Consider the following 111,497-nt stretch of genomic DNA (forward strand, 5'->3'; position numbering starts at 1 on the left):
CCGCTATGGCGATGCGCTGGCCCGCCATACGCCCAACACCATCGTGTCGCTGGGCCTGCTCAAGGACGAGCTGCGCAAGATCGCCCGCGCCGGCTATGCCGTAAACCGCGGCGAGTGGCGCGACGGCGTGGGCGGGGTGGCCGTGGCCGTGTTCAACAGCCTGGACCAGCCCATCGCCGCCCTGGGCATTTCCGGTCCGCTGGAGCGCTTGAGCGTCAAGCGGATGAAGGAATTGGTGCCGCTGGTTCGCGAGGGTGCCCAGGCGGTGTCGGCCAGCCTGGGCTACCGCGCCGGCCTGTTGCCGGGCTGACCGGCGGTGGCAGCTTGGCTGCGGCAAGGGCCCGGGCGCCTCGGGTGTCCAGACCCTCAGGCCCTCAGGCCGGCGCCTGCAAGGCCGAAGGCGTTTGCCGCGCCGCCGCGTGGGGAGCCAGTTCGGCGGCCAGGCGTTCGGCCTGGCCCAGCGCCAGCCGGGCGTTCACGTCCATGGATGTAGTCCAGAAATACGTGCCCGCCGCCAGGCTGCCCAGCACCGAGACGGCGGCCTGGCGATCGCCGTCGGGCGCCAGCAGGCAGCCGGTGTCGAAGTCCAGCGCGAAGCCGCCCAGTTCATCGGCCGCCGCGTAGCGCTCGTCCAGCAGCTGGCGCACCAGCGCATCGCGCGTGGCGCGCACGTCGGTCGAGAAGCTGGTGGCGTTGACCAGCCAGGGCGCCGCGGCGGCATCGCCGCTGGCGGTCCGGAGCACGAAGCGTCCGCTGGCAGGCTCGTGCCGCACCGCGCGCAAGCCGCCTCGCACCTGCAAGCGCCCCTGGTGCAGCAGCTTTTGCAGGACCAGGGCATTTTGCATCGGGAAGGTGGCGCGGCGCGCCATCCACAGCGAGCGCCAGTCGCGATGGAAACGTTCCTTCTCATGGCGCGGCAGGGCCCGCCAGATGATTTCGATCCGGTCGTTGGTGGCGGCCGCCACGGCCTGCCACAGGCGCGGTCCGGCTTGCGAGCGGGCGATCTCGTCGTCCAGCGCTTCGCGCGCCGGGCCTGCCTTGCCCAGCACGTCGTCGGGTTCCTCGATGCCGCCGGCCTGGCGCAGCGCCTGCCGCAGGCTTTGCAGCAGGCCGTCCAGCGTCGGTTCGCCCTGCGCCTGGGCCGGCGGCCACTGCGGTAGGCAGACCGAGGGGTTGTGCGGGCTGCGTACCGACGGCAGCCGGCCGTTGCGCGAGACGCAATGGATGGAGCCGCGATGGCCGCTGGCGTGCAGGGCCACGATGGCATCGACCGCGCTCAGGCTGGTGCCCAGAATGCACACCGGATCGTCGCGCCCCACTGCTGCGGTCAGCGCCTGCACCGGATACGGGCTGTTGAAGTAGCCCGGCAGGTGCGCCAGTTCGGCAAAGGCCACCGAAGGCAGGTTGCCGTTGCACAGCACCACGCGCCGGGCATGCACCGGCTCGCCGCCAGCCGTGGCGACGGTGGCGCCCTGCGGAGCCGGACGCACCGCCACGGCAGCCTGCCCGATCACGCGCACCGCTACGCCCATTGCCTGGGCGCGTGCCAGCGCCCGCCGATGCACGTCCTGCAAGTAACAGCCGAACACCGGGCGGGGCAGGAAGGCCGAAGCGGAAATTTCCTGCACGCCCATCCGGCGCAGCCACGGGCCGTCCTGCCCGTGCAGCCATTGTACGAAATCGTCGCGCTCACGCGCCAGGGCCGACATGCGCCCGGCCGGGATGTTGAGCAGGTTGCTGCACAGGTCGTGCTGGTAGGCCGTGCCCGGACCGACGACCGGTTGCGGCTCGAACAGCGCGATCGACAGGCCCGGCGCCGGGCGGGCCAGCGCGTGAAGGAACTGGTGCAGGAAGGACACGGCGACCGAGCCGCCACCGACGATGGCCAGATCGACCGTAGCCAGCGGCGCGCCGGCCGGTCCCCGGCGCGCCGGGTGTGACGAGGGGCGCGCGCTCATTTGCCGGTGGACAGGCGCACGACCTGGCCCCACTTTTCGATTTCCGCCTGGATGGCCTTGTCGGTGTCGGCCGGCGACGTGGGTGTGGCCTGGGCGCCCAGCTTGGCCGCGCCTTCCTGGACAGCGGGCAGGCTGCCGGCGTGCCGCATGGCCGCCGACAGTTTCTCGATGGCCTGCGCGGGCGTGCCGGTGGGCGCCAGCAGCGCATAGGTAGTGGCCACCGAATAGTCCTTCACGCCCTGTTCGGCCAGCGTGGGCACGTCCGGCAGCGCCGGGGCGCGCTCGGGCGTGGTCACGCCCAGGATGCGGATCTTGCCGCTGGCCAGTTGCGGCAGCAGCGCCGGCAAGGTCTCGATCACCATGTCGATCTGCCCGCCCAGCAGGTCCGTCACGGCCGGGCCGCTGCCGCGATACGGCACGTGCATGATGTCGGTGCCGGTGGTGATCTTGAACAGCTCGCCGGCCATGTGCTGCGAACTGCCGGTGCCTGCCGAGCCGAAGGTCATCTTGCCGGGCGAGGCCTTGGCCAGCGCGATCAGCTCCTGCACGTTGGTGGCCGGGACCTTCTCGTTGACGGCCACGGCCATCGGCATGGTGGTGGCCACCGACACGCCCTTGAAATCCTTGGCGAAGCTGTAGTTCTGCTTGTCCAGCAGCGCCGCGTTGATGGACAGGCTGCCCAGCGCGCCCATCAGCACCGTATAGCCGTCCGCGGCGGCGCGCGCCACGTGCTCGGCGCCCACCTCGCCGCCGGCGCCGGCCTTGTTCTCGACCACGATGGGCTGCTTGAGGATCTCGCCCATGTGCTGGGCATACAGCCGGGCCGCGGCATCGGTGGCGCCGCCGGGCGGGAAGGGCACGACCATGCGCACGGGCCGGTCGGGCCAGTCGGCGGCGTGGGCAGCGTGGGCGGCGGCGCCCAGGGCCAGGGCGGCGCCCAGCAGCAGGGCTTGGTAGCGAGGGGCAATCATCGTCGGTCTCCGTTTTTTCGTTGCGTGTGGCGGGCGCTGGCCGGGCATGCCGTCGCAGGCGCCTTTCGCTATCTTTGTAGTCCCAAAATATAGGAGTCATATACCAATATTTGGTTTACGTAGGATTTCATACGATGCTATGCTGGTCAAGCACTGTGTCGCGCAGCGCCGGCTTGCGGGAACCCGCAGCCACCATTTGGGAACCGCGCCCGGCAGCGTAGCCCGCCTTGCCGGCGGGGCGACATACCGATTTGGCATTAACTCATTGCTTGCATCCAGGACCACCATGACTCCTAGCTCCGCCTTGTCCGGCGTGACCGTCATCGAAATCTGCAACGTGGCCGCCGGCCCTTTCTGCGGCATGCTGCTGGCAGACATGGGCGCCGAGGTCATCAAGATCGAACACCCCGAAGGCGGCGACACCCTGCGCGCCTGGCCGCCGCTGACCGACGGCTACAGCGAGAACTTCGCGTCGCTCAACCGCAACAAGCGCTCGGTCACGCTCAATCTCAAGGATCCCGACGACGCGGCGCTCGCGCGCGAGCTGGCCGCCGAGGCCGACGTGCTGATCGAAAACAACCGGCCCGGCGTGATGGCGCGCCTGGGCCTGGGCTACGAGGCGCTGGCCCAGCGCAACCCCCGGCTGATCTACTGCTCGATCTCGGCCTACGGCCAGAGCGGCCCGCGCGCGCAGGAAGGCGGCTTTGACCTGACCATCCAGGCCATGAGCGGCATCATGAGCGTGACCGGCGAGGCCGGGGGCGCGCCGGTCAAGTGCGGCGTGCCGCTGGCCGATTTCTCCGCCGGCCTGTATGCGGCCTATTCCATCGCCGCGGCCCTGCGCGTGGCCCAGGCCAGCGGCCAGGGCACGCACATCGACGTGCCCATGCTTGGCGCCACGCTGGGCATCGCCGCCTTGCAGACCTCCGAGTTCTTCGGCAGCGGCAAGGATCCGGTCAAGCTGGGCTCGGCGCACCCGCGCAACGCGCCCTACCAGGCTTTTCGCTGCCGCGACGGCTATTTCGGCATGGCGGCGGGCAACAACGCCCTGTGGAAATCCGTGTGCGAGACGGTCGGCAAGCCCGGGTTGTTCGAGGACGAACGCTTTGCCAGCACCAGCCTGCGGGCGCGCAACCAGGACGCGCTGCGCGAGCTGCTCGAAGCCGAGTTCCTGAAGGAAGACGCCGAAACCTGGCTGGCGCGCTTTCGCGCCTGCGGCGTGCCGTGCGCGCCCATCAACAGTTATTCGCAGGTGCTGCGCGATCCGCAGGTCGAGCACATGGACTGGGTGCAGCCGCTGACCCTGCCCAACGGCGCGGTCACCCGCACCTTCGGTCCGCCGGTGCGTTTCGGCGGCGCGACCTCGGCCATCCGCAGCGCACCCCCGGCGCTGGGCCAGCACAACGAGGAAGTGCTCGGTGCGCTGCGCCGCCGGCTCGGGCAGGTGTCCGCATGAGCGCGCCGGACCGCCCCGAGGGCCAATGCCGCGGTGCGCAGCGCGAAGGCAGCCCAATGGACGCGCAAGCGGCGCTGGTGCACCTGGCGCTGCGGCAGCAGGCTGCCGTGATCACGCTGAACCGGCCGGACAAGATGAACGCGCTGTCGGCCGAACTGGTCGAGCAGCTGATCCAGGCTGTGGACGAGGCGCACCGGGCCGGCTGCGAGCTCATCGTATTTCGCGGCGAGGGGCGCAACTTCAGCGCCGGCTTCGACTTTAGCGGCTACCAGGCGCAAAGCGAAGGCGACCTGCTGCTGCGGTTCGTGCGTATCGAGACGCTGTTGCAAAAGATCGCCGCCTCGCCCGCGCTGACCCTGGCGCTGGCGCACGGCAAGAACTTCGGCGCCGGCGTGGACCTGTTCGGCGCCTGCAGGCTGCGCGTGGCCGCCGGGCAGGCCACCTTCCGCATGCCGGGCCTGAAGTTCGGCCTGGTGCTGGGCACGCGGCGCTTCGCCGCCCAGGTGGGTGCCCAGGTCGCGCACGACGTGCTGATGCATACCCGCAGCTTCGGCGCGCAAGAGGCGGCGGACATGGGTTTCGTGACGCGCATCGCCGAGCCGGCGCAGTGGGACGAATGCATCGCCGCCGCACAGGCCAGCGCGCGCGAGCTGGCGCCGCAGGCGCGCGCCATGCTGCACGGCGTGCTGGCGCCGGCCGATGCCGACGCCGACATGGCCGCGCTGGCGCGCTCGGCCGCCGAGCCGGGCATCAAGCAGCGGATCGCGGCCTATCTGCAGAAATAGCCGAACGCTCAAGGAGGACGACATGAGTTCCGGTTTCAATGGCAAGAACAAGCAACGCGCGCTGCACGAGCTGGCCGCGCTGGTGCCCGACGGGGCCAGCGTGGCGCTGGGGGGCAGCTTCCTGCACCGCGGGCCTTTCGCCTTCGTGCGCGAGCTGATCCGCCAGGGACGGCGCGACCTGGAGATCGTCAAGCAATCGCCCGGCTACGACATCGACATCCTGTGCCGTGCCGGCGCGGTGCGCAAGGCGCGCGCGGGCATCGTGGCGATGGAAGGCAACTTCGGCCTGGCGCCCTGGTACCGCAAGGCGGTCGAGCAGGGCAGCATGCAGCTCGAGGAGCATGCCTGCGCCAGCCTGACCGCCGGCCTGCGCGCGGCCGCCTTCGGCGTGCCCTTCCAGCCCTGCGGCGGCCTGCACGGCAGCGACCTGCCGGCCCTGAACGGCTGGACCTGCCTGCCCGACCCCTACGGCAGCGGCCAGAGCGCCTACCTGGTGCCGGCCATCCGCCCTGATTTTGCCGTGCTGCAGGTCTCCGAGGTGGACCGGCAGGGCAATGCGCGCGTCTATGGCACGGCGCACTGGGACCGCATCATGTCGCGCGCGGCCGGCAGCGTGCTCGTGGTGGCCGAGCGGCTGGTCGATACCGCTGTCTTCGAGGCCCAGCCCGAGGCCACGCTGGTGCCCTACTTCATGGTGCAGGCCTTTACCGTGCTGCCGGGCAGCGCCTGGCCGGGCTCGTGCACGCCTTTCTACGAAATCGACTATCCCGCGGTGGAACGCTATATGGACACGACGCGCACGCTGGCCCAGCACATGGCCGAGGCGCCCGAACTGCAGGAGCCCGCCCATGCCTGAGACCCTGTCCCAAGCGCCCGTGTCCGGCGCCGCCGCCGGCTCGTGGTCGGCGTTCTCGCACATCGTCATCGGCCTGGCGCGCTTCATCCGGCCCGACGAGATCACCTTCAGCGGCGTCAATTCGACCATTCCCATGCTGGCCTGCCTGCTGGCCAAGCAGGCCTACGAGTTCGATTTCGTCTACATCAACGTGGCCGGCGGCGTGGACCCGCGCCCGGGCCATATCCCCATCTCCAGTTCCGACCCGGCGCTGGCCGCCCACACCGCCTCGATCTTCTCGAACGAGGATTTCTACGACCTGTGCACGCGCGGGCGCATGGACCTGACTTTCCTGGGCGCCGCGCAGATCGACGGCGAGGGCTCGGCCAACAATTCATGCATCGGCGACTGGCACCATCCCAAGGTGCGGCTGCCCGGCGGCGGGGGCGGGGCCGTCATGCTGCCCACCGCCCGGCGCGCCTGCACGTGGCGCACCGAGCATTCGCGCCGCACCTTCGTGCCCAAGCTGGACTTTCGCACCGCCTGGGGCGGCTTTCACGGCGTGGCCACGCCCATCGCCATCTTCGTCAAGCGCCAGGGCCGGCTGGCGCTGCAATCCTGGCATCCGCAGTCCAGCCTGGAGGAAGTGCAGGCCCGCACCGGTTTCGAGTTCGACCATGCCGGCGCCGGCCCCACGCCGCTGCCCACCGAGGCCGAGCTGCGCGCCCTGCGCCAGCTCGATCCGGACGGCCGCTTCGAGCGCGACGCCGCCGTGTCCCTGCGCTGAAAAAGGAAGCGCCATGAACGAGAACGCCACCTTGCTCGATCTTTGGCGGACGGCCTGGAGCGATGCCGCGCAGCGCGCGCGGCCGGCCTTGCAGACGCTGGAGCACGACTACAGCTACGCGCAGCTGGACGAGCGCGTGCAGGCCATGGCCGGCGCGCTGCGCCAGGCCGGCGTGGCGCGCGGGGACTACGTCGCGCTGGCCCTCGAACGCGGCCCCGGCCAGGTGCTGGCCTTGCTGGCGGCGATGGCCGCGGGGGCCTGTCCCTGCCCGCTGGAGCCGCGCCTGGCCGACGAGGAGACGCGCCGGCGCGTGGCGGCCGTGGGACTGCGCTGGATGATTCACGACGATGCGCACGCCGCCACGGCGCGGGCCGCGGGGCTGCCGGCCGGGCGCCTGCTGGCGCTTGACGCCCTGCGCGCAGGCCCGCCGTACTGGAGCCAGGCGTGCGGGCCCGGCGATCCCGGGCTGCTGCTGTTCACCTCGGGCAGCACCGGCAAGCCCAAGGGCGTGCTGCTCAGCCACCGGGGGCTGCTGGCCAATACGCTGGGCGTGCGCGTCCATACCGGGCTGCGCCCGGACGACGTGCTGCTGCACGTGATGCCGCTGCACCATACCAACGCGCTGAACAACCAGGTCTTCGCACCGCTGGCCAGCGGCGCGTGCATCGCGCTGGCCCCGCGCTTTCGCGCCGAGGACATGCCTACGCTGATGGAGCGCTTTCGCCCCACGCTGATCACCGGCGTGCCCACCATCTATTCGCGCATGCTGCAGCAGCGCTTCTCGCGCCAGTCGCTGGCGCGGCTGCGCTTTGCGCGCTGCGGTTCGGCGCCCATCACGCCGGCCCTGCATCGCGAGATCGAGGCTTTCCTGGGCTGCGAGCTGGTGGTGTCCTACGGCCTGTCCGAGGCGACCTGCACCTCGACCATGAACCCGCCGGGCGCGCGCCGCATCGGCACCGTGGGCACCGTGCTGGCCGGCCAGCAGGTCGTGCTGCTGGACCGGCAGGGCGCCGCGGTGCCCGCCGGCGCCGAGGGCGAGATATGCATCGGCGGGCCCGCCCTGATGGCGGGCTACCTGGGCCACGAAGGCGAATCGCCCATCCGCGACGGCTGGTTGCGCACCGGCGACCTGGGCCGCTTCGATGCCGACGGCTACCTGAGCATCACGGGCCGCATCAAGGAAGTCATCATCCGCGGCGGCGAGAACATATCGCCGGCCCTGGTCGAGAACCTGCTCAGCGGCGAGCCGGGCGTGGCCGCCTGCTGTGTCGTGGGCCGCGCCCATGCGGACCTGGGCGAAGTGCCGGTGGCCTTCGTGGTGCCGGCCGCCGGGGGGCCGGCGCCTGACGCGCAGGCGCTGCGCGAGGCGGTGCGCGAGAAGCTCGGACGCATCTACGTCCCCGAGGACGTGCTATGGGTCGATAGCCTGCCGGAGAACGCCGTGGGCAAGGTGGACCGCAAGGCGCTGGCCCGGCGGCTGGCGCAGGCCGAACCGGCGGGCGCGGGCGCGCTTTCCTGAGCGCCGGACGCGGCGGCATGCCGGCCCGCCGCCGCGCCGCGCTAAGATCGCGCCATGGCGCTGAACATCAAATACCGGCCGCTCAAGGCTTTCCTGCTGGCGGTGCAGACCAAGTCGTTCACCCATGCCGCGGCGCGGCTGGGCGTGACGCAGCCTTCGTTCACCGCGCTCATCGCCGACCTGGAAGCGGTGCTCGAGGTCAAGTTGTTCGAGCGCACCACGCGCAACATCGCCTTGACGGCGGCGGGCGTGGAGTTTCGCGACCGTATCGAGCGGCCGGTGGCCGACCTGGAAGAAGCGTACCGCAGCATGCTCGATTTGGCGGCGGTGCGGCGCGGCGCCGTGGTGATCGGGGCGCTGCCCTCGACCTCGCTGACGCTGGTGCCGCCCGCGCTGGGCGCCTTGCGGCGCCTGCATCCGCAATTGCAGATCCGCGTGGTCGAGGCGCACAACGACGAGCTGATCGGCATGCTGCGCACCAACCAGATCGAGTTCGCGCTGGCCACCTTGCTAACCGAGGCGCCGGACCTGAAGTTCACGCCGCTGATCGCCGATTCCTTTTTCGCGGTCTATCCGTCGCGCCACGAGGCCGGCAAGCTGCCGTCCCTGCATTGGGCCGACCTCATTCCCCTGGACCTGGTGCTGCTCTCGCAGGGTTCCAGCGCGCGGCACCAGTTCGACCGTGCGGTGGTGGCCGACAAGGTGGCCGCCGGGCTGCGCTACGACGTCACCCACATGACCACCGCCGTGCGCCTGGTGGGCCAGGGGCTGGGCGTGGCGGTGCTGCCGCGGCTGGCGCTGCCGGCGCTGGGGCTGGGCGCGCTGCATAGCCGGCCCATCGAGGACGCCAGCGCCCAGCGCACCATCGGCGTGCTGCACCGGCACGATCGCCTGCTGTCCCCGGCGGCGCAGGCGCTGGTCGGCCGGCTGCAGCAGGCCGCGGCCGAAATCGAGCGCGCGCTGCCGCCGCTGCCGGCCTCGGCCGCCGTCGTCAAATAGACCACGGCTAATAGTCCTCGGTCATTTTCTATTTGTGGCTATGAATCGAGCCCGGCAATATGGCGACCGGGCCGCCCCGCAGCGCGGCGGCCACGGTGGGGCGGCGCGCCGCGCGGCCTCGTCATGACAACGATGCAGGGCCGCCGCGGCCCAGGAGACGCTTCCCATGTTTGCCATGAAAACCTGGCTCGCCGGCATCGCCGCGGGCGCGATGGTGCTGGCCGCCGCGCCGGCGGCGGCGCAATGGCCCGAACGGCCCGTCGAACTGCTGGTGGGCTTTGCCGCCGGCGGCGGCACCGACCTGACGGCGCGCACCCTGGCCACCTTCCTGGAAAAGGAGCTGGGCGGCCCGGTGGTCGTGGTCAACAAGCCCGGCGCCTCGGGCGCGTTGGCCCTGGGCATGGTGGCGCGGGCCAGGCCGGACGGCTATACGCTGGGCATGACCAACATGCCGGGCTTGCTAACCCTGCCCATCGAGCGCGACGCGGGCTTCACCGCCCAGGACTTCACCTACCTGGCCACGCTGGTGCGAGACCCCAGCGCCTTCAGCGTGCGCACCGAGTCGCCCCATCAGTCGCTGGCACAGCTCATCGAGGCCGCCAGGGCCAAGCCCGGCCAGGTTAGCTACGGCTCCACGGGCGTGGGCACCGACGATCACCTGGCGATGGTGCTGTTCGAGGCCGCCACCGGCACCGACCTGAACCATGTGCCCTTCAACGGCGCCGGGCCCTTGCGCAACGCCGTGCTCGGCGGCCACGCGGATGTGGGCGGCATGAACCTGGGCGAAGCCATGCCCTATAGCGGCAGCGCGCTGCGCATCCTGGCGCAGGCCAGCGAAAAGCGCTCGCCGCTGGCGCCGGACGTGCCGACCTTCAAGGAGCAGGGAGTGGACCTGGTGTTCGCTTCCGAGCGCGGCGTGGTTGCCCCCAAGGGCATTCCCGCCGAGGTCGAACAGAAGTTGGCCAGGGCGTTGGAAGCCATTGCCAACGATCCCGGATTCCAGCAGCAGATGCTCAAGCAGTTCACCGAGATGGACTACCTGCCCGGCGACAAGTGGCAGGCGCGCCTGCAAGAGGCCGACCAGCAGTTCCGCGCCATGTGGGCGCGGCAAAAGTGGCTGGATTGATACATAAAGCTTGCAGCCAGCACCAACCAGTGAGCCAGCGTGGCCGCAAAAACCTGGCCTAACGCGCGTCGCACTTCAATTACTTAAGAAGCTCAGCGACCGAGGGCGCCGCGGAGCCGGCTTTGCCGGTCCGCCAGCGCCGCCCCCCCGGGGGGGAAGCGCGTCAGCGCTTCGGGGGGGAACCCCTACACAGCAGGCTTGCCCCAGTCGGCCCACACCTTGGCGATGGCCGCGTAGTCGTCGCGGCCGTAGCCGGCCGCGGCGGCGATTTCGTAGATGGTGTGCGAGCCCTGGATGGCGAACAGCGGCACGCCCAGGTTCTGGGCCAGTTCCAGCGCCAGGACCGAATCCTTGCGCGCCGCGTCCAGCGGCATGCCGCCTTCGTAGTTGCCTTGCATGATGCGCTCGGCATAGCGATGCGTCAGCGGCCGGTGCAGGCCCATCTGCTTGTCGGCCAGCAGCTCGACCAGCTTCTCGCGGCTGACGCCGGCCGCGGTGGCCAGCGAGCCGGCCTCGGCCACCACCACCATCACCGCATGCGCCACGGCGTTGTTGATCACCTTGGCTGCCGCGCCCGCGCCGGTGTCGCCGAAATAGATCTGCTTTTCGGCGATGGCGTCCAGCACCGGGCGGCTGTCGTCGATGGCCGGTTGCGGCCCGCCCAGCAGCAGCGTGGCGGTGCCCGCCTTCATCTGGCTGACGCCGGCGGCCACCGAGGCGTCCACGATGCGCAGGCCGAACCGGTCCAGCAGTCTCTTGCAGGCATGCATGTCCTTGGGATTGACCGTGCTGGTCTCCAGCACCACGGCATGCCTGGGCAGGACCGGGGCGATCTGTTCCAGGATGGCCAGCGAGATGGCCGGGCTGGGCAACGAAAGCACCACCACGTCCACGTCGCCCACGTCCTGCGGCCCCTCGATGGGCTCGGCCTTGAAGCTGTCGCAGGCGCGCCGGACCTGCGCGCGGTCCAGGTCCGAGACCTTGGTGGCAAAGCGCGCGGCCACGCGCTCGGCCACCAGGTAGCCCATGTTGCCCAGGCCATAGACGGCCACTTTCGAAATGTTCATTGATGAGACTCCAACGGATAAAGCAGGACGGGCGCGCGTGGCGCGCCGATACAGGAATGGTTCAGGGGCCGGGGCCGGCGGCTCAGGCCGCGGGCGCTTCGTGCAGCATGACGATCTCGCCGTCCGAGCCCGGCAGCGCCGGGTACAGGCTGCGCACCAGCGGGTCGTGGCCCGGCACGATGCGGGTCTCGTCGCCTTCGGCCAGGCTGCGCGCGCGTGCCCAGCCCTGGGTCATGTCGCCCAGGTTGAACACGATGGGAAAGGGTTCGCGGCGCGCCATGTTGGCGTAGTAGTGGGATGCGTCGCTGGCCAGCACCACCGGCCCGCGCGCCGTGCTCACGCGCACCATCTGCAGCCCGTCGGTATGGCCGCCGACCCGGTGCACGGTCACGCCCGGGGCGATGTGCGCGTCGCCGTCATGAAAGACCACGCGCTCGGCATACACCGCGCGCACCATCTGCACCACGTCCTCGACCTCGAAGGCGCCGCGCATGCAGGCCACGCACATGTGGCGGCCGGTGGCGAACTGCATCTCGCGCTCCTGCAGGTGAAAACGTGCGTTGGGAAACAGCCCCAGGTTGCCGGCATGGTCGTAGTGCAGGTGCGTCAGGATCACGTCGCGGATGCGGCCGGGCTCGCTGCCCATGCCGCGCAGCGCCTGGTCCACCGGCCGAGTGATGTGGCGGGTGCGCCGGTCCTTGGGGTGGGCGCGCTTGTCCAGCACCGCCTGGCCAAAACCCGTATCGACCAGGATCTCGCGCTCGCCGCTGCGCAGCAGCCAGACGAAGTAGTCCAGCGGCATGGGCGTGTCGTGCGGATCGGGCGCGTGCACGAAGTTGTCCTGCGCCAGACGGTCCTGCCAGCCATAGCGCAGCGCGTAGACTTCCCAGGCCGGTTCTTGCATGCTTTGTCTCCAGGTGATTGTCGTTGTCGGCGGCGGGCGCGCAGGCCCGCGCCCGCCAGGCGCCGGCGCTATTTGGCCACCGGCAGGGGGTTGGCGTGCAGGCCAAAGTACATGCTCTTGACCTGGGCGTACAGCTTCATGCCGTCGATGCCCTTTTCCCGGCCGATGCCGCTTTGCTTGAAGCCGCCAAAAGGCGTGCTGGTCACCGATTGCTTGTAGGTGTTGACCCAGACCGAGCCGGCCTCCAGCGCCCGGCCGATGCGCCAGGCCCGCTTGAAGCTTTCCGTCCAGATGCCGCAGGCCAGGCCGAAGGCCGTGCCGTTGGCCTGCGCGATCAGGTCGGCCTCGTCCTGGAAAGGCAGGCAGACCAGCACCGGCCCGAAGGCTTCTTCCTGGCAGCTGGCCGCGTCCGGGCCCAGCCCATCGATGACCGTCGGCAGGTAGAAGGCGCCATGGTCGTAGTGCCCGCCGCTGGGAGCCTGGCCGCCGCACAGGACGCGGCCGCCCTCGGCGCGGGCACGTTCGACGAAGCGGGCCACGCGCTCGCGGTGATGGAAGGACGCCAGCGGTCCGACCTCCACGCCCGGCGCATCGGGCAGGTCCACCTTCAGCGACCTGGCGCGCTCGACCACGGCCTGCACCACCTCGTCGTAGATGCAGGCCTGCACGAACAGGCGCGAGCCGGCCACGCAGGATTGCCCCGAAGAGCCGAAGATGCCCGCCACCACCGCGGCCACGGCGTGCTCGCGGTCCGCATCGGCAAATACCACGTGCGGCGACTTGCCGCCCAGTTCCAGCGCCACGGGCACCAGCCGCTCGCCGGCCACCTTGCCGATCATCGAGCCCGCGACGGTGCCGCCGGTGAACGAGATCATGCGCACGCCCGGGTGCGCCACCAGCGCCGCGCCGATGTCGGGCCCGCGCCCCTGCACCACCTGCAGCAGGTTCTCGGGCAGGCCGGCCTCGCGCGCGATGCGGGCCAGTTCCGGCGCGAGCAAGGGCGAATCCTCCGAGGGCTTGAGTAGCACCGCATTGCCCGCGGCCAGCGCCGGCGCCACCTTGGTGGCGTCGTTCATGATGGGCGAATTCCAGGGCGTGATGGCCGCCACCACGCCGTAGGGTTCGAGCACGGTGAAGGACACGTAGTCCCCGCGCGGGGGCGTCACGTCGGTCTGCAGCGTCTCGCATACGCCGGCGTAGTAGCGGAAGGTGCCGATGGCAGACTCCACCATGCCCCGGCACTCGGCGATCGGCTTGCCGTTATCGCGCATCTGCAGCTGGGCCAGCCGTTCCTTTTCGGCCTGCAGGCCGTCGGCGATGGCGTTGAGCACCAGCGCGCGGCGATGCGGCAGCAGCGATTTCCAGCCCGATTCGCCAAAGGCCTTCCAGGCGCGCTCGACGGCCGCGTCCAATTCGGGCAGGGTGGTGGCCCGCACGCGTGCGACCTCCTGGCCGTTGGCCGGGTCGATGCTGATGATCTCTGGTGTGGATGAGGCGTTCATGCTTGTCCTTGGGGCCTTGCGGGTTGTTTGCGGCAAAAAAGTCTAGGCACTGGACCGCCCGAAAACAACAAGCGCGTTGTCGTTATTCCTAGTAATAAAATTATCAATAGACGCGTCGCTGCCGGCGGCGCAAACCGCCTGCCGCCTCATGACCCAAAGCAGTTTTTCATCGCTTCTTTTCGCCGACACGCAGCTGCCTGAGCAGGTGGCCGCCGTCATGGCCGCGATCGAGACCGACATCATCCGCAGCCGCATCCTGCCGCGCACCCGCCTGATCGAAGACCACCTCATGGAAGACTACGCGGCCAAGCGCCACGTGGTGCGCGCCGCGCTGGCCGAGTTGCAGCGCCTGGGCGTGGTGGTCAAGCCGCCGCACCTGGGCGCGCAGCTGCGCCGCTTCGACCGGCAAGGCCTGGAAGACCTCTATCACATGCGCCGGGTGCTGCACCACGCCGCCATCGAGATGATCGAGTTCCCGGTGCCGCCCGAACGCCTGGCCGCGGTCGAGGCAGCCTGCCAGGCGCATGCGCAGGCGGCGGCATCGGGCGAGCTCATCGCCATCCACCGCACCAACATGGCTTTTCACCGCGAGCTGTACGGGCTTTGCGACAACCCCTACCTGGCCGAATCCATCCGCCTGCACGACTGGCTGAGCTTTCCGGTGCGCGCCTACGGGGTGGCCGATGCGCAGGCCCTGGAGCAGGCCTGCGACGAACACCAGGCCATGGTCCAGGCCGTGCGCGCGGGCAACCGCGCCGCGCTCGATGCGTTGTCCGTGGCCCACATGGGGCGCGCCCGCAGCCTTTACGAAGAGAAATTCCTAAGCCGCTGAGGCCGGCCTTGCGCTGCCCGGGTTGGCGATGGGCCGCCTGCGGCGCAGGAGCGGGGCCGTGCGTTCAGAAGGTCTGCCAGATCATGTGCAGGCTGATCACCGTCATCACGATCTTGAAGCCCAGCCGGAAGGTCGCCTCGGGCAGGTTGTCCAGCGTGCGGGTGCCGACCCAGGTGCCCACCACGCCGCTGGCGATCATGGCCGCGATCAGCGGCCCCCACTGCGCATAGGCAAAGCCCAGCGTGCCGAAGGCCAGGATCTTCAGGCCATGCTGGATCACCATGCAGGCCGCGTGCGTGGCCACCAGCGGCTGCTTGACCAGGCCCGTGCCGGCCAGCAGCGCCGCCACCAGCGGACCGGTGGCGCCCACCAGCATGGTGCAGAAGCTCGATATCGCCCCGCCCAGCACGAAATACGGTTTGCCGTGGCGCTGTGCGGTGGCGCTGGGCTTCTTGCGATAGACCGACCAAAGGATGAACAGGGCCAGCGCCCACTTGGCCAGCGCATCGGGGATGCTGACGACCACCGAGGCGCCCAGCGCGATGCCGGCCACGCTGCCCAGCGTGAACCACAAGAGCAGCGGACGCACCAGGTGGCGGCGCTGGATGATCACGCGCCCGCCGTTCGAACCCAGCTGCACCACGCCATGCACCGGCAGCACGCTGGTCACCGGCATGCCCAGGCCCATCACCGCCAGCATGGCCACGCCCCCGCCCAGTCCCATGGCGGCCGTCAGGGCCGAGGTGAGGAAACTGGTGGCCACCAGGACGGCGGCAAAGACGGGCGTGATCTCGGCGGGGACGAAGGACATGGCGCTCTCGGGGGAAAGCTCGGCAGTGTAGCGCGCGTGCCTATTGACCGCGCGGGCGGCGGTCCCTAGAATGCCCCGCATGGCCCGCCTGCAACGATGCGCCCGGGCCGCGCAGTCCAAGACAGTGCCGCGGCAATGATTGCCGCACCACCGACCTACCGTTGGCTATGGAAGCCCTCGACTTTCACGCATGCATGCGTGGTCGAGGGCTTTTTTGTTTTTGCATTCCTGCTTGGAGATCTCATGGAAGCTTCACACGACAAGGGCCAGGGGCTGCCGCCGTTTCCCGACGCCTTGCTGGCGTGCGTGCAGACCGAGCCCGTGATGGGCGAGGTGGCCGCCAACCTCGCGCGCGCGGCGGCGCTGGTCGAGCAGGCGGCCGGCCGCGGCGCCCGGCTGGTGGTGCTGCCCGAGCTGGCCAACACGGGCTATGTTTTCGCCAGCCGCGAAGAAGCCTTGGCGCTGGCCGAGCCCGTGCCAGGCGGCCCCAGCTCGCAGGCGTGGATCGCCCTGGCGCAGCGCCTGGGGATCTACCTGGTGGCGGGCATCGCCGAGCGCGAGGGAGAGAAGCTGTACAACGCCGCGTTGGTGGCCGGTCCGCAAGGCTACCTGGGAACCTACCGCAAGCTGCATCTGTGGGGCGACGAGAACCTGTACTTCGAGCCGGGCAACCTGGGCCTGCCGGTCTTCGATACGCCGTTCGGCCGCCTGGCCGTGGCGATCTGCTATGACGGCTGGTTTCCCGAGGTCTTTCGCCTGCAGGCCATGCAGGGCGCGGACATCGTGGCTGTGCCGACCAACTGGGTGCCCATGCCCGGCCAGACGCCCGAAGGGCCGGCCATGGCGCATGCCCTGGCGATGAGCGCGGCGCACAGCAATGGTCTTGTCCTGGTGTGCGCCGACCGGGTCGGGCGCGAACGCGGCCAGCCTTTCGTCGGGCGCAGCATCATCGTCGGCTCGCAGGGCTGGCTGGCGGCCGGCCCGGCCAGCCATGACCGTGAAGAGATCCTGATCGCTCCGTTCAACCTGAAGCAGGCGCGCCATGGCCGCCAGCTCAACGTGTTCAACCACGTGTTGCGCGACCGGCGCAGCGATGTGTACGACCCCGCACTGGGCGCTGGCATCGCGCCACAAGCCCGTTGACCGCCGGCCAAGACCGGCCCCCAAGGAGAAAACCATGAAAAATCCCTCTTCCCTCTTGCGCCTGGGCCTGGCCGCGGCTGCCGCGGCCCTGTGCAGCGCGGCGCTTGCCCAGGAGCCCATCCGCATCGGCGTGGCCGTCGGCCTGTCCGGCGCCAACAGCGTGGTCGCGCCGGCCGTGGTCCAGTCCTCGCAACTGGCGGTCGACGAAATCAACGCCGCGGGCGGCATCCTGGGCCGCAAGGTGGTGCTGGAAATCGCCGACGACGGCTCGGGCGCGGTCGGCGCCCAGAAGGCGTACGACACGCTGGTGTTCCAGAAGAAGGTGGACGCCATCATCGCCATGGAAACCAGCGCGGCTCGCAATGCCGCGCTGCCCATCGTGAACCGCGGGCGCGTGCCCCTGATCTACACATCCTTCTACGAAGGGCGCTCGTGCAGCCGCTGGATGTACGTGAACGGCTGGGTGCCCGAGCAGCAGGTCGCGCCCATCGTCGATCATTTCATGAAGGCAGAGAACGCCAAGACCTTCTTCCTGGTGGGCAGCGACTACGCCTTCGGCCGCGGCATGCTCAAGTTCACTCGCGAGTACATCGCGGCGCAAGGCGGCCAGGTGGTCGGCGAAGAGTACCTGCCCATGGACGGCACCGACTGGACCGCCATCATTTCCCGGATCCGGTCGGCGCGCCCCGACGCGCTGATCAGCTCGACCGCCGGCGGCAGCCCCAACGTCAGCCTGGCCAAGCAGATCAAGGCGGCCGGCCTGTCCATGCCCTACGGCAACCTGGCGATCGACGAGGGCACGGCCCGCACCATGGGCGAGACGGCCCAGGGCATGTATATGTCGGCTTCGTACCTGACCAGCATCGACAACGAGGCCAACCGGAAATTCCTGCAAGGCCTGCAGGCCAAGTTCGGCGCCCAGGCCAAGACGGCCAACGAGTTGTCCGAGCCGCAGTACGAGGCGTTCTACCTGTACAAGGCGGCGGTCGAGCAGGCAGGCAGCACCGATGCCCAGAAAGTGGTGCAGGCGCTTGGCCAGGTGTCCTTCGACGGTCCGCGCGGCGAGGTGCGCATGGACCGGCAGCGTCACGCGGCGCTGTCGATGCGGCTGGGCCAGGTCCAGGCCGACGGCTCGATCAAGATCTTGCAGACCTTCGATGCGGTCGATCCGGGCGAGCAATGCCCGGATCTGAAGTAAACCGCGCGGCATGCGGCGGCGCGCGCGAGCGCCGCCGCAAAAGGAGAGCACCATGAGCCTGTTGCTGGATATCCTGAGCACGGCGGCGATGCTGTACATCGTCACGGCCGGGCTGATGATGATCTTCGGCGTCATGAAGATCGTCAATTTCGCCCATGGCGCCATCATCACGCTGGGCAGCTATGCAAGCTTCGTCATCTCGCGGCTGGGCCTGGATCCCTGGCTGGGCTTGCCGTTCGCCCTGGCCGTGGGCGTGGCCGTGGGCATGCTGGTCGAGCGCCTGATCGTGCGGCCCCTTTACAAGCGTCCGCTGGACGCCATCCTGGCTACCTGGGGCCTGGGCATCGTGATCGGGCAACTGATCACCCTAGCGTTCGGACGCGAAGTGCAGTTCGTCGATTCCCCGGTGCAAGGCGCGGTGTCGCTGCTGGGCACCGACTATTCGGCCTATCGTCTTTTGCTCGTTCCCATCGCCTTGCTGCTGTGCGCGGCGATGACGGCGCTGCTCAACGGCACGCGCTTCGGGGTCAAGACCCGCGCGGTGATCATGAACGAGGACCTGGCCAAGGGGCTGGGCATTCATTCCGAACGCATCCGTTTCGCCACCTTCAGCCTGGGCGCCGGACTGGGCGCGCTGGCCGGCGCGCTGGTTACGCCACTCTCGAGCGTCGACCCCAATATGGGCCTGCCCTGGCTGGTCAGCGCCTTCATGCTGGTCATGGTCTCGGGCCATTCCATGGCCAGCCTGCTGCTGACCTGCGCCGTCTTCGGCGCCTGTCAGGTGCTGGTCAGCCTATACGTCAGCCCCGTGGCCGGCGGCGTCACCATCGCCGTGCTGGCCGCGCTCACCCTTCGTATCCGGCCGCGAGGATTCGCCCATGACTGAACCTTCCGCTCTTGCCCCGTCCGGCGCGGCTGCCCAGCGGCGCGCGCGGCGCGCTGGCGAGCTTGGCCTGCTGGCCGCGCTGTGCCTGGCCTTGACCGTCATCGGGCCCTGGGTGTTCGACACCTATCTGCTCAACATCCTGATCAAGGCGCTGTTTTTTGCGGCGGCCGCGGTCACCGTAGACCTGTTGTGGGGCTACACGGGTTACCTGACCTTCGGCCAGTCGGCCTTCTTTGGTGTGGGCGCTTATGCCGCGGGCCTTGTGTTCACCCACCTGGGCTTCTCGCCGATGCTGGCTGCGCTGGCTTTGCTAATCGCACTGCTGGCGGCCGCCCTGGTTGCGGGGCTGACCGGCTGGCTCTCCTTTTACCGCGGCGCTTCTCCTTTCTTCGCCACGGTGATTTCGCTGGTGCTGCCCATCGTGCTGACCCAGCTGGCGCTCTCGGGCGGCACCTTCACCGGTTCCTCCTCGGGCCTGACCGGCTTCGAAACCTTCGACTGGTCGTTGCAGGCCTGGTATATGGTCGCCGCCGGGTTCCTGTCGGCGGTGGCTTTGCTGGCCTGGGTGGTGGTGCGCAGCGACGGCGGCCGCTTGCTGGTGGCCCTGCGCGACAACGAGCCGCGTTGCGCCTACCTGGGCCTGAACACCCCGAGGCTGCGCATCATGCTGCTGGTGGTCTGCGGCATGGTGGCCAGCGCGGCGGGCTTCGGCTATGGCGCATTCAGCGGCGTGGTCGCGCCCGAACTGGCGGGCTTCGTATTCGGCACCGAGCTGATCATCTGGGTCGCCCTGGGCGGGCGCGGCACGGTATGGGGGCCGGTGGTCGGCGCCATCGCCATCAACGTGGCGGCGGCCTACCTGAGCGGCAGCATGCCGTTCGTCTGGCAGCTCTTGCTGGGCCTAGCCTTTATCGTGGTGATCCTGCTGTTGCCCCGGGGCCTGTTGCCTCTTCTGCTGGCGCCGCTGCGCCGACGCGCGGCGTCCGCGCCGGTGCCCCGGCTGGTGCCGCGTCCGGCCGCTGCCCGCGCCGAGGCGCACGGCCCTGCGCTGGCCATGCAGGGCGTGGCCAAGCATTTCGGCAGCCTCAAGGTGCTGGAGGGCATCGACCTGCAGGCCGCCGGCGGCGAATTGCTGGGCCTGATCGGCCCGAACGGCGCGGGCAAGACCACGCTGATGCGTTGCATCAGCGACGGCGCCGAGCGCTCGGGCGGCACGGTACGGCTGGGCGGCCAGGATATCGGCCGCCAGGGGCCGGACCGCTGCGTGCGCCTGGGGCTGGGACGCAAGTTCCAGAACGCCAACGTGTTCGAGACGCTGACCGTGGCCGAAAGCCTGCGCGTGGCCGGTACGCTGCGCAGGCCACCCTCATGGCTGCGCCGCGCGCCCGAGCTGGCATTGCCCGGCTATGCCTTGCAGGTGTTGCGCACCACTGCTTTGGATCGCAAGCTGGACGTGGTCACGCGGGATCTCTCGCATGGCGAGCAGCAGGCGCTGGAGCTGTCCATGGTGCTGGCGCTCGAGCCCAGCGTGGTGCTGCTGGACGAACCTACCGCGGGCCTGACCAAGACCGAACGCAGCCAAATCGGCCAGGTGCTGTCCGCGCTGGCTCGCACGCATGGCCTGTGCTGCCTGTTGGTCGAGCACGACCTGGACTTCGTACAGGAGATCGCCACACGCATCGTGGTGTTGCACCAAGGCCGCATCGTCATGCAGGGCAGCTTTCAGGAAGTGGTGGCTTCCGAGCTGGTGCGCACCATTTATGCCGGCACGGCGCAGGTTGTCGGCGATGCCCCGCCCCGGGAGGCCTGAGATGCAAGCAAGCGAAACGATGCTGGACCTGCAGGACGTGCAAAGCGGCTACAAGTCGTCCATCGTGCTCAAGGGCGTAAGCCTGTCCGTGAGCATGGGCGAGGCGGTGGCGCTGCTGGGCAAGAACGGCATGGGCAAGAGCACGCTGCTCAAGACCGTGATGGGCTATCTGCCCAAGGCAGCCGGCCATGTGCGCCTGGCCGGCCAGGACGTCACCAGGCTGGCGCCCTACCGGGTGGCGCAACGCGGCGTGGCCTATGCGGCGCAGGAGCAGCCGTTGTTCCAAGACTTGAGCGTGCGCGACAACCTGCGCCTGGCCTTGCCCGGCGACGCCTTGTTCGATGCGCGCTTTGCGCCGGTGGCGGAGCTTTTTCCCGTTTTCGGCACCCGGCTGCGCCAGCCTGCCGGCACGCTCTCGGGCGGCGAGCAGAAGATGCTGCTGGTGGCGCGCGCGCTGATGGCCCGGCCCCGCCTGCTGTTGCTGGACGAGATCACCGAGGGCCTGCAGCCTTCGGTGATCGACCGGCTGGCGCGGGCGCTGCGCTGGGAGCGCAGCGAGCACGGCACCGCCATGCTGATCGTGGAGCAGAACGTGGCCTTTGCCCGCGAGGTGGCCGACCGCTACCTGGTGCTCAAGCAGGGCGCCATCGTGGATGCAGGCGCCATGCAGGCTCCCGACGCGGCGCGGCGCATCTTCGGCCACCTGACGGTTTGAGCCGCTGGCGCGGTATGCTGGATGCGGCGGCTTCGCGCCGCCGCCTGGCTGGCGGCCGCCGCCCTTCGTTCCTCTATGATCATGGCCAAAACGCATCCATCCTTCGCCGGCCGGCCTGGCTGGCGCATCGGCATCCTGTATTCGCGTACCGGCGTCTCGGGCATTACCGAAAGCCAGCATTTCTTCGGCACGGTGCTGGCCGTCGAGGAGATCAACGCCCTGGGCGGCGTGCTGGGCCGGCCCCTGGACCCGGTGGCCTACGATCCGCGCAGCGACGCCGAGGAATACCGGCGCCTGGCCGCCCGGCTGCTGCTCGAGGATGAAATCGACGTGGTTTTCGGCGCCTGCACCTCGCATTGCCGCAAAGCCATGCTGCCGGTGGTCGAGCGCACCAATGCACTGCTCTGGTATGCCTCTGTCTACGAGGGTTTCGAATACTCGCCCAACGTCATCTATACCGGCGCGGCGCCCAACCAGAGCAGCATGCAGCTGGCGGCCTACCTGATGCAGCATTGCGGCAAGCGCATTTTCCTGGTCGGCGCGGACTACATCTACCCGCGGGAAACCAATCGCATCATGCGCGATGCGGTCGAGGACCACGGCGGCGAGATCCTGGACGAGATCTACCTGCCGCTGGGCTGCGCCGATGCGGACATCGACGAGGTGATCGGCGACATCGGACGGATCGAGCCGGACGTGGTGTTCTCCACGCAGATCGGCAGCGACGCCCTGCGTTTCTACCGGCGCTTTCACGAGGCCGGGCTGCATGGGCAGGGTATTCCCATCGCCAGCCTGACCGTGACGGAATCGGAGGTGCACGAGATCGGCGCGCAAGTCTGTGCTGGCCACATCACCGCGGCCACGTATTTCAACAGCCTGGACACGCCGCAGAACGCCGCCTTCCTGTCCGCCTGGCGCGCCCGCTTCGGCGAGCGCCCGGCCAGCGTCTACGCCCAGGCTTCTTACAATCAGGTGCACCTGTTCGCTCGCGCCTTGCAGCGCACTGGTAGCCTGGATACCCGCAAGCTGGTGCAGGCCGTGCACGGGGTACGGTTCATGGCGCCGGAAGGCCCGCTGTCCATCCTGGCCGAGAACAACCACTGCGTGCTGACCCCGCGTATCGGCGTGTGCCGGGCCGACGGCAGTTTCGACGTGGTCTGGCAGGGCAGCGAACCGGTCAAGCCCGATCCCTACCTGAGCACCTTCGGGCTCGACGAATTCTGGCTGAGGTAGCCATGGACGCCAGCGTCCGCCGACTTTACGAAGACCTGCGCAGCGTGGCGGTGGCCGTGGTCTATCCGCCCGGCGAAGACCGCGACCTGCTGGTCGAGCAGCTCAAGCGGATCGGTTGCCGAATCCACCTGTGCTGGCCTTTTCCTGAAAACCCGCCAGCCAACGCCGATGTGGTGTTTTTCCAGGTCTCGCAGCTGCTGCAGGGCAGCTCGGCCTGGTGCGCCAGCGAGGTCGACGCCACGCTGATCGCCCTGTCGGAATACGAAACGCCCACCACGCTCAAGTTGTTGCTCAAGACGCACGCGCACGGCGTGCTGACCCGGCCATTTCGCTCGGCCGGCATCCTGAGCACGCTGGTGTTGGCCCGTTCGGCCAAGCTGTTCCAGGTCCGCCAGCAGAACAAGATCGATAAACTCGAAAGTACGATCAAGTCGCGCCGCCTCATCGAGAAGGCCATCCGCCTGCTCGGCGAGCACCACCGCCTGGACGAGCGCCAGGCCTACGAGCACATGCGCGGGCGGGCGACGCAGCTGCGCGTCAGCGTGGCGGAGGTGGCGGCGATGGTGGTGGAGGCCAGCGAAGCGATGGAGAAACTGGGCCTGAGCGGCAAGCCGGGCGGCTGACGCTGGCCCGCGCCTGGCGGGCGGCGGCCTTCGGCGGGGCCGCCCGGGCGCTCAGAAGGGCTCGTCCAACCCGCTTTGCACCTGCTCGGCCGCGCGCAGCACCGCGCGCGCCTTGGCCTCGGTTTCCTGCCATTCCTTCTCGGGGTCCGAATCGGCCACGATACCCGCGGCCGCCTGCACGTACAGCATGCCGTCCTTGATGACGCCGGTGCGGATGGCGATGGCCACGTCCATCTCGCCGCCATAGCTCAGGTAGCCGGCCGCGCCGCCGTAGATGCCGCGGCGCACCGGCTCCAGTTCGTCGATCAGCTCCATCGCACGGACCTTGGGCGCGCCGGTCAGCGTGCCGGCCGGGAAGGTGGCGCGCAGCACGTCCATGCTGCTCATGCCCGGCAGCAGCGTGCCGTGCACGTTGGACACCAGGTGCATCACGTGCGAATAGCGCTCGATCACCATGGTGTCGGTGACCTCGACCGTACCGGTCACGGCCACGCGGCCCACGTCGTTGCGGGCCAAGTCGATCAGCATCACGTGCTCGGCCCGCTCCTTGGGGTCGGCCAGCAGTTCCTCGGCCAGGGCCGCGTCTTCCTCGGGCGTGCCGCCGCGCTTGCGCGTGCCGGCCAAGGGGCGGATGGTGATGCGGCTGGGCGTCTCGCCCACCTTGCCGGTGGGCGCGGCCAGCGTTTCCTGGCGCACCAGGATCTCGGGCGAGGCGCCCACCACCTGGAAGTCGCCGAAGTTCCAGAAGTACATATAGGGCGAGGGGTTGAGCGAGCGCAGCGCACGGTACAGCGACAGCGGCGAGTCGCGGTAGGGCTTGGCGATCACCTGGCCCACCTGCACCTGCATCAGGTCGCCGGCGGCGATGTATTCCTTGGCGCGCAGCACCGCCGCCAGGTAGTCCTGCTTGCGGAAGTCGCGGCGCGCCTCGGTCTGCACGGTGGCGTGGCTGTAGGGGATGTCCACCGGCTTGCGCAGTCGCGCGCGCAGCGACTTCAGCCGCTGCTGGGCCTGGGCGTAGGCCTCGGGCTGCGCCGGGTCGGCATACACCATCAGGTAGATGCGCGCGGCCAGGTTGTCCACGATCACCAGCTCGTCCACGTGCAGCAGCATGATGTCGGGCGTGCCCTCGTCCATGCCGGCCGGGAAGGGCTTGACCGCCGGACCCAGGCGCGGCTCGATGTGGCGCACCGTGTCATAGCCGAAGTAGCCGGCCAGCCCGCCGGCAAAGCGCGGCATGCCCGGGCGCAGCGCCACCTTGAAACGCTGCTGGTATTGCTCGATGAAGGCCAGCGGATCGCCTTCGTGCGACTCGACCACCTGGCCGTCGCGCAGCACCTCGGTCAGGCGGCCGCTGGCGCGGATCACCGTGCGCGAGGGCAGGCCGATGAAGGAATAGCGCCCGAAGCGCTCGCCGCCGACCACCGACTCCATCAGGCAGCTCATGCGCCCGCCTTCCGGCCCGGCGTGCGCCAGCTTCAGGTAGATGGCCAGGGGCGTGTCCAGGTCGGCGTAGGTTTCGGCCACCAGGGGTATGCGGTTGTAGCCTTGCGAGGCCAGGGCCTTGAATTCCAGTTCGGTCATGAGAGTCTCGGTTCGGGGTTTCGGGCCGGCCGATGCAAAAAAGCCCGGCCAGTGGTCTGGGTCCGGGCGGGGATTTCTATGTATGGGAAAACTGCGGGGCCGGGGGATGCGTCGGGCGCGCCTTGCATCGACCGGGCCAGGGAAATCGCCTCACCCGTTGGACGAACGCCACCAGCGCCACCAGGCGCCGGCAAAAACGGGTTCGAGGGCTGCGGGATGCATCGTGATCTGGCTTTGTCGAAACAGGCAGGCGGCCAAGGGGGGCGGCCCGCTTGGCGCCAAATATACCATCGTAGACGCAGCGCCTGCCAGGCTGGCAAGTCATCCGGTGGATTTTTCGGCGTTCTGGCCGATAGTGAGCAACTGTTCCAATAATGCCGGCAATGCTGCCTGGACGGTATCCCAGACGACATCCAGATTGATGTCGAAGTAGCCATGGGCAATCCGGTTGCGCATGCCGCGCATGCTGCGCCAAGGGATGTCCGGATGCGCCCGAGCAAAATCAGGATGATCGTCCATCACCCTGGTGGCTGCCTCGCCGATTATGACGAGGTTCATGATGACAGCTTGTTGCGTACGCTTATCCGCAAGGAAATCTTCCTTGCCTTGTCCTTGAACAAAGCTGCATGCGTCTGTCGCAGCTTGTCGCAAATGATCGAGATAATCGGGCAAACGGCTGTCGGTCATATAGGCCGCGCTTCTGCCAGGACTTTTGCCCGAATCTTTGCAGGCAGGTCCGCCGGCGTCAACAGATCCACCTGCACACCCAGCAATGACTCCAGTTCGTCTTGCAGGCCCCCAAGGTCAAAGAGCGTTGCGCCAGGCAATGCGTCCACCAACAGGTCCAGGTCGCTGCCGTCCTGGTCGGTGCCGTGCAATACCGAGCCGAACACGCGCGGGTTGGCGACGCGGAAGCGCCTAGTCGCATCGCGCACGGCGGTTCGCTTCATGTCGAGCACCACGGAGGGTCGCATGGCCGCTCCTTCCCGTAAGTCAATCATTGGAATCATACCAACTTAGACTGTACGTTTCAGTCTTGGGCTGGATCCCGCCGCCCCTTCAGTGATTGTGCCGCGGCGGCTGGCGCGCCACGCGCTGGAAGCGCAGCGTGCGCTCGAACACCGCGCCCTCGGACAGGTGGCCCACGTTCTCGCGGTACAGCATCTGCCAGGGCGTGGCCGCAGGCGGCGGCGCGGGGATCTGCTCGTGCTCGCGCCGGCGCGCGATCTCGGCCTGGTCCACCAGCGCGTCGCAGCGGCCCTGGTTCAGGTCGATGCGCACGATATCGCCGGTGCGCAGCCAGCTCAGCCCGCCGCCCACCGCGCTTTCGGGACAGGCGTGCAGGATGGAGGGGCTGTCGGCCGTGCCGGACTGCCGGCCGTCGCCCAGCGTGGGCAGGCTGCGCACCCCGCGCTGCAGCAGGGCGTCGGGCGGCTGCATGTTGACCACTTCGGCCGCGCCGGGCCAGCCCACCGGACCGGCGCCGCGGATGACCAGCAGGGTGCGTTCGTCGATCTGCAGCGAAGGATCGTTGATGCGCCGGTGGTAGTCCTCCGAGCCGTCGAAGACCACCGCGCGGCATTCGAAGATGCCCTCGCGGCCGGGCTCGCGCAGGTAGCGGTCGCTGAATTCCTCCGAGATCACGCTGGTCTTCATGATGGCGAAGTCGAACAGGTTGCCGCGCAGCACCACGAAGCCGGCGCGCGGCTTGAGCGGCGCCTCGAAGGGATAGATCACCTCGCGGTCGGTGGCCTGGCGTGCCGCCAGGTTCTGGCCGATCGTCTTGCCGGTGACGGTCAGGCAGTCCTCGAACAGCAGGCCCTGCTGCTGCAGCTCCCACATGATGGCCGGCACGCCGCCGGCGCGGTGGAAGCGCTCGCCCAGGTACTTGCCGGCGGGCTGCACGTTGGCCAGCAGCGGGATGTCGTAGCCGTAGGTCTGCCAGTCCTGCAGGGGCAGCTCCACGCCCGCGTGGCGGGCCATCGCCATCAGGTGCGGCTGGGCGTTGGTCGAGCCGCCCAGCGCCGAATTGACGCGGATGGCGTTCAGGAAGGCCTCGCGCGTCAGGATGTCGGAGGGCTTGATGTCCTCGAGTACCAGTTCGACCGCGCGCCGGCCGGTGCGATAGGCCATCTGGCCGCGCTCGCGGTAGGCCGCGGGGATGGCCGCGCAGCCGGTCAGCGACATGCCCAGGGCCTCGGCCATGGCGTTCATGGTCGAGGCCGTGCCCATGGTATTGCAGTGGCCCACCGAGGGCGCCGAGTCCAGGGCGGCCTGCATGAACGCTTCGGCGTCGATCTCGCCGGCCGCCAGCTTGCGGCGCGAGCGCCAGATGACCGTGCCCGATCCCACCAGTTCGTTGTCGTGCCAGCCGTCCAGCATGGGGCCGCCCGAGAGCACGATGGCCGGGATATCCACGGTGGCCGCGGCCATCAGCGCCGAGGGCGTGGTCTTGTCGCAGCCGGTGGTCAGCACCACGCCGTCCAGCGGGTAACCGTACAGGATCTCGACCAGGCCCAGGTAGGCCAGGTTGCGGTCCAGCGCCGCGGTGGGCCGCTTGCAGTTCTCGAACAGCGGATGGGTCGGGAACTCGATGGGGATGCCGCCCGCGTCGCGGATGCCGTCGCGCACGCGCCGGGCCAGCTCCACGTGCACGCGGTTGCAGGGGTTCAGGTCGCTGCCGCTTTGCGCGATGCCGATGATGGGCTTGCCGGCGCGCAGCTCTTCGGGCGTGATGCCGTAGTTCATGAAACGCTCGAGATAGAGCGCCGTCATGTCGATGTGCTCGGGATTGTCGAACCAGTCCTGCGAGCGCAGGCGGCGTCCCTGGGCCTTGTTCTGCATGTTTTTTCTCCGTTCGGGTTACAGCGATCCGCCCAGCTCGTCCTGCACGTGCACGCGGATGATCTCGTCGAAATCCTGCTCGGCCACGAAGCCCAGCTCGCGCGCGCGGGTGGCGGCAAAGCCGGGCGCCCAGCTGCGCACGATCTCGGTGATGCGCGGGTCGGGTTCGCGGCGGATCAGCCGCACCGCCTGCTCGCCGGCGTGGCGGCGCAGCGCCTGGATCTGTTCGCCCACGGTGGCGCTCACGCCGGGCATGGACAGGTTGCGGCGCGGGCCCACGCGGGCCAGGTCCAGGGTGGCCGCGTGCAGCAGGAAGCCGACCGCCGAGCGTGGCGAGGCGTGCCAGTGGCGCACGTCCTCGGGCACCGGCAGCACCGCTTCCTGGCCGATCAGCGGCTCGCGCACGATGCTGGAGAAAAAGCCCGAGGCCGCCTTGTTGGGTTTGCCCGGCCGCACGCAGATGGTGGGCAGGCGGATGCCGATGCCGTCGAAAAACCCGCGGCGCGAATAGTCCGACAGCAGCAGCTCGCAGATCGCCTTCTGCGTGCCGTAGCTGGTCAAGGGCGTGTGCAGGAAGTCGTCGGGGATGGGCATGGGCAGCGGCGCGCCGTACACCGCGATGGACGAGGTAAAGACCACGCGGGGCCGGTAGCCCGAGCGCCCGGATTCGGCGCGGATGGCCTCGAACAGCAGGCGCGTGCCGTCCAGGTTGATGCGATAGCCCTTCTCGAAGTCGTCCTCGGCCTCGCCGGACACGATGGCGGCCAGATGGAAGATCACGTCGGGGCGCTGCGCCACCAGCCGTTCGGCCTGGCCCGGCGCGGACAGGTCGGCGGCCAGCAGCGTGCTGGCCGCTTCGGCGCCGGGCGGGGCGGCGGGCGCGAGCACGTCCGCCAGGGTAAAGCGTTCGATCGGCCTGCCGCCCAGCTGGCCGGCCGCGGCCAGCGCCTGGCCGAGCTTGCGGCCGATCATCCCGGCCGCGCCGATGATGGCGATGTGCATTGCTTTGTCTCCGTTTGCCGGCGCGGTGCGCCGCTTTCTTTTTACCGCCGGGGCGTTTCTATTGCCGGACCCCGCGTTCTAAGGGCATTCCCTAGCCGTGGCGGTTGGTCCGATGACCTATTATACGGTTGCCGGACAACCTTACGACAAGCCGGCCGAACAACAAATCCATCACAGCGAGGAGCATTGCCGCATGAACCCGGAGGCCGTGGCCGATCTGGCCAGTCTGCGCGAAAAGCTGGTGCAGCGCCTGGGGGCGGCGGCCGTGCTGGCCGACCCGGCCGAGCACGCGCGCTATTGCCGCGACTGGCACGGCGACGTGCAGACCGGCGCGGTGGCCGTGCTGCGTCCGGACAGCACCGAGGCGGTGGCGCAGGCCGTGCGCGCCTGCGGCGAGCTGGGCCTGTCCATCATCCCGCAAGGCGGCAACACCGGGCTGGTCCTGGGCGGCACGCCCGACGCGCCGGGCCGCCAGGTGGTGCTCACGCTCGAGCGCATGAACCGCATCCGCCGCATCGACCCGGACGATTTCTCGACCGTGGTCGAGGCCGGCTGCGTGCTGCAGCAGGTCCAGCAGGCGGTGCGCGAGCAAGGCCTGTTCCTGGGCCTGTCGCTGGGCGCCGAAGGCAGCTGCCAGGTGGGCGGCAACGTCAGCACCAATGCCGGCGGCATCAACGTGCTGCGCTACGGCATGGCGCGCGAGCAGGTGCTGGGGCTGGAAGCCGTGCTGCCCGACGGCTCGGTCTTCGACGGGCTAAGCACGCTGCGCAAGGACAACCGCGGCATCGACCTGAAGCAGCTGTTCATCGGCGCCGAGGGCACGCTGGGCATCGTCACGGCCGTCTCGCTCAAGCTCTCGCCGGCGCCCGAACAGGTCGAGACCGCGCTGCTGGCCGTCGATTCGCTGCACGCCGCGCTGGCGCTGTATCGCCAGGCCCGGCGCGATTGCTGCGACCTCATGAGCGCGTTCGAATACATGCCGCCGGCGGCCTTCATGCTGGCGCGCGAGGCCATGCCCGACCTGCCGCTGCCCCTGGCCCAGGAGCATCCCGGCTACGTGCTGATGGAAATATCCGGCTCGGGCCTGGTCGACGTGGGCGCGCTCATGCAGGCTTTCCTGGAAAAGGCCCTGGAGGCCGGCGCGGTGCGCGACGGCGTGGTGGCCGCCTCGCATGCGCAGGCCCGCGGCCTGTGGCTGTTTCGCGAAGCCATGAACGAAGGCCAGGCCCGCCGGGGCCTGCACCTGCGCACCGACGTGTCGGTGCCGCTGTCGCGCCTGGCCGATTTCGTCGACCAGGTCCAGGCGCGGCTGGCGCAGGCGCATCCGGATTGCCTGACGGTGTCCTACGGCCATGTGGGCGACGGCAACGTGCACGTGAACGTGCTGCCGCCGGCCGCGGCCTCGACCGCGCAGCGCATGGACATCATCCACGACGCCAAGGAGATCATCAACGCCGCCATCGACGCCTTCGGCGGCAGCATCAGCGCCGAGCACGGCATCGGCCGGCTCAAGCGGCCCGACTTCGAGCGGCGCGCCGGGCCGGTGCGGCTGGGGCTGCTGCAGGCGCTCAAGCGCGCCGTGGACCCGCAGGGACGCATGAATCCCGGTTGCCAGATCATGGTCGAATAGCGCCTGCCGCGCCTGCCGGCGCCGAGCCTATGGAACCCATCATGCCGAACTTCGAACAACTCCAACGCCTGGAACACCTGCCCGCCCAGATCGCCGCCAGCATCGGGCAGCAGATCGCCGCGGGCAACATCAAGCCCGGCGAAAAGCTGCCGACCGAGCAGACGCTGGCCAAAAGCTTCGGCGTCAGCCGCTCGGTGGTGCGCGAGGCCATCGCACAGCTGCGCCACGAGGGCGTGGTCGATACCCGCCAGGGCGTGGGCGCCTTCGTGCTGGATCCGGGCCGGCGCCAGGTCATCCGCATCGAGAGCAACGACCTGACCAACCCCGAGAGCTTTCGCAGCCTCTTTCAACTGCGCGTGCCGCTGGAAGTCGAGGCCGCGGGCCTGGCGGCGCTGCACCATACGGCCGAGGATCTCGAACGCATGGACCAGACGCTGCAGGCCATGCGCGAAATGGACGCCTCCTGGACAGCCGAGACCATCGCCGCCGACGTGGCTTTCCATCGCGCCCTGGCGCTGGGCACGCAGAACGAATACTTCACCCTGTTCGTGGGCTTCATCGCCGAGAAGGTGGGCTCGACCATCAACGTGGCGCGCCAGCGCGCGGTGCTCGACGAGATCGTGCAGGTCACCATCGCCGAGCACCAGGCCGTGCGCGATGCGGTGGCGGCGCGCGACATGGTCGGCGCGCGCCGGGCCATGCTGGCCCACATCCACGGCGCGGCCTCGCGCCTGAGCCTGGACCTGGACGCGGTGCCGGCCGGGCGCGCCGCGACAGGCCGGGCCGCCCCGGCCGGGGGGCCGCCGGACCCGCGCTGAAGCGGGCGCGGCGGGCAGGCACAGACATCGAACAAAGGAGACAATCCATGCCGGCGACAGAGCAAGATCCACGCGGCGACATCGACGCGCAATTTCCCCCCGAGGCCGCCGCGCTGGCGGCCGCCGATATCCTGCCCGGCGACGCCGCGCAGGCCCGGCTGGTGGGGCGCGTCTGGTCGGACGCGGCCGGCGGGCCTTGCCCCGTGCTGGTCCACGAGGGGCGCGTGCACGATCTGTCGGGCCGCGCGCCCACCTTGTCCGAACTGCTGGAGCAGGCCGAGCTGCCGCGCTGCTTCGACGACGTGCGGCCTTATCCCGAGCTGGGTACGCTGGACGATTTCCTGTCCGGGCGCGCCGGACGGCTGCTGGCGCCGCTGGACCTGCAGGCCGTCAAGGCCGCCGGCGTCACCTTTGCCGACAGCATGCTCGAGCGCGTGATCGAGGAACGGGCCAAGGGCGATCCGGCGCAGGCGCAGGCCGTGCGCGAACGTCTGGCGCCCGTGCTGGGCGAGAACCTGCGCGGCATCGTGGCCGGCTCGCCCCAGGCCCGCGAGGTCAAGCGGCTGCTGCAGGAAATGGGCCTGTGGTCGCAATACCTGGAAGTGGGCATCGGACCCGACGCCGAGATCTTCACCAAGGCCCAGCCCATGTCGTCGGTCGGTTGCGGCGCGCGCATCGGCATCCATCCGGGTTCGGATTGGAACAATCCCGAGCCCGAGGTGGTGCTAGCCATTGCCTCGGACGGGCGCATCGTCGGCGCCACGCTGGGCAACGACGTCAACCTGCGCGATTTCGAGGGCCGCTCGGCCCTGCTGCTGGGCAAGGCCAAGGACAACAACGCCTCGTGCGCGATCGGGCCGTTCATCCGCCTGTTCGACGAACGCTTCGACCTGCGGGCGCTGGCCCGCGTCGAGGTGACGCTGGACGTGCAGGGCCCGGACGGCTTTGCCCTGCGCGCGGTCAGCCCCATGGCCGCCATCAGCCGCACGCCGCAAGACCTGGCCGGGCAGCTGCTGAACCGCTGCCACCAGTATCCGGACGGCGCGGTGCTGTTCCTGGGCACGCTGTTCGCGCCCACGCAGGACCGGCGCGGCCCCGGGCAGGGCTTCACCCACGAGGTCGGCGACCGGGTGCAGATCGCCGCGCCCGAGCTGGGCCGGCTGGTCAACTGGGTCGAGCGCGCCGATGCGTGCAGCCCCTGGACCTTTGGCGTGCGGGCATTGATAGACAACCTGGCGCGGCGCGGCCTGCTGGCCCGCTAGCGCCCGATAGCGCGGGGCGGGCGCACTACCGCGGCGCCCGTCCGCAAAGAAGAACGCCCGGGCCAAGAGCCCGGTCCATCCAAAGGAGCAGGCATGCAAGCTGCCATCGATATGTTCTACCGCGTGCTGGGCGCCATCCTGGTCGTGCTGCTGACCGGCATGGTCCTCATGGTGTTCGGCAACGTCGTGCTGCGCTACGGCTTTAACTCCGGCATCCTCGTGTCCGAGGAGCTCTCGCGTTTTTGCTTCGTCTGGCTCACCTTCCTCGGGGCGGTGCTGGTGTTTCGCGAACACAGCCACCTGGGCATCGAGACGCTGGTGCAGCGCCTGTCGCGCCGGGGACGCCTGGTGTGCATGGCGCTGAGCAACCTGATCGTCATGGGCTGCGCGGCGCTGTTCTTCTCGGGCGCGTACATGCAGTTCGAGATCAACGCCACCATGTTCGCGCCGGTCACCGGCCTGTCGCTGGCCTGGGTGTACGGCGTGGGCCTGTTCACCGGCGCGGGGGTCTTCCTGATCGCGGCGGTGCGCCTGGCCGGCGTGCTGCTGGGCCGGGTCAGCGACGTAGAGATCGCCCGCTTCGTCGGCGAGCACCACGCCGTGTCGGAAGGGGCCTGACATGACGCTGCTCGTTTTCCTGGGCTCGCTGCTGGGCGCCATGGCCATCGGCGTGCCGGTCGCCTTCGCGCTGATCTTCTGCGCCGCCATGATGATGTGGCAGATGGACATGTTCAACGCGCAGATCGTCGCGCAGAACATGGTCACCGGCGCCGACACCTTCACGCTGCTGGCCATCCCCTTCTTCCTGCTGGCCGGCGAGCTGATGAACGCCGGCGGCCTGTCCAAGCGCATCATCGACTTCGCGCTGGCCTGCGTGGGCCACATCAAGGGCGGGCTGGGCATCGTGGCCATCCTGGCCGCGGTGATCATGGCCAGCCTGTCGGGCTCGGCCGCGGCCGATACCGCCGCGCTGGCCGCCATCCTCATTCCGATGATGCGCCAGGCCGGCTACAACGTGCCGCGCTCGGCCGGCCTGATGGCCGCAGGCGGCGTCATCGCCCCGGTGATCCCGCCTTCGCTGGCCTACATCGTCTTCGGCGTGGCGGCCAACGTATCCATCAGCCGCCTGTTCATGGCCGGCATCGCGCCCGGCATCATGATGGGCCTGTCGCTGGTCGCGGTATGGCTGTTCATGGTGCGCAAGTCCGATATCCAGCCGCTGCCCCGGCAAAGCGCCTCGCAGCGCCTGCGGGCCACGGGCCGGGCCTTGTGGGCGCTGGGCATGCCGGTGATCATCCTGGGCGGCATCCGCATGGGCGTGGTCACGCCCACCGAAGCGGCCGTCGTGGCCGCCGTCTATGCCTGGTTCGTGGGCACCTTCATCTACCGCGAACTGCGGCCCGCCGACCTGTACGGCGTGGTGCTGCGCGCGGCCAAGACCACCGCGGTGGTGATGTTCCTGGTCGCGGCGGCGCTGGTGTCGGCGCACCTGATCACGGCCGCCAACATCCCGGCGGAACTGGGCGGCCTGATCGAGCCGCTGATCGACCGGCCCAAGCTGCTGATGCTGGTCATCATGCTGCTGGTCATCGTGGTGGGCACGGCGCTGGACCTGACCCCCACCATCCTGATCCTGACCCCGGTGCTCATGCCCATCATCAAGATGGCCGGCATCGACCCGGTGTACTTCGGCGTGATGTTCGTGATGAACACCTGCATCGGGCTGCTGACCCCGCCGGTGGGCGTGGTGCTGAACGTGGTCAGCGGCGTGGCCAAGGTGCCGCTGGGCAAGGTCATCGGCGGGGTCATGCCCTTCCTGTTTACCTATATCGCTTTGCTTCTGCTGTTCGTGATCTTCCCCGAGTTGATCACCGTCCCCATGCGCTGGCTGACCTAGCCGGCGCGTTTCGGCCGGCCGGACACCCCGGCCGGTGTTTGCACTGGAAAACATGCGTTCGTCGAACGCGGAGGAGAAAGTCATGAAGAAGATCGTGCTGGCCGGCCTGGCCGCTGCCCTGAGCGCCGCATTCGCCCTGCCTGGGACCGCCGCAGAGGGCGACTACAAGTCGCGCAACATCCGCCTGTCCAACGGCCTGGCGCAGGATCACCCGGTGGCCGATGGCGTCAAGGCGTTCAACCAATGCCTGCAGGACAAATCCGGCGGCCAGATGAAAATCACCGCCTACTGGAGCAGCTCGCTGGGCGACGATTTGCAGGCCACGCAGGCGCTGCGCTCGGGCACCCAGGAGGCCGTGATCACCTCGTCCTCGCCGCTGGTGGGGCTGGTGCCGGCGCTGGGCGTGTTCGACCTGCCTTTCCTGTTCGCCGACGAGAAGGAGGCCGATGCGGTGGTGGACGGCGAGTTCGGCCAGTTCATCAACGAAAAGCTGGACGCGGCGGGCCTGATCAACCTGGCCTACTGGGAGAACGGCTTTCGCAACCTGAGCAACTCGCGCGCGCCGGTCAACAAGTGGGAAGACTTCAACGGCATGAAGCTGCGCGTCATGCAGAACAACATCTTCCTGGACACCTTCCGCACGCTGGGCGCCAACGCCACGCCCATGGCCTTCGGCGAGATCTTCTCGGCGCTGGAGACGCGGGCCATCGACGGCCAGGAAAACCCCTTCGTCACCATCGACACCTCCAAGTTCTACGAGGTGCAGAAATACATCTCGGTGACCAAGCACGCCTATACGCCCTTCCTGGTGCTGTTCTCCAAGCCCATCTGGAACCGCTACAGCGACGCCGAAAAGGCCGCGCTGCGCGAATGCGCGGTGGTCGGGCGCGACGAGCAGCGCCGCGTGATCCGCTCGGTTTCGGACGACTCGCTGGCCAAGATCAAGGCTGCCGGCCTGCAGGTCAACGAGATCTCGCCGCAGGAGCAGGAGCGCATGCGCGAGAAGGTGGCGCCGGTCTACGAGAAGCACAAGGCCACCATCGGCGCGGACGTGGTCGAGCGGGTGCAGAAGATCCTGGCCGACCTGCGCGCCAAGAACGCCGGCTGACGCGGCTGGCGGGCGCGGCCACCAGCCGCGCCCGCGGCCGGCAATCCCCCGAAGGAGACACAGGAAAGTGAACGACACCTTGGCAGGCAAGACCGTGCTGGTCACCGCCGCGGCGCAGGGCATAGGCCGGGCTTCGGCCCTGGCCTTCGCGCGCGCCGGCGCGCAGGTGCTGGCCACCGATATCGACCAGGACCAGCTGGCCGCGCTGCAAGGCGTGCCGGGCGTAAGCACGCGGCGCCTGGACGTGCTGGACGAGGCCGCGGTGCGCGAGACGGTCGAGGCGGCCGGCGCCATCGACGTGCTGTTCAACTGCGCCGGCGTGGTGCATGCCGGCGACATCCTGCAGATGCGCGACCAGGAGCTGGATTTTGCCTTCGACCTGAACGTGCGGGCCATGGTGCGCACCATCCGCGCGGTCCTGCCGGGCATGCTGGCGCGCGGCGAGGGCAGCATCATCAACATGGCCTCGGTGGCCGGCTCGGTCAAGGGCGTGCCCAACCGCTGCGCCTACGGCGTGACCAAGGCGGCGGTGGTGGGCCTGACCAAGGCGGTGGCCGCCGACTACGTGGCGCGCGGCATACGCTGCAACGCCATCTGCCCGGGCACGGTGCAAAGCCCCTCGCTGGAGCAGCGCATGCGCGCCCAGGGCGACTACGAGCAGGCGCGCGCCGCCTTCATCGCGCGCCAGCCCATGGGCCGGCTGGGCCAGCCCGAGGAGATCGCCGACCTGGCGGTCTACCTGGCCGGCGCCCGCTATACCACCGGGCAGGTGCACGTCATCGACGGCGGATGGGTCAACTGATGCAGGCCAGCCCGCTGTTCGACCTGCGGGGGCGCCGCGTCCTGGTCACCGGATCGAGCCAGGGCATCGGCCTGGCGCTGGCGCGCGGGCTGGCCGAGCACGGCGCGGCGGTGCTGCTCAACGGCCGCGACGGCGCGCGGCTCGGGCAGGCCGTGGCCGCGCTGCGCCGGGACGGCCTGGATGCCGCGGCGCTGGCCTTCGACGTTACCGATCCGCAAGCCGTGCGCGCCGGCATCGACCGGGCCGAGCGCGAACACGGGCCGCTGGACGTGCTGGTCAACAACGCCGGCGTGCAGCACCGCGCGCCGCTGGAGGATTTTCCCGCCGAGCAATGGGACCGCTTGCTGCGCACCAACGTCTCCAGCCTGTTCCATGCCAGCCAGGCGGCCGCGCGCCACATGCTGGCGCGCGGGCGGGGCAAGATCATCCATATCGCCTCGGTGCAAAGCGAGCTGGGCCGGCCCGGCATCACGCCGTACATGGCGACCAAGGGCGCGGTGCGCAACCTGACGCGCGGCATGGCCACCGAATGGGCCGGGCGCGGGCTGCAGGTCAACGCGATCGCGCCGGGCTACTTCCGCACGCCGCTGAACCAGGCGCTGGCCGACGACGCGCAATTCTCCGAGTGGCTGTGCCGGCGCACGCCGGCCGGGCGCTGGGGCGAGGTGCGCGAGCTGGTCGGCGCCGCGGTGTTCCTGGCCGCCGAGGCGTCCTCCTTCGTGAACGGGCAGGTCATCTTTGTCGATGGAGGGCTGACCGTCAGCCTGTAGCCGGCACCCGGCACGCAGATATACTTTTTTTTTCCTGCACCTTTTTTCATCGCCCGCCGCGGGCCGGCGCCTTCATCGACGCATGCGCGCCGTCCCGCCCACCGCACAGAAGGCCGCTTCATGACTTCCCGATTGTCCCGATTGACCCAGGCGCGCGTGGTCCCGGTGCTGCGCTATGCCGACGCCGACACGGCGTTCTACGCGGCCGAGGCGGCCGCGCAAGCCGGCTTTGCCAGCCTCGAGCTGACCTGGACCATTCCCGGCGTGGCGCAGGTGCTGGCCGCGCTGCGCCAGCAGCATGGAGACAGGCTGCTGCTGGGCGTGGGCACCCTGACCGATGCCGCGCAGGCCGAGGCCGTGCTGGCCGCCGGCGCCGACTTCCTGGTTTCGCCGGCCGTGGCCACCGAGATCGTCGCGCCCGCGCGCCAGGCCGGCGCCCTGTGCCTACTGGGCGCGTTCACGCCGACCGAAGTGCTGGCCGCCCTGCGCGCCGGCGCCGACGTGGTCAAGATATTCCCGGCCGACTCCGGCGGGCCGGCCCACCTGGCCGCCCTGCGCGCCGTGTTTCCCGAGGCGGCCTTCTGCCCGACAGGAGGCATCGCGCGCGGCAACATGGCCGACTATTTCAAGGCGGGCGCCACGTTCGTGGGCATCGGCTCCAGCCTGTTCGACAAGCAGGCCTTTGCCGCGCGCGACACCGCCGCGGTGGTGGCTGGCGCGCGCGCCATCCTGGAGGCGGCCCATGCGTGACTTCGACGTCCTCGGGCTGGGCGAGCCCCTGATCGAGTTCAACCAGATCGAGCGCGGCCAGCCCGGCTTTCGCCAGGGCATCGGCGGCGATACCTTCAACGCCGTGGTGGCGGCGGCGCGCCAGGGCGCGCGCACCAGCTATATCGGGCGCATCGGCGGGGCCGACGACTTCGGCCGCCTGCTGCGCGAGGCCTGGCGCAGCGAAGGCGTGGACGCCTCGGGCATGGTCCAGGATCCCGAAGCCAACAACGGCCTGTACTTCATCGAGCACGACGAGCAGGGCCACCGGTTCAGCTACGTGCGCCGGCATTCGGCCGCCTCGCGCATGCAGCCGGCCGACCTGGACAGCGGCCTGATCGAGCGGTCGCGCTTTCTGCACGTCTCGGGCATCAGCCTGGGGCTGAGCCAGAGCGCCTGCGATACCGTCTTCGCCGCCATGGAGCGGGCCCGCCAGGCCGGCACCCGGGTCTGCCTGGACGCCAACCTGCGCCTGAAGCTGTGGCCGCTGGCGCGCGCCCGCGCCATCCTGCGCGAGGCCATCGCCCAGGCCGACGTGTTCCTGCCCGGCATGGACGACATGCAGCAGCTGACCGGCCTGCAGGCGCCGCAAGCGGTGCTGGACTGGACGCGCGCGGTCAATCCCCGCGCCGTGGTGGTGCTCAAGCGCGGCCGCGACGGCGTGATGCTGGACCACGACGGCCGCCGCCACGCCGTGGCGCCATGCAAGGTCGAGGCGGTCGATGCCACCGGCGCGGGCGACTGCTTCGCGGGCAGCCTGCTGGCCCGCCTGTCGGCCGGCGACGATTGGATCCAGGCGGTCGAGTACGCCAATGCGGCCGCGGCGCTGTCGACCACGCGCTATGGCGCGGTGGCCGCCTTGCCGCGCGCCGACGAGGTGCGGGCTTTCATGGCGCGGGCGCAAAGCTAGCGGCGGCAGGCCCGGGCCTTGCGCAGGCCCGGCCGCCGGCCCGCCGGGGCCTCAGGCGGGCTGGGCCTGGGCCGCCCAGCGGGCGGCCTCGTCCAGCGACGCCACGATGCCGTCCACGTCCAGCGTGCGCACGTCCTGGCCTTCGTTATAGCCGTACGGCACCGCCAGCACCTTGCAGCCGGCCGCGCGCGCGGCCTGCGCGTCGTTCATCGAATCGCCGATCGCCAGGCAGCGGGCCGGCTGCACGCCCAGCAGCGCGCAGGCGTGCAGGACGGGGGCCGGGTCCGGCTTTTTGCGCGGCGTGGTGTCGCCGCACACCACCGCATCGAAGAACCTGGCCAGGCCGGCCTTGACCAGCAGCGGCTCGGTGAAGGCGGTGGGCTTGTTGGTGACCACGGCCAGCTTGAGCCCCTGGCCGCGCATCGCTGCCAGCCCTTCGAGCACCCCCGGGAACAGCGTGGACCTGTCGCCGTTGACCAGGTGGTAGTGGCGATGGAAGGAGGCCAGCGCTTGTTCGAAGCGCTCGGGGTCGGGCTCGCCCGGGTCGCGGTCGGCCGCCAGTGTGCGGCGCACCAGGTGCTCGGTGCCCTTGCCCACGAAGGTGGCCAGCATGGCCTGGCGCAGCGGCGCCATGCCCAGCTCCACGCGCATGGCGTTGGCCGCGTGGGCCAGGTCGGGGATGGTGTCGAGCAAGGTGCCGTCCAGGTCGATCAGGACGGCGTCGAAGGCGCGGGCGTCAGGCACTGAGGGTCTCCGCAAGGGCGATCTGCTCGCGCATGGCGTCGATCACGGTCTTGTAGTCGGGCTTGCCGAAGATGGCCGAGCCGGCCACGAAGGTGTCCGCGCCGGCGGCGCGGATCTGGGCGATGTTGTCGATCTTGACGCCGCCGTCGATCTCCAGGGCGATGGGCTGGCCGCCCACGCGCGCCCAGGCGTCGATGCGGTGGCGCGCATCGCGCAGCTTGGCCAGCGTCGAGGGCAGGAAGCTTTGCCCGCCAAAGCCGGGGTTGACCGACATCAGCAGCACCAGGTCGAGCTTGTCCATCACGTGGTCCATCCAGGCCAGGGGCGTGGCCGGGTTGAAGACCAGCCCGGCCTGGCAGCCGTGGTCGCGGATCAGCGACAGCGTGCGGTCCACGTGGCGCGAGGCTTCCGGGTGGAAGGTGATGAGGTTGGCGCCGGCCTTGGCGAATTCGGGGATCAGCGCATCGACCGGCTCGACCATCAGGTGCACGTCGATGGGCACCTGCACGTGGGGCCGGATGGCGGCGCAGACCATGGGGCCGATGGTCAGGTTGGGCACGTAATGGTTGTCCATCACGTCGAAATGGATCCAGTCCGCGCCGGCCGCCACCACGTCGCGGACTTCCTCGCCCAGGCGGGCGAAATCGGCCGACAGGATGCTGGGGGCGATGCGGGCGGGGGGCAGGGGATTACGGTCGGGCATGATCGGGGCCGGATGGCAAGGGCATAATGTGCCATTATTGCAGTTCGGCGCATGCCCCGCCCGCCGGGGCCGCCTGGCGGGGCCAGGCGCGCCCGGCCCAAGGGCCTTACCCCGGAACCGCCCGTGAAACCATACGATCTCACCGTAGTCGTGGCACCGCGTTTCGTGCCCGAGCAATCCGATCCCGCCGCGCAGCAGTACGTCTTCGCCTATACGGTGCGCATCACCAATACCGGCGAGCGGCCGGCGCAGGTCATCGCGCGCCACTGGATCATCACCGACGGCAACCAGCGCGAGCAGGAAGTGCGCGGCCTGGGCGTGGTCGGCCAGCAGCCGCTGCTTGCGCCGGGCGAAACCTTCGAATACACCAGCGGCTGTCCGCTGCCCACCCCGGTGGGCACCATGCGCGGCACCTACCATTGCGTGGGCGAGAACGGCATCCCCTTCGAAGTCCCCATTTCCGAATTCGTGCTGGCCATGCCGCGCACCCTGCACTGAGCCTTTATGAAGCGTCTTTCCGCAGTCCTGACCGTGACGGCCATGCTGGCCGCCTGCTCCACGCCCACCAGCCGCCAGGACGCGCCGCCCGATACGGGCGTGCCCGGGGCCCCGGCGCCCGGCGTGCCCGCCCTCGAGGGTCCGCTGGTGGTGCCGCCGCTTGCGCGCCTGCCCGACACCGCGCCGCGCCAGCTGGCCGGCCGCTGGGCGCAGGCCGGCTTTGCCGAGCTGCCCGGCTGGAACGCCGACGACATGCGCGGCGCCTGGGACGCCTTCCTGCGCAATTGCCGCGGACTGATGCGCCCGACCGGCGGGCCGCTGACCGCGCCGGCGCGCGCGGCCCCGCGCGACTGGCAGCCGGTGTGCGCGGCCGCGGCCGATCCGGCCCAGGCCCCCGACCCGGCCGACGCCGCCGCGGTGCGCCGCTTCCTGCAAACCCACCTGCAGCCCTGGCGCCTGCTCGATGCGCAGGGCAAGCCCGCGGCCAACACCGTCACCGGCTACTACGAACCCCTGGTGCGCGGCTCGCGCCGCCAGGGCGGCAAGTACCAGTGGCCGCTGTACGCGCCGCCCGAGGACCTGCTGACCATCGACCTGGGCTCGGTCTATCCCGAGCTGGCCGGCAAGCGCGTGCGCGGCAAGCTCGAAGGCCGCCGCGTGGTGCCCTACGACACGCGCGCCGAGATCGCGGCCGCCAGCCATCGCCAGCCCAAGGCGCTGGTGTGGGTGGACGATCCGGTCGATGCCTTCTTCCTGCAGATACAGGGTTCGGGGCGCGTCGAGCTGGCCGAGGGCCCGGGCGCGGGCACCACCATCCGCATGGCCTACGCCGACCACAACGGCCGGCCCTATGTGTCGATCGGCCGCTGGCTGGCCGACCAGGGCGAGCTGCCGCTGGCCCAGACCTCGATGCAGAACATCCGCGCCTGGGCGCAGCGCAATCCGGGCCGCGTGCAGGAAATGCTCAACGTCAATCCGGCCATGGTGTTCTTTAGCGAGGAGCCCGTGATCGATCCCGAGGCCGGTCCCAAGGGCGCGTACGCCATTCCCCTGACCGGGGGGCGTTCCATCGCCGTGGACGCCAGCTTCGTGCCGCTGGGCACGCCGGTCTTCCTGTCCACCACCCAGCCGGCCAGCACCCAGCCGCTGAACCGCCTGGTATTCGCCCAGGACACCGGCGCGGCCATCCGGGGCGCGGCGCGGGCCGACTACTACTGGGGCTACGGCGAGGCGGCCGGCGCCCTGGCCGGGCGCATGAAGCAGCGTGGCCAGATGTGGGTGCTGTGGCCGCGCGCCGCCGGCCAGCCCAAGGCACGCTGAATGAGCATCCTCGTTTGCGGCAGCGGCATCGTGGGGCTGGCCAGCGCCCTGGCGCTGGCGCGCGCGGGACAGCAGGTCGCCCTGCTGGGGCCGCGCAAGCCGGTGCCGCCGGCCGGCGAGCTGTACCACCCGCGCGTCTACGCCATCTCGCCGGCCAGCCAGGCTTTCCTGGCCGAGCTGGGCGCCTGGGACGCGCTGCCGGCCGGGCGCATCGCCGAGGTGCAGTCCATGGACGTGCGCGGCGATGCGGGCGGGCGTGTGCTGCTGCATGCCTGGCAGGCCGCGCGCGCGCAGATGGCCTGGATCGTCGAGGCCGGCGAGATCGAGCGCGCGCTGGCCCAGGCCGTGCAGATCCGCGGCATCGAGTGGATCGCCGAGCACTATGCCTCCTACGAGCAGGGCGAACTGATCACGGCCTCGGGGCGCCGGCTGCGTCCGGAACTGACCGTGGCCGCCGACGGCGCGCGCTCGGCCTTGCGCGCCGCCGCCGGGGTGCGGGCCGAGGCGCGGCCCTACGACGCCGTCGGCCTGGTCACCCACCTGGACGCGCGCCTGGCCCACGGCGGCTGCGCCTTCCAGTGGTTCCGCGAGGACGGCGTGCTGGCCCTGCTGCCGCTGCCCGATACGGCGCAGGGCGCGCAGGTGTCCATGGTGTGGTCCATGAAAGCCGAGCCAGCGCGTGCGCTGCAGGCCTTGCCCGCCGGCGAGCAGGCGCGTGTGCTTACCGAGCGGCTGGCGCAGGCCACCGGCGGCGTGCTGGGCGAGCTCGCGCCGCGCCAGCCGCTGCTGGGTTTTGATCTGACGCTGGAAAGCTCGGCTATGATCGGCGAACGCCTGGCGCTGGTGGGCGATGCGGCGCACCGCGTGCATCCGCTGGCCGGCCAGGGCCTGAACCTGGGCCTGGCCGACGCCAAGGCCCTGGCGCAGGCGGTCGCCGGCCGCGAGGCATTCCGTCCGGCCGGCGATCCGCGCGTGCTGCGCCGCTACCGGCGCGCGCGCGCCGAGCCGGTCCTGGCCATGAGCCTGGCCACCGACGGGCTGCAGCAGCTCTTTGACGCGCCCTGGGGCCTGGCCCGCTGGCTGCGCAACGCGGGCATGCATGGCGTCGAGCGCCTGCCCTGGGTCAAGCGGCAGCTGATCGCGCGGGCTTCCGAACAATGAGGGTGGCAATTCCGATGCAAGAATCGACGCAGGCAAGTTTCTCCCCGGCAAGGCGGCCCAGCGGCGCCCGTCGCGGCATGCGGGCCCGGGCAGGCGCGTTGGCCCTGGCCTGGCTGCTGGGCCTGGGCGGCATCGCGCAGGCCGCCCAGGACGCCGAGGCCGACACCGAGGCCGTGCGCAAGCTGTTTTCCGAGCGTTTCAACGACGTGCCGGTGGCGGCCGTGCGCCTGACGCCCTACGGCCTGTACGAGGTGCAGGTCGGCAGCGACCTGGTCTACACCGATGCCCAGGTCACCTTCCTGCTGGACGGCACGCTCATCGACGCCGAGACCCGCCGCGACCTGACCCGCGAGCGCCGCGAGGCGCTGCTGGCCGTGCCCTTCGACGAACTGCCGCTCGCGCTGGCGGTCAAACAGGTCAAGGGCGACGGCTCGCGGCGGCTGGCCATCTTCGAGGACCCCAACTGCGGCTACTGCAAGCAGATGCGCCACACGCTCGAGGACGTCGACAACGTCACGCTCTACACTTTCCTGCTGCCCATCCTGACGCCCGACTCGCACGAGAAGGTCCGCGACGTCTGGTGCGCCGGCGACCCCGTGCGGGCCTGGGACGACTGGATGCTGCGCAACAAGCCTCCTGCGCGGGCCACTTGCGAGCATCCCGCCGACCAGGTCATCGCCCTGGCGCAGAAGCTGATGGTGCGGGGCACCCCGACGCTGTTCTTCGCCGACGGCACGCGCGCGCCCGGCGCCCTGACGCGCGAGGCGCTCGAGCGCCGCTTGAAATGATCCCGTCCGCCCGCATCTGGTAGGCTGCGGGTGGGCCGCCCACGCGGGGGCGGCTTCGGTTTTTTATAAGGAATCGCCCATGCGCTTGCTTCTTGCCCTGCTGCTGCCCTGGCTGCAGTTTTTCACCATCGGCCGCCCCTTTGCCGGCATCATCTGCCTGGTCCTGCAACTGACCCTGATCGGCTGGATCCCCGCCGCCATCTGGTCCGTCTATGCCTTGAGCCAATACAAGACAGACAAAAAGATCGAGCGGGCCTTGTCCGGCCGCTGATCCGCCGGGGCGCGCAAGCGCCCCCGCCGCCGAGCGTGACGCCGCCCGGATGCGGCGCCCATCCGTTCACCTGCCAGGAGGCCGCGCGTGAAAATCGCCGTGCTCGACGACTACCTGAACGTGGCCAGCGGCTTGGCCGACTGGACCGGGCTCAACCAGGCCGAGGTCATCTTCTTTACCGATCCGCTGCCGCCGGAGCAGGACGTGCGCGCCCAGGTGCTGCAGGATTTCGACGTGGTGGTGGCCATGCGCGAGCGTACGCCGTTCCCCGCCGGGCTGCTCGAGCGCCTGCCGCGCCTGAAGCTGCTGGTGACCACGGGGCTGCGCAACAACGCCATCGACATGCAGGCGGCGCGCCGGCAGGGCATCACGGTCTCGGGCGCGCCGGGCGATCCGCTTAGCGCCAACGCCACTGGCGAACTGGCCTGGGCCCTGATCCTGGGCCTGACCAAGCGCATTCCCCAGGAAGCGGCGGGCATGCGCGCGGGGGGCTGGCAAAGCGCCATGCCCGAAGGGCTGGCCGGCAAGCGCCTGGGCGTGGTCGGGCTGGGCAAGCTGGGCCAGCACGTGGCGCGCGTGGGCCTGGCCTTCGGCATGCAGGTGCAGGCCTGGAGCCCCAACCTGACCGACGAGCGCGCCCGCCAGGCCGGGGTGCAGCGGGTGGGCAAGCAGGAGCTGTTCGCCGCCTCGGACATCGTCAGCCTGCACCTGGTGCTCTCGGCCTCCACGGCTGGCGTGGTCGACGCCGCGGCCTTGCGCGCCATGCGCCCGAGCGCCTACCTGATCAACACCGCGCGCGCCGGCCTGGTCGATAACGCCGCGCTGCTGCAGGCGCTGCAGGCGCGCGCCATCGCCGGCGCCGGGCTGGACGTGTTCGAGCAAGAACCCCTGCCCGAGTCCGACGCCCTGCGCCAGCTCGATAACGTCATCCTGACGCCCCACCTGGGCTACGTCTCGCAGCCCAACTTCCAGGCCTTCTATGGCCACGCGGTCGAGGCCATCGCCAGCTGGATGGGCGGGGTGCCGCTGCGAGTGCTCAACTGAACCCGGACGCGCATGCCTCCCGTCTTTCCCGCCTCCTCCGTCGCCCGCTGGCTGCTCGTCCTGGTCCTGATCGCCGGGGTGTATTTCTTCGGCGGCTTCCTCGTGCCCGTGCTGGTGGCGCTGATCATCGGCTTTGCCAGCTGGCCGCTTTACCAGCGCTGGGTGGCCATGTGCGGCGGGCGCACCACGCTGGCCGCCAGCGTGGCCATCGTGGTGGTCATCCTGGTGGCCGTGGTGCCCCTGTCGCTGGCGCTGTCCTACGCCATCAAAGAGGCCGGCAGCGCCATCGCCTGGCTGCTGGCGGCCAACCGCGACGGCGTGGCCGTGCCGCGCTGGATCCTCTCGCTGCCGGTGGTCGGCGAGCGGCTGGGCGCCTACTGGGAGCAATACCTGGGCGAGCCGCATGCGCTGGGCCACTGGGTGCAGGTGTTCAGCGGCCAGCACCTGGGCAACATCTACCGCGTGGTGCTCTCGGCCACCGGCAACGTCTTCAGCCTGGCCCTGAACGTGCTCTTCATGCTGATCACGCTGTTCTTCGTCTACAAGGACGGCGACCGCATCTCGGCCCAGCTCGACCTGCTGGGCGAGCGCATCCTGCCGGCGCGCTGGCAGCGCTTCTCGCGCGTGGTGCCGGCCACCATCAGCGCCACCGTCACCGGCATGGGGCTGATCGCCATCGGCGAGGGCGTGGTGCTGGGCCTGGCCTACTGGATCGCCGGCGTGCCTTCGCCGGTGCTGCTGGGCGTGATCACCGGCTTCATGGCGCTGATCCCGGGCGGGGCGCCGCTGTCGTTCACGCTGGTGTCGCTCTACCTGATCGGCTCGGACCAGCTGGTGGCGGGCGTGGCCCTGTTCGTCTGGGGCTCGGTCGAGCTTTTCATCGTCGACAAGACCCTGCGCCCGCGGCTGGTCGGCGGCCCGGTCAAGCTGCCTTTCCTGCCCACCTTCTTCGGCCTGGTCGGCGGCGTCAAGACCATGGGTTTCGTGGGCTTGTTCATCGGTCCGGTGCTGATGGCGCTGCTGGTGGCGGTCTGGCGCGAATGGCTGCGCGACGTGCAGGAAGAAACCGACGCCTTGCGCGTGCGCGGCCATAAGCAGAACCTGGCTCAGGCGCAGGCCGGCCCGGACGCGGACGCCGGGCCGCGCCCCGCGCAGGGCGCCGGGCAGCCCAAGGGCGCGCACGACAAGCTGCGCTAAGCGGCCCGGCGGCCGCGGGGCCGGCCGGGCGGTCAAACCTTTTTACAGCCGGTGCCGGCGCGGCGGGCTAAGATCGGTCCGATCGTCGCGCCGGGGCGCCCGCGACCGCGGGCCGGCAGCGCCAGGAGCAAGACGTTGCGCGCTTTTCTTTTCCTCCGATCCCGCCTGGCCGCGCTGGCCGCCGCCTGCCTGGCCATCGCCGGCGCGCCCGCCCTGGCCGCCGAACCGGTCTGCGAAGTCGATACGCCGGTGCGCTTTTCGGGCCTGAACTGGGAATCGAACCTGCTGCTGGTCGAGATCGAGCAGTTCATCCTCGAACACGGCTATGGCTGCCAGACCTCCACCGAGGCCGGCGAGACACTGGCCATGCTGGCCGCCCTGCAGCGCGGCGATGTCGAGGTCACGCCCGAAGTCTGGCCCGGCCAGATCGAGGTGGCCTGGGAAAAGGCGCTGGCCTCGGGCCGGATCATCGGCGTGGGCCACGTGTTCGACGCGGGCGAGGGCTGGTACATCCCGCGCTACACGGCCGAACGGCTGCCCGGGCTCAAGCGCGCCGCCGACCTGCCGCGCTACAAGGACACCTTCGCCGACCCCGAGGACCCCAGCAAGGGCCGCATCTACGGCTGTCCGGCCGGCTGGGCCTGCGACACGCTCAACGTCAACCTGCTGCGGGGCCTGAAACTGGAAGACGACTATGCGCTGTTCGCGCCCGGGGCGGGCGCCGCGCAAAAGGCCGCGATCGTCTCGGCCTACAAGCGCAAGCGCGACATCGTCTTCTACTACTGGACGCCCACCGCGCTGGTGGGCGCGCTGGACCTGGTCAAGCTGGAGCTGCCGCCCTACGACGCCCAGGCCTACACCTGCCTGACCGATCCCAAGTGCGAAGACCCCGTGCCGACCGCGTTCCGCGTCAACAAGGTCGTCACGGGCCTGAACGCCGAATTCGCCAGAAAGGCGCCCAGGCTGACCGAGTTCTTTTCCCGGCTGCACATGCCCGAGGCCGTCATCGACGACACGCTGGGCTGGATGGAGCGCGAAGGCGCCGAGGCCGAAGCGGCCGCGCAATATTTCTTCAAGCGGCACAGCCAGGTCTGGCGCGGCTGGCTGCCGCCCGAGGTCGCCGAGCGGGTGCAGGCGGCGCTGTAGGCCGTAGGGCCGTCTAGCCGCCGGCCATGCGCCGCCGCGCCCAGCGCGCGGCCGGCGGCAGCGCCACGACCAGCGCGGCCAGCACGAACAGGCCCAGCGCGATCGGCTTGCCGAAGAACACGTCCAGCCCGCCGTCGGACAGGATCAGCGTGCGGCGCACGTTGTTCTCCAGCATGGGGCCCAGCACCACGCCCAGGATCAGCGGGATGGCCGAATACTGCAGCTTGAGCATGAAGAAGCCCAGGCCGCCGGCGGCCAGCACCAGCAGCACGTCCAGCATGTTGTAGTTGATGGAGTACACCCCGAACAGGATCAGGCCGATCACCACGGGGTAGAGCAGGGCGGTGGAGATGAACACCACGCTGGCCAGCAGGGGGATCATCAGCAAGGTGATGAACAGCAGCATCAGGTTGCCCAGCCAGAAGCTGCCGAACACCGTCCAGACGAATTCGCTGTCGTTGGCGAACAGCAGCGGGCCGGGCTGCAGGCCCAGCATCAGCAGGCCGCCGAGCATGATGGCGGTGGTGGCCGAGCCGGGTATGCCCAGCGTGAACATCGGCACCATCGAGACGTAGGCCGCGCTGTTGTTGGCCGATTCGGGCGCGGCCACGCCTTCCAGGGCGCCCTGGCCGAAGGCCTGCGGATCGCGCGAGAGCTTCTTGGCGCCGGCGTAGGCCAGCATGGTGGCGGCGGTGGCGCCCACGCCCGGCAGCACGCCCACCAGCAGCCCCATGACCGAGCCCAGCAGCAGCGCGCCCTTGCAGCGCACCATGTGGCCGACCCGCGGCAGCAGGCTGCGCAGCGAATACGAGGCGGCCACCGGCGCGCCCTGGCTCTTGTGCGAGATGTTGTAGAAGATCTCCGACAGGCCGAACACGCCCACCGCCACGATGGTGAAATCCACGCCGTCCATCAGGTCCATCAGGCCGAAGGTGTAGCGCGGCGGGCCGGCGATGGGATCCATGCCGATCATGCCTATCCACACGCCCAGCGCCAGGCTGGCGAAGCCCTTGAGGACGTTGCGCCCGCCCAGCACGCTGACCAGCGAGAAGGCCAGCACCATGACCGCCGTCATCTCGGCCGGGCCGAAGCGGATCGCCACGCGCGCGATGGCCAGGGCCAGCAGGGCCATGAACAGCAGCCCCACCAGGCCGCCGAAGAATGAGGCGAACACGCTGATGCCCAGCGCCTCGCCGGCCCGGCCCTGCTTGGCCAGCGCATAGCCGTCCAGCGCCGTCATCACCGAAGCGGACTCGCCCGGGATGCCCAGCAGGATGGAGGTGACCGCGCCGCCGAACATCGCGCCGTAATAGATGCCGGCCAGCCCGGCGATGGCCTCGGTGCCGCCAAAGCCGATCGCCACCGGCAGCATGATGGCCACCCCGGCCGCCGGTCCCAGTCCGGGCAGCACGCCCACCAGCAGCCCGATCAGTACGCCGGCCAGCGTGGCGGCCAGCACCGACCAGGTCAAGGCGTGGCCGATGCCTTGGATCAACAAGCCTAGCGATTCCATGGTTATTCCTTGTGTTTGCCGTCCGGCCCGAACAGGAGGGACAAAGCGCCGGCCGCTAGAAGCCCAGCAGGCCCCGCGGCAGCGGCACGTCCAGGTACACGCCGAAGGTCAGGCAGGCCAGCAAGGGAAACAGCACGGCCGTGGCCAGCACCTTCACGGCAAAGCGCCTGTCCCAGCGGGGCCGGATCAGCGCGGCCAGGGCCGGCACCAGGGCCGCGGTGCTCAGCAGCATGCCCAGCGGCTCGCTGACCAGGACAAAAACGGCCAGCAGCGCCACGATGCCCAGCGGCTTGGCCAGTTCGCGCAGCGCCAGGGTCTCGGCCAGCTTCTCCTGGCCGGCCAGGCTGCGTACGAAGTTGGCCACGCTCAGGCCGGCCAGCAGCGCGCCGATCCAGAAAGGGAAGAAGCCTGGGCCGGGATTGCCGCCGTCGATGTAGCCGTAGGACGGCGCCGACAGCGCGATGTACAGGCCCAGCAGGAAAAGAAACGCCGCGAAGGCGCGGTCCACCAGTTCTATCTTCATGCTCGAGGACTCCGCCGCGCCTGCCCGGCCCGCGCGCCATGAACGGACGCGCTAGCCGGACAGGCGTCCTTACTTGATGATTTCCAGTTCCTTGAGCAACGCGGTATAGCGCGCCTGGGTCTGGCGCATCGAGGCGGCCGCGGTCTTGGCGTCCTCGAAGCGCGGCTCGTCCTTGTAGCGGTCCAGGTAGCGCGCCTTCCATTGCGGGCTGTGCGCCACCTTGCGCAGCACGTCCTCCCAGTAGGCGACCACCTCGGGCTCGACGCCGGCGGGCATGACCACGCTGCGCAGCATGGTGTGCTCGATGTCGTAGCCTTGTTCCTTGAAGGTAGGCACCTCGGGCATCGAACCCAGCCGCTGGCCGGCGCTAACGGCGATGGGGCGCATGGTGCCGGCCTCGATGTGCGTCAGCACTTCGCTGGGGTTGCTGAACAGGAAGTCGATGTGCTTGCCCAGCACGCCGGTGACGATCTCGCCCTCGCCCTCGAAGGGCACCACGTCCACGCGCACCTGCAACTGTTTGCTGAGCATGTCCGAAAGCAGGCGCGCGTCCGAGACCACGCCCACCGAGCCGGTGGTCAGGCGCTTGGCGGCGGCGAAGTCCTGCAGGGTGCGCAAGGGCGAGTCGGCCTTGACCGCCAGCACGTAGGGCGCCATGGAGATGGCCGCGATGGGCGTGAAGTCGTCCTGGCTGAAGGGGGCGCGGGTGATCAGCGGCGTGGTGAAGAAGCTGACGCTGACCGTGGCCATCGTGTAGGGATCGCCCTTGCGCCGCGAGGCCTCGCGATAGCCGCGCGCGCTGCTGGCGCCGGGCAGGTTCTCGTAGGTAAAGCGCACCGGCGCCAGGCCCAGCTCCTCGATCACCGCGCCGATGGTACGCGCCAGGATGTCGCTGCCCCCGCCCGCGCCGAACGGGATGATCATGCGCATGTCTTTCTCGGGATAGTCGGCCTGCGCGCCGGCCGACATCCCCAGCGCGGCCAGGCCCAGCAGGGCCCTGGCGCACAGGCTGTGCACGGTTTTCATCGTCTTTCTCCTTTGGCGTGCCGGCGGCTCTTGCGGCCCCGGCTGTTATTGCAAGCGGATCCGCCGCCGCTATGCGCCCACGAACACAGGCGGGCGTTTGGCCTGAAACGCGGCCTGTCCTTCCTTGTAGTCGTCGCTGGCAAAGCACCGTTCCAGCGCCTGCTGGCAGGCCTGCTCGCCGTGGGTGCCAGGCGCCACGGCTTCGTCGATCGCCATCTTGCTGGCCGCCTGGCTCAGCGGCGCCAGCGCGGCCATGCGCGCCACGCGCTCGAGGGCCGCTTCGACGCCGTCCGCCGCGTTGACCAGGCCGATGGACAGGGCCTGCCGGGCGTCGTAGCGGCGGGCGGTGAACATCAGCTCCTTGGCCACCGCCGGGCCGGCCAGCGCCGACAGGCGGCGCAGCCACGAGGGGTAATAGGCCACGCCCAGCTTGGCAGCCGGGATGGCAAAGCTGGCATCCTCGGTGGCAAAGCGCAGGTCGCAGTGCAAGGCCAATCCCATGCCCCCGCCCATGCACAGCCCCTCGATGAGGGCCACGGTGGGCTTGGCGACGCGCGCCAGGGCGTCCACGGCCTGGACCACGGTGCCGTTCCAGAGTGCGATACCTTCGGGCGTGCTGCGCCGCTCGCCGAACTGCGAGATGTCGGAGCCCGAGCAGAACGCCTTGCCGCCGGTGCCGCGCAAGAGCAGCACGCGCACGGCCGGGTCGTCCTGCGCCTGCGCCGCCAGCGCCGGCAGGCGCTGCCACATCTGGAACGTCATGGCGTTATGGCGGGCGGGGTGGTCGATGCGCAGCGTCGCCACACCGTCCTGCACGCCGTAATGCAGGGTCGGCTCAGATGACATGTTCGCTCCTCAGTTGCTGCAGCTCGGACTCGTCCAGCCCCAGGCCGGCCAGGATCTCGTCGTTGTGCTCGCCCGGCATGGGTGCGACATTGCGCACGCACGGGCTGTAGCGGCTGCTGTGGATGGGCTGTCCCACTAGCTGGATGTCGCCCAGCTGCGGATGGCGCACCGGCCAGGCGATGCCCAGGTGGCGGACCTGCGGGTCGGCAAAGGCCTGGTCCACGGTGTTGACCGCGCCGCAGGCCAGGCCGGCGGCATTGAGTTTTTCGATCCAGTATTCGCGCGGCTCGGTCTGCAGGATGGCGTTGATCTCGGCGTTCAGCGCCGCGCGGTTCTGCGAGCGGTCGCGATTGGTGCGGTAGCGCGGGTCGGTCAGCCACTGCGGCCGTTCCAGCGCCTTGCACAGCCGCTCCCACATCAGCTGGCCGGGCACCTGCAGGGTCATGGGGCCGTTGGCGGTGGTGAACAGCCCCGTGGGGATGATGGTGGGATGATCGTTGCCGGCCTGCACCGGCACCTCGCCGGCCACCAGCCAGCGCGCCGCCTGCAGGTCCAGGATGGCCAGCTGGGCTTCCAGCAGCGAGGTGTGCACCCATTGCCCCTGCCCGGTCGCTTCGCGATCGAGCAGCGCGATCAGGATGCCGATGGCGCAGTACAGGCCGGCGCTGGTGTCGGCCACCGCGATGCCCGCCCGCACCGGACCGGAACCGGGCAGGCCGGTGACGGACATCATGCCGCCCATGCCCTGCACGATCTGGTCGTAGCCCGGGCGCCTGGCGTAGGGGCCGTCCTGGCCGAAGCCCGAAATGCTCGCATACACCAGGCGCGGATTGATGGCCTTGAGCGTGTCGTAGTCGATGCCAAGCCGGTGCTTGACGTCGGGCCGGTAGTTCTCGATGACCACGTCGGCCTGGCGCACCAGCCGGTGCATGACCGTGCGGCCGGCCTCGCTTTTCAGGTTCAGCGTCAGGCTTTTCTTGTTGCGCTGCAGGTTCTGGTAATCGGGCCCCAGGCGCACGCCGCCCATCTCGGTTTCGGTGGCGGCATTGACCGGCTCCTCGATCTTGATGACCTCGGCGCCCCAGTCGGCCAGTTGGCGCACGGCGGTGGGGCCGGCGCGCACGCGGGTCAGGTCGATCACGCGAAAGCGGGCCAGGGGCAAGGGGGCGGATGCTGCCATGTGTCTCCTCCGGTTGGCGCCGTCCTGGCGGCGCGTTGTTCAAAGGATAGTAGGCAGACTCCTATAAACTGTCAACAATTCAATCAGAATAGAATGTAGATTCAGAGTGATCGTTTTCTAAACTGTCGCGGGCCGTGTACGCTGTTTACAATGCCGCGCCGACGGCCATCGCCGCCCAGGAGCCCCATACATGAACGACGCCAGCGAAAAAAAGGCGCCGCTGCTCGCGGCCAGCGCCGCCGAGGAAATCAAGCGGATGATCTATGCCGGGGAAATCGCGCCGGGCTCGCGCCTGAACGAGGCCGCCCTGGCCCAGCGCATGGGGGTCAGCCGCGGCCCCATCCGCGAGGCGATCCGCATCCTGGCCGGCAGCGGCCTGGTCACCGCGGTTGCGCACAGGGGCATGTTCGTGCGGCAGATGTCCATGCGCGACATGCTGGAGAGCTATGACCTGCGGGCGCTGATCTTCGGCTTTGCGGCCCGGCGCGCGGCCGAGTTCCTCTCGCCCGAGCGCGAGCAGGCGCTCGAGGACGCGATGGACCGGATGCGGCAGGCCGCGGCGGCCGGTGACGGGGCCGCCTACTACGAGCTGAACCTGCGCTTTCACGAAATGATCCTGGCCTTCTCCAACAACCGCCACGCGGCGCGGGCCTACAACGAGTACGTGGCCGACCTGCACCTGTTTCGCCGCAAGTTCTTCGACTACAACGGCAAGATGCAGCGCTCCAACGCCGAGCACCGCGGGATCGTCGATGCGATCAAGGCCGGCAACGTGGCCCTGGCGGGCGAACTGGCCGAACAGCACGTGCTGGCCGGCAAGCAGCGCCTGCTGACCGACCTGGCCGAGGACGAGCCGCTGCCCGCGCGCGGCTGACGGCAAGGCGCGTGCCTGGCCGCCGCCCGGCGAAGGCGGGTCCGGCTGGCGGCCGCTCAATCGCCGATGCCCCCGCCTGCGCGGCGCCGGCGCACCAGGAAGAACACCAGCACCAGCGCCAGCACGCCCAGCGCCAGCCAACGCAGCGACAGCGTGTCCGACTCGCGGGCCGCCTGGGCCATCTGGTCGGCGAACACGACCTTGACGACGATGCCCGGCGCCATGCCCAGCAAGGTGCCCAGCAGGTAGTCGCGCAGCTTGATGTGCGAGGCGCCGGCCACCAGGTTGATGACCAGGAAGGGCGCCACCGGCACCAGCCGCACCGCCATCACCGCGCGCACGCCGCGCCGGGCCACGTGCTGGCTGAACGCGTCGATCCGGCGGCCGGCGTACTGGCGCAGGCGCTGCGGCCCCAGGGCCGCGCCCGCGCCGAAGTTGGCCCAGGCCGCCAGCAGGGTGCCGGCCAGCGCCAGCGGCAGGCCGGGCCAGATGCCCAGCACCAGGCCGGTGGCGGCGATGGTCAGCGAGATCGGCAGCAGCACGAAGCTGCCCAGCACGTAGATGGCCAGCACCACCAGCGGCGTCATCGGCAGGCTTTGCAGGTGCTGCGCGATGCGGGTGAACTCCTCGATGTCCATGTACTGGCGCAGCGGCGTGGCCAGCCACACGAAGGCGACCAGCGCGATGGCCAGCGCCAAGGTGGCCAGCGGCGCGAAGCGCCGGTACAGGCCCGCCAGGCGCGCGCTCAGCCGGCGGGGGCGGCCCCGCCCTGGCGCAAGCCGCTTGCGCAAATTTTTCTCAAGCAAATCATCAGCCTTTTTCACGCTATTTTTTCTATAAAGACAGGTTCTTCCAACCTGCCGCGAGCCCATCATGTCCCTGTTGCTTCCCACCACCCTCGTGGGGTCCTACGCCCAGCCCGACTGGCTCATCGACCGCAAGCGCCTGGGCGAGCGCTTCCCGCCGCGCGTGCGCGCCAGCGAGCTGTGGCGCATCCCCGAGCCCTGGCTGCAGCAGGCGCAGGACGATGCCACCCGCCTGGCCATCCGCGAACAGGAAGAAGCCGGGCTGGACATCGTGACCGACGGCGAGATCCGCCGCGAGAGCTATTCCAACCGCTTCGCCACCGCCCTGGACGGGGTGGACCTGGACAACCCCGGCACCGCGCTGGACCGCAGCGGCCACCCCAACCCGGTGCCGCGCGTGGTCGGCAGGATCCGCCGCAGGCATGCCGTGCAGGTGCGCGACGTGCAGTTCCTGCGCCAGCATACCGACCGCATGATCAAGATTACCGTGCCCGGCCCCTTCACCATGGCCCAGCAGGCGCAGAACGACCACTACGCCAGCGACGAGGAAATGGCCATGGACTACGCCGTGGCGGTCAACGAGGAGATCCGCGACCTGTTCGCCGCCGGCGCCGACGTCGTGCAGATCGACGAGCCCTACATGCAGGCCCGTCCCGAGCAGGCCCGCCAGTACGGCATCGGCGTGCTCAACCGGGCCTTGCAGGGTATCACCGGCACCACGGCGGTGCACATCTGCTTCGGCTATGCCGCGGTCATCCATGCCCGGCCCTCGGGCTATTCCTTCCTGCCCGAGCTGTGCGAATGCTCGGCGCACCAGATCTCCATCGAGACCGCGCAATCGAACCTGGACTGCTCGGTGCTTGAGAAACTGCCCAACAAGCACATCATGCTGGGCGTGCTGGACCTGTCCACCCACGAGATCGAAAGCCCCGAGACCGTGGCCGCGCGCATCCGCCGCGCGCTGCCGCACGTGGCGGCCGAGCGGCTGGTCATCGCGCCCGACTGCGGCCTGAAATACCTGCCGCGCGAGGTCGCCTTCGGCAAGATGCGCGCCATGGTCCAGGGCGCGGCCCTGGTGCGCCGCGAACTGCAAGGCTGAGCCGGCATGGATGCGATCAAGCGTTTCATCCTGCCCGCGCTGGCGGCGCTGGCCCTGGGCGGCGCGGCGCAAGCCCAGGACTACCCCGAGCGGCCCGTCACCATCGTGGTGCCCGTGCCGCCGGGGGGCATCGTCGACATGGCCGCGCGCCTGGCCAGCGAGCCGCTGACCACGGCGCTGGGCCAGCCGGTGGTCATCGACAATCGCGCCGGCGCCAGCGGCAACATCGCCTATGGCATGGTGGCCGGCGCCCGGCCCGACGGCTACACGCTGCTGGCCTCGTACTCGATGTATCACGTAGGCAATCCGTCCATGTTTACCAACCTGCGCTGGAACGCCCAGTCCTTCGAGCCGGTGGGCATGGTGGCCGTGGCGCCGCACGTGGTGGTGGTGCATCCCTCGCTGCCGGTGCACAGCCTCAAGGAACTGGCCGAATACGCCAGGCGCCATCCCGGCGAGGTCAACTATGCCTCGCAGGGCAGCGGCTCGGTGCCGCACGTGGGCACCGAGCTGTTCAAGCAGATGACCGGGGCGGACCTGACCCACGTGCCCTACAAGGGCTCGGGCCCGGCCATCCAGGACGTGCTCTCGGGCCGCGTGCAGCTGTTCATCACCACGCCGCCCTCGGTCATGGGCCACATCCAGCAAGGCAAGCTGCGCGCCATCGCCGTGGCGGGCAAGACGCGCCATCCCATGATCCCCGAGGTGCCCACCTCGGCCGAGCAGGGCTTTGCCGGCTTCGAGCTGGATGCCTGGGTGGCGCTGTTCGCGCCGGCCGGCACGCCGCGGCCCGCCATCGACAAGCTGGGCGCGGCGCTGCAGGCGGGGCTGGCGCGCGAGCAAACCCGCGCCAAGGCCGAGGCGGCCGGGGTGCAGGTGCGCTACCAGGGGCCGGACGAACTGGGCGAGACGGTGCGGGCCGACACGGCGTACTGGTCCAAGGTGATCGAGTCGGCCGGCATCGTGGCGAACTGACCGGCGGCCCGGCGGCAAAAAAAGAGCGGCACTCCCGTTTCCGGAGGAAAGAGAGCCGCCGCGCTGAAAACCCGCGGCACCGGCCGCGGATCAAGGGGAAGGTGCACGCACCACGATGGTTCGCATCCTGGCGCCTGCACCAAGATGGAAGTCTACGGGAAAACGCGGCACCACATCGGGCAGGGTGCGCATATCTTTGTGCAAATCTGTAAGGTCAAGAGGGAAGCTGCGGGCACCGGCATGAATTCCCTTCATGCCGCAAGCGCGCAATATCGTTTGATGCGCCCCGGGCCGCTCCGCTGCAATAGGCATCTGTTCATCCTTCAACGGAAAGCACATGCCAGAAATCTTCGTAGCACGCTCGGAACAGCTGGGCGAGGGCGCTCGCCAATTCATCGAACATGCCGGCCAGCAAATCGGCGTCATGCGGGTCCAGGGCCGGCTGGTGGCCTACCTGAACGTCTGCCCGCACCAGGGCGGCCCGGTTTGCGAAGGCATGATGATCCACCGGGTCGAGGAAGTCATCGACGAGGACCGCTGCTACCAGGGCATGCGCTTCGACCCCCAGACCCTGCACATCGTCTGTCCCTGGCATGGCTGGGAGTTCGACGCGGCCACCGGCGCCAGCGCCGGCGACGGCCAATGGTCGCTGCGGCGCTTTGAGGTCCTCGAGCGCGCGGGGGAAATCTATGTGCAGGTCTGAGGCCGCGCAGGCGCTGGCCGGCCTGGACGGGGCGCAGCTCAGCGACGCCCTGCAGGCGCTGGCGAGCCGGCTCGAGGACAGCGTCGCCGGCGGTCCTGCGCTGGGGCTGCGCTTCGAGGCCGTGCAGGCCATGTTCTCGGCCCTGTGCGCCGTCTACGGCGCCGATGCCGAGCGGCTCGGCCGGGTCACGCCCCTGGCGCCGGGCGAGCGGAGCAATTCCACCAATGTGCTGATCGCCACGACCGGTCTGCTGCGCGGCGCCAATCTCGAACTGTTCGAGCTGGGCATGTGGCAGTCCTGGTCCGGCATGAAATAAACCAGGGAGACCGAAATGCTCATTCATTCCAGCGAAACCGCCTATCACCGCCAGATCGACAACTTCCACACCGGCGAGCACCTGGCCAATGCGCGGCGGCAGGCCGAGGCCCGCGGCCTGGACGAGGTGCTGATCGTCGACGTGGATTGCCATCACTACGAAACCGACAACCTGCTTCCCATCATCGAATACATCGAGGACCCCGTGCTGCGCCAGACGGCGCTGAACATGTACCAGTACAAGGGCGCCAACGCGGTGCTGTTCGACCAGCCCGGCTACCAGGACGTGGGCGGGCGGGTCACGCGCTACATGACCCGCAAGGGCGAGGCCGTCCAGGCCAGCGGCGCGCAGCGCGACGTCATGCAGGCCCATCGCTGGATGGACGCAATGAGCGTGGACTACGCCTGCCTGTTTCCCACGCCCATGCTGTTCCTGGGCCTGCATCCGCAGGTCGAGGTCGAGGTCAACATGGCGCGCGCCTACAACCGCTGGATGGTCGAGCACGTGCTGGCGCACAACGACCGCATGCGCTCGATGCTCTATCTGCCCTTCAACGACCCGCAGGCATCCTACGAGATGGTCAAGCGATACGCCGGCACCAAGGGCGTGATCGGCTTCATGGTGGTGTCCACGCGTTACAAGCCCATCCACCACAACGACTACATGAAGACCTACCGGCTGCTCGAGGAGACCGGGCTGCCGATCTCCTTTCATGCTTCGTACCACTGGAACGATCCGCTGGCCTCGCTGGCCAACCGTTTCATCACCGCGCATGCGGTGGGCTTTACCTTCTTTAACGCGGTGCACTGTGCCAACTGGGTGGTCAACGGCCTGCCCGAGCGCTTTCCCAGGCTCAAGGTGATCTGGATCGAATCGGGCCTGGCCTGGATTCCCTGGCTGATGCAGCGGCTGGACCACGACTATCGCATGCGCCAGTCGGAATGCCCGTCGCTCAAGCGCCTGCCCAGCGAATACATGCGGGAGATGTACTACACCAGCCAGCCCATGGAAATGGTCAACAACCGCGAGGCGCTGGAGCTGACCTTCAAGATGATCGACGCGCCCACGCAGCTGCTGTACTCCTCGGACTACCCGCATTGGGACATGGACCTGCCCAGCGTCATCTGGGACCTGCCCTTCCTGTCCGAGCAGGAGCGGCGCCAGATCCTGGGCGGCAATGCCCAGCGTGTGTTCAACCTGGACGTCTCCAGCCGCTTCCCGGCGGGGCAGGCGTCGGCGGCGCCCGCGATGGCCTGAGGCCGCCAAGGCGCGCTGAATTAGAATCCCTGCCAGACGGGCGCGCCGGCCTGGCCACCCGTTGCACAGAACAAAAGCAAGGGAGACGGCATGGCAGGCAAGGGCGGTCCGGGCGCGCAGCCCGGCGCGGATCCATCGCAGGACGAAGCAGGCGGATGGGACGAGGATGCCGACGCGGCCCGCCCGGGACGGCGCTTGCGCACGCTGGCGCCTTCGCTGTCCAGCCTGCGCGCCTTCGAGGCGGTGGCGCGCCGGCGCAGTTTCACCAAGGCCGCGCAGGAACTGAACCTGACGCAAACGGCGGTCAGCCACCAGGTCCGCAAGCTCGAGGACAGGCTGGGCACGCAGCTGTTCATCCGCGACCGCGACGGCGTGCGCCTGGCCGCGCCGGGCCGGGAATACCTGGTGGCGGTGCGCCAGGCGCTGAACGTGCTGTCGATGGCCACGCAGCGCATGCTCGATCGCGGCGACGAGGAAAGCCTGTCCATCGTCTCGCTGGCGGCCTTCGGCATCAAGTGCCTGATGCCGCTGCTGCCGGACTTCCGGCGCCGCTACCCGCATATCGTCATCCGCTTCGATACGGTCATCTCGTTCGACGCGGCCGCCGTCTACGACTACGACGTGGCGATACGCTACGGCAACGGCAACTGGAGCGGCCTGGCCGCCCACAAGGTGGCGCAGGAGGAGCTTTTCCCTGTGTGCAGCCCCGCCATGCTGGCCCGCTCGCCGATCGCCTGCGCGCGCGACATGCTGCGCCACACAGGCATCGTCACCAGCTCGGTGGTGTTTCGCGACGACTGGCCGGAATGGCTGGCGCTGTTCGATTGCACGGTGGAGGATTTCAGCGACCTGGTGCGCTGCGACACCATGCTGGCGGCCTCGCAGGCCGCCATCGACGGCCTGGGCATCGCCATGGGGCGCACGCCGCTGGTCAACCGCGATATCGAGGAAGGCCGCCTGGTGGAATTGTGCGGGCATCGCCTGAAGTCCGATACCGGCTATTACCTCACCAGTTCGGAGAGCCGCGCGCAGCGCAGGCCCGTGCAGCTGTTCACGCAATGGCTGCTAGACCGGTTCCACCGCTAGCGCGTGGGCCGGCCCGCGCGCGGCGGACCGGCGGGCGGGATCACCCAGCCTGAACGGATCGCGCAGCCCTCAGTTCGGCGCGATGTTCATCTTTTCGATCAGCGGCGGCCAGATGCGCCGTTCGCGCTCCATCAGCGCCCGCAGCTGCTCGGGCGTGCTGGGCGTGGGCCGGATGTCCAGCGTGGCGAAGGTGCGCTTGACTTCCTGCGTATCCAGCGCCTGCAGCAGCGCCCGGCTCAGCGTGGAGACGACCGCGGGCGGTACCCCGGCTGGCGCGACCAGTCCCCAGGCGGTGCCCTCGTCCAGCTCGGGGATGGGCACGCCTTCCTCGCTGAAGGTCGGCACCTGCGGCAGCGCCGGCGAGCGGCTTGCGCCGGTCACGGCCACCGGGCGCAGCTTGCCCGAGTCCAGGAAACCCTGGGCCGAGCCGGTGCCGGTGGTCATGATGAAGGACACGCGCCCGCCAGCCACGTCCACCAGCGCCGGCCCCGTGCCCTTGTAGGGAATGTGCCGGATGTCCAGGTCCTGGTGCAGGCGCAGCAGTTCCGGCCCGATGTGGGTGGGCAGCTGCCCGATGCCGCCGGCCGAAGCGAAGGACAGCTCGCCGGGCCGCTTGCGGGCCAGCTCGATCAGCTCGCGGGCGGTTTTCACCGGCAGCGCCTCGTTGACCAGCAGGAAGATGGAGCCGCGCGCGGCCAGGCCGATGGGCGTGAAATCGGTGCGCACGTCATAGGGCAGCGACGGCTCCAGCAAGGGCTGGATGGCGAAGGTGGCGGCGATCTCGTGAAACAGCACCGTATAGCCGTCGGGCCTGGCCCGGGCCAGCGCGGTGGTGGCGATCACGCCGCCCGCGCCAGGCTTGTTCTCCACCACCACCTGCTGGCCCAGGATCTCGCCCATCTTGCCGGCCACCACCCGGCCCAGCAGATCGGTCGGCCCGCCCACGGCAAAAGGGATGATCATGGTGACCGGCCGGTCGGGATACGCGGCCAGGGCGCCGCCGCTACAGGCCGCCAGGGCCATGCCTATCCAGCAGGCGATGCCCGCCCGCCAATGCCGCGGCTTTTTCATGTCGTCTTCTCCTTGCTTTGGTTCGTGCCGCGGCGCCGCACGCGCGAGTTCCACGGCGGCGGGCAAGCGGCTTCGTTCTTGTGGGAAGGGCTACGTTAGGAGGCCGGCTCGGCAGGCCGCAAACGATACTTTTGCCTGCCGGCATGATCGTTTTTCATCGTGTGCCGCCTGCGGCGGCCGGGCGCGCGCCGATTGCCGCCGAACTTACGACTTCATGTCGCAAAACCATACAAAATCTTGCAACTGGGCAGCGCGCGGCCGATACCATGGAAAATAGGGCCTCATGGCCGAGCGCCCTCTGACCGCTACATGGATACGCCGAACAAGGAGAAGTAGATGAATCGACGCATACTCAACAAGATCACCATTGCCTGCGCCGTTGGCGTGCTTGCGGCCGGCTGCGCCACCGAACAGCAGAACCGCGCCGCCATCGGCACGGGCGCCGGCGCGGCGCTGGGAGCGGGCCTGGGCGCGCTGATCGGCGACAGCTCCAGGGCGGCGGCCATCGGCGCGGGCATCGGCGCGGTCGCCGGCGGCGTGGTGGGCTACAACTGGGGCGGCATCAAGCGCGACGTCGAACAGTCCGGCGCCACCGGCCTGGGCATCGACGTCATCGAGCAGCCCGACGGCACCCTGAAAGTCAACATCCCCAGCAACGTCTCTTTCGACACCAACAGCTTCGCGCTCAAGCCCGAACTGCTGCCGGTGCTCGATAGCGTGGCGCGCGCCCTCAAGCAGCATCCGCAGGTACGCGCCAAGGTGGTCGGCCATACCGACAGCACCGGCCAGCTTGCCTACAACCAGAAGCTGTCGGAAAACCGCGCGCGCGCGGTCACCGAGTACCTGACGCGCCAGGGCGTGCCGCAGGCCGAGCTGATGGCCGAGGGCCGCGGGCCGAACGATCCCATCGCCGACAACGGCACGGCCGAGGGCCGCGCGGCCAACCGCCGCGTGGAGATCTTCCTGTACGCGGTGCAGCAGTAAGCGCCGGGCGGGCGCACCGGCTAGGGACCCGGCTGGCCGTGGTCCCGGTCCACGTGGCCCAGGTCGCGCCCGGGATCCAGCCGGTCGCGCACCAGGCGCTTGAGCGTCTTGGCGTCGGGAAAGCCGCCGTCGCGCTTGCGCTCCCACAGGCACTGGCCCTCGTAGCGCACTTCAAAAATGCCGCCCGTGCCGGGCACCAGCGCCACTTCGCCCAGGTCGGTGCCGAAGGTGGACAGCAGTTCCTGCGCCATCCAGGCGGCCCGCAGCAGCCATTGGCATTGGGTGCAGTAGTGGATGGACAGGCGGGGCGGGGTGGCGGGGGGTGTCATGGCGGGTGGTGGCGTGCCAGTCGATCAGGGATGAAAATCAAAAGCCGATCCGCATAGGATCCGTGATTGAAGATGCCTTCTCCCGAAGCGGAAAATCGGGGAAAGCCCCTGCAAGCTTCTCGGCGGCGGCAGGCCACGTGCCATGAACGTGGCGGCGGACCAAATCGGCGACCCACCGGCTTTTCGACATGCCGCTTGCCTTGGCGGCTTGTTGCACCAAGGCGTGGGTTTCCTCGTCGAGATGAAACGTGATTCGTGACATGCCAAGCCTCTCAAAGCATATGCCGGACTATACGTGCCTGGCCGGCCGCAAACAACGTCCTCACACCTCGATCTTAGCCCCCAGTTCCACCACCGCGTTGCCCGGCAGCCTCAGGTAATCGGACATCGCGCTGGCATTGCGGTGCATCTGCACGAACAGCAGCCGGCGCCATTGCGGCATGCGGCTGCCTTGCGGGCGGGCGATCAGCTGGTCGCGCCCCAGGAAATAGCTGACGGCCTCGTCGGCGAAATCGAAACCCCACTCGGTGACGGCCGCCAGGTCGCGCGGCACGTCCACGTCGTTCTTGAAGCCGTAGTTCAGCGTCACGTGCCAGCAATGATGGCCCAGGCTCTTGACCTGGGCGCGCTCGTCCATGCCGATCCAGGGCACCTCGTGATAGCGCACCGTCACGAAGACATTGCGCTCGTGCATCACCTTGTTGTGCTTGAGATTGTGCAGGAAGGCCGAAGGCGCCTTGTCCGCCGTGGCGGTAAAGAACACCGCCAGGCCCTCGACCCGCGCCGGCGGAAAGGCCGACAGGTTCTCGATCAGCGGCTGCAGGTCCACCTCCATCTTGCGCGGGCCCTCGTCCAGCGCGTCCTGGCCCTGGCGCCAGGTCTGCATGGCCACGAACATCACCGCGCCGATCAGGAAAGGAAACCAGCCGCCGTGCACCACCTTGAGCAGCGCCGAGGACAAGAAAGCCAGATCCACCACCAGGAACAGCCCGGTCGCTCCGATGCACACGGCCAACGGCAGGCGCCAGTGGTGGCGCACCACGAAGTAGGTCAGCACCGTCGTGATGAACATCAGGCCGCACACCGCCACCCCATAGGCGGCGGCCAGCGCGCCGGAATTCTTGAAGACCATCACCGCCACCAGGATGGCCGCGAACAGCGCCCAGTTCACGAAGGGGATGTAGATCTGCCCCACGTTATGGGCGCTGGTGTGCAGGATGCGCAGGCGCGGCAGGTAGCCCAGCTGGATCACCTGCTTGGTGATGCTGAAGGCGCCGGAGATCAGCGCCTGCGAAGCGATGATGGCCGCCAGCGTGGCCAGCGCCACCAGGGGCATGCGGACCGGCTCGGGCGCCAGCAGGAAAAAGGGATTGGCCACCGCCTCGGGCGCGGCCAGCAGCAGCGCACCCTGGCCGAAGTAGTTCAGCGTCAGGGCAGGCATCACCACCAGGAACCAGGCCAGCCGGATCGGCCGCTTGCCGAAGTGCCCCAGGTCGGCGTACAGCGACTCGGCGCCGGTCACGCAAAGCACCAGCGCGCTGAGCACCAGGAAGGAAATACCCGGATGACTGCCGACGAAACCGGCGGCATGATGGGGGCTCAGCGCGGCCAGCACCTCGGGATGCCGGGCGATCTGCGCCAGCCCCAGCGCGGCGATGCTGGCGAACCACACCAGCATCACCGGCCCGAACAGCTTGCCGATCCCGGTGGTGCCGCGCTTTTGCAGCAGGAAAAGCGCCAGCAGCACCAGCACGGCGGCGGGCACCACCAGCGGGCCGGTGGCGGGGATGACCAGCTCCAGCCCCTCGATGGCCGAAAGCACGGAGATGGCCGGGGTGATCACCCCGTCTCCATAGAACAGCGCCGTGCCAAAAATGCCGACCACCAGCAGGGCGCGCCGCAGCGCGGGCCGGTGGCGCACCGATTGCGAGGCCAGCGCCAGCATGGCCACCATGCCGCCTTCACCGCGGTTGTCGGCGCGCAGCACCAGCACGACATACTTGAGGCTGACGATGACCGTCAAGGTCCAGAACAGCAGCGACAGCAGGCCCAGGATGTTGGCCTGGGTCAGCGGCACGTGGCCGGCCGCGAAGATTTCCTTCAGCGCGTAGAGCACGCTGGTGCCGATATCGCCGTAGACGATACCGATGGCGCCGACCATCAAGGCGGCCAGGCCGGATTTGGATTGAGTCATGATGAAAGGGCGGCGGGCATGCCCCGATGGGCACGCCCTGGATACCGCCCGGCGGCGCTCAAAGCTGCGATGCCGGCGATTGTAGTGCTGTCCTAGAATTCGCCGAAGCCGCCCTCATCGAAACCGCCGCCGTCATCGAACCCGCCATCGTCGGCATGGCCTTGCTCGCCCGGATGGCCCGCGCCGGGGTCCTGCGCGGCGTCCGTCCCGGGCGGCACCTCGCCGGCCTGGGCCTCGTTGCCCCCGAACAGCCCGCTTAGCATGTTGCCCAGCATCAGGCCGCCGGCCACGCCCACGGCGGTCTGCATCGCGCCGGCCAGGAAGCCGCCGCCGGCGCCCGCGCTGCGGCCAAAGCCCGCGTTGGAAAGATTGGATGCCGGCGCGCCCTGGGGCCCGGCGACGGGGGCGGCCTGCTGGCTGGCCCCGAGCCGCGAGCCGATGCCGGGTATGGATGGGCGGGTGACGCCGCTGGATGCGGACTGTGCGCGGCCCTGGCCGCTTTCGAGCGACTGCAGGCGCTCCTGGGCCTTTTGCAAGGCCTGTTCCTGGATCAGCACGGTCTGGGCCAGGTAGTAGGCCGCGCCCGGCTGGGCCTGCAGCCGCTGCTCGATGAGCTGTTCGGCCTCGGTGTCGCGGGGCGAACCTTGGCGCTCGACCTGCTGGATACGGTCAAAGACGGATTCGATGGCTTGGCGGTCTTGGGGGGTGAGGGGCATGGTGTTGCTCCTGAGTGTCAAGCATTGTGTTGCGTGGGGCGCCCACGGCGCCTTCTCTCCATTGGGCCGCAAAAAGGCGGTACGAGTTCCGCAAGATCAGCTTGATGGTACCCCGGATGATGGGCACGGCGATGGCGCCGGCTGTGTCAAGTGTGTACCCACGCTACGCAAGCGACAGCTCGAATCCCAGCGCTTCTTGCCCGTTTGCGTTACCGCATAATAGGCGCGCCTCTCCAGCCCGATGGCTGTAACGCGTCTCGGGAAAGCGCGCGTGGTCGCTGCCCGTCAGGGAAACGAGGTACTGGCCGGCAGGCGTGGCGACTCGTACTTGGCGCTCATTGAACTCCCAGGGGAGATCCTGGGCACCGTATGAGACCAGGATCGGCACCCGGACCTCCCGCAACGATCCCTTTCCCTCTAACTGATATCTGACCGAAATACGGTTCCGGCGGACTTGTATATGTTGGTGTATCCAGGTATTCGCTTGGCCCTTCACCCGCCAGGATAGGCAGGCGGAGCGATGGTCCGGGTGATCGCCCCCGTCGCGTAACAGCACCTGCGCAAAGCCGTGACTGGGAACCTGGGCCAAATAAGTCGTTTCCCCTTCGTCCGAGCACCAGCCCACGTCGGCCGATGCCAAGATGGTGTTGTCGCCCTGCACGAAGCCTGCTTTATGTACCAAGCCATCGGAAATGCCGACGGCCCCCCCCGAGTGGGCTATATATGCACGGAGCAGGCCTGTGGGGTTCTGCCGGTGGTTCTTGCCGATATCCACGACGACCTGGGAGCCTGCATGGGCCATCACTATTCTGCCCAGCGCCCGCCGGGCGTCGAGCAGATACGAGCCTGCAAGGGCAGGAGGCGTGATTGCCTCTACCTGGCCATTATCGGAAGAAAACCGGGCAGCCACGCTTAGCATCGCGGCAGCAAACAGGTTGTAGTGCGATTCGGATGTATATGTCTCGAAGCCTATCCTGCTTTCGGCCGGATAATCGTTCTTTACCACCCGGATGTTGCCGCAGGCCTTGATGTTGCGCTGGACGCTGGCGAATGCCAGCTTGGCGGCGCCGCGAAGCACGCCTCTCATCGCGGCGTTATCCTGATCCGCCGGGTAAAGCGAGGCGCCTATCTCGAAAAGCGCGCATTGCAGTGCATCCCCCCAGGTGTGGTGGCCGCTTCTTCCTCCCGGCGGCAATTCTCCGGAGGGCGACTGCAGAAGAAGGCTGGACATCAGGCCGTTCTTAAGCGCGACTTCGAGTTCGTGACGGTATAAACCGTCGTAACCGGCGCTCAGCCCATCCGTCCAGAATACCCGGGGCTTGATGTCGTATACGACCGGTCCCTCCATATAAAGACCGGTGCCAGGTTCGAAGAAACGGCCTTGCAAGGCAAGCGAATTGTCGATGAAATCTGCGCCATGGTCGACACCCAGCCGGGAAAGCATGTATTCGCCGGCCGATGCGATCATGTTCCAGTTCTGGCCCGCCTGCTCGCTGCCCCCCACCGGCGCACGATAGGTGCTGTAAGGGTTGATCTTCTGCAGCCGTTGGATCCATGAAGCGTAACGCTCCTGATCCACCAGTCCATTGAGTTCGATCAAGGCCTTCGCCAGCAGGTACGGGTAGAAATCTTCATGATTGCTGGCGGCCCTGCGTTCGGCCAGGCATTTGCTGGCCCATTCGAAGGCGCGCGCGGCGGGTTCAACGAGGTGACTGGCGCCTGACCGTGCTGCCAGTGCCGCAGCAGCAGCAGCGAACGAAGGCGTCGCATACTGGTGCTCCTGTTTCAAATACGGGTCGATAATCGCGCCGGAAGTGCTTTGGTGCGGAAGATAATATTCGACGATGCCTTGGACGGCCTGCAGGTACTGTTTCTCGGACACACCGGCCCCGAAAGGCGGCGGCGAAGAGGATATATAGCGGGCCAATACTGCGAGATTGGTCGGCTCAGATGCTGCCGGCCATTTGCTCGGCATGGTCAATGGACCCACTTCCTCGAATACCGCACAAGGATCCGCAAGCGGTCTGTCTTGTGCCGTATCGTCTGCGATTTGCTCGATATGCAGCGCATTGGCGACGACGTTTTGTTCGGAAGAGCGTATCCATATGTCCATGGCGCCCCCCTCATGGTTGACCTCGACGCAGAGCCGCAGTGCCCGGCCTTTTTGGGTACGCCGTTGGGGTGTGCTGGCTTCTCCAACGGCGAGGCTTACGAAATGGTTATCGAAGGCAATGTCGAAGCTGATCAAGGCAACCCGGTATGTTCCCTTGGGCAGCACCGAACGAAAACACAGGTCGGCAAAGTTGAGTACGAAACTGCCTAGTACAGGATGATCTACATCCCGTTTGCGGTGGTGCTTGGGCGGGTTTCCGACCCAGCCATAGCCGAGCGCTTCGCTAAAGGGCGTGTTGCCGTTCACGCAGCCCGGAGCGTCGCCGCCGAAGAGAAAGTAAAGGAAGCGCTGCTTGGCGCCGGATGAACCGGTCAGCTGCAGCAACTCCCCAGGCACCTGCTGTTCATTGGTGGGGTTTTTCAGCCAGAAAATGTCCTCCTCGCTGCTTTCCAGCGGCTTCACATATGGCTGTTCCAGTCCAAACCGGGCAAGGTAGGCTCCTAGTTCAATGTTTACCGAATGGTCGGACGGGCGCTTGGTCCGGTAATAGGCGGTGCTCGACATCTCGAAGTACTTGGTCAGGTGCCAGCCCCTGCCGCTTTTCGCCTTGTGCGCTGCCAGGGTGGCGTGTTCAAAGTTCGGAATGCGAGACCCCAGCTTGCTGCGTGCACTGCGCAGCACGTCGCTGAAATAGCGGTTGTGAAAATGCACATACGCCAATTCGGTCTTGACCAGTTCGGCATCTTCCCTGAACAGGTGAAAGCCAAGGTCGAGGTAGGGGATCTGCGAGATTCGGGAGAAGAAGGCTTTCTTCTGGACTGCTAGATTGAATCTATCCCGCACCAGGGGGATGTTGTTCAGGCAATGTTCTATCCTGAAGCCACGGCCCCTGTCAGCCAGCGTGCTCAGGTATTCCTGTATCGAGCGGGCATCGAGCGTGAAGCCGGCTGGCGTGTTGAGGGACAACAGTTCGTCGCAATCGACCGGAAATATGAAGTCGCAGCGGTCCCGCAGTCCGTGGTTCTCGATGACTTCCCGCACGCAATCGCCTTTGCGTTCGAAATCGTCGCGGCTGCCGTAGTCGTACAGCACGTTGATACCCATGCGGGAAGCATCTGCCAGGAGCCTCGACGTTGTTGCCGAATCCGAGCCGTTGTCAAGGATAAAAATGCGGTCCGGAGAGGTCAGGGTCGAGTAGTGCTTGCAAAAGATTTCGAGGAGTTCTTCCTCGTTCCTTTGCATGGTCACGAAACCTATGTTCATCAATGAGTACCAGATGGGCTTGCAATCACGCGAGTTTAACGGCTGTGTTGCAAAAAGAAAGATAGCTGCCTAGATGTCCCAGGCGGCCGTCCGGAAGCCCAGTTCCTTGGCAAGCTCCGGCGTCCACTGGTTCTTCTTGAAGATTGCATTGAAATCGCCGGCCTTTTCTGCGTCGCTTCGAAGAAGGTCCGTGGACTTCTGCAGCTTGTGGTAGACGATGGCGTCGGCGACATGGAATATCTTGCGGTTGCGTATGTGCCGTACGTAGTCGCAGAATATCCGATCGGAGCGATAGTGCCGGCCGAACTCGGCATCCAGCCACAATCCGTCGTCCAGCATTTCGCGCTTGATGTAGACGCAAAAGAACGGTGCGAAGGACAGTTCCAGGAATTTGCCGTCATGGAACAGCGGCGGGTTCACGATGTTGGCATGGTGGCTGGAGATGTTGACGTCGCAGTCATGTTCGGGATTGGCATAAGGGACGTGATCCTGGATGGTCTTCGTTTTCCCGGGAAGCACTTGCTGCGGCACTACCAGTCCGCATTGCTCCAGCTGGTAGGCGGCGTGCTGCATGGCGGCCACCGCCGTCCGGCTGACAATCGCGTCATTGTTCAGGAGAATGACATCCGATTGCGGGTCCGAAATTGCTATGCCTTGATTGACAGCGTATGTGAACCCGAAGTTGCGCTTGTTTGCTATCAGCTTGATGGCACCGCGTTCGGCCAGTTCCGAAAGGTAGTCCACCACGTTTCGGTCGGAGGCGTTATCCACGACGATGAGGTCTATGCTTTCGTTCGAGGGCAGCGCCTTGACCGCCTGGATGCATTCGCGAATGTCCTCTGGCGCCTGGTAGCTTGGGATAATGATGCTTACCCTGCGGGTCAGGGGCGCCGGCTCCTGCGGCGGCTTGCCGTCGATGCGGGCTGCGATGCGACCGATGCTGCGCCGGCGGATTTCATGAATCTGGTCCAGATGGCGAGCGTCGTTGGTAATCGTGTTCTCGGCCTTATCGTAAAAGTAGTTCGACAGCAGGACAGGGACGGACCTGACCGTGCAGTTATCGATGATCCGCAGGATCAGGTCGTAGTCGACGTACCGTTGCAGAGATTCGTCGAACGCCCCCGTGATTTCCAGCACGTCGCGCGTATGGCAGAAAGCGTTCAGATCGATGTAGTTGCGGTTCAGCAACAGCGATCGGTTCAGCGAGCCGAAGCGCACGGCGAACGGATGCTCGGCGTTACCTCGATAGAGCAGCTGGCCGCTATATAGCGCGGATGCGTCGGCAAAGCGCGCGAATGCGCCCGCCATCGCTCCCAGGTACCCAGGCTGCCATGTATTGTCGGAATCCAGATAGGCGATGTACTTGCCCTGGGCATTGCGCAGGGCTAGGTTCCGGGCGGCCGATGCGCCTGAGTTGCAGGGGGTGCGGAACACCCGCAGGCGCGAGTCCTCCTTCGCCAGCTCCTCCAATCTTTCAAAGGAACCGTCGGTACTGCAATCATCCACCAATAGAAGCTCGAAGTGCGGATAGCTTTGGGAACGCACCGAGGCCACGGCGGTATCCACGCAAGCTATCCGGTTGTAAACCGGCATCACCACAGTGAAGAGCGGCGGTTCCGGCAACCGGCTCGCTGCCTGCTGGAGCGACCGCGCCACGCATTCCATCGCGGCAAAACACCTCTTGTCTTCCTCCCGGAACGGAGCCAATGCGGTGGGGTTTACGAAGGATTCGGCCAGGTAGCCCTTGAAATCGTTGTAGGTTCGAGTCGAGATCCAGGCGGCCTTGCCCGTGGCCACGACCTTGCCGGTTTCGGAGTCTTCGAGGGTCAGGCTATGCTCTTTGCCATCGATGAACTCCAGCGGTAGCATGAAATCGAAGGCATGGTGACCCTTGTTGATTTTTGCTTGCACCAGATCCTTGCGGTAGTTCTTGCACTCGATCTTGAAAACGGAGCTGCCGATCTTTAACAGCGCCAAGCGTGGCGAATCATCGCCAATCTTGGCCAGCCACCCTCGGACCATCGGGCTGTCGGGTTTCCCCAGGTTCAAGCCCCCCCGAATCGCCTTATGCGACGCCGGCCGGGGCGCGGCTTGACTAGGGGGCCGCGCGGACGCCGGCGGCGTGGCGGCACTGGCAGGGGGCGGCGTGGCGGGCCCTGCGGGGTTCTCCGAAACGGGGGCTTGCCGGGCAGATGCCGGGTTGGGCGGCCGCCCCAGGAGTTTGCCGATGCGTTCGTAATGCAAAGCCGGATCCATCCCGCTCAGCTTCACATCGGGATATTGCCTGGCATACCAGCTGGCATCGAAGGCGTCGGAATTGTTGCTCGAGGACATTTGCATGATTCTCACTGTGGCAGTTCAGGCGGCTAGCGGTTCCGGCCGCGAGACAAGTCGGAGTCTCGGTTGCGCAAGTAATGGTCGAAGGGATTGGCGCCGTCTCGCTCCAACTCCGGGTGGCGTTCCATGTAGTCTCGGGTATTGAAGTCTGGACGGGGGTCCCGCCCTTCGCGGCTGCCGTGGCGCACATAATGCGCGATAGGATCGATACCGGCGCGCGCGACGTCGGGATTCTGTTCGCAGTACCAGGCCTCGTCGAACAGCCCGGAACGCCGGATGCGGGCTTCGACTTCCTTGTACGATCGCCTGGCAGCCGTCTCAGCGGTCTTTCTGCCTCTCAGGCGGCCCAGCAGTCCCGAGAGAGCGGCGAGGGATATGTCAGGCTCTTGCTTACGATCAGGTCGCGGATCGGGGGCAGCTGCCGCAACAGGCTGCGGGGCTGGCTCTTTCTGGTTTGCCGCGAGGAGTCTGGCCATGACCGCAAGCTCCTTGAATCGCTCTTCCAGCTGGGCTTGCAGGTCCGAGTTCAGATCTTGCAGCGTTTGCAGCTGCTTGGAAAACTCCGCTTCCTTGCGCTGCAGTGCCGCTTGGGTGCGCGCGCCGCGTTCTTGTTCCTTCAGTAGTTCTTGCGCCAGTTTGGCCATATCCGCAGCCGCCCGCTCGCTGCTTGCTTGCAGCGCGCGAATCTGGGCTTGTAAAGCGGCCACGTCCTGCCCGTCATGCTGCCCGGCAAGGGGAGGATGTGCCGGCGGGGCCGGGGAAGATGGGAAAATCGAGGCGTCGGCTTCGCTAGTCATGAGGGATCACCGTTGAAGGATGGCTCTTTTCGACTAGTGCACCGTATGGCGGGGTCGTCCGATGGACAAATACTCCCAGCCCATATCGGCCATGTCGGAGGGGGGGTAGAGGTTGCGGCCGTCGAAGATGACCTTCGCTTTCATCTGCCGGGACAGTGCATCGAAATCCGGGCTCCGGAACTCTTTCCATTCGGTGACGATGAATAGCGCGTCGGCATCCTGGCATGCTTGCAATGCGCTGTCCGCATAGGAGATCCGTTTTCCAAACAGCCGGTGGGCTTCTTCCATCGCAATGGGGTCGTATGCGCGCACGGTCGCCCCGCGCGCCAACAGTTCTTCGATGAGTTCTCGGCTGGGCGCCTCGCGCATATCGTCCGTGTTCGGCTTGAAGGCAAGTCCCCACAAGGCGAAGTGTTTGCCGGAAAGGTCCTCGCCGAACTTGGCGATGGCGCGTCTGCCCAGCAGACGCTTTTGGTCGTCGTTCACTTGCTCGACCGCTTCCAGGATCCGCAGCTTATGGCCGACCTCATGACCGCTATGAATCAGGGCTTTGACATCCTTGGGAAAGCAAGAGCCGCCGTAGCCGCAACCGCTGTACAGGAACGAGAAACCGATCCGGGCATCCGAACCTATTCCCACGCGGACGGATTCGATATCTGCGCCGACTTTTTCCGCAAACAGGGCCAAGTCGTTCATAAAACTGATCCGCGTCGCCAGCATGGCATTTGCGGCATATTTGGTTAGTTCGGCCGAGGCCACATCCATCATGATGAGCCTGTCGTGATTGCGCACGAAGGGCGCATAGAGGTCGCGCATGAGGCTGCGGCTCGGTTCGTCGTCCGCGCCTATGATGATGCGGTCCGGCCGCATGAAGTCCTCGACCGCGGCGCCTTCCTTGAGAAACTCGGGATTGGAGATAACGGAGTAGCTCAGGTCTGCTCCTCTTGCTGCGAGCGTCCTGGCGATCTCTTCGTCGACCTTGCGTGCGGTGCCCACCGGTACGGTGCTCTTGTCGATGACCACCTTGTAATCGGTCATGCGTTCGGCAATATTCCTGGCGGCCGCCAGAACATATTTGAGATCTGCCGATCCGTCTTCATCGGGGGGCGTGCCGACCGCGATGAACTGCACCGTGCTATAGGCGACGGACTCGTCGATGTCGGTGGTAAAGCGCAGTCGGCCAGCCTTCAAGTTGCGCTGGACGATGGCCTCCAGGCCTGGCTCATAGATGGGAATTTCCCCATTCTTCAGTTTTTCTATCTTGGCGGCGTCCAAGTCCAGGCAGACGACGTTATTGCCCATCTCTGCCAGGCATGCGCCCGTTACGAGTCCGACGTAGCCGGTACCCACGACACTGATCTTCATTTGCAACCCTTCGGCCTATGTCTAGAACCCATTGACTGTGCGGCCCAGGACCAGTACCTGGACGATCGGCGATATGATCTTTTGCCATTCATAGACGGCGGCGTTCGTCACGTAGATCGCATCGTCCGGTTTGATGAGAAACTGCCTGGCAAGGAAGATGGCGGAAGGGTCCCGCATATTCAGCCGGAAGACCTCGGCCTGGGGCTGGTCCGGTCCGTTGTCCTGCAAACGGAACACGAACACGCCTTGAGGATTTGCGCTGTTCTCCTTCAGTCCCCCGACCACGCCCAGCGTTTCCAACAGATTGGGGTATTGGGACGGCAGGTCGTGCAGCCCTGGGCTACCGACCGCGCCCATCGCGACAAACCGCTTGCGTGCCCGCTCCAGCACGATCTCGGAGCGGGGCTGCACGGGCGTGTTCTGGCCCGATAGCAGATCCTGGTACGACACCGTCCTGATCTCCGAACCGTTGCGTACGATCACGTTGACCAGATGCGGCTCCAAAATGGGGCCGCCAGCCATATTGACCGCGTCGAGCAATGTCAGCGGCCCCTGCAGGGCCGAGAAGCGTCCGGGCTGCTTGACCGCTCCAGCGACCAGCACGGAGCCGGAAATATCGCCCACCAAGCTGACCAGCACCTGGGGATCGATGGTGGCCGCGCCTTTAAGGCGCGTTTTAATGCTGTTCTCCACCTCGCTAAGACTCATGCCCGCGACCTTCATGCGTCCGGCGTAAGGCAGGGAGATTTCGCCGTTCGACTCCACCCGCACATCCAGGGAGGTGCCGCCCGCGGCCAGTGGAGCAAACAGCGCGTCGGGCTGTGGGCTATCGGATATCAGCACTTTGATTACATCGCCGGCGACCAGCCGCACGGTCGGCGCCGTGGTGGATGACACGCTGGTTGCGCCAGGAGGCGGGGCCGGCGGCATATACGGGCCGATGGTGCTGGCCGACAGGTCGATCAGCCGGTAGGGCGGGTCTTGGCCCTGTTCCGCGGTGATGGAGCCCATATAGGGGCCGGCACCCGAAAGAAAACCGCCGCATCCCGACAAGACGGCCGCGCAGCCGATCGTCGCCAGCAAGCGCATTAGACGCGGGGTTGAAAGGCTCGATTCAGTCACGATGATCCTCGATACTTGCAATGATGAAGCGCACCAGCCCGTAGACGAGCAGCAGGCCCACTAGAAGGGTGATGAGGTTGTATATCCGCCGGGGATAAATGGATAGTTCCGGGGTGTTCGGGCTGACCACCGTCACAAGCGTGCGCAACTTTTTGCTTGCTTCGATTCGGGCATTGTCCAGCGCCGCGACGCTTAGCTTGTAGGCTTCCTCGGCGATTCCCGAGTCGACGATGAGGTTGCGATAGCGTGCGGCGACGACGTTCAATTGCTCGCCGCTCATGGGAGAAATCAGGACCTGCTTCTCGTTGCTGATCTGCTTTTCCAGGGAAGCGATCTTGATGCGCTGCTGGCGCACTTGCGGTGAGTTTGGCGATAGCGTAGAGAGCAAACCTGTCAGGTTGGCCCGTTCTGTGGCAACCTGGCTCTCCAGTTCGGCAATGATAGTGGCTCGCGATTCTGCGGAAGCCTGGGCGTCAAGCAGGTTGTTCTCGCTCTGAAACTCGATCAGCGTCTGCCTGGCCTGTTCGTACTTGCGCCGGGCGTTGGCGAGCTCGGTTTCGGAGAAGCGCACCTGTTCGCGTGCCATCTTGTGGGAAATCTCATTGACGAACTTTTCGCTCTCTTCAATGATTACAGCCAGGGTTTGCCTCGCGAATTCGGGATCCAGGGCCTGAACCTCGATGCTCAGCAAGCCGGTCAGCTCGTCGAAATGTACGGTCACTACGCGTTGATAGAAACGCAGAAGATCTTCGCGCTTCACGTCCTCGCTGAGCCAATAAAGCGGGTCGCGCCATTGGCCAGCATAATGCTTGTGCCATTGCAGCCTGTTTTCCAGCGCATTCAGCATATCCTGCGAGCTTATATGCTGGCGCAGGTACAGGGTTTCCTCCCGAGAGGCGGGATTGAGCGCGCTGAATAACAGGGACAATCCCGGCGTCTGTTGCGGGGCGGCATTGTTCCCCGGTTGGCGTACCACGACTTCCGCTACGCTGACATAGCGGTCTACCGCGAAAACAGCGTAGTAGACAATGGCCAACACCATTGGCAGTACCACCAGCCATATGAACAGCAGTTTGTTGCGGCGCGAGTTCTGTTTTTTCATGGGTGTACGTATGGCGGCTAGGCCTTGTAGGCGGCGATGCCTTCGCTGACATCGTCGTATATGGTGATTTGTCCTTCATGGACGAGCAGCACAATATCGCAAAGGCGCTCTACCTCGCGCATGTTGTGTGTGGTCAGGAATATGTTGGAGGTTGCAATCTTCTGCTTGAAAACCTCTTTGCATTTCTCCTTGAACTGGGCGTCGCCCGTGGACATTACTTCGTCGATCAGGTAGTAGTCGAAATCGAAGGCCATGCTCAGGCCGAAAGCCAAGCGGGAGCGCATGCCGGACGAATAGGTGCGCACCGGCTCGTCGAACCAATGGCCTATTTCAGCGAAGTCGATAACGGACTGCACGATGCGTCGCATGTCCGGTCCTTCCTGGCCATACACCCGGCAAACAAACTTGACGTTATCCCGCCCAGTCAGGCTGCCCTGCAAACCTCCGCTCAGACCCACAGGCCAGGAGATGCTCCGGTCTGTCACGATGACTCCCGAGTCTGGCACATCCACGCCTGAAAGCAGGCGCATGAATGTGGATTTGCCGGCGCCGTTTCTGCCGATCAGCCCAATGTTCTTCCTGGGGGGAACGGTAAGGTTGAGGTTTCGGAATACATACTTGCGCCCGCTCTTTGTCAGGTAGGACTTCGTCAGATTCTTGACTTCGAACATGGCGGCTTATACCCCCGTAATGGCAAGCAGCTTCAGCTTGCGGACCCGGTACAGTCCGAGACCGATGAACAGCGCCGCGAGCGTGCAGGCAAAGACATAGGCCGGAGAGGTCTGCGGAATCGGTTCGTAGTGCGGGAATACGAACGTCCTGAGCAGCTCGATGATGTGCAGATAGGGGTTCCAGGTCAGGTAGGGAATAATGGCGGGTGACATGTGGGAAGGTGGATAGACGACCCCGGAGATGAAGTACAGCGGCAGGAATAGCATGCGGATGATATTGCGGACGTCCGGAGCCGCGTTGGTCACGATGGCGAGTATGACGCCCAGGCCGAAGCTGAACGCGATGCCCGCAGCAAGAGTCAGCATCCATTCGAGCGGCTGCGAGATCCGCATATCGAACCCGTACCAAGCAAAGCCCGCCGTGACCAGGATATAGACGGAACTGGTAATGCAGAACTGCATGAGGGCGCGCGCAATGAAGGTATCGAGCGGCATGATTTGCTTGTAGGCAAATAGGGCTCGATTGGCATTGACCCCTTCCATGACCAGCAGGCAGATGCCGCGAAACAGAATGAAGGGCGCCACCGCTACCAGCAGGAATACAGGGTAGGGAATATCATGGAAGTCAGCCCGGTTGCGCAAAATGCCCATCAGCACCGTGAACATGATCAGGTGCAGCAAAGGCTCGGCAATCATCCAGAACGCGCCCATGCGCCGTTGGCCGAAGCGCGTGCGCATTTCCCTCAGCACCAGCGCAAAAATAACCGAGCGAGTAATGTCTATTGGCGACCGGAATTTCAAGATTTGCGGATCCGATAATCTTAGTCAAAAGGGCGGACGGGCAGCAGCTCAGAGGATGGCCAGGTCCACCGGTCTGCTGCCTGGAAATATCGAGGCAAGCTGGTCGGCGTTCAAGGAATACATCTTCTGGAACATTCCGCCCAGCACCGAACGGTACTCATTCAAGACGGGGTAATCCCGTTTGTCGACCAAGGTCTTGTCAGAGAGCTGGGTTTGCTCGCCAGCGAGGCGGCCGCCGTTTACCTTGCCGCCAAGCACCCAGTAGTTGGTTCCCCGGCCGTGGTCGGTTCCCTTGGAGCCGTTTTCGTGAAAGGTGCGGCCGAACTCGCTCAGGACAATCACGACGGTGTTGTCCCAATGCGGGCCCATTTGCTCGGCAAAGTGGCGCAGGCCATTGCCCAGTTGCGAGAATCGGCTCGCCAGCACCCCGGTGGCTCCTCCTTGGGCGACATGCGTGTCCCAGCCGCCGATATCGAGAAAGCCGACGCTGAACTCTTCCCGCATCAATTGCGCGACTCGGCCGATCTGCCGATCCAGCGCGCTGGTCGAGATGGCGTTGCCGTTGGCCTCGCGCATTTCCTTGCGTAGTCCCTGTCCCGCGTCACCCATCAGCCTAAGCCCTTCTTCCACCTCGTTGCCGAGGTCCGAGGCTGCGTACATCTCCCGCAGCGCCTGGGTCTGGCGGTTGCTATATCGATTCTGGCTGTCGCTCAGTGCGACATTGGGTACTTGCAGGTCTCCGCGGAATATGGTGGGCAGGTTGCTGGTGAAGGACACCGGGCGCTCCTTGCGGGAACTCAGTGCCTGCGCCAGCCGGTTCATGAAACCGGTGTTGATCGCTTCCCGGTCCTTGGCCTCGCCCAGCTCCATGATCATCTGGGTTTCGAAATGGCTACGGGAAGTGTTCTGGCTCCCGGCAAAAGGCACGAAGACGAGCTGCTTCCTTTCATACAAAGGGAGCAGGCTCTTGGAGAGCGCCGGGTGCAGCCCCCAGCCGTCGTCCAGCGGCAGCGCTGAACGTTGACCCTTGCCTGGGGGAGCAATCGCTATGTTGGGGCGCGATTCGTAATAGAAGTCGCTTTCTACTGGAACCAGTAGGCTTGCGGCATCGTAGGCGCCGCGAAGAAACACGACAAGCAGCTTGGTTTCGGTCGGCGCGGCGTAGAGCTTGCCTCCGATCGCGCAGACGGAGGTGGCTGCCAGCAGGCGCAGAAGGTCTCGTCGATTCATTGAGCTCTCCTATCGATACATGAACTCAGGAGATGCCAGCAGGTAAGTATTCCACTCCCTGGCTGTTTTGGCGCCTTTCAGGACATCGAGGGTCTTGCTCCCGAAAAGAACGTGCAGGCTGTCCTTGAAAAACGCGTCGTTCAGGCTGATGGGCTGCTGCTTGCCCTCCAGCGTATCGCCGTAGATACCCTGTGGTCCGTCCATGGCCAACGACCGGGCAAGCTGCAACCGGGCTGCCATCTGGCCGGATCCGGACCATTCTGCTTGCATCAGAGGGTAGCCATCAGGCGTGGGCCTGCCATAGTAGCCCTGGTTGGCCTGGACCAGCACCCGCAATATCGGCTCGGCATCCTGGATGGCAGGCGCTGCATGCATGCGCAGCCTGACCGCCGACAAGACATAATGCACCGGGTCCTTGAACTTGCCTTGGGCCAGCGATAGCTGGAATTCCTCGCTGTCGAACAGTGCGCCCAGCACTTGTGCAATATCCCCACCGCTTTGAGCAAAGCGTCGGGCCAGTTTGTCAGTCAGGGAGTCGCTGGGTGTGGTCGGCAAAAAGTATGTTGCCATCTTGCGGGAAATGAAGGTCGCCGTGGCCGGATGCCCGCATAGAATGTCCAGGGCCTCGGTCAGGCCTTCCGGGCCTGCCTGGCGGATCTCTTTGCCCAACAGCTTTTTCGGCGCATCGTCATGCAGGCTGGGATAGAACACCTGGACACCGTTCTTGACGGGAGGCCGGCTCCCAGGGTTTCTTTCCGCCGCTTTGCGCGATACGGGATCGTCAATGGTAAAGCCAGTAAGTACGCGCGCGAGTTCTTGAACGTCTTTCTGCGTATAGCCCCCGTCTACACCAAGGGTATGCAACTCCATGAGTTCGCGAGCGTAGTTTTCATTGGAACTGCCTCTGTAATTGCGCACATTGTCCAGGTAGGACAGCATGGCCGGGCTGTACACCACAGCCGTCAGCAGATCCTGGAACCTGCCCAGTGCCCGGGGGCGGATTGCCGCAGCCTCGAGTTCGGGGACCAGCAGTCCAGTCAGACGCACGCTGCGATAAACGCTGAAGTGATTGAGCCAGAACCATGTCATGGCTTCGTTGAGCTGGTTGGGCGAGTGTATCGCGTATATCACTGCGCGCTGTGCGCTCTGATCGGCGGCGCGCAGGACTTCCTGCCTCAATCTGCGCCCCTCGGCCATCCGTTTCTCGCCGCGAGGCATTTTCTGCATTCGGGCCTCGCGCTCCAGATAGCCGGCGAGCCGCTGCTCGGCTGGCCGGTTGATCAGTTCCAGCGACGCCAGATGCCGGCGGCTCGCCTCGGGCAAGGAGACGCGCAGGTCGGGTTTGAGCTGGCGAGCCAGGAAGGCGTCTCTGCCCTCGGCGCGCAGTCGCTGGAAGTCGTCCTTCGATATTCCCCATGAAATGCGGTTCAGAAGGGACAGGTCCGATTTCAGCGACGATGCATCATTGGCTTGCGTTGCCCACGCCACAGGCAACTTCGCCGTCCAGGCGCTTGCCAATGCCAGGGTGAACAAGCGGCGAGCGGGATTCATGGCGATCTCACGGCCGGGCTGGCTGCCCGTCGTATTCCGCAACAAACTGCGCCAGCATTGGCGCGGCCCGGTCCTTGTCCGAGAGGATCGGCGGCAAGTCAGGCCAGTCGATCCCCAGCTCAGGGTCGTTCCAGGCGATCGATCGCTCCAGGTCCCTGAACCAGTAGTCAGTGGTCTTGTACAGAAAGTCGGCTGTATCCGAGATGACAAGAAAGCCATGAGCCAGGCCTTCGGGTATCCAGAACTGCCGCTTGTTATGTTCGGAGAGCACCACTGCGACCCACTTGCCGTAACTCGGCGAGCCTTTTCGTACGTCTACCGCCACGTCGAAGACTTCACCGCTGGTCACACGCACCAGCTTTCCTTGAGGGTGCGGCGGTAATTGAAGGTGCAGGCCGCGCAACACTCCCCTGCGGGAACGGGAGTGATTGTCCTGAACGAAGGAAACCGGGCGTCCTATGGCCTGCTCGAATGCGGCCTGGTTGAAGCTCTCCATGAAGAACCCCCGCTCGTCGCCGAACACTGCGGGTTCGATGATCTTGACATCGGCAATGGCTGTATCGAGGACTTTCATCGATAGACTCGTTCGGCCAGTACGTTAAGAAGATATTGGCCATATCCGTTCTTCTGCAGCGGCGCCGCCAGGGTGCTCAATTGCTCGGCATCAATAAGGCCGAGCCGATAGGCGATCTCTTCCGGGCAGGCGACCTTCAGGCCTTGCCGGCGTTCGATGGTGGCAATGAAATTGCTGGCTTCCAGCATCGAATCGTGCGTGCCGGTGTCCAGCCAGGCGTAACCGCGCCCCATGGTCTGGACATCGAGCTGACCGGCCTGGAGATAGTGCAGGTTCACGTCGGTTATTTCGAGTTCCCCGCGTGAGGATGGCCGCACGTTCTTGGCTATGTCCACGACCTGGTTGTCGTAGAAGTAAAGGCCGGTAATGGCGTAGTGCGATTTGGGTTCCTGGGGTTTTTCTTCCAGGCTGATGGCTTTTCCGTGCTCGTTGAACTGGACTACGCCGTAGCGTTCGGGATCGTGCACGCGATAGGCGAATACGGTGGCCCCCTTCTCTTGCCCGGCGGCATTTTTCAGCAGTTCCGCAAGGTCGTGGCCGTGAAAAATGTTGTCTCCCAGCACAAGAACGCATGGTGCGTTGCCCAGGAATTCTTCTGCGATCAGGAAGGCTTGAGCCAGGCCTTCTGGCTTGGCTTGCGTTGCGTAGCTGATGTTCAGCCCCCACGCGTTGCCATCGCCTAGCAGCATCTCGAAGCGGGGTGTGTCCTGCGGCGTGCTGATGACCAGGATATCCACGACGCCGGCGAGCATAAGGGTGGCCAGGGGGTAGTAGATCATTGGCTTGTCATATACCGGCAGCAGCTGCTTGGATACAGCCAGGGTGGACGGGTAGAGGCGAGTCCCGGAGCCGCCGGCCAGAATGATGCCTTTGCGTTTAGCCATGATGTTCATGTGGTTGAGGAAAATGCGCGCATAGCGGTCGCGCCTAGGCGGCCGTGATCAACGCAAATACTTGGCGAACGCCTGTCTCCCAGCTTGGCAGATGCAGATGGAAGCTCTCGCGCAATTTGCGTGTGTCCAGTCTGGAGTTGAATGGACGTTGAGCGGGCAAGGGATAGGCGCTGGTTGGAATGGCTTCTATGGCCTGCGGAGCTACTTTAAGCCGAAGGCCGGCCTGTTGGGCTAGCGTGGCAACCATCAGGGCGTACCCATGCCAAGTGGTTTCGCCATCGGCTGCTAGGTGATACGTACCGAATGGAAAATCGGTTACAGCATGGCGGTTTGCCAGAAAACGGGACGACACTTGCGCGGTGATATCGGCGATGAGGCTTGCTGCGGTTGGGGCGCCGTGCTGATCGGCAACGATCTTCAGCGAATCGCGCTGTTGCACCAGTCTCAATGCGGTTTTCAGGAAATTGGCGCCGTGCGCGCCAAACACCCAGCTGGTGCGGAATATGAGATGACGGGGGCAGACGCTTCGTACCTCGATCTCGCCGGCGAGTTTGCTGCGGCCATAGCTGGACAAGGGATTGGTCGGATCGGTTTCGCTGTAGAGACCTTGCTTGCGGCCATCGAAGACGTAGTCGGTCGAGTAGTGAACCATCAGCGCGTTCAGCGCAGCTGCTTCCTCGGCAAGGACGCCCGGAGCCTTGCCGTTGACGAGTTGCGCCAGTTCCGCTTCGTCTTCTGCCTTGTCGACGGCAGTATAGGCGGCGGCGTTGACGATCACGTCGGGCTGCACTCGGCGCACGACGGCCCGCAGGCTGTCCGGCCGTGAGAGGTCTGCATCTTGCCGACCAAGGGCGACAACGTTGCCGAGTACGGCCAAACTGCGTTGCAATTCGAAGCCGAGTTGGCCGGTCTTGCCGATGAGAAGAAACGTGGGGAGGGACGTCATCAGGTTCCGTATTGTTTGTGGACCCAGTCCCGATAGTCGCCGCTGATCACATCCTTGGCCCAGCCCGGATTGTCCAGGTACCACTGTACCGTTTTACGGATTCCTGATTCAAACGTCTCAGCCGGTTTCCATCCCAGTTCCCGCTCTATTTTGCTGGCGTCGATGGCATAGCGTTTGTCGTGCCCAGGGCGGTCTTTCACGAAAGTAATCTGTTCGGAGTAGGACTTTCCGTCGGCGCGCGGGGCGTTCTCGTCCAGGAGGCCGCAGATTGTACGGACTACTTCGAGATTGGTCTTTTCGTTGCAACCGCCGATGTTATAGGTCTGCCCGGGGACGCCCGCTTCCAGCACTCTTCTTATTGCACTGCAATGATCCCTTACGTACAGCCAATCGCGAATCTGCTGGCCGTCGCCGTAGACAGGCAAGGATTTGCCGGCCAGCGCGTTCAGGATCATCAGCGGAATGAGCTTCTCTGGAAAATGGTACGGGCCGTAGTTGTTGGAGCAGTTGGTCGTCAGTACGGGCAGTCCATAAGTATGGTGCCAGGCGCGGACCAGATGGTCGGAGGCGGCCTTGGAAGCCGAATATGGGCTATTGGGTTCGTAGCGATGGTTTTCGGTAAAGGCGGGTGCGCCGGGCGCCAGGCTGCCGTAGACTTCGTCGGTCGAGACATGCAGGAAGCGGAAGGCTGCCTGCGGTTCGGCATCCAGCCCCTTCCAGTAGGCCAGCGCCGCCTCCAGCAAGGTGAAGACCCCGATGATGTTGGTCTGGATGAACTCCCCTGGGCCCAGGATGGACCGGTCGACATGCGACTCGGCGGCAAAGTTGACAATGGCACGCGGCCGGTACTGGGCGATGAGCTTGTCCATGGCCCCGCGGTCGGCGATGTCCGCGCGAACGAACGCGTGCTGCGTATGATTGGCAAGCGGGGCCAACGTATGCAGGTTGCCAGCGTAGGTCAGCTTGTCGACATTGACGATGCGCTCGTTCGACTGGGCGACCCAGTCGAGCACGAAATTTGCGCCGATGAAGCCGGCCCCGCCGGTCACTAGGATGGTCATGGTTGTTCGCTTGCGTGTTCTTGCTTGTTCGAGAGAGCCGTGCCGGCACCGCAATGCGGCCAAAGGCTCAAATTAACGGCATAAACCGTCGGTATTGTAGTGTTTGGGCACCGCTCCGGGGGGAAAAGTAACCGCGTTATTGCGGTGCAAAAGTATCAAATCATCAAATTTTAAGAAGCATTTCCGGCTATTTCCTAGGCATATCAGTAGATCCCGATTTCTTTCGTTACTTGTCCACAAACTCTGCGGTATTTCATGTTGCACTGCGGGAAGAAAAACGTAGCAATATGGTAAGAAATGTTGCCCATGGCGTGGCCCGGCGCGCTTTGCACGGCGAGATCGGGTGGTCGCAATATGTCCAGGCCCGGCTGCTGCGTCTGGCTGCCGCCGTCACGAGCTGCCGGTATCGGTCCGACGTCCGGTTCCAGCGGTCGCTGGAGGCCATAGCGCTGCCTAGCACGAAGGTCCGCCTGGCCTCGCACCCTCTGTGGGCGCAAGCCTGTTTGGGACCTCTGCAAGGGCGGCTGTCCCCGGTGCAACTGCGCAAGGAATTGACCGACTGGGTCTGTGGGCAAGGCCGCCCGCGCCATACGCTCAATGCCTTCGTGGCGGATGGGGACTGGTCTGCCTTGCTCGTCGGCGTCGATAGCCTGCCCGTGTTCGTCGAGGCGCAGCAATTGTTGGACAGCGGCATGGACTACCGGCGTATGCCGATTTATGAGCAGATGATCAAGGCTATGCGCGAGGGCCGGCCGGCGCGTCGCCAACAGCGAAGGCTCGATTCGGCCCTGGCTATCGACCAGTACTTCGAGCGCTACGTACGGCTGTTCCTGTCGATACAGCGCCATGGCATGCTGGCTCCAGCGTATCCTGTCCTCAGCCATCCTTGGCGCATGGGCACGGGCATCGGCGTGGCGATGGGGCCGGATGGGCAGTGGGTAAAGCTGCCGGGCGCCAAGCATCGTGTGGCCATCGCTCAGGCACTGGGATTGCCGCATATCCCGGTACAGCTGGGCATGGTGCATGGCGAGGCGATTCGCCGGATGATGCGCGATCAGCAGACGAGCGTCGTGCCGGCGTTGCGCGAGTTGGTCGCCCGGTTCCGTTGCGGAATGCATCCTTTTCGGGACGCGGCCTGCCCGCTGCCCGCCAAGTCGGATTAAGCGCCAGCCGCCAGTGCCAGGGCGCGCCGGCAAGCTGCATCGGCCATTTGTGCAAGTTGCTCGGGCTTGGCCGCCAGTTCGGCGATACGTTCGGCCCATAGATCTGGTTGGTTGGGCAGCAGCAATCCGTCTTCCCCGTGTTGGACGAAGCCTGCATAGGGTGCAGTGTCGCTATAGAGTCCGACGGCTCCCATGCGGGCAAAATCGTAGAACTTCACCGCGCCGCGCGCGGCGTTGAAGTCGCCCCCCAGCAGTGGGGCCAAGCCGATATGCCGGCGCACCGAGCCGGTATAGGCCACATAGTTGGTCCAGCGCATGGCATGCAGGACAATGGTGCGTGGCAGGCCCTTGCAGTCGCGCTGCACCTTCGCATCTCCGAAGATTTCGAAATGAACTTGCGGGCAGGCATGCAGCACACGTTCGGCCAGGTGAATGACCCATTGCCGTTCTTGCGCATGCGATGCCGTGCCGTGGTAGCACAGCCATACGGGATCGTTCCTTCGCAGCAGCGCCAAAGGCGGGGCAAGAGGAACGAGCCTGGGGTGATGGTGCTGGTATTTCTGCGCCAACGCTTGCGTGGACACCCAGATCTCCGAGCATTGTTCGTGCAGCCAGGCGCGATGATCCAGCGCGTTCTGGCGCAGTCGCCTGCGGTAGCTGGGCGGCAGTCCCGCCAGCGCGCCAGCGTCCCAGAGGTCGTCGTCCATGAAGTAAACCAGGCCTGACAGCATGTGCCGGCGTTGGGTCAATGCCCGGCGCCAGCGACCGTTCAGATAGCGCACCAGCACAACCAGGGTACCGGGCTGCTCAAGCCAAAGATCTGGATCGCTGTTTAGCGGCGCGCGCCGGACCGGCAGGCCCATTGCCTTGGCGGCAGGCACTGCCAGATAGTCAGCGCTGGCGCTCGGCAGGCGTTCTACGATGAGTATTTGCTGCGCCGGGCCGCCGCCGAAAGCTGGCGGCGATCGCCTGGGCCATCCTCGTAGCCAGGCAAATCGTCCGGACGGAATGCTGTTCACTGTTTTTCCCAGGGCCGACGCAGCGCCGGCGCGGGATTCAGGGTGAAATCAGGCCGGTCATAGCTCAGGTTGGGATTGTAGAACGGCTCATGCCGCATGGCCGCGGCCCAGCGACGGCGCATGTAGTCCGCTTCCCGTCGGCTGCGGGCTTGCTGTTCCGGGCTGATGTCCTGGCCGCGGGTGATCGATTCGTAGTGAAAAAGTTCGGCATGAGGGGTCCACACGACCCGATGCCCGGCTTCCCTGGCGCGCAGGCAATAGTCCACGTCGTTGAACGAAATCGGCAACTCGACTTCGTTCAGTCCGCCCAGATCGAGGTAAAGCTGCCGCCACGTCAACAGGCAGGCGGCCGTGACGGCCGACAAGTCTTGCGCCAGCACGGCGCGGCCGGCATAACCGGGCGCGTCGCGTTCCAGCTTGGAGTGCATATGGTCGGCGCATCCCCCCGGGCCCACCGCGTCGCCGGCGTGCTGCACCCGGCCATCTCCGTAGTAGAGTTTGGCCCCGACCACGCCCACACCCGGCTGCACAAGGTGGCCCATCATCTCTTCCAGCCAGTCGGGGGTGATGACTTCCGTGTCGTTATTGAGCAGGCAAATCGCTTCGCCGCTGGCGATGCGCACCGCATGGTTGTTCAGCGCAGAGTAATTGAAAGGGGCGTTGTCCCGGATCACTCGTACGCGGCTGTCCTGCGCGGCTTGCGCCAAGTAAGCCAGCGTTGCTTCGTCCTGGCTGCCATTGTCGACGATGATTACTTCGATCCGGGGGTAGCTGCTGCGGTGCAGCACGCTCTCCAGGCACGGGCGCAAAAGGGCCAGGCCGTCTCGGGTGGGAATGATGATGCTGACCAGCGCAGCGGGGTCGGGCATGGCGTAGCGGACATGGCACAAGCCATGACGGCTCGGCTGCACTTGCGCCATTACGCCGATATCCGAGAGATGCTGCCGTACGGCGGCCAAGTCGGCTTGGGCAGCCAGGCGGTGCGGATCCGGATGGGGAGGAAGGTGCCACAGTACTGCGGGCACATGCCGTATGGCTGTCCCAGGCATGGCATGGAGAACCCGCAGCCACAATTCATGGCGGCTGTCCGGGGACTTGGCGCCCGTGTCTGGGATCCGTGCCAGCGTGTCTTCCCGTACCGTAGCGGCGGGGCCGATATAGTTTGCCGATCGCAACAGTTCCGGCGACCAGTCCGGCTTGAAGATCGGCGCATGCCGTGCGCCGTCCGTATCAAGGTGATCGTGATCGGTATAGACGAATTCGGCTTGCGGGTGGGCCAGGATTTCCGTGGCCAGCCAGTACAGCGCGGTTTCCGCCAACTGCTCGCCCGCCCGCAGCAGGATGACCCAGGCCGGCTTGTGCCCGATGTTTTGAGCGGTGGCAAGGCGCCAGGGCTCCCCCTTGCGGGCAGGCAGCGCAAGTTCGAACGTCCACTCCTGGCGCGGGGGCACGCCTTGCGGCAATTCGCCGTCAGCCTGCACCTTGAAGTTTCCATAGAGCTGCCGCTGCAAGGACATCAGCGTGTCTTGTGCGGCAGGGGCTTCAGCCTGTGCACAGGCCAGCAGGATGTGGAAACGGGGGGAGTATGCAAAGTTGCGTATATGGCGGGCGATGCGTTTGCGGTCTTCGTGCGACAGCGCGTCTACTGTCGCCAGATAGCGCGCGTAGCTGGTATGGGGGATATGGTCGCGCAGCGCATTGGCGACTTCATAGGCGCGCGGCACGTTCAGCCATGGTCCCAGGCGAGGCCAGCCCATGCGCCGCAAAAGCCTGCGCGGGTGCTTCTTCTGCGTCTTGCGCACCCGCCAGGCGCGCCGGAAAAAGCTGCGGAACCAGTCCAGCGGCTGCAGGCTGAGTTCAGCCAGTTCGAACTCGCCCGGGCATGACACCGGCTGCAGCAGCAGCCGCCGGCTGCCGGGTGGCAGCCATATGACTTCCTGGATTTTGCCGCGGGCTGTTACGGGGGTTTTGACGTGGACCAACCGGCCATCGACCAGCTCTATGCAGAGATAGGTGGCTTCGCGGGACTCGGCATGCAGGAAACCGCGGACCAGCACCCAACCGTTCGACCACGCGGCAAGATCGCCGCTTAACAATAGCAAGGGCGCATCGCCTAGCGACCGCCAGAACCGCTGGCGGCCCGCAGGCGCAAGATCGCGTAGCGGTTCGGGCGCCAAGACGACGGCGCCTGCCGGAACGGGGCGTACCAGGTTCATGCCGTGCCAGTGCGTGCTAGCTTGCGTTCTATCCAGCCGAGCAAGCCCGGCGTGTTGTGGCGGCGGGCTTGGACATACGACTCCATCTGCGGGGCTATCAGCGCCGATAGCCGGTCCAGTTCCGCCTTCGTGGATTCAGAAAAGCGCTGGGCCAGCAGACATTCCTCGTCGTTGCGGTCATGGCTGAGGAAATAGCGTTTGTGCTTGATGCGGCCTTCCTTGGATGCGCTGCCTCGCCGGCTTTTGCCGACCAGGAACTCTTCGAGCGATTTGGTGGCATAGTGATTGATGCGTGCGCCTTCCCAGACGACTTTGTCGCTCAGTCCATCGCCATGCTTGGCATGCGGCACGACTTCCGTGCCCAGCGCAGTCACATAGCGTCCAGCGTTCAAGCGTACGTGGTGCGGATTGGCGAAGCTTTGCCCGCATTCGGGGCGGACCAGGGTTTTGTAATGGTAATGGACGCCGAATTCCCGCCTGGCGCGCTTCGTAAAACGGTCTATGACGAGCCCATCCTCGATGAAGACAGCCCCCGCCGAACCGAAGTTGGCCCAGTTCAAGGCCAGGGCCGACACCTGCGGATCGGAAAAGATTTTTTCCACCAACGGTCTCAGGGTGTCCGCGCCGTCGGTCGGAAGCAGGAACTCGTCGGCGTCGATGAACGCGAGTACGTCGCATTTGCCCCGGGCAAGGCCCAGCAGCGCCGAATAGGCTGGCATTTGCGGCTTGCGCCCAGGCAAGGTCGGCACATCGATGGTTTCCGCCATGCCGTGACTGCTCAGCGCGGCAAGAATCTCGCGCGTTCCGTCGGTACTGTCGTTATCGGCAATGAAAAAGCTATCTATGCCTATTACGCGGTGGTAGGCAATCCATTCGAGCAGAGTGTCGGCTTCGTTCTTGACGATTCCGGCCAGGCCCAGTTTCAAGGCATCATCGCGCGGCTCCTGCCGGCGCCTCGGGACGGTCCAGGAACCAGCACGGCGCTGGAGGGCGGGTGCTGTCGTACAGCGGAAGGTTGAAAGCGCATGAAAAGCGAAAAAATCATGACAGCATCAAGTTTACGACGGCTGCAGCGAGGGGCAAAAGGAACAGTATTTCAGATTTTTGCCATTTGATCGGAAGGTGGAAATGCGGGCATCCTGGGAGGCGCTCACCCCCGCAAGAGGTCATACGGTATTCCCGCTCCCCGGCAAAAACGCCTCCAACCAATACTGCGTGGACGCATCGTGCGGCACCGCCGGGGGTTCGCCCACCGACATGCTTTGCCAGTCCTTGCGGATCTGCTTGGTCAGCGACTTGCCCAGCTCCACCCCCCACTGGTCGAAGGGGTTGATGCCCCACACCAGCGCCTGCACGAAGATCTTGTGCTCGTACATGGCCAGCAGCGCGCCCAGGGAGTAGGGCGTCAGCCGCTGCATCACGATCAGGTTAGACGGCCTGCCGCCCGGGTAGACCTTGTGGCGGGCCAGCCAGTCCGAATAGGACGAGTCCTCGTTGCTGCCGCGCATCTCGGCGCGCACCTGCTCGTAGGACTTGCCCCGCAGCAGCGCCTCGCGCTGCGCCAGGCAGTGGGCCAGCAATTGCTGGTGGTGGTCGGGCCAGTTGTGGTCGGCGTGGCGGCAGGCGATGAAATCCACCGGCGCGCCGTCGGTGCCCTGGTGCAGCCACTGGTAGAAGGTGTGCTGCGCGTCGGTGCCGGGCATGCCCCAGACGGCCGGGCCGGTGGGCACGCCCACGGGCTGGCCGGCCAGGTTGACCGACTTGCCCAGCGATTCCATTTCCAGCTGCTGCAGGTAGGGCACCAGGTAGAACAGCCGCGAGTCGTACACCGACAGGTTCAGCGAGGCGTACTGCAGCACGCTGCGGTTGACGATGCCGGCCAGGGCCAGCTGCACCGGCACGTTCTGCTCGATGGGCGCGGTGCGGAAATGCTCGTCCATGGCGTTGGCGCCGGCCAGCATGCCGGCCACCACCTCGTCGCCCACGGCCAGGGCGGCCGAGACGCCGACCGAGGACCACAGCGAGAAGCGTCCGCCCACCCAGTCCCAGAACGGGAAGATCTGCGCCTTGGGCACGCCGAATTCCAGCGCGATCCGGGGCCGGGCAGTGACGGCCACGACCTGCTGCATGGGGTTGGCGATGCCGGCGCCGCGGATCCATTCGATGGCGCGGCGGGCGTTCTCCAGGGTTTCGGCGGTGGTGAACGACTTGGAGGCGATCACCACCAGCGTCTGGTGCGGGTCCAGGCCGGCGATGCCGCCTTCGATGGCATGGCCGTCGATGTTGGCCACGAAGCGGATCTCGCGCCAGACCCCGGTGTAGCCGAAGGCGCCCACGGCCAGGCGCACGCCCCAGTCGCTGCCGCCGATGCCGATGTGCAGGATGTTGCGGTAGCGCCGTTCGGTGTCCAGCCTTTGCACGAAGTCCAGCAGGCGGGCCCGCTCGATGGCGACTTCCTCGATGGGGGCGGGCTTGCGCAGCATGGTGTGCCAGGCGGCGCGGTGTTCGGTGCAGTTGACGGTGGCGCCCTCGAGCAGCCCGGCGCGCGCCTGCTCGAACTGCCGGGCTTGCAAGAGCGCGATGCCGGCGGCCGAGAGCTGCGGCGACCAGGGCTGGGCGCTCATGTCCACTTGCAGGCTGGCGGCGGTCAGGATGCGCAGCCTGTCCGCGTCCAGTTCGGCCTGCCGGGCGGCGGCCGTGAAGCTGGCCCATTCGGGCATGTCGGGCAGTACGGGTACGTCTTCGGTGCGCACAATGGGGTTTTGCTGCGTCGCGCTCTGGTCCATATCTGACGGTTGCAAGTTGGCGCTTTAGGCCGGGATAGCTTGGAATAGAATTCGTGATGTTGTAGCCAGGGGCAGACGGTACGCCATATTCTTCAAGTTGTCTGCTTACCAAATGTGAGCGCTGCGAATAGCCGTCGTCGCCGCGTGTTTGATTGAGGGCTCATGAGACCGATCCGTAAAGCAGTCTTTCCCGTTGCGGGCCTGGGCACCCGGTTCCTGCCGGCAACCAAGGCGCTGCCCAACGAAATGCTCCCTGTGATCGACAAGCCGTTGATCCAGTATGCGGTCGAAGAAGCGGTGGCGGCGGGTATCACGGAGTTAATTTTCATTGCAGGCCGCAACAAGCGGGCCATCGAAGACCATTTCGATTCGGTTTACGAGCTGGAAAAAGAACTGCTGGGCCGTGACAAACTGGAGCTGCTTGAAACGGTGCGGCATATTCTGCCCGATAACGTGAACTTCATGGTGGTCCGGCAGCACGCGCCGCTGGGCCTGGGCCACGCCATACTGTGCGCCGAGCCGCTGGTGGGCAACGAGCCCTTCGCGGTGATCCTGGCCGACGACCTGATCGACGCCCAGGTGCCGGCCATCCTGCAGCTGGTCCAGGCGGCGCACCAATACCAGGGCAGCATCCTGGGGGTGACCACCATTCCCGCCGCCGAAAGCGACCAGTACGGCGTGGTGACGGGCCGTCCGGCGGGCGACAGGGTGCTGCGCGTGGAGCACATCGTCGAGAAACCCGCCGCGCCGGGCGTCGACTGCATCCAGGGCGTGGCCGGGCGCTACGTGCTCGAATCCGGCATATTCGACTGCCTGCGCCAGTGCGAGCGCGGGGCCAATGGCGAGTACCAGCTGACCGACGGCATCGCGCTGCTGCTCGAGACCGGCAGCCCGGTGTATTCGTATCGCTACGAAGGCACCCGCTACGACTGCGGCAGCAAGCAGGGGTTGTTTTCGGCAACCATCGCCATGGGCAAGAAATACCATGGCCTTCAGGTCTGAGCGCGAGCCGGCCAGGCGCTGGGCGGTCGTCTCGCGCGGCGTGCGGGCGGTGGCCACCCTGCCGGCCTTGCTGGCCGGCCAGGCGCAGCTGGTGCGCACCGGCCGCCCGGCGCGGGCCGGCTGCGAGGCGGTGCTGGCCTGGGGCTGCAAGCCCAGCGCCCGCCGCGCCCAGGCGCTGGCCCGGCGCGAGGGGCTGGCGCTGATCCGGCTGGAGGACGGTTTCCTGCGCTCGGTGGGCCTGGGCAATGCCGAGCCGCCCTTGTCGGTGGTGGTCGATGACCTGGGCATCTATTACGACGCCGGCCGCGCCTCGCGGCTGGAGCGCCTGATCGCCGCGCCGCTGGCGCCCGCCCAGGCCGAGCGGGCCCGTGCGCTGTGCGAACGCTGGCGTGCGCAGCGGGTGTCCAAGTACAACCATGCGCCCGAGCCCGATGCGCTGCCCGCCGATTTCGTGCTGGTGGCCGACCAGACGGCGGGCGACCTGTCCATCGGCTGCGGCCAGGCCTCGGCCGAGAGCTTTGCGCGCATGCTGCAGGCCGCGCTGGCCGAGCATCCCGATGCGCAGATCGTGCTCAAGGTGCATCCGGACGTGATCGACGGGCGCAAGCGCGGCCACTTCGACCTGGCGGCGCTGCGCGGCCATCCGCGCGTGCAGGTGCTGGCCCGGGACGTGCACGCCTGCGCGCTGCTGCAGGCGGCCCGCGCCGTCTACGTGGTGACCTCGCAGCTGGGCTTCGAGGCGCTGCTGTGGGGCAAGCCGGTACGGGTCTTCGGCATGCCTTTCTACGCCGGCTGGGGGCTGACCGGCGATGCGCTGGCCGCCCCGGCGCGGCGCGGCCGGGCCAGCCTGGAGCAGCTGGTGCACGCCGCCCTGGTCGAGTATCCCCGCTACCTGCATCCGGAAACCGGCCAGCCCTGCACACCCGAGGCATTGATCGACTGGATGGGCCTGCAGCGCCGCCAGCGCGCGCGCCTGCCCGCCCAGGCCTGGGCCTATGGCTTCTCGCGCTGGAAGCGCCCGCTGGTGCGCCGTTTCCTGGACGGGGCGCGGCTGCGTTTCGTGCGCCGCCTGGGCGCGGTGCCGCCGGGCGGGCCGCTGGTGCTGTGGGGCCGGCGTCACGATGCGCGCTGGGCCCGCCGCGGCGCGCCGGGCCCGGTGCTGCGCCTGGAGGATGGTTTCCTGCGCTCGGTGGGGCTGGGGGCCATGCGCGTGCCGCCGGTGTCCTGGGTGGTGGACGACCTGGGGATCTATTACGACGCCGCGTCCCCGTCCCGGCTGGAGGCGCTGCTGCGCGAGACCGACTACGACCCGGCGCTGCTGGCGCGGGCCGCCTGCCTGCGCGAGCGCATCTGCGCGGCCGGCGTGACCAAGTACAACCTGGCCGGGGAGCGGGCCTGGCAGCGTCCGGCCGGCGCGGCGCAGGTGGTGCTGGTGCCCGGCCAGGTCGAAGGCGATGCCTCGCTGCGCCACGGCTCGGCCGGCATCCGGCGCAACGTCGAGCTGCTGCGGGCGGTGCGCCAGGCCTGTCCGCAGGCCTATGTGCTGTACAAGCCGCATCCGGACGTGGTGGCCCGGATGCGGCGGGCCGGCCAGGCCGAGGCGCGCGCCTGGCAGTGGTGCGACGAGGTGGTGACGGACGTGTCGCTGCCGGCGCTGCTGGCGCAGGTGGACGCGGTGCATGTGATGACCTCGCTGGCCGGCTTCGAGGCCCTGCTGCGCGGCCGGCAGGTGGTCACGCACGGGCAGCCCTTCTACGCCGGCTGGGGGCTGACGCAGGACCTGGCGCTGCCCGAGGCGCTCAAGCTGCGGCGCGGGCGGCCGTTAACCCTGGATATGCTGGTTGCCGCCGCCCTGATCCTGTATCCCACCTATATCCATCCGGTTTCGGGCCGCTATACCACGCCCGAATCGGCGCTGGACGCCTTGCTGGCCGAGCGCGGGCGGCTGGCCGGCCGGCTGCCGCGGGCCTCGGCCTTGCAGGCTTTCCTCAACCGCTGGTTCTGGTTCGTATGAGCCGCAGGTTCCTGTTCCTGCAAGGCGTGTGCTCGCCGTTTTTCCGCTGCCTGGGGGCAGGGCTGCGCGAGCATGGGCACGAGGTCTGCAAGATCAATTTCAACGGCGGCGACGCGCTGGCCTGGCGCGGCGGCGGGGCCACCTCGTACCGGGGCCGCATCGAGGACTTGCCGGCCTTTTATGCCCATTATGTGCAGCAGCATGCCATCTCGGACGTGGTGCTGTTCGGCGACCAGCGGCCGGTGCACCGGGCCATGACGGCGCAGGCGCGGGCGCTGGGCGTGCGCGTGCACGTCTACGAAGAGGGCTATTTCCGGCCGCACTGGATCACGCTAGAGCGCGACGGGGTGAACGCGCATTCGGGCCTGCCGCGCGACCCGCGCTGGTACCTGGAGACCGCCCGGCGCCTGCCGCACGTGCCGCACGGCAATCCGCTGTCCCAGCCTTTCCGGGTGCGGGCCTGGCACGACGTGCTCTATCACCTGGGCAGCGCGGTGAACCCGCTGCTTTATCCGCATTACCGCACGCATGCGGTCCATGCGGTCACCGAGTATTGGCACTACATCAAGCGCGGCCTGCAACTGCCCGGCCATGCGCGGCGCGACCGCGAGCAGGTGGCCCGCCTGTTCGCCAGCCGCACGCCTTATTTCCTGCTGCCCCTGCAGCTGGGCAGCGATGCGCAGATCCGCCAGCATTCCCGCTTCGAGTCCATGCTGCAGGTGCTGGACCATGTGCTGGTGTCCTTTGCCCAGGCCGCGCCTGGCCGCTATACGCTGGTGATCAAGAACCATCCGCTGGACCCGGGGCTGAACGACTATGCCGCCCACGTGCGCGAGGCTTGCCGGCTGTACGGGTTGCAAGGGCGGGTGCTCTACCTGGAGACCGGCAACACGCCCGACCTGCTCAAGCATGCGCGCGGCGTGGTCACCGTCAACAGCACCGTGGGCGCTTCGGCCTTGCTGCACCGGCGCGCCACCAAGACGCTGGGCGCGGCCATCTACGACATGCCCGGCCTGACGTTCCAGGGCCCGCTCGATGCGTTCTGGCACAATCCGGGACGGCCCAACAACAAGCTGTTCCGCGCGTTTCGCGATGTCGTCATCCACGGCACGCAGGTGGACGGCGGCTTCTATACCCGGGCCGGTATCGAGCGGGCCGTGCGCAACTCGATCAAGCCGCTGACCGATACGCTCTCGCCCCTGCAGGCGCTCAAGCGATGAGGGCAAAGCCATGAACATCCTGATCACGGGCGCGACCGGCGGCATCGGCGCGGCGCTGGCCAGGCACTATGCCGTGCCCGGCAATACCCTGCTGCTGCACGGGCGCCGCCGCCCGCAGCTGGACGCGCTGGCGGCCGAGTGCCAGGCCCGCGGGGCCGTGGCCCTGGCGGCGTGCTTCGACCTGCGCGAGGAAGCCCAGCTGCGCGACTGGATCGCGCAGGCCGAGCTGCTGCACCCCCTGGACCTGGTCATCGTCAACGCCGGGCTGAACACCGATACGGGGCCGGCGCGCCAGGGCGAGTCCTGGCAGGCGTCGCGCGCGGTGATCGAAGTCAATGTGCTGGCCGCCATGGCCACCGTCGATGCGGTGCTGCCGGCCATGCGCAAGCGCGGGCAAGGGCAGGTGGCCCTGGTCAGTTCGCTGGCCGCGTATTTCGGCTTGCCCGTCACGCCCAGCTATTGCGCCAGCAAGGCGGCGCTCAAGAGGCCTATGGCGAAGCCATGCGGGGCTGGCTGGCGCCGCAGGGCGTGCGCCTGAGCGTGGTGATGCCCGGCTATGTGGATTCGCCCATGATGCGGGCCATGCCCGGGCCCAAGCCCTTCCGGCTTACGCCCGAGCAGGCGGCCGCGCGCATCGACCGGGGCCTGCGCGCCAACCGGGCGCGCATCAGCTTTCCGTTTCCCCTGAACTTCGGCACCTGGTGGCTGGCGGTGCTGCCCGCGGCGCTGTCGGCCTGGATCGTCAGGCGGCTGGGCTACGGCTGAGGCCGCGCGCCGATGCCGGCGCGCGTGTCCGGTGGGCCGGCGCCGGGTGGGCCGTGGGTCGGCCCTGGGGCGGTCCCGCCCGCTTCAGTCCTGGCGGCCCAGCCGGGCCGGGTCGCCGGCCTTGAGCGTGCCGACCTTGCGCCACGGGTTCTTGCGGGCCCCCAGTTTTTCCATCGCGTCCTTCACGCGCCAGTACAGGCCGATGGTGCGCCCGCGTATGCCCGGCAGCGCGCCCAGTTCCAGCCCGGTCCAGGGCAGGAAGGGATTGCGCCGGCCATAGCCCCAGATCTCCACGCGCGTGCTGGGCCGCACGCTGGGCCCGCGCGCATGAAAGCCCACCGTGTCGGCCACCACCAGCGTGTTCTTCCTGACCGCGAACACGCGCGGCGGGCCATAGCCCAGGGCGGCCAGCTCGTGTTCGTCCACGCGCAGCGAGCCGCGCGCGCTCATGCGGTCCAGCCCGGCGGCCTCCAGCGAGCGGGCCTTCTCCCAGCACAGCCGCTCGGGCGTGAGCCGGTGCGAGCCGGGCACATAGGTGAACGGCCCCTCGTCCTCGGCCACGTCGGTCAGGAACAGCCAGGCCTTGACGCTGGCGTGGAAGGTGTCGGCATGCAGGCGCGTCTGCGGATCGGGGTCGTCCTGGCGCACGTGCGACAGGATGGTTTGCACATAGCACAGCGGCTGCAGCTTGAACGAGCCCACGTAGCGCAGCAGGCCGAGCCAGGCGGGGTCGCCTTGCAGCATCTCGCGCGCCGGCAGGGCGGTTTGCAGCAGTTCGGCGCGCAGCGCCTCGAACTGCCCGGGCGGCAGGAAGTCGGTCTTGATGACGTAGCCGTTGGCGTCGAAGGCGGCGCGGTCGGCCTCGCTGACCAGGTGGGCCAGGCGCCGCCGGCGGCTGGCGGCCAACCGGTGCGCCAGCCGCACGCGCGCGGCGTGCAGCCCGGCGCGGTTGAGCAGGCGGCTGCCGATCAGGGGGTTGTCCTGGAACGATTTTGCGCCGGTGGCCAGCTGGACGATCCACCAGGGCAGCTTGAGCCAGCGTATGAGTTTGGACATGGCGGAGGACAAAACGGTTAGCGCAGGGCGTTGCCGCCTTATGATAGCGAGTGTTTGAAATCCGCCTGCCGTCATGAAGCCGCATCGGCCGGCCCGGGCTTTTGCGATTCGGATGATGGTCAATGTAACTGAGACTGGATATGCGCCTGCTGCACTATCTTGAAATCCAGAACTTCAAGCGATTCGGAGCCCGACAGCGTATCGAGTTGGGTCATCCGGCCGTTCTTATCGGCCCTAACAACTGCGGCAAAACCAGTGCGATACAGGCCTTGGCGCTCTGGTCTCAAGCGGTGCGCACCTGGTATGAAGTACGCAAGGAGTCCGCGGCCAAGGAGCGGACGGCGACATCTTTGAACCGCTTGGGCATTGTGGCCGTGCCGGTGCAGCGTACTCGCTTTTTCTGGAACAATGCCCAGGTCAGGAAGGGGAACAAGGATATTCCCCTGGTCATAACGGTGGGGGTCGAATACCAGGGCCGGGCGCGGGCATTGTCTATGCGGTTCCGCAACCAGGGCGATGAGCTCGTTTATTGCTCGCCGGATCCGGACGTAATGGGGGATTTGGAGTTCATCGGCTACGCGGCAACCTTGCGGGTGGAGCTCCTGTATCCGATGTCGGGGCTGGATTCGGAGGAGCCCATTCTCCAGCCGGGCCGCATCGACGTGCTGCTAGGCCAGGGAAGGACAGCGCATGTCTTGCGCAACCTATGCCTGGGCGTTGCAAGGAATTCGTCCCAGGACTGGCGCCGGATCGTTACGCTGATGCGCCGCTTGTTCGACATCGAACTCGATGAACCGAAGGAGACTTCCCGCGGCAGCATTACCTTGGCGTATCAGCAGCCAGGGGTGCGGGAAGCGTTGGATATTTCCTCCGCGGGCCGCGGGATGCAGCAGATGCTGCTGGTGTTCGCTTATCTTTATTCGCACAAGGGCAGCGTCCTGCTCGTCGATGAACCGGACGCCCATCTGGAGATACTGCGGCAAAAGCAGGTTTATGTCCTGTTGCGGGATATTGCCACGGATAACGGATCGCAGGTCGTGATCGTGACGCACTCGGAGGTGATACTCGACGAGGCATTGGACAACAACCTGACGCTGCTGCTGGAAGGGCAGGCCGATAACCTGGCCAAGCGGCAGGACATCCGCAATAGTCTCAAGCATTTCGGCGCCGAGCACTACGTGAAGGCGCGTGAGCGAGGCTATGTTCTGTATGTCGAGGGCGGCACCGACATCGACATGCTAAGGGCGTTGGCCGAGCGCCTTGACCACAAGGCCGCACGCATCTGGGATGAGCGTATCAATAGCTTTTACGTACAGAACAATTATCCTGCGCAAGATGCGATAGCCGAGCTCGACAGGGTCGAAGGAGGGTTCGGCGTGACGCCGAAGGATCATTTCAATGGCTTGCGCGGGTTGTTGCCGGATCTCCAGGGCCTGGCCATTCTGGACAATGACGGTCAGTCCCGGAAGGAAAGCGACGAAGGAGCCTTGGTCATCCGCTATTGGCGTCGCTACGAACTGGAGAACTATTTCATCACGCCGGAGCTGCTGCGCTCTTATGCGATGAGCCAGTATCCGTCCGACGATCTGTTCACACAGTCGACATATGCTGCCATCGACGACATTCTGTCGTCCCTGGTCCTGCATGAGGTGTTCGATGGCAACCAGGACGACTACGCGGCGTGGCGGAACTCGCCCCAGGAAGCCGCCAGGCTGATCTGGGAGGCAAAAACGGAAAGGCGCAAGTTGAGCGTGCTGGCCGAAGAGTTCTTTCGCCGGCTTGCCAGCCAGTTGGGGACGCCGATTTTGCTGCGCAAGGGGGAATTGCACCGGCTGATACCGTTGGCGCAATTGTCCAGTACGGCGGAAAGCGAGATTCGCAGCAAGCTGGATCTATTGCAAGGCATATTCGAGAAGGCGTTGGTACATGGCGAACAGGTGCTTGCCCAGGTCACTGAGGCTGAAGCGCGATTTCCCCGCGATGATTGACTGGGAACGTTTTATTGACTGATATGGCGTCCTTCTGGCTGGCCACGGGCCTGCCGCTGTCCGTGGCCGTGCTGCTGCCCATGGCGCTGGAGACGGCCCTGCGGCCCGCGCCGGCCGCGCCGTGGCGCCGTCCGCCGCAGGCGCTGCTGCTGCATGCCGGCTTGTGGGTGCTGGCCTATGCCGTGCTGCTGCTGGCGCTGCGCCGGCCCTGGTTCGCCTGCGTGCTGGCCGGCGGGCTGGCGGTGCTGCTGACGCTGGTCAACAACGCCAAGCACCGGGCCCTGCGCGAGGCCTTCATCTGCCAGGATTTCGAGTATTTCACCGACATGCTGCGCCATCCGCGCCTGTACCTGCCCTTCTTCGGCCTGTGGCGGGCGGCGGCAGGGCTGGCGCTGTTCGTGCTGGCCATGGCCGCGGGGCTGCTGCTCGAGCCGCCGTGGACGGCGGCCGGCCCGGCCCGGGCCTTCTGGCTGGGCGCGGCCGGCTGGGCCGGCCTGGGGCTGGCCTTGCTGGCGCTGGGCAGCCGCCGGCCCCTGGCCCTGGCTTTCGAGCCGGACGCGGACGTGCGGCAGGCGGGGTTTTACGCCGCGCTATGGGCCTATGGCTGGGCCGAGATGCGCCCGCCCGCGCAGGGCTGGCCGCTGACGCGCTGGACGCAGGCCCAGGCTGGCGCGCTGCCCGCGGCGCCCGCGCCGCAGCCCGACCTGGTCGTGGTGCAAAGCGAGTCCTTTTTCGACGCGCGCCGCCTGCATGCGGGCATCAAGCCCGGGGTGCTGGCCCAGTTCGATGCCTTGCGCGGCCAGGCGCTGTGCCATGGCAGGCTGCGCGTGCCAAGCTGGGGCGCCAATACCGTGCGCACCGAATTCGCCTTCTTGTCCGGGCTGGACGAGCCGGCGCTGGGCGTGCACCGCTTCAATCCCTATCGCAAGCTGGCGCGCATGGGGATCGTCACCCTGGCCGCGCATCTGCGCGCGCAGGGCTACCGCACGGTCTGCGTGCATCCCTATCCGGCCGCTTTCTACCGGCGCGCGCGCAGCTATCCCTGGCTGGGCTTTGACGAGTTCCTGGACATCCGCGCTTTCGCCGATGCGGCCGCGCCGGGCGGGCCGGGGCCCTACGTGCCGGACGTGGCCGTGGCGCAGCGCGTGCGGGAACTGTTGCGGCGCACCGGCCGGGACGAGGGCGGGCAAGCGCTGTTCGTGTTCGTCATCACCATGGAAAACCATGGCCCGCTGCACCTGGAGCGCATGGCGCCGGCCGAGCAGGCGGGCCTGTACGACATGCCGCCGCCGGCCGGCTGCGGCGAACTGGGCATCTACCTGCGCCACCTGCGCAATGCCGACCGGATGCTGGCGATGCTCAGGCAGGCCCTGGCCGAGTCGGCCCGGCCGGGCGTGCTGGCGTTTTATGGCGACCACGTGCCGATCATGCCGCAGGTCTATGCGGCGCTGGGCGAGCCCGATGGCCGGACGGACTACCTGGTGTGGCGCACCCCCGGGCCGGCCGGGGCGGCGGCGCCTGCCGCGCCGCCCGAGTCCGCCGCACCCGCGCAGTCCTCCGAACCGGTGGAGCTGCCCGCCTGGGCGCTGGGCGAGCGGATCGTGGCGGCGTTGTCGCCAGGGCAGGCGCACACCCCGCTTTCGCCCGCGCCGGCCGGCGGGCCTGCCCCGGGCCTGTCGCTGCGCTACCCGCTGCCCGCCGGGCAAGGGCCTGCCCAGGCCGCGTTGATGCGGCTGGTGGCCTCGGGCCGTTCCTTCCTGTTCGGCCGCGGCCCGTTGCGCCAGCGCCTGCTGGGGCCGCGCCTGGACCGGGGGCGCATCGTGGCCGCCTATCGCGATGGCGTGCCGGTGGGCTTTTTGTCTTTTTCCACGCCGGGGCGCGGGCCTTACAGCCTGGCGTGGCGCGACTTTGCGCAGGTGTTCGGCGCGATGGCGGGCACGGCGCGCTATGCGGCTTTTTGCCTGATCAGCCGGCGCGAGCGCCGCTACCGCTTTTACGTGTACAGCCTGCGCGTGGCGCCCGAGGCGCGCCGCCAGGGGGTGGGTGCGGCGCTGCTGGCCGAGGCCGAGCGCCAGGCCCGCCTGTTGGGAGCCAGCGCCGTCGATGCCGAGGTCTTCGCCAGCAACGAACGGTCCATGGGGCTGTTCGCCAGCCAGGGCTACCGTCCGGTCCGGCGCATCGCGCTATGGGGCCTGGGCCGGTGGCTGCCGGCGGCCTCGATGGTGTGGCTGCGCAAGACGCTCTAGGGCGCGGTATGTGGCATGCCGCGCCGCCGCTCAGCCGCCGGGGGCTTTCTGCTGCAGGTCCTCGCCGCCCAGCCGGCCTGCCTCCGCCCGGACCTGGTCGGCATGGGCGGCGCTGTCGCATTGCACGTACACCATCACGGGACCGTCGATGCGGGGATTGGCGTATTGCTCGGCATAGTCGCCGCTTTGCTTGCCGTCGTGCCGCTTGCTGCCCGAGCAAAACGACGTCAACGGCGCCTACATGCTCGAGGGCAAGATGATCGACGGGCCCTTCATCGACCGGGCGCGGGCCATCCTGGCGCGGGCCGCTTCCTGAACGAACCGACGGCCGGCGGCGCCGGCCCGACCGAACCCGGGTTTTTCCGGCGACACCTTTCTGGCGACACCTATGAGCAGCGACTATCCCCTGTCAGGCATCAAAGTGCTGGACCTGAGCGCCTACATTGCCGGCCCGTACGGATGCAATCTCCTGGCCGACATGGGCGCCGAGGTCGTCAAGATCGAGTCTCCCGAGGGCGACAACCTGCGCAAGTATCCGTCCACGCTGCCCGGCGAGAGCCGGGCCTTCCTGGGCGTGAACCGGGGCAAGCACGGCATGTGCCTGGACCTGAAAAGCGAGCGGGGCTACGACGTCTTCATGCGGCTGGCCCGGCAGGCCGACGTGGTGGTCCACAATTTCCGGCCCTCGGTGCCGCCCCGGCTGCGCATCGACTACGACACCTTGCGCGCGGCCAACCCGCGGCTGGTCTATTGCTCCTTGACCGGCTACGGCCAAAGCGGGCCGCTGGCCAACCGGGCCGGCTACGACCAGGTGCTGCAGGCAAGGACCGGAATCTGCGCATCGCAGGGCACGGCGCAGGATCCGCAGATCGTCTATGGATCGGTGGTGGATTACTACGGCGCGGCCATGCTGGCCAACGGCGTGACCGCGGCGCTGCTGCAACGCGAAAGAACCGGCCAGGGCCAGCACGTATGCGTGTCGCTGCTGAGCAGCGCCCTGGCCATGCAGGCGGCCCGGCTGGTGGTGGCCGATGGCGAGCCGCGCGACATCAACCGCGACATGCGCTCGGGCGGCGTTACCGGCATACATCCCACGCGCCAGGGGCATTTGTACATATCGGCCAACACGCCGCATTTCTGGCGCTCGCTGTGCCAGCTGGCGGGCCTGCCGGAACTGGCCGAGGACGAGCGCTACGACACCGTCAAGAAGCGGGCCGCCCGCGTGGACGAGCTGGTTCCTGTGCTGCGTTCGGCCTTGCAGGCCAAGAGCGCCGAAGAATGGGAAAGGCTGTTCGGCGACCAGGTGCCGTGCTCGGTGGTGCGCAAGGTCGAGGATGTGTTCGAGGATGCGCAGGTGCAAGAGCAAGGGCTGGTCGGCGAGCACGAGCATCCCGCCATCGGCCGCTACCGCACCATCGCCAACCCCATTTCCTTCGGCTTGCCGGGCGCGCCGCGGCGGCTGCGCAGCGCGCCGGCCCTGGGCCAGCATACGCGCGAGCTGATGCGCGAGCTGGGGTATTCGCAGGCCGAGATTGCCGATGCCATCGCCCAACGGGGGGTCTTCGGCTAGCGCTGTATCCGCCGCTTTCCGTTCCCCGGGCCGGAAGGCTTTTCCAGTTTCCAGTTGTTGGCTCAACCTCGCAAGGAGGCCGTTATGTCCAAACGCGAAGCTTTGAAGATCCTTTCCTGCCTGGCCCTGTCCGGCGCCGCGGCGACGCTGGCGGCGGCCAGCCCGGCCGCGGCGGCGCAATGGCCCGAACGGCCTGTCCGCCTGGTCGTCCCGTTCGCGCCGGGCGGCAGCAACGACGTCATCGCCCGCAAGCTGGCCGACAGCATCAGCAAGAGCACGGGCCGCACTTTTGTCATCGAGAACAAGGCCGGCGCCGGCGGCGTGGTGGGTTCGGGCTATGTGGCCTCGTCCGCGCCCGACGGCTATACCTTCCTGTTCATCTCGGGTTCGCTGGCGACCTCGGCCGCGGTCCAGAAAACGCCCTATGACGCCCGGACCGCCTTCGACGCGGTGTCGCAGGTGGCCAGCGCCCCGTTCGTGGTCATCACCCGCGAGGGCTTTCCGGCCAAGGACATGCGCGGCCTGCTGGAGTACGCCCGGAACAACCCAGGCATGATCAATTTCGGCAGCGCCGGCCTGGGCGACAGCTCGCAGATGGCCACCGAGCTGCTTGCCAACAAGGCAGGCGTGAAAATGCAGACGGTGGGCTACAAGGGCATCTCGCCCGCGCAGATGGACCTGGTGGCCGGCCGCCTGGACATGATCATCACCACCATGGCCTCGATTCGCGGCACCCCGACCGACAAGCTGCCCAAGCTGGCCTTTACCGGCGCGCAGCGCGAGCCCGACTTCCCCGACATCCCGACGGTAAAAGAGGCGACCGGCCTGGACTACGACGTCAACGTCTGGTGGGGCGTGTTCGGTCCCAAGGGCGTGGATCCCGTCGCCCGCGACACGCTCAACGCCGAAATCCGCAAGGCCATTTCGACCGAGGAATTCGCCGCATTCCTGGAGGCCGTCGGCGCGCGCCCGCAGCCGTCTTCGCCCGAGGCGCTGCAAAAGCTGCTGGAGTCGGACCTGGACCAGTGGACGGAAACCGCCAAGGCCGCGGGCATCCGTGTCGAGTAATGTAGACGGCCGGGTCCGCCGGCCATTCCTGGAGCATCCATGAACCAAGCCCCCGGCGCTGGCGCGCAAGACGAACAAGAGGCAGCCGGGCGGGTCGTCGCGCAGTACCTGGCCCTCAGTACCCAGCGCCTGCACGACGTGCCTTCCCGCACCGATCCGGCCATCCTGGCCGCCGAGCAGGAGCGGCTGAACTCGGCCGTGCGCGCCAGCGCCGGCGCGCTCAGCCCTTACGCGCAGCCGGCCGACTACCCGCGCGCGCTGCTCCAGCTGCGCGACCGGGACGGGCCGGCCGGCTCCGCCGTGCCGGCGCCATCGGCCAACGGGAAGGCCGGGGCGGGCGCGCACCTTACGCTGGCGCAGGCCGCCCGCAAGCTGGACAGCGGCGAGCTCAGCGCCGAGCAGCTGGCGGCCCAGGCCCTGGCCCGGGCCGCCCAGTGCCAGCCCACGCTCAACGCCTTCATCGAGATCTGGGCGGACAAGGCCATGGCGCAGGCCCGGGCCGCCGATGCGCAGCGTGCGCGCGGCAAGGTGCGCGGCCCCTTGCATGGCATTCCGCTGGCCCACAAGGACTGCTTCGAGATCCTGGGCCACGCCGCGACCATCGGATCGAAGGCCCGCCCGCCCGTGCCGGCCACCGCCAATGCGCGGGCCATCGAATTGCTGGACGAGGCGGGCGCGGTTACGTTGGGCGTGCTGAACCTGAACGAGATGGTGGCCGGCCCCACCGGGCAGAATCCCGTCTTTGGCGATTGCTGCAACGCCCTGGATCCTGCCCGCATCGCGGGCGGCTCGTCCAGCGGGTCCGGCGCGGCCGTGGCCTCGGGAGCCGTCTTCGCGTCCCTGGGCAGCGATACCGGCGGCTCGATACGCCTGCCGGCATCGGTGCACGGCCTGTTCGGCCTCAAGCCCACCTATGGCCGCATCTCGCGCAGCGGCTGTTTTCCACGGGCGTTCTCGCTCGATTGCGCCGGCCCGCTGGCGCGCACCGCCGAAGACTGCGCGATCGTGCTGCAGGCGGTGGCCGGCCCCGATCCGCAGGATCCCTCGTCGCTGGATGCCGCCGTGCCGCCCTATCCCGCGCTGCTGGACGTGGCCGCCGAGAAAAGCCGCCTGGCGGTGCTGGCGCTGTCGGGCAAGGATGCCTGCAGCCCCGAGATCGCCGCCGTTTTTGCCGCCTTCGTCGAGCGCGCCGAGCGCCTGTTCGGCACCGCGCGCGAAGTGGGCTTTGCGCAGCTGTCGGCCTGCTACGCCATGGGCGACATCATCTCCAAGGTCGAGGCCGCCACGCTGCATGGTCAATGGATGCGCGCCAATCCGCAGGCCTATTCCCAGGCGGTGTATTCGCGCACGGAGCCCGGGCTGCATGTGCCCGCGGTGCGCTACCTGGAAGCGACGATGGCCCGCGCCCGCATCCTGCGCGAGTTCCTGGCCGGGCCGATGTCGGACGCCGACATCCTGCTGTGCCCGACCCTGCCGGTTCCGGTGCCGCTGCGCGCCGATGCCGACATGGAGAAAAAGGGCAGCGTCTTTGGCGTGGTCACGGAAATCACCCGCTTGACGCGGCCCTTCAGCTACCTGGGGCTGCCGGTGCTGACCATGCCCATCGGCGTGGACGGCAACGGCATGCCGGTAGGCGCCCAGCTGATCGGCAGGCCGCTGGCCGAGGCGCGGCTGCTGTCGTTCGCCCACCAGATGTCGCAAGCCTGAGCGGCCTTGCGGCAATGACCGACCTCATGCAATGAACAGGCGGACTCGAACATGAAACCTTGGGAACAATACCTGGACGAGGCCGACCGCGCCGTGCTGCGGCGCGGGCGCTTTGCCCGCCGCATGGGCTACGGCGGCCGGCCCGCGGTGGTGGTCATCGATGCGCAGCGCTACATGGTCGGCGAAGAGGGCGATGACGCAAGCTGGCCTTCGAGCTGCGGCGCCGCGGGCCGCGCGGCCCTGGCCCAGATCCAGCGCGTGGTGGCGCAGGCGCAGCAAAGCGGGATTCCGTGCTTTTTCACGCTATTCGAGCTGGACCCTGGCGGCAGCGACATCGGCGTATACGGCCGCAAGCGCGACCTGCTGGACAGCCCGCACTGGTGCCTGGCGGGTACGCCGGGCGCGCAGCTGGCCCCGCAGCTCGTGCCGGGCGAGCGGGATATCGTGTTCGTCAAGAAAAAGCCCAGCGGCTTTCATGGCACGCCCTTGCTGGGCTATCTGGTCGAGCGCCGCATCGACACCGTGATCGTGGTGGGCGGGGCCACCAGCAATTGCATACGCGCCACCGTGTTCGATTCCTCGTCCTACAACTTCCGCACCATCGTCCCGCAGGAAGCGGTCTTCGACCGCATCGCGATCTCGCACGCCATCAGCCTGTTCGACATGGACAGGCAGTTCGCCGACGTCGTGCCGGTCGAGGCGTTGCTGGACTACATGGGGAAAGTCGCCGTCGACCCTGGCTGCACATGACGCCATGGCGCACAGCAATGGCCGGATGATCTTGCCGACTGAGCCGGATCTGCGGGTGGATGGTCGGGGAGATTACCCTTCCATCTTCATGTTCATCGTCAACTTCCTCGATTATGACGTGAGCAGGATTTCACTGGGTCAATACACATGGCGGGACGACCGGCCCAAGACAGGCGGCTCGGAGGTGTGAGCTTGAATGTGATGGTCAGACTGTCGAGCTGGATGGTGCGCCGGCGTGCGTCGGTATGGATGGTGACATGTGCGGGCACCGCGTCCGTCAGGCCCAGGTCGTTGGCAGCGGTCATGCCATCGACCAGTAGGCGCAGTTGGTCGCGGCGTGCGATCGTATCCACCAGGGCGCGGTAGTCCGGGGCCGCTGTCTTCTCGGTCAGGCTGTTCACCCTGGGCCGGTCGTACAGGCCGCGGTCGATGCGGCGAAGCTGGCCAGCCGCGACCAAGCGTTGGAGCGCCTTGTCCACGGCATCACGACCACCAAGGTGAGAAAAATCGGCCGGCACCGACACTCGACCGGGAGCGGCCGCGTCGATGTGGGCCTGAGTTGGGCTTTGATATCGTTCATAGGGCACTCCTGTCCGATATTTGTATATGTTTTTCGGACGGAGGAGCTAGGGCGTACGAGGGCCAGAGCAACGCTTGCACAGCAAGATGGACAAGTAGGGAAAGTGATGAACAGGGCTGTGCAGACTGGATGAGCTTATGCAGATCCGCTTGAGGGTGTAATTCAATTGAATTACAATCATGATGTCTCAAGCCTATCTCGCAGGAGGCTCGCCATGTCCGCCAGTGCATTGGTTCAAACCCGCATCGACCCCGTTCTGAAAGAGCGGGCCACGGAAGTGCTCAACAACATGGGCCTCACAGTGTCGGATGCTGTGCGTATTCTATTGACCCGTGTGGCCAATGAAGGGGCGCTGCCGTTCAACTTTGCCGTTGATCCGGCGGTGCACGACGCTTGGTTCCGCGCCAAGGTTCAAGAGGCCTTGAGCGACCCGCGTCCTGCCGTGTCCAACGAAGAGGTCTCTGCCCATTTCGCCAAACGCCGCGCCGCCGCCATGCGCAAAGCCGAGGGCAAGGCGTGAAGGTCGAGTGGTCGGCGTTTGCGATGGAAGACCGGGACAGGATTTTCGATTACATCGAATCGGAAAGCCCCAAAGCAGCGGTATTGGTTGACAGCCGTATCGAAGAACAGGTCAATCGGCTTGCACAGTACCCGGAGTTCGGCCGGCCTGGCCGAGTTGAGGACACCCGCGAACTGGTCATCGGTCAGACGCCCTATATCGCGCCTTATCGCATCTATGGGGATGTCGTGCGCATCCTGCGCGTGCTGCATGGGGCGCAACAATGGCCGGATGATTTTGGTGATTGAATAGCACCCCAAAGTTGAGCCCCACGCATCGCATCATTGGCGGGATGGTACACCTGGGCCGGGCCTGCCCCACGAGCGCAAAGGCCGCGTGCGCTTTCATGTCATGGCCGCCAAGGTGTTCCGGGGAGAGTAGCTGCGCGACCCGAACCACCATCGGCGGTAGCCCTTGCCCGAGGGGGAAATCACGCGCTGAAAAAGGTGAGGTCCCGTCGAAACAAGTCAATGGCATGAGGGCTTCATGCAACTCTGCGCCGACAAGGCTCATCCTACGCCGGCTCCAGCTACTCAACCTGCTAGCCATGTGCCTAGAGGTGTTGCCGTGTTGCGTTTTTTATCAAGAACCATCCAAAGAGGCTTTTCGTGACCCTGCAGATCTCCCCAGACAATGCGTCTGTATAGACCCAAGTACTCCCATGACGCCCACGTATCATCATGGGCCTCCACGGTCTTCACGGTCAGTTTCATAGCGCACCCCCAAGAGTTCCTCGGAATTCGGGGGATAGGCTAGGGTACTGTCCCAGGATAAAAAAGCCTGGGATTCGGCGGAATCCGATGAGACAGTATGGGAGAGGAATTTGACGCAAGCCCTTGATTTCGCGGTGGAAATGGGACTTGGTGAGATCGTGCGGGACAGGCGAATGGTGGCCTGGGGCGGAATCGAACCACCGACACGCGGATTTTCAATCCGCTGCTCTACCAACTGAGCTACCAGGCCACGAAAGAGCGAGACTATACACTAAAAACTTCGCCCTTGCATAGCGTTGGCGCCACACTTGGGGCCCGATCCGGGGCAAAGGCCGCGCCAAGGGTCTATAATCCTCTGTTGTCTCCTGTTACCGCGTGATGACAGTGCGCAGTTGCGCCGCTGCCTCGCGCCCTGGCCGTCTTGCCCAGATGTCCGTCGACGTCCTTACCTTCGGCTTGAACCACGTCTCCGCGCCGGTGTCCGTGCGCGAGCGCGTGTCCATGCCCGTCGAGCTGCTCAAGCCGGCGCTGGCCGGGCTGCGCTCGGCCTTTGGCGGCGCGGTGCGCGAAGCGGCCATCCTGTCCACCTGTAATCGCACCGAGGTCTACTGTGCGGCCGACCGCGCGGTGGCCGACCAGTTGCCTGCGTGGCTGGCCGATTTCCATAGCGTGGCGGCCGGCGAGCTGCAGCCCCACCTGTATCGCCACGATCGCGACGACGCGGTGCGCCACGCCTTCCGCGTGGCCAGCGGGCTCGATTCCATGGTGCTGGGCGAGCCGCAGATCCTGGGGCAGATGAAGGACGCCGTGCGCACGGCCGGCGAGGCCGGCTCGCTGGGCACCTTGCTGCACCAGCTGTTCCAGCGCACCTTCTCGGTGGCCAAGGAGGTGCGTTCGCAGACCGCCATCGGCGCGCACTCGGTGTCCATGGCCGCCGCGGCCGTGCGCCTGGCCGAGCGGGTGTTCGGCGACCTGGGCCAGGCGCGCACGCTGTTCATCGGCGCGGGCGAGATGATCGAGCTCTGTGCCACGCACTTCGCCGCGCGCCAGCCCCAGGCCATGGTGGTGGCCAACCGCACGCTCGAGCGCGCCGAACACCTGGCCGGCCGGTTCGCCGCCGGCACCATGCGCCTGTCGGACCTGCCCGAGCGCCTGGCCGAATTCGACGTGGTGGTGTCCTGTACAGCCAGTTCCCTGCCCATATTGGGCCTGGGCCTGGTCGAGCGCGCCACGCGGGTGCGCCGCCACCGGCCCATGGTCATGGTCGATCTGGCCGTGCCGCGCGACATCGAGCCCGAGGTCGCGCGCCTGGGCGACGTCTACCTTTACTCCGTGGACGACCTGGGCAAGCTGGTGCAAAGCGGCTCGGACGCCCGCCGCGCGGCGGTGGTGCAGGCCGAGGCCATCATCGAGGCGCGCGTGCGCCATTTCATGCACTGGATGCAGTCGCGCGCCGTGGTGCCGGTCATCCAGAACCTGCACCAGGCCGCCGCCGACATCCAGGTCGCCGAACTCGAACGGGCCCGGCGGCTGCTGGCCCGCGGCGAGTCGCCCGAGGCCGTGCTCGAGCAGCTGGCGCACGGCCTGACCCAGAAATACCTGCACGGCCCCATGGCGGCCCTGAACCAGAGCCAGGACGCCGACCGCCAGCAGCTGATCGAGCTGCTGCCCAGGTTGTTCCCCGCCAAAGACGCCCGCCGTTAGCGGCGCTTTCCTGTCCTTGCCGCCACGCGGTCTCGCCGCCGCCTTTCTTTTCCTTTTGCCTCGTCCCTTATGAAATCGTCCATGCGTTCCCGGCTGGAGCAGCTGTCCCGCCGACTGATCGAAATCGACGCTATGCTGGCCGATCCGGACGCGGCCAGCGACATGGAGCGGTTTCGCAAGCTCTCGCGCGAACGGGCCGAGGTCGAGCCGGTGGCGCGGGCCTTTGCCGCCTTCACGCAGGCCGAGCAGGACCTGGAGACGGCGCAGCAGATGCTGTCCGATCCCGAGATGAAGGCGCTGGCGCAGGAAGAGATCGAGACGGCCAGGGCCGCCATCGAGAGGCTGGAGGCCGAGCTGCAGGTGCTGCTGCTGCCGCGCGATCCGGACGATGGACGCAGCGTTTTCCTGGAAATCCGCGCCGGCACCGGCGGCGACGAAAGCGCCCTGTTCTCGGGCGACCTGCTGCGCATGTACACCCGCTATGCCGAACGCATGGGCTGGAAGGTCGAGCTCATGTCCGAAAGCCCGTCCGAGCTGGGCGGCTACAAGGAAGTGGTGGCGCGCATCGAGGGCGAGGGCGCCTACGGCCGCTTGAAGTTCGAGTCGGGCGCGCATCGCGTGCAGCGCGTGCCGGCCACCGAGGCGCAAGGGCGTATCCACACCTCGGCCTGCACCGTGGCGGTGCTGCCCGAGGCCGATCCGGCGGTGGACATCGTCATCAACCCGGCGGACTTGCGCATCGACACCTTCCGCGCCAGCGGCGCGGGCGGCCAGCACATCAACAAGACCGATTCGGCGGTGCGGCTGACCCACCTGCCCACCGGCCTGGTGGTCGAATGCCAGGACGACCGCTCGCAGCATCGCAACCGCGAGAAGGCCATGCAGGTGCTGGCCGCGCGCCTGAAGGACCAGCAGCAGCGCGAGCGCCACGACAAGGAAGCGGCGCAGCGCAAGAGCCTGGTGGGCTCGGGCGACCGCTCCGAGCGCATCCGCACCTACAACTATCCCCAGGGCCGCCTGACCGACCACCGGATCAACCTGACGCTGTACAAGCTGCAGGCGATCCTGGAAGGCGACCTGGACGAACTGACCAGCGCCCTGCTGGCCGAACACCAGGCCGAGCAACTGGCCGCATTGGGAGAGCAAGCATGAGTCCCGCCCGCACGGCCGCCCCGGGGGCGGCGCTTCCGGCCTCGGGGAGGATGCCGCGCAGCGACAGGAGGGTAGTCCGATGACCCGCCGGCTGGGTTCCTGGCACCGTTGCACCCGCCTGGCGCGCCGCCGCGCCGCCGTGTCCGGGTGGCGTCCCGCGCGCAAGCAGCAGGACGCCGGCCAGCCCGAGGACAAGCGTCAAGAGGGCCAGGGGTGAGTGCCGGCCTGCGGCCGGCGCGGTCCTTGCCCCACGTTGCGGCCGACGGCGCGCCGCAGGCCACGGCGCGCGGGCTGATGGCCGGCTGCGGCCTGCCGCGCCTGGAGGCGCGCATGCTGCTCGAGCAGGTGCTGCAAAAGCCGCGCGCCTGGCTGCTGGCGCACGATCTGGACCCGCTGGACCCGGCGCTGGCGCGCCGCTTCGGCGAACTGGCCGCGCGCCGGCTGGCCGGCGAGCCCATGGCCTATCTGGTGGGCGAGCGCGAGTTCATGGGCCACCGCTTTGCCGTGAATCCAGACGTGCTGATCCCGCGTCCCGAAACCGAGCTGCTGGTCGAGACCGGGCTGGCGCACCTGCGGGCGCTGGCCGCTCCCAGGGTGCTGGACCTGGGCACCGGCAGCGGGGCCGTGGCCGTCTCCATCGCCCTGGCCCGGCCCGACGCGCAAGTGCTGGCCACCGATGCCAGCGCCGCGGCGCTGGCGCAGGCGCGCCTGAACGCCCAGGCCCTGGGCGCGGCCAACGTGCGCTTTGCCCTGGGGGATTGGTTCCAGGCGCTGCCGGCGCACGAGCCGCCTTTTGACCTGATCGTTTCCAATCCGCCGTACATCGCCGCCGGCGATGCGCACCTGGCCCAAGGCGACCTGCGCTTCGAGCCGCGCGCGGCGCTGACCGACCAGGCCGACGGCCTGTCGGCCCTGCGCGCCATCGTGGCCGGCGCCGGCGCGCGCCTGGCCCCCGGCGCGGCGCTGTGGCTCGAGCACGGCTGGGACCAGGGGCCGGCGGTGCGCCGGCTGCTGGCCCAGGCCGGCCTGCGCGAGCCCGCCAGCCTGCGCGACCTGGCCGGCATCGAGCGCATCTCCGGCGCAAAACTATAATTGTCCGATCTTCACGCGCATGCTCCGGCCTTCGGCCGCGGGCGTTCGCCTTACCCAGCGAGTCAAGCTATGAGCGACGTGCAAACCTTTATCCGCGAAACCGTCACCCAACATCCGGTGGTGCTGTTCATGAAGGGGTCGGCGCAATTCCCCCAGTGCGGCTTCTCCGGCCGTGCCATCCAGATCCTCAAGAGCTGTGGCGTGCGCAAGCTGATCACGGTCAATGTGCTCGAGGACGAGGAGGTGCGCGCGGGCATCAAGGAGTTCTCCAACTGGCCGACCATTCCGCAGCTCTACGTCAAGGGCGAATTCGTCGGCGGCTCGGACATCATGGCCGAGATGAACGAAAGCGGCGAACTCAAGAAGCTGCTGGACG

At 67.3% G+C, this 111,497-nt stretch carries 104 protein-coding genes, 1 tRNA gene and 1 pseudogene (2 of these 106 running past the window's edge); 60 read left to right on the plus strand and 46 right to left on the minus strand.

Annotation, left to right across the window (positions count from 1 at the left end):
- Positions 1-310, plus strand: the final stretch of a protein-coding gene (locus V8Z80_RS06780; protein WP_336061452.1) for an IclR family transcriptional regulator. It extends 455 nt beyond the left edge of the window; the window shows 310 of its 765 coding nt (coding positions 456-765); its start codon lies off the left edge, out of view; the stop codon is at positions 308-310.
- 64 nt (positions 311-374) lie between these two features.
- Here the strand turns inward: V8Z80_RS06780 and V8Z80_RS06785 are convergent, their stop codons facing one another.
- A complete protein-coding gene (locus V8Z80_RS06785; protein ID WP_336061453.1) occupies positions 375-1,958 on the minus strand; it encodes an FAD/NAD(P)-binding protein in 1,584 nt (527 codons plus the stop codon).
- Positions 1,955-2,929 carry a Bug family tripartite tricarboxylate transporter substrate binding protein gene (locus V8Z80_RS06790; RefSeq protein ID WP_336061454.1) on the minus strand — a complete coding sequence of 325 codons (975 nt, stop codon included), beginning with the start codon at positions 2,927-2,929 and terminating at the stop codon, positions 1,955-1,957. Before V8Z80_RS06790 ends, V8Z80_RS06785 begins: the two co-directional genes overlap by 4 nt.
- Positions 2,930-3,215: 286 nt before the next feature.
- Here V8Z80_RS06790 and V8Z80_RS06795 point away from each other — a divergent pair, with 286 nt between their 5' ends.
- The 7 genes from V8Z80_RS06795 to V8Z80_RS06825 all read left to right on the plus strand — a co-directional run bounded on the left by V8Z80_RS06795 (position 3,216) and on the right by V8Z80_RS06825 (position 10,436).
- Complete coding sequence (locus tag V8Z80_RS06795) at positions 3,216-4,385, plus strand: CaiB/BaiF CoA transferase family protein (protein WP_336061455.1); 1,170 nt, start codon at positions 3,216-3,218, stop codon at positions 4,383-4,385.
- Between the two features lie 56 nt (positions 4,386-4,441).
- On the plus strand, positions 4,442-5,170 hold the full coding sequence (locus V8Z80_RS06800; protein ID WP_336061588.1) for an enoyl-CoA hydratase/isomerase family protein: 729 nt from the start codon (positions 4,442-4,444) through the stop codon (positions 5,168-5,170).
- A gap of 22 nt (positions 5,171-5,192) precedes the next feature.
- On the plus strand, positions 5,193-6,026 hold the full coding sequence (locus tag V8Z80_RS06805) for a CoA transferase subunit A (RefSeq protein ID WP_155192696.1): 834 nt from the start codon (positions 5,193-5,195) through the stop codon (positions 6,024-6,026).
- The gene (locus V8Z80_RS06810) at positions 6,019-6,792 is read left to right on the plus strand and encodes a CoA-transferase subunit beta (RefSeq protein ID WP_155192697.1); all 774 of its coding nucleotides are present in this window, start codon (positions 6,019-6,021) and stop codon (positions 6,790-6,792) included. The genes V8Z80_RS06805 and V8Z80_RS06810 overlap by 8 nt, the downstream gene beginning before the upstream one ends.
- Before the next feature lie 13 nt (positions 6,793-6,805).
- Positions 6,806-8,311 carry a class I adenylate-forming enzyme family protein gene (locus tag V8Z80_RS06815; protein WP_336061456.1) on the plus strand — a complete coding sequence of 502 codons (1,506 nt, stop codon included), beginning with the start codon at positions 6,806-6,808 and terminating at the stop codon, positions 8,309-8,311.
- A gap of 54 nt (positions 8,312-8,365) precedes the next feature.
- Complete coding sequence (locus V8Z80_RS06820) at positions 8,366-9,310, plus strand: LysR family transcriptional regulator (protein WP_336061457.1); 945 nt, start codon at positions 8,366-8,368, stop codon at positions 9,308-9,310.
- Positions 9,311-9,476: 166 nt separating this feature from the next.
- The gene (locus V8Z80_RS06825; protein WP_336061458.1) at positions 9,477-10,436 is read left to right on the plus strand and encodes a tripartite tricarboxylate transporter substrate binding protein; all 960 of its coding nucleotides are present in this window, start codon (positions 9,477-9,479) and stop codon (positions 10,434-10,436) included.
- A 185-nt stretch (positions 10,437-10,621) separates the two neighbouring features.
- Here the strand turns inward: V8Z80_RS06825 and V8Z80_RS06830 are convergent, their stop codons facing one another.
- The 3 genes from V8Z80_RS06830 to V8Z80_RS06840 all read right to left on the minus strand — a co-directional run bounded on the left by V8Z80_RS06830 (position 10,622) and on the right by V8Z80_RS06840 (position 13,909).
- Positions 10,622-11,503 carry an NAD(P)-dependent oxidoreductase gene (locus V8Z80_RS06830; protein WP_336061459.1) on the minus strand — a complete coding sequence of 294 codons (882 nt, stop codon included), beginning with the start codon at positions 11,501-11,503 and terminating at the stop codon, positions 10,622-10,624.
- Positions 11,504-11,585: 82 nt separating this feature from the next.
- Positions 11,586-12,407 carry an N-acyl homoserine lactonase family protein gene (locus V8Z80_RS06835; RefSeq protein ID WP_155192704.1) on the minus strand — a complete coding sequence of 274 codons (822 nt, stop codon included), beginning with the start codon at positions 12,405-12,407 and terminating at the stop codon, positions 11,586-11,588.
- Between the two features lie 68 nt (positions 12,408-12,475).
- Positions 12,476-13,909: an aldehyde dehydrogenase gene (locus tag V8Z80_RS06840; protein WP_155192706.1), complete on the minus strand. Its 1,434-nt coding sequence runs from the start codon at positions 13,907-13,909 to the stop codon at positions 12,476-12,478.
- Positions 13,910-14,057: 148 nt separating this feature from the next.
- Here V8Z80_RS06840 and V8Z80_RS06845 point away from each other — a divergent pair, with 148 nt between their 5' ends.
- Positions 14,058-14,741 carry a GntR family transcriptional regulator gene (locus tag V8Z80_RS06845; RefSeq protein WP_155192707.1) on the plus strand — a complete coding sequence of 228 codons (684 nt, stop codon included), beginning with the start codon at positions 14,058-14,060 and terminating at the stop codon, positions 14,739-14,741.
- Between the two features lie 64 nt (positions 14,742-14,805).
- Here V8Z80_RS06845 and V8Z80_RS06850 read toward each other — a convergent pair whose 3' ends face one another.
- Entirely contained in the window at positions 14,806-15,552 is a 747-nt protein-coding gene (locus V8Z80_RS06850; RefSeq protein ID WP_336061460.1) for a sulfite exporter TauE/SafE family protein, read from the minus strand.
- Between the two features lie 243 nt (positions 15,553-15,795).
- Here V8Z80_RS06850 and V8Z80_RS06855 point away from each other — a divergent pair, with 243 nt between their 5' ends.
- The 7 genes from V8Z80_RS06855 to V8Z80_RS06885 all read left to right on the plus strand — a co-directional run bounded on the left by V8Z80_RS06855 (position 15,796) and on the right by V8Z80_RS06885 (position 23,160).
- On the plus strand, positions 15,796-16,695 hold the full coding sequence (locus tag V8Z80_RS06855; protein ID WP_336061461.1) for a nitrilase family protein: 900 nt from the start codon (positions 15,796-15,798) through the stop codon (positions 16,693-16,695).
- 34 nt (positions 16,696-16,729) lie between these two features.
- Positions 16,730-17,893 (plus strand): substrate-binding protein, encoded by a 1,164-nt coding sequence (locus tag V8Z80_RS06860; RefSeq protein ID WP_336061462.1) that lies wholly within the window; start codon positions 16,730-16,732, stop codon positions 17,891-17,893.
- Positions 17,894-17,945: 52 nt separating this feature from the next.
- The gene (locus tag V8Z80_RS06865) at positions 17,946-18,779 is read left to right on the plus strand and encodes a branched-chain amino acid ABC transporter permease (protein WP_336061463.1); all 834 of its coding nucleotides are present in this window, start codon (positions 17,946-17,948) and stop codon (positions 18,777-18,779) included.
- Positions 18,772-20,589 carry a branched-chain amino acid ABC transporter ATP-binding protein/permease gene (locus V8Z80_RS06870; RefSeq protein WP_336061464.1) on the plus strand — a complete coding sequence of 606 codons (1,818 nt, stop codon included), beginning with the start codon at positions 18,772-18,774 and terminating at the stop codon, positions 20,587-20,589. The genes V8Z80_RS06865 and V8Z80_RS06870 overlap by 8 nt, the downstream gene beginning before the upstream one ends.
- A gap of 1 nt (position 20,590) precedes the next feature.
- A complete protein-coding gene (locus tag V8Z80_RS06875; RefSeq protein WP_336061465.1) occupies positions 20,591-21,304 on the plus strand; it encodes an ABC transporter ATP-binding protein in 714 nt (237 codons plus the stop codon).
- Between the two features lie 81 nt (positions 21,305-21,385).
- Positions 21,386-22,537 carry a transporter substrate-binding domain-containing protein gene (locus V8Z80_RS06880; protein WP_336061466.1) on the plus strand — a complete coding sequence of 384 codons (1,152 nt, stop codon included), beginning with the start codon at positions 21,386-21,388 and terminating at the stop codon, positions 22,535-22,537.
- 2 nt (positions 22,538-22,539) lie between these two features.
- Complete coding sequence (locus V8Z80_RS06885) at positions 22,540-23,160, plus strand: ANTAR domain-containing response regulator (protein WP_336061467.1); 621 nt, start codon at positions 22,540-22,542, stop codon at positions 23,158-23,160.
- A 51-nt stretch (positions 23,161-23,211) separates the two neighbouring features.
- On the opposite strand, the gene trpE is transcribed toward V8Z80_RS06885, so the two are convergent.
- The 5 genes from trpE to denD all read right to left on the minus strand — a co-directional run bounded on the left by trpE (position 23,212) and on the right by denD (position 28,590).
- A complete protein-coding gene (gene trpE, locus V8Z80_RS06890) occupies positions 23,212-24,744 on the minus strand; it encodes an anthranilate synthase component I (RefSeq protein WP_336061468.1) in 1,533 nt (510 codons plus the stop codon).
- Between the two features lie 321 nt (positions 24,745-25,065).
- Positions 25,066-25,431 (minus strand): HepT-like ribonuclease domain-containing protein, encoded by a 366-nt coding sequence (locus tag V8Z80_RS06895; RefSeq protein WP_155192725.1) that lies wholly within the window; start codon positions 25,429-25,431, stop codon positions 25,066-25,068.
- The gene (locus tag V8Z80_RS06900; RefSeq protein ID WP_155192727.1) at positions 25,428-25,718 is read right to left on the minus strand and encodes a nucleotidyltransferase family protein; all 291 of its coding nucleotides are present in this window, start codon (positions 25,716-25,718) and stop codon (positions 25,428-25,430) included. Before V8Z80_RS06900 ends, V8Z80_RS06895 begins: the two co-directional genes overlap by 4 nt.
- Before the next feature lie 85 nt (positions 25,719-25,803).
- Positions 25,804-27,588, minus strand: a complete 1,785-nt coding sequence (locus V8Z80_RS06905; RefSeq protein WP_336061469.1) for an IlvD/Edd family dehydratase — start codon at positions 27,586-27,588, stop codon at positions 25,804-25,806.
- Between the two features lie 18 nt (positions 27,589-27,606).
- Entirely contained in the window at positions 27,607-28,590 is a 984-nt protein-coding gene (gene denD / locus V8Z80_RS06910; protein ID WP_155192731.1) for a D-erythronate dehydrogenase, read from the minus strand.
- Positions 28,591-28,783: 193 nt separating this feature from the next.
- Between denD and V8Z80_RS06915 the strand changes: the two genes are divergently transcribed.
- The 10 genes from V8Z80_RS06915 (at position 28,784) to V8Z80_RS06960 (ending at position 38,555) form a co-directional block, all read left to right on the plus strand.
- Entirely contained in the window at positions 28,784-30,220 is a 1,437-nt protein-coding gene (locus tag V8Z80_RS06915; protein WP_336061470.1) for an FAD-binding oxidoreductase, read from the plus strand.
- A gap of 41 nt (positions 30,221-30,261) precedes the next feature.
- Positions 30,262-31,038 carry a FadR/GntR family transcriptional regulator gene (locus V8Z80_RS06920; RefSeq protein WP_336061471.1) on the plus strand — a complete coding sequence of 259 codons (777 nt, stop codon included), beginning with the start codon at positions 30,262-30,264 and terminating at the stop codon, positions 31,036-31,038.
- A 47-nt stretch (positions 31,039-31,085) separates the two neighbouring features.
- Positions 31,086-32,300: a fumarylacetoacetate hydrolase family protein gene (locus tag V8Z80_RS06925; protein ID WP_336061472.1), complete on the plus strand. Its 1,215-nt coding sequence runs from the start codon at positions 31,086-31,088 to the stop codon at positions 32,298-32,300.
- A 93-nt stretch (positions 32,301-32,393) separates the two neighbouring features.
- Entirely contained in the window at positions 32,394-32,918 is a 525-nt protein-coding gene (locus V8Z80_RS06930) for a TRAP transporter small permease (RefSeq protein ID WP_336061473.1), read from the plus strand.
- 1 nt (position 32,919) lies between these two features.
- Positions 32,920-34,197, plus strand: coding sequence for a TRAP transporter large permease subunit (locus tag V8Z80_RS06935; protein WP_336061474.1), 1,278 nt, complete (start codon positions 32,920-32,922; stop codon positions 34,195-34,197).
- Between the two features lie 82 nt (positions 34,198-34,279).
- Positions 34,280-35,305, plus strand: coding sequence for a TRAP transporter substrate-binding protein (locus V8Z80_RS06940; protein ID WP_336061475.1), 1,026 nt, complete (start codon positions 34,280-34,282; stop codon positions 35,303-35,305).
- A 67-nt stretch (positions 35,306-35,372) separates the two neighbouring features.
- Positions 35,373-36,107 (plus strand): SDR family oxidoreductase, encoded by a 735-nt coding sequence (locus tag V8Z80_RS06945; protein ID WP_336061476.1) that lies wholly within the window; start codon positions 35,373-35,375, stop codon positions 36,105-36,107.
- Entirely contained in the window at positions 36,095-36,877 is a 783-nt protein-coding gene (locus V8Z80_RS06950) for an SDR family oxidoreductase (RefSeq protein WP_336061477.1), read from the plus strand. The genes V8Z80_RS06945 and V8Z80_RS06950 overlap by 13 nt, the downstream gene beginning before the upstream one ends.
- A 120-nt stretch (positions 36,878-36,997) precedes the next feature.
- The gene (locus V8Z80_RS06955; RefSeq protein WP_155192745.1) at positions 36,998-37,627 is read left to right on the plus strand and encodes a bifunctional 4-hydroxy-2-oxoglutarate aldolase/2-dehydro-3-deoxy-phosphogluconate aldolase; all 630 of its coding nucleotides are present in this window, start codon (positions 36,998-37,000) and stop codon (positions 37,625-37,627) included.
- Positions 37,620-38,555, plus strand: a complete 936-nt coding sequence (locus tag V8Z80_RS06960; RefSeq protein ID WP_336061478.1) for a sugar kinase — start codon at positions 37,620-37,622, stop codon at positions 38,553-38,555. Before V8Z80_RS06955 ends, V8Z80_RS06960 begins: the two co-directional genes overlap by 8 nt.
- A 51-nt stretch (positions 38,556-38,606) precedes the next feature.
- Here V8Z80_RS06960 and V8Z80_RS06965 read toward each other — a convergent pair whose 3' ends face one another.
- Positions 38,607-39,299, minus strand: coding sequence for a phosphoglycolate phosphatase (locus V8Z80_RS06965; protein ID WP_336061479.1), 693 nt, complete (start codon positions 39,297-39,299; stop codon positions 38,607-38,609).
- The gene (gene rpe / locus V8Z80_RS06970) at positions 39,292-40,002 is read right to left on the minus strand and encodes a ribulose-phosphate 3-epimerase (RefSeq protein ID WP_155192752.1); all 711 of its coding nucleotides are present in this window, start codon (positions 40,000-40,002) and stop codon (positions 39,292-39,294) included. Before rpe ends, V8Z80_RS06965 begins: the two co-directional genes overlap by 8 nt.
- Before the next feature lie 123 nt (positions 40,003-40,125).
- Between rpe and apaG the strand changes: the two genes are divergently transcribed.
- From apaG to V8Z80_RS07010, 8 genes are all read left to right on the plus strand, one after another.
- The gene (gene apaG / locus V8Z80_RS06975) at positions 40,126-40,500 is read left to right on the plus strand and encodes a Co2+/Mg2+ efflux protein ApaG (RefSeq protein WP_336061480.1); all 375 of its coding nucleotides are present in this window, start codon (positions 40,126-40,128) and stop codon (positions 40,498-40,500) included.
- A gap of 6 nt (positions 40,501-40,506) precedes the next feature.
- The gene (gene mltA, locus V8Z80_RS06980) at positions 40,507-41,820 is read left to right on the plus strand and encodes a murein transglycosylase A (RefSeq protein ID WP_155192754.1); all 1,314 of its coding nucleotides are present in this window, start codon (positions 40,507-40,509) and stop codon (positions 41,818-41,820) included.
- On the plus strand, positions 41,821-42,981 hold the full coding sequence (locus V8Z80_RS06985) for an FAD-dependent monooxygenase (protein WP_336061481.1): 1,161 nt from the start codon (positions 41,821-41,823) through the stop codon (positions 42,979-42,981). It abuts the gene before it with no gap.
- A gap of 77 nt (positions 42,982-43,058) precedes the next feature.
- Positions 43,059-43,769, plus strand: a complete 711-nt coding sequence (locus V8Z80_RS06990) for a DsbC family protein (RefSeq protein ID WP_155192759.1) — start codon at positions 43,059-43,061, stop codon at positions 43,767-43,769.
- Positions 43,770-43,848: 79 nt separating this feature from the next.
- Positions 43,849-44,040 carry a YqaE/Pmp3 family membrane protein gene (locus V8Z80_RS06995; RefSeq protein WP_155192761.1) on the plus strand — a complete coding sequence of 64 codons (192 nt, stop codon included), beginning with the start codon at positions 43,849-43,851 and terminating at the stop codon, positions 44,038-44,040.
- Positions 44,041-44,127: 87 nt separating this feature from the next.
- Entirely contained in the window at positions 44,128-45,084 is a 957-nt protein-coding gene (locus tag V8Z80_RS07000; protein WP_336061482.1) for a D-2-hydroxyacid dehydrogenase family protein, read from the plus strand.
- 12 nt (positions 45,085-45,096) lie between these two features.
- Positions 45,097-46,281, plus strand: a complete 1,185-nt coding sequence (locus tag V8Z80_RS07005; RefSeq protein WP_442951948.1) for an AI-2E family transporter — start codon at positions 45,097-45,099, stop codon at positions 46,279-46,281.
- Positions 46,282-46,416: 135 nt separating this feature from the next.
- Positions 46,417-47,427 carry an ABC transporter substrate-binding protein gene (locus tag V8Z80_RS07010; protein ID WP_336061483.1) on the plus strand — a complete coding sequence of 337 codons (1,011 nt, stop codon included), beginning with the start codon at positions 46,417-46,419 and terminating at the stop codon, positions 47,425-47,427.
- Positions 47,428-47,440: 13 nt separating this feature from the next.
- Here the strand turns inward: V8Z80_RS07010 and V8Z80_RS07015 are convergent, their stop codons facing one another.
- The 5 genes from V8Z80_RS07015 to V8Z80_RS07035 all read right to left on the minus strand — a co-directional run bounded on the left by V8Z80_RS07015 (position 47,441) and on the right by V8Z80_RS07035 (position 52,515).
- Entirely contained in the window at positions 47,441-48,940 is a 1,500-nt protein-coding gene (locus tag V8Z80_RS07015) for a tripartite tricarboxylate transporter permease (protein ID WP_336061484.1), read from the minus strand.
- Positions 48,941-48,995: 55 nt separating this feature from the next.
- Positions 48,996-49,463, minus strand: a complete 468-nt coding sequence (locus V8Z80_RS07020; protein ID WP_336061485.1) for a tripartite tricarboxylate transporter TctB family protein — start codon at positions 49,461-49,463, stop codon at positions 48,996-48,998.
- A gap of 69 nt (positions 49,464-49,532) precedes the next feature.
- Positions 49,533-50,489, minus strand: a complete 957-nt coding sequence (locus V8Z80_RS07025; protein ID WP_336061486.1) for a tripartite tricarboxylate transporter substrate binding protein — start codon at positions 50,487-50,489, stop codon at positions 49,533-49,535.
- A 69-nt stretch (positions 50,490-50,558) separates the two neighbouring features.
- Positions 50,559-51,335, minus strand: coding sequence for an enoyl-CoA hydratase (locus tag V8Z80_RS07030; protein ID WP_336061487.1), 777 nt, complete (start codon positions 51,333-51,335; stop codon positions 50,559-50,561).
- On the minus strand, positions 51,325-52,515 hold the full coding sequence (locus V8Z80_RS07035; RefSeq protein WP_336061488.1) for a CaiB/BaiF CoA transferase family protein: 1,191 nt from the start codon (positions 52,513-52,515) through the stop codon (positions 51,325-51,327). Before V8Z80_RS07035 ends, V8Z80_RS07030 begins: the two co-directional genes overlap by 11 nt.
- 190 nt (positions 52,516-52,705) lie before the next feature.
- On the opposite strand from V8Z80_RS07035, the gene V8Z80_RS07040 reads away from it, so the two are divergent.
- Positions 52,706-53,389 carry a GntR family transcriptional regulator gene (locus tag V8Z80_RS07040; RefSeq protein WP_336061489.1) on the plus strand — a complete coding sequence of 228 codons (684 nt, stop codon included), beginning with the start codon at positions 52,706-52,708 and terminating at the stop codon, positions 53,387-53,389.
- Between the two features lie 56 nt (positions 53,390-53,445).
- On the opposite strand, the gene V8Z80_RS07045 is transcribed toward V8Z80_RS07040, so the two are convergent.
- Positions 53,446-54,180 (minus strand): TVP38/TMEM64 family protein, encoded by a 735-nt coding sequence (locus V8Z80_RS07045; protein ID WP_336061490.1) that lies wholly within the window; start codon positions 54,178-54,180, stop codon positions 53,446-53,448.
- Positions 54,181-54,262: 82 nt separating this feature from the next.
- On the opposite strand from V8Z80_RS07045, the gene V8Z80_RS07050 reads away from it, so the two are divergent.
- The 6 genes from V8Z80_RS07050 to V8Z80_RS07075 all read left to right on the plus strand — a co-directional run bounded on the left by V8Z80_RS07050 (position 54,263) and on the right by V8Z80_RS07075 (position 59,631).
- Positions 54,263-55,294 (plus strand): uroporphyrinogen decarboxylase family protein, encoded by a 1,032-nt coding sequence (locus V8Z80_RS07050; RefSeq protein ID WP_336061491.1) that lies wholly within the window; start codon positions 54,263-54,265, stop codon positions 55,292-55,294.
- Between the two features lie 6 nt (positions 55,295-55,300).
- The gene (locus V8Z80_RS07055; protein WP_336061492.1) at positions 55,301-56,269 is read left to right on the plus strand and encodes a Bug family tripartite tricarboxylate transporter substrate binding protein; all 969 of its coding nucleotides are present in this window, start codon (positions 55,301-55,303) and stop codon (positions 56,267-56,269) included.
- Positions 56,270-56,606: 337 nt separating this feature from the next.
- A complete protein-coding gene (locus V8Z80_RS07060) occupies positions 56,607-56,972 on the plus strand; it encodes a Rieske (2Fe-2S) protein (RefSeq protein ID WP_336061493.1) in 366 nt (121 codons plus the stop codon).
- Entirely contained in the window at positions 56,959-57,288 is a 330-nt protein-coding gene (locus V8Z80_RS07065; protein WP_336061494.1) for a hypothetical protein, read from the plus strand. The genes V8Z80_RS07060 and V8Z80_RS07065 overlap by 14 nt, the downstream gene beginning before the upstream one ends.
- A gap of 15 nt (positions 57,289-57,303) precedes the next feature.
- Positions 57,304-58,545 carry an amidohydrolase family protein gene (locus tag V8Z80_RS07070; RefSeq protein WP_336061495.1) on the plus strand — a complete coding sequence of 414 codons (1,242 nt, stop codon included), beginning with the start codon at positions 57,304-57,306 and terminating at the stop codon, positions 58,543-58,545.
- 90 nt (positions 58,546-58,635) lie between these two features.
- Positions 58,636-59,631: a LysR substrate-binding domain-containing protein gene (locus V8Z80_RS07075; RefSeq protein WP_336061496.1), complete on the plus strand. Its 996-nt coding sequence runs from the start codon at positions 58,636-58,638 to the stop codon at positions 59,629-59,631.
- 69 nt (positions 59,632-59,700) lie between these two features.
- On the opposite strand, the gene V8Z80_RS07080 is transcribed toward V8Z80_RS07075, so the two are convergent.
- Positions 59,701-60,702 carry a Bug family tripartite tricarboxylate transporter substrate binding protein gene (locus V8Z80_RS07080; protein WP_336061497.1) on the minus strand — a complete coding sequence of 334 codons (1,002 nt, stop codon included), beginning with the start codon at positions 60,700-60,702 and terminating at the stop codon, positions 59,701-59,703.
- A gap of 336 nt (positions 60,703-61,038) precedes the next feature.
- Between V8Z80_RS07080 and V8Z80_RS07085 the strand changes: the two genes are divergently transcribed.
- A complete protein-coding gene (locus V8Z80_RS07085; protein ID WP_336061498.1) occupies positions 61,039-61,686 on the plus strand; it encodes an OmpA family protein in 648 nt (215 codons plus the stop codon).
- A 20-nt stretch (positions 61,687-61,706) separates the two neighbouring features.
- Here V8Z80_RS07085 and V8Z80_RS07090 read toward each other — a convergent pair whose 3' ends face one another.
- The 18 genes from V8Z80_RS07090 to rfbB form a co-directional block, all read right to left on the minus strand.
- Positions 61,707-62,015 carry a SelT/SelW/SelH family protein gene (locus tag V8Z80_RS07090; RefSeq protein ID WP_155192792.1) on the minus strand — a complete coding sequence of 103 codons (309 nt, stop codon included), beginning with the start codon at positions 62,013-62,015 and terminating at the stop codon, positions 61,707-61,709.
- A gap of 37 nt (positions 62,016-62,052) precedes the next feature.
- Positions 62,053-62,277 carry a CopG family transcriptional regulator gene (locus V8Z80_RS07095; protein ID WP_336061499.1) on the minus strand — a complete coding sequence of 75 codons (225 nt, stop codon included), beginning with the start codon at positions 62,275-62,277 and terminating at the stop codon, positions 62,053-62,055.
- 60 nt (positions 62,278-62,337) lie between these two features.
- Positions 62,338-64,209: a potassium transporter Kup gene (locus V8Z80_RS07100; protein ID WP_336061500.1), complete on the minus strand. Its 1,872-nt coding sequence runs from the start codon at positions 64,207-64,209 to the stop codon at positions 62,338-62,340.
- Between the two features lie 92 nt (positions 64,210-64,301).
- Positions 64,302-64,925, minus strand: a complete 624-nt coding sequence (locus V8Z80_RS07105; protein ID WP_336061501.1) for a DUF2076 domain-containing protein — start codon at positions 64,923-64,925, stop codon at positions 64,302-64,304.
- A 163-nt stretch (positions 64,926-65,088) separates the two neighbouring features.
- On the minus strand, positions 65,089-68,301 hold the full coding sequence (locus tag V8Z80_RS07110) for a glycosyltransferase family 2 protein (protein ID WP_336061502.1): 3,213 nt from the start codon (positions 68,299-68,301) through the stop codon (positions 65,089-65,091).
- 69 nt (positions 68,302-68,370) lie between these two features.
- Positions 68,371-70,635: a glycosyltransferase gene (locus tag V8Z80_RS07115; protein ID WP_336061503.1), complete on the minus strand. Its 2,265-nt coding sequence runs from the start codon at positions 70,633-70,635 to the stop codon at positions 68,371-68,373.
- 32 nt (positions 70,636-70,667) lie between these two features.
- Positions 70,668-71,435, minus strand: a complete 768-nt coding sequence (locus V8Z80_RS07120) for a hypothetical protein (RefSeq protein ID WP_336061504.1) — start codon at positions 71,433-71,435, stop codon at positions 70,668-70,670.
- A gap of 33 nt (positions 71,436-71,468) precedes the next feature.
- Positions 71,469-72,800 (minus strand): UDP-glucose dehydrogenase family protein, encoded by a 1,332-nt coding sequence (locus V8Z80_RS07125; protein WP_336061505.1) that lies wholly within the window; start codon positions 72,798-72,800, stop codon positions 71,469-71,471.
- A gap of 21 nt (positions 72,801-72,821) precedes the next feature.
- A complete protein-coding gene (locus V8Z80_RS07130; RefSeq protein WP_336061506.1) occupies positions 72,822-73,922 on the minus strand; it encodes a polysaccharide biosynthesis/export family protein in 1,101 nt (366 codons plus the stop codon).
- On the minus strand, positions 73,915-75,024 hold the full coding sequence (locus V8Z80_RS07135; protein ID WP_336061507.1) for an ABC transporter permease: 1,110 nt from the start codon (positions 75,022-75,024) through the stop codon (positions 73,915-73,917). The genes V8Z80_RS07130 and V8Z80_RS07135 overlap by 8 nt, the downstream gene beginning before the upstream one ends.
- 17 nt (positions 75,025-75,041) lie before the next feature.
- Complete coding sequence (locus V8Z80_RS07140) at positions 75,042-75,695, minus strand: ABC transporter ATP-binding protein (RefSeq protein ID WP_336061508.1); 654 nt, start codon at positions 75,693-75,695, stop codon at positions 75,042-75,044.
- A gap of 6 nt (positions 75,696-75,701) precedes the next feature.
- On the minus strand, positions 75,702-76,496 hold the full coding sequence (locus V8Z80_RS07145; RefSeq protein WP_336061509.1) for an ABC transporter permease: 795 nt from the start codon (positions 76,494-76,496) through the stop codon (positions 75,702-75,704).
- A gap of 48 nt (positions 76,497-76,544) precedes the next feature.
- The gene (locus tag V8Z80_RS07150) at positions 76,545-77,726 is read right to left on the minus strand and encodes a DUF1501 domain-containing protein (RefSeq protein WP_336061510.1); all 1,182 of its coding nucleotides are present in this window, start codon (positions 77,724-77,726) and stop codon (positions 76,545-76,547) included.
- A 9-nt stretch (positions 77,727-77,735) separates the two neighbouring features.
- Complete coding sequence (locus tag V8Z80_RS07155; RefSeq protein WP_336061511.1) at positions 77,736-79,277, minus strand: DUF1800 domain-containing protein; 1,542 nt, start codon at positions 79,275-79,277, stop codon at positions 77,736-77,738.
- A gap of 7 nt (positions 79,278-79,284) precedes the next feature.
- On the minus strand, positions 79,285-79,851 hold the full coding sequence (rfbC, locus tag V8Z80_RS07160; protein ID WP_336061512.1) for a dTDP-4-dehydrorhamnose 3,5-epimerase: 567 nt from the start codon (positions 79,849-79,851) through the stop codon (positions 79,285-79,287).
- Entirely contained in the window at positions 79,848-80,735 is an 888-nt protein-coding gene (gene rfbA, locus V8Z80_RS07165; protein ID WP_336061513.1) for a glucose-1-phosphate thymidylyltransferase RfbA, read from the minus strand. The genes rfbC and rfbA overlap by 4 nt, the downstream gene beginning before the upstream one ends.
- Before the next feature lie 43 nt (positions 80,736-80,778).
- A complete protein-coding gene (rfbD, locus tag V8Z80_RS07170) occupies positions 80,779-81,702 on the minus strand; it encodes a dTDP-4-dehydrorhamnose reductase (RefSeq protein WP_442951952.1) in 924 nt (307 codons plus the stop codon).
- Positions 81,690-82,751 (minus strand): dTDP-glucose 4,6-dehydratase, encoded by a 1,062-nt coding sequence (gene rfbB, locus V8Z80_RS07175; protein WP_336061515.1) that lies wholly within the window; start codon positions 82,749-82,751, stop codon positions 81,690-81,692. The genes rfbD and rfbB overlap by 13 nt, the downstream gene beginning before the upstream one ends.
- 533 nt (positions 82,752-83,284) lie before the next feature.
- Between rfbB and V8Z80_RS07180 the strand changes: the two genes are divergently transcribed.
- A complete protein-coding gene (locus V8Z80_RS07180) occupies positions 83,285-83,914 on the plus strand; it encodes a hypothetical protein (protein ID WP_336061516.1) in 630 nt (209 codons plus the stop codon).
- Here V8Z80_RS07180 and V8Z80_RS07185 read toward each other — a convergent pair.
- The 4 genes from V8Z80_RS07185 to pgi form a co-directional block, all read right to left on the minus strand.
- Entirely contained in the window at positions 83,911-84,933 is a 1,023-nt protein-coding gene (locus V8Z80_RS07185) for a glycosyltransferase family 1 protein (protein ID WP_336061517.1), read from the minus strand. The two genes, V8Z80_RS07180 and V8Z80_RS07185, sit on opposite strands and share 4 nt — an antisense overlap.
- A complete protein-coding gene (locus V8Z80_RS07190; RefSeq protein WP_336061518.1) occupies positions 84,930-87,149 on the minus strand; it encodes a glycosyltransferase family 2 protein in 2,220 nt (739 codons plus the stop codon). Before V8Z80_RS07190 ends, V8Z80_RS07185 begins: the two co-directional genes overlap by 4 nt.
- Positions 87,146-88,075, minus strand: coding sequence for a glycosyltransferase family 2 protein (locus V8Z80_RS07195; RefSeq protein ID WP_336061519.1), 930 nt, complete (start codon positions 88,073-88,075; stop codon positions 87,146-87,148). The genes V8Z80_RS07190 and V8Z80_RS07195 overlap by 4 nt, the downstream gene beginning before the upstream one ends.
- A gap of 240 nt (positions 88,076-88,315) precedes the next feature.
- A complete protein-coding gene (gene pgi, locus V8Z80_RS07200; protein WP_336061520.1) occupies positions 88,316-89,935 on the minus strand; it encodes a glucose-6-phosphate isomerase in 1,620 nt (539 codons plus the stop codon).
- A gap of 162 nt (positions 89,936-90,097) precedes the next feature.
- On the opposite strand from pgi, the gene V8Z80_RS07205 reads away from it, so the two are divergent.
- The 4 genes and pseudogenes from V8Z80_RS07205 to V8Z80_RS07220 all read left to right on the plus strand — a co-directional run bounded on the left by V8Z80_RS07205 (position 90,098) and on the right by V8Z80_RS07220 (position 94,936).
- The gene (locus V8Z80_RS07205) at positions 90,098-90,937 is read left to right on the plus strand and encodes a UTP--glucose-1-phosphate uridylyltransferase (protein WP_336061521.1); all 840 of its coding nucleotides are present in this window, start codon (positions 90,098-90,100) and stop codon (positions 90,935-90,937) included.
- Positions 90,921-92,951, plus strand: a complete 2,031-nt coding sequence (locus tag V8Z80_RS07210) for a capsular polysaccharide biosynthesis protein (protein ID WP_336061522.1) — start codon at positions 90,921-90,923, stop codon at positions 92,949-92,951. The genes V8Z80_RS07205 and V8Z80_RS07210 overlap by 17 nt, the downstream gene beginning before the upstream one ends.
- The gene (locus V8Z80_RS07215; RefSeq protein WP_155196837.1) at positions 92,948-94,171 is read left to right on the plus strand and encodes a capsule biosynthesis protein; all 1,224 of its coding nucleotides are present in this window, start codon (positions 92,948-92,950) and stop codon (positions 94,169-94,171) included. The genes V8Z80_RS07210 and V8Z80_RS07215 overlap by 4 nt, the downstream gene beginning before the upstream one ends.
- Positions 94,172-94,181: 10 nt before the next feature.
- A pseudogene (locus tag V8Z80_RS07220) lies at positions 94,182-94,936 on the plus strand (SDR family NAD(P)-dependent oxidoreductase).
- A gap of 84 nt (positions 94,937-95,020) precedes the next feature.
- On the opposite strand, the gene V8Z80_RS07225 reads toward V8Z80_RS07220, so the two are convergent.
- Positions 95,021-95,992, minus strand: a complete 972-nt coding sequence (locus V8Z80_RS07225) for a phytanoyl-CoA dioxygenase family protein (protein ID WP_336061523.1) — start codon at positions 95,990-95,992, stop codon at positions 95,021-95,023.
- Between the two features lie 140 nt (positions 95,993-96,132).
- Here V8Z80_RS07225 and V8Z80_RS07230 point away from each other — a divergent pair, with 140 nt between their 5' ends.
- Positions 96,133-97,980, plus strand: a complete 1,848-nt coding sequence (locus V8Z80_RS07230) for an AAA family ATPase (RefSeq protein WP_336061524.1) — start codon at positions 96,133-96,135, stop codon at positions 97,978-97,980.
- 23 nt (positions 97,981-98,003) lie between these two features.
- Positions 98,004-100,226 (plus strand): GNAT family N-acetyltransferase, encoded by a 2,223-nt coding sequence (locus tag V8Z80_RS07235; protein ID WP_336061589.1) that lies wholly within the window; start codon positions 98,004-98,006, stop codon positions 100,224-100,226.
- A 30-nt stretch (positions 100,227-100,256) separates the two neighbouring features.
- On the opposite strand, the gene V8Z80_RS07240 is transcribed toward V8Z80_RS07235, so the two are convergent.
- Positions 100,257-100,457, minus strand: coding sequence for a hypothetical protein (locus tag V8Z80_RS07240; protein ID WP_336061525.1), 201 nt, complete (start codon positions 100,455-100,457; stop codon positions 100,257-100,259).
- Between the two features lie 157 nt (positions 100,458-100,614).
- Between V8Z80_RS07240 and V8Z80_RS07245 the strand changes: the two genes are divergently transcribed.
- The 4 genes from V8Z80_RS07245 to V8Z80_RS07260 all read left to right on the plus strand — a co-directional run bounded on the left by V8Z80_RS07245 (position 100,615) and on the right by V8Z80_RS07260 (position 105,321).
- Positions 100,615-101,796, plus strand: a complete 1,182-nt coding sequence (locus tag V8Z80_RS07245; RefSeq protein ID WP_336061526.1) for a CaiB/BaiF CoA transferase family protein — start codon at positions 100,615-100,617, stop codon at positions 101,794-101,796.
- An 84-nt stretch (positions 101,797-101,880) separates the two neighbouring features.
- A complete protein-coding gene (locus V8Z80_RS07250) occupies positions 101,881-102,864 on the plus strand; it encodes a Bug family tripartite tricarboxylate transporter substrate binding protein (protein ID WP_336061527.1) in 984 nt (327 codons plus the stop codon).
- A gap of 39 nt (positions 102,865-102,903) precedes the next feature.
- On the plus strand, positions 102,904-104,571 hold the full coding sequence (locus V8Z80_RS07255) for an amidase (RefSeq protein ID WP_336061528.1): 1,668 nt from the start codon (positions 102,904-102,906) through the stop codon (positions 104,569-104,571).
- Positions 104,572-104,622: 51 nt separating this feature from the next.
- Positions 104,623-105,321 carry a cysteine hydrolase family protein gene (locus tag V8Z80_RS07260; protein WP_336061529.1) on the plus strand — a complete coding sequence of 233 codons (699 nt, stop codon included), beginning with the start codon at positions 104,623-104,625 and terminating at the stop codon, positions 105,319-105,321.
- Between the two features lie 98 nt (positions 105,322-105,419).
- Here V8Z80_RS07260 and V8Z80_RS07265 read toward each other — a convergent pair whose 3' ends face one another.
- Entirely contained in the window at positions 105,420-105,908 is a 489-nt protein-coding gene (locus V8Z80_RS07265) for a DUF6088 family protein (protein WP_336061530.1), read from the minus strand.
- 207 nt (positions 105,909-106,115) lie between these two features.
- On the opposite strand from V8Z80_RS07265, the gene V8Z80_RS07270 reads away from it, so the two are divergent.
- Positions 106,116-106,421, plus strand: coding sequence for a type II toxin-antitoxin system RelB/DinJ family antitoxin (locus V8Z80_RS07270; RefSeq protein WP_336061531.1), 306 nt, complete (start codon positions 106,116-106,118; stop codon positions 106,419-106,421).
- Positions 106,418-106,708: a type II toxin-antitoxin system RelE/ParE family toxin gene (locus V8Z80_RS07275; protein WP_336061532.1), complete on the plus strand. Its 291-nt coding sequence runs from the start codon at positions 106,418-106,420 to the stop codon at positions 106,706-106,708. The genes V8Z80_RS07270 and V8Z80_RS07275 overlap by 4 nt, the downstream gene beginning before the upstream one ends.
- A gap of 639 nt (positions 106,709-107,347) precedes the next feature.
- On the opposite strand, the gene V8Z80_RS07280 is transcribed toward V8Z80_RS07275, so the two are convergent.
- Positions 107,348-107,423: transfer RNA gene (locus V8Z80_RS07280), tRNA-Phe, on the minus strand.
- Between the two features lie 179 nt (positions 107,424-107,602).
- Between V8Z80_RS07280 and hemA the strand changes: the two genes are divergently transcribed.
- The 5 genes from hemA to grxD all read left to right on the plus strand — a co-directional run.
- Positions 107,603-108,877: a glutamyl-tRNA reductase gene (gene hemA, locus V8Z80_RS07285; RefSeq protein WP_336061533.1), complete on the plus strand. Its 1,275-nt coding sequence runs from the start codon at positions 107,603-107,605 to the stop codon at positions 108,875-108,877.
- A gap of 69 nt (positions 108,878-108,946) precedes the next feature.
- Positions 108,947-110,029, plus strand: coding sequence for a peptide chain release factor 1 (prfA, locus tag V8Z80_RS07290; protein WP_155197088.1), 1,083 nt, complete (start codon positions 108,947-108,949; stop codon positions 110,027-110,029).
- Between the two features lie 79 nt (positions 110,030-110,108).
- Positions 110,109-110,246, plus strand: a complete 138-nt coding sequence (locus V8Z80_RS07295; RefSeq protein WP_155197089.1) for a hypothetical protein — start codon at positions 110,109-110,111, stop codon at positions 110,244-110,246.
- A 77-nt stretch (positions 110,247-110,323) separates the two neighbouring features.
- Positions 110,324-111,121 carry a peptide chain release factor N(5)-glutamine methyltransferase gene (gene prmC / locus V8Z80_RS07300; RefSeq protein ID WP_336061590.1) on the plus strand — a complete coding sequence of 266 codons (798 nt, stop codon included), beginning with the start codon at positions 110,324-110,326 and terminating at the stop codon, positions 111,119-111,121.
- Positions 111,122-111,190: 69 nt separating this feature from the next.
- Positions 111,191-111,497 carry the 5' portion of a Grx4 family monothiol glutaredoxin gene (gene grxD / locus V8Z80_RS07305; RefSeq protein WP_155197090.1) on the plus strand. It continues 20 nt past the right edge of the window, so 307 of the gene's 327 nt are visible here — the first part of the coding sequence; the start codon lies at positions 111,191-111,193; its stop codon lies beyond the right edge, outside the window.

This window comes from Orrella sp. JC864, assembly GCF_037026685.1.
Taxonomy (GTDB): domain Bacteria; phylum Pseudomonadota; class Gammaproteobacteria; order Burkholderiales; family Burkholderiaceae_B; genus Orrella.

Excerpts from the sequence above, each read along its gene's own strand:
- V8Z80_RS06785 (WP_336061453.1), bottom strand. The coding sequence starts at position 1,958 with ATGAGCGCGCGCCCCTCGTCACACCCGGCGCGCCGGGGACCGGCCGGC.
- V8Z80_RS06790 (WP_336061454.1), bottom strand. The coding sequence starts at position 2,929 with ATGATTGCCCCTCGCTACCAAGCCCTGCTGCTGGGCGCCGCCCTGGCC.
- V8Z80_RS06795 (WP_336061455.1), top strand. The coding sequence starts at position 3,216 with ATGACTCCTAGCTCCGCCTTGTCCGGCGTGACCGTCATCGAAATCTGC.
- V8Z80_RS06800 (WP_336061588.1), top strand. The coding sequence starts at position 4,442 with ATGGACGCGCAAGCGGCGCTGGTGCACCTGGCGCTGCGGCAGCAGGCT.
- V8Z80_RS06805 (WP_155192696.1), top strand. The coding sequence starts at position 5,193 with ATGAGTTCCGGTTTCAATGGCAAGAACAAGCAACGCGCGCTGCACGAG.
- V8Z80_RS06810 (WP_155192697.1), top strand. The coding sequence starts at position 6,019 with ATGCCTGAGACCCTGTCCCAAGCGCCCGTGTCCGGCGCCGCCGCCGGC.
- V8Z80_RS06815 (WP_336061456.1), top strand. The coding sequence starts at position 6,806 with ATGAACGAGAACGCCACCTTGCTCGATCTTTGGCGGACGGCCTGGAGC.
- V8Z80_RS06820 (WP_336061457.1), top strand. The coding sequence starts at position 8,366 with ATGGCGCTGAACATCAAATACCGGCCGCTCAAGGCTTTCCTGCTGGCG.
- V8Z80_RS06825 (WP_336061458.1), top strand. The coding sequence starts at position 9,477 with ATGTTTGCCATGAAAACCTGGCTCGCCGGCATCGCCGCGGGCGCGATG.
- V8Z80_RS06830 (WP_336061459.1), bottom strand. The coding sequence starts at position 11,503 with ATGAACATTTCGAAAGTGGCCGTCTATGGCCTGGGCAACATGGGCTAC.
- V8Z80_RS06835 (WP_155192704.1), bottom strand. The coding sequence starts at position 12,407 with ATGCAAGAACCGGCCTGGGAAGTCTACGCGCTGCGCTATGGCTGGCAG.
- V8Z80_RS06840 (WP_155192706.1), bottom strand. The coding sequence starts at position 13,909 with ATGAACGCCTCATCCACACCAGAGATCATCAGCATCGACCCGGCCAAC.
- V8Z80_RS06845 (WP_155192707.1), top strand. The coding sequence starts at position 14,058 with ATGACCCAAAGCAGTTTTTCATCGCTTCTTTTCGCCGACACGCAGCTG.
- V8Z80_RS06850 (WP_336061460.1), bottom strand. The coding sequence starts at position 15,552 with ATGTCCTTCGTCCCCGCCGAGATCACGCCCGTCTTTGCCGCCGTCCTG.
- V8Z80_RS06855 (WP_336061461.1), top strand. The coding sequence starts at position 15,796 with ATGGAAGCTTCACACGACAAGGGCCAGGGGCTGCCGCCGTTTCCCGAC.
- V8Z80_RS06860 (WP_336061462.1), top strand. The coding sequence starts at position 16,730 with ATGAAAAATCCCTCTTCCCTCTTGCGCCTGGGCCTGGCCGCGGCTGCC.
- V8Z80_RS06865 (WP_336061463.1), top strand. The coding sequence starts at position 17,946 with ATGAGCCTGTTGCTGGATATCCTGAGCACGGCGGCGATGCTGTACATC.
- V8Z80_RS06870 (WP_336061464.1), top strand. The coding sequence starts at position 18,772 with ATGACTGAACCTTCCGCTCTTGCCCCGTCCGGCGCGGCTGCCCAGCGG.
- V8Z80_RS06875 (WP_336061465.1), top strand. The coding sequence starts at position 20,591 with ATGCAAGCAAGCGAAACGATGCTGGACCTGCAGGACGTGCAAAGCGGC.
- V8Z80_RS06880 (WP_336061466.1), top strand. The coding sequence starts at position 21,386 with ATGGCCAAAACGCATCCATCCTTCGCCGGCCGGCCTGGCTGGCGCATC.
- V8Z80_RS06885 (WP_336061467.1), top strand. The coding sequence starts at position 22,540 with ATGGACGCCAGCGTCCGCCGACTTTACGAAGACCTGCGCAGCGTGGCG.
- trpE (WP_336061468.1), bottom strand. The coding sequence starts at position 24,744 with ATGACCGAACTGGAATTCAAGGCCCTGGCCTCGCAAGGCTACAACCGC.
- V8Z80_RS06895 (WP_155192725.1), bottom strand. The coding sequence starts at position 25,431 with ATGACCGACAGCCGTTTGCCCGATTATCTCGATCATTTGCGACAAGCT.
- V8Z80_RS06900 (WP_155192727.1), bottom strand. The coding sequence starts at position 25,718 with ATGCGACCCTCCGTGGTGCTCGACATGAAGCGAACCGCCGTGCGCGAT.
- V8Z80_RS06905 (WP_336061469.1), bottom strand. The coding sequence starts at position 27,588 with ATGCAGAACAAGGCCCAGGGACGCCGCCTGCGCTCGCAGGACTGGTTC.
- denD (WP_155192731.1), bottom strand. The coding sequence starts at position 28,590 with ATGCACATCGCCATCATCGGCGCGGCCGGGATGATCGGCCGCAAGCTC.
- V8Z80_RS06915 (WP_336061470.1), top strand. The coding sequence starts at position 28,784 with ATGAACCCGGAGGCCGTGGCCGATCTGGCCAGTCTGCGCGAAAAGCTG.
- V8Z80_RS06920 (WP_336061471.1), top strand. The coding sequence starts at position 30,262 with ATGCCGAACTTCGAACAACTCCAACGCCTGGAACACCTGCCCGCCCAG.
- V8Z80_RS06925 (WP_336061472.1), top strand. The coding sequence starts at position 31,086 with ATGCCGGCGACAGAGCAAGATCCACGCGGCGACATCGACGCGCAATTT.
- V8Z80_RS06930 (WP_336061473.1), top strand. The coding sequence starts at position 32,394 with ATGCAAGCTGCCATCGATATGTTCTACCGCGTGCTGGGCGCCATCCTG.
- V8Z80_RS06935 (WP_336061474.1), top strand. The coding sequence starts at position 32,920 with ATGACGCTGCTCGTTTTCCTGGGCTCGCTGCTGGGCGCCATGGCCATC.
- V8Z80_RS06940 (WP_336061475.1), top strand. The coding sequence starts at position 34,280 with ATGAAGAAGATCGTGCTGGCCGGCCTGGCCGCTGCCCTGAGCGCCGCA.
- V8Z80_RS06950 (WP_336061477.1), top strand. The coding sequence starts at position 36,095 with ATGGGTCAACTGATGCAGGCCAGCCCGCTGTTCGACCTGCGGGGGCGC.
- V8Z80_RS06955 (WP_155192745.1), top strand. The coding sequence starts at position 36,998 with ATGACTTCCCGATTGTCCCGATTGACCCAGGCGCGCGTGGTCCCGGTG.
- V8Z80_RS06960 (WP_336061478.1), top strand. The coding sequence starts at position 37,620 with ATGCGTGACTTCGACGTCCTCGGGCTGGGCGAGCCCCTGATCGAGTTC.
- rpe (WP_155192752.1), bottom strand. The coding sequence starts at position 40,002 with ATGCCCGACCGTAATCCCCTGCCCCCCGCCCGCATCGCCCCCAGCATC.
- mltA (WP_155192754.1), top strand. The coding sequence starts at position 40,507 with ATGAAGCGTCTTTCCGCAGTCCTGACCGTGACGGCCATGCTGGCCGCC.
- V8Z80_RS06985 (WP_336061481.1), top strand. The coding sequence starts at position 41,821 with ATGAGCATCCTCGTTTGCGGCAGCGGCATCGTGGGGCTGGCCAGCGCC.
- V8Z80_RS06990 (WP_155192759.1), top strand. The coding sequence starts at position 43,059 with ATGCGGGCCCGGGCAGGCGCGTTGGCCCTGGCCTGGCTGCTGGGCCTG.
- V8Z80_RS06995 (WP_155192761.1), top strand. The coding sequence starts at position 43,849 with ATGCGCTTGCTTCTTGCCCTGCTGCTGCCCTGGCTGCAGTTTTTCACC.
- V8Z80_RS07005 (WP_442951948.1), top strand. The coding sequence starts at position 45,097 with ATGCCTCCCGTCTTTCCCGCCTCCTCCGTCGCCCGCTGGCTGCTCGTC.
- V8Z80_RS07015 (WP_336061484.1), bottom strand. The coding sequence starts at position 48,940 with ATGGAATCGCTAGGCTTGTTGATCCAAGGCATCGGCCACGCCTTGACC.
- V8Z80_RS07020 (WP_336061485.1), bottom strand. The coding sequence starts at position 49,463 with ATGAAGATAGAACTGGTGGACCGCGCCTTCGCGGCGTTTCTTTTCCTG.
- V8Z80_RS07025 (WP_336061486.1), bottom strand. The coding sequence starts at position 50,489 with ATGAAAACCGTGCACAGCCTGTGCGCCAGGGCCCTGCTGGGCCTGGCC.
- V8Z80_RS07030 (WP_336061487.1), bottom strand. The coding sequence starts at position 51,335 with ATGTCATCTGAGCCGACCCTGCATTACGGCGTGCAGGACGGTGTGGCG.
- V8Z80_RS07035 (WP_336061488.1), bottom strand. The coding sequence starts at position 52,515 with ATGGCAGCATCCGCCCCCTTGCCCCTGGCCCGCTTTCGCGTGATCGAC.
- V8Z80_RS07040 (WP_336061489.1), top strand. The coding sequence starts at position 52,706 with ATGAACGACGCCAGCGAAAAAAAGGCGCCGCTGCTCGCGGCCAGCGCC.
- V8Z80_RS07050 (WP_336061491.1), top strand. The coding sequence starts at position 54,263 with ATGTCCCTGTTGCTTCCCACCACCCTCGTGGGGTCCTACGCCCAGCCC.
- V8Z80_RS07055 (WP_336061492.1), top strand. The coding sequence starts at position 55,301 with ATGGATGCGATCAAGCGTTTCATCCTGCCCGCGCTGGCGGCGCTGGCC.
- V8Z80_RS07060 (WP_336061493.1), top strand. The coding sequence starts at position 56,607 with ATGCCAGAAATCTTCGTAGCACGCTCGGAACAGCTGGGCGAGGGCGCT.
- V8Z80_RS07065 (WP_336061494.1), top strand. The coding sequence starts at position 56,959 with ATGTGCAGGTCTGAGGCCGCGCAGGCGCTGGCCGGCCTGGACGGGGCG.
- V8Z80_RS07070 (WP_336061495.1), top strand. The coding sequence starts at position 57,304 with ATGCTCATTCATTCCAGCGAAACCGCCTATCACCGCCAGATCGACAAC.
- V8Z80_RS07075 (WP_336061496.1), top strand. The coding sequence starts at position 58,636 with ATGGCAGGCAAGGGCGGTCCGGGCGCGCAGCCCGGCGCGGATCCATCG.
- V8Z80_RS07080 (WP_336061497.1), bottom strand. The coding sequence starts at position 60,702 with ATGAAAAAGCCGCGGCATTGGCGGGCGGGCATCGCCTGCTGGATAGGC.
- V8Z80_RS07085 (WP_336061498.1), top strand. The coding sequence starts at position 61,039 with ATGAATCGACGCATACTCAACAAGATCACCATTGCCTGCGCCGTTGGC.
- V8Z80_RS07090 (WP_155192792.1), bottom strand. The coding sequence starts at position 62,015 with ATGACACCCCCCGCCACCCCGCCCCGCCTGTCCATCCACTACTGCACC.
- V8Z80_RS07095 (WP_336061499.1), bottom strand. The coding sequence starts at position 62,277 with ATGTCACGAATCACGTTTCATCTCGACGAGGAAACCCACGCCTTGGTG.
- V8Z80_RS07100 (WP_336061500.1), bottom strand. The coding sequence starts at position 64,209 with ATGACTCAATCCAAATCCGGCCTGGCCGCCTTGATGGTCGGCGCCATC.
- V8Z80_RS07105 (WP_336061501.1), bottom strand. The coding sequence starts at position 64,925 with ATGCCCCTCACCCCCCAAGACCGCCAAGCCATCGAATCCGTCTTTGAC.
- V8Z80_RS07110 (WP_336061502.1), bottom strand. The coding sequence starts at position 68,301 with ATGAACATAGGTTTCGTGACCATGCAAAGGAACGAGGAAGAACTCCTC.
- V8Z80_RS07115 (WP_336061503.1), bottom strand. The coding sequence starts at position 70,635 with ATGTCCTCGAGCAACAATTCCGACGCCTTCGATGCCAGCTGGTATGCC.
- V8Z80_RS07120 (WP_336061504.1), bottom strand. The coding sequence starts at position 71,435 with ATGACTAGCGAAGCCGACGCCTCGATTTTCCCATCTTCCCCGGCCCCG.
- V8Z80_RS07125 (WP_336061505.1), bottom strand. The coding sequence starts at position 72,800 with ATGAAGATCAGTGTCGTGGGTACCGGCTACGTCGGACTCGTAACGGGC.
- V8Z80_RS07135 (WP_336061507.1), bottom strand. The coding sequence starts at position 75,024 with ATGAAAAAACAGAACTCGCGCCGCAACAAACTGCTGTTCATATGGCTG.
- V8Z80_RS07140 (WP_336061508.1), bottom strand. The coding sequence starts at position 75,695 with ATGTTCGAAGTCAAGAATCTGACGAAGTCCTACCTGACAAAGAGCGGG.
- V8Z80_RS07150 (WP_336061510.1), bottom strand. The coding sequence starts at position 77,726 with ATGAATCGACGAGACCTTCTGCGCCTGCTGGCAGCCACCTCCGTCTGC.
- V8Z80_RS07155 (WP_336061511.1), bottom strand. The coding sequence starts at position 79,277 with ATGAATCCCGCTCGCCGCTTGTTCACCCTGGCATTGGCAAGCGCCTGG.
- rfbC (WP_336061512.1), bottom strand. The coding sequence starts at position 79,851 with ATGAAAGTCCTCGATACAGCCATTGCCGATGTCAAGATCATCGAACCC.
- rfbA (WP_336061513.1), bottom strand. The coding sequence starts at position 80,735 with ATGGCTAAACGCAAAGGCATCATTCTGGCCGGCGGCTCCGGGACTCGC.
- rfbB (WP_336061515.1), bottom strand. The coding sequence starts at position 82,751 with ATGACCATCCTAGTGACCGGCGGGGCCGGCTTCATCGGCGCAAATTTC.
- V8Z80_RS07190 (WP_336061518.1), bottom strand. The coding sequence starts at position 87,149 with ATGAACCTGGTACGCCCCGTTCCGGCAGGCGCCGTCGTCTTGGCGCCC.
- pgi (WP_336061520.1), bottom strand. The coding sequence starts at position 89,935 with ATGGACCAGAGCGCGACGCAGCAAAACCCCATTGTGCGCACCGAAGAC.
- V8Z80_RS07205 (WP_336061521.1), top strand. The coding sequence starts at position 90,098 with ATGAGACCGATCCGTAAAGCAGTCTTTCCCGTTGCGGGCCTGGGCACC.
- V8Z80_RS07210 (WP_336061522.1), top strand. The coding sequence starts at position 90,921 with ATGGCCTTCAGGTCTGAGCGCGAGCCGGCCAGGCGCTGGGCGGTCGTC.
- V8Z80_RS07215 (WP_155196837.1), top strand. The coding sequence starts at position 92,948 with ATGAGCCGCAGGTTCCTGTTCCTGCAAGGCGTGTGCTCGCCGTTTTTC.
- V8Z80_RS07225 (WP_336061523.1), bottom strand. The coding sequence starts at position 95,992 with ATGTCCAAACTCATACGCTGGCTCAAGCTGCCCTGGTGGATCGTCCAG.
- V8Z80_RS07230 (WP_336061524.1), top strand. The coding sequence starts at position 96,133 with ATGCGCCTGCTGCACTATCTTGAAATCCAGAACTTCAAGCGATTCGGA.
- V8Z80_RS07235 (WP_336061589.1), top strand. The coding sequence starts at position 98,004 with ATGGCGTCCTTCTGGCTGGCCACGGGCCTGCCGCTGTCCGTGGCCGTG.
- V8Z80_RS07245 (WP_336061526.1), top strand. The coding sequence starts at position 100,615 with ATGAGCAGCGACTATCCCCTGTCAGGCATCAAAGTGCTGGACCTGAGC.
- V8Z80_RS07250 (WP_336061527.1), top strand. The coding sequence starts at position 101,881 with ATGTCCAAACGCGAAGCTTTGAAGATCCTTTCCTGCCTGGCCCTGTCC.
- V8Z80_RS07255 (WP_336061528.1), top strand. The coding sequence starts at position 102,904 with ATGAACCAAGCCCCCGGCGCTGGCGCGCAAGACGAACAAGAGGCAGCC.
- V8Z80_RS07260 (WP_336061529.1), top strand. The coding sequence starts at position 104,623 with ATGAAACCTTGGGAACAATACCTGGACGAGGCCGACCGCGCCGTGCTG.
- V8Z80_RS07270 (WP_336061531.1), top strand. The coding sequence starts at position 106,116 with ATGTCCGCCAGTGCATTGGTTCAAACCCGCATCGACCCCGTTCTGAAA.
- hemA (WP_336061533.1), top strand. The coding sequence starts at position 107,603 with ATGTCCGTCGACGTCCTTACCTTCGGCTTGAACCACGTCTCCGCGCCG.
- prfA (WP_155197088.1), top strand. The coding sequence starts at position 108,947 with ATGAAATCGTCCATGCGTTCCCGGCTGGAGCAGCTGTCCCGCCGACTG.
- V8Z80_RS07295 (WP_155197089.1), top strand. The coding sequence starts at position 110,109 with ATGACCCGCCGGCTGGGTTCCTGGCACCGTTGCACCCGCCTGGCGCGC.
- prmC (WP_336061590.1), top strand. The coding sequence starts at position 110,324 with ATGGCCGGCTGCGGCCTGCCGCGCCTGGAGGCGCGCATGCTGCTCGAG.